The organism is Ideonella sp., from assembly GCF_041287625.1.
In the GTDB taxonomy this organism is placed as follows: domain Bacteria; phylum Pseudomonadota; class Gammaproteobacteria; order Burkholderiales; family Burkholderiaceae_C; genus Ideonella.
Genome location: NZ_JBGGNH010000006.1, coordinates 1 through 113,618 on the forward strand (window position 1 = coordinate 1; position 113,618 = coordinate 113,618).

Consider the following 113,618-nt stretch of genomic DNA (forward strand, 5'->3'; position numbering starts at 1 on the left):
CCAGGTCCACGCCTACCCGAACGATCTCGCCTCGTGTAATCTCGCCCATGACTTCCCCTTTCCGCTCAGATTGGACTTCCGCAACGAGTCAATCTTGGTACCTCGATACCGCAACAGGACTGGGGAAGTCCCTTCGTATTCGTTTCAGCGGACCGCCTCCGGCGGCCGCTGAACTCAAACGTTAGGTGGCAGAGGAACCAATGAACCTGAATGACGCTCTGCAAGAGATTCGCACGTTCTGGGCCGAACCAGCCTTCCCATTTCGAGGCGGAGGACGCCAACGGCTCGCGGTCATTGAGACCGAGTTCGAGCGAACCTTTCCACTCGAACTGCGCGACTACATCGCTACTATCATCTCGCCTGGCCCGTTCTCCTTCACCGCGGTCGGGAATCCGATCGATGTCTACGGCTACGATGACCTATTGAAAAGGCTGGAGGGGTATAACTACAATCCACTTACGCGTGAGGAACTCGAAGAGTGGAGCCCGGAGTGGTTCCTGATCGGCGATGAAGGCGCAGATCCAATCATAGTAGAACTCGGTGGCACCGGCGTGTCTTCTCCCGTTCTCCAAGCTATGCACGGCGAAGGCGACTGGAACTTCGAAATCATCGCGTCATCGCTGGGGCAGTTCATTCTGCTCACGGCGGCACGCCACCATGCTCTCCACATGCTTCCCTTCGACCAGCTAATCATTGATAACGAGAATGGGTTCAACTTGGCAGGCAGCGCGGCCGAATGGCTCTTCCCTCGTGTAAAGCGCTGGGCCCCGGAATTCTACGACTCATGGGTAGGCGCGTTCGACAACGCTTGATCGCTGCCACCCGGACGCCGAGGGTCAGATCTCCCATTTCCCTTTCCGAACTGGCGGTGCATTTTTCCAAGGAAATGGCAAGAAAATGGGGGTCACACAAGAAAATGGGTGACCCTCCAACTCTTGTGACCCTCCAACTTTTGATTGCGCTGCTCACGCACCGCGTCCTCGCGGGCTCGGACCAAGTCGCGCACCGCTTCGTCGGCCTAGTCTGGCACCCGCACCACCGCCAGGTCGCCCGCTCGGGCCAGGCGCGCCAGCAGCAGCGCGTCACGCCGATCGGTCTTGATGCGTTCGGTCGCTGGCCGAGCAATGGAGGACGGCGCGACCACCACCTCGCGAGTCAGCCCTTGCCGGCTCAGGTGCCGCCAGATCACGAAACCGCAGCAGCCGGCCTCGTAGACCACATGCAGCCATCGACCCGCGCTGACCAGCCGGCACAGCGCGTTGTCCAAGGCAGTCAGGTCGCCACCGACGCGCCAACTGGGCTGGAAATGGCTCAAAATCTGACCAAGCAACTCTTCTCAAATTGAAATGCCTTTCAACGAAGTCGATCTCAAGCGCATCGAAAAAGCCGCAGCGACATTCATGGCCGAACATCGCCCGCCAGCGCACGTTCGCTCACAGCTTGACTACGAGTACCAGATTGAGGGGCAGTCATTAGAGTTACTCGAAGTGCGTCCGCAATGGGATCGTCCATCTGAAATCACGAGGCGGCCTTTTGCAAAGGCCACATATGTCCGTAGTCGCAACTTGTGGAAGGTCTATTGGATGCGTGGAAATTTAACGTGGCACCCATATGAAACCAGTGAGGCCAAGTCCATTGATCAATTTTTTTCCATCGTCGGAGCAGACAAGTTCGGGTGCTTCTTTGGCTAAGCCAACGAACCATGAAAAGTGGGATCAGATCTTGCGCTCCTACATCGCGATTTCTCTTCGCACGCGAGGGCGTGCGTCATGGGATGGTGACCAAATGCCTTCGACCTCCCCTTCGTGCTCGCGCCACGCGGGCAATATTGGAACGCAAAACCTGATCTTCACGCTGCAATAGACCTCATGATTTCAGTCTATCTCCAAGGTCAGCGATTCCAGGTTCGTGCAGCCGCCATTGTCCTTCATGCCGGGTACGTACTGCTCCACCGCGCGCCAAGCGACGAATACTGGGCTCTCCCGGGTGGCCGAGTCGAAGTGGGCGAGGAGGCATCAGCTACCATCGTCCGCGAGATGAAGGAAGAACTTGGAGAGGAAGTTGAATGCGGCCAACTTCTACACATAGCGGAGAACTTCTTTGATCTCGCGGGCCGCCGCAACCATGAGATCGGTTTTTATTTCCTCGTGTCACTGGCCGAGACCTCAGGTCATCTCGACAAGGCTCGAACCTACTGTGGCTTGGAGACGCACTTGAATCTGGAATTTCGCTGGTTCGCGCTTGAAGATCTGGCGGCGATCAATCTACGACCCACCTTTCTACAGGCCTCTCTCACAGCCAATCCGCTGGTCTTCTCGCATGCCGTTCAGCGAGAGTATTAATGAGGGGCGAGATCACGGCCCACGGTCAGAATCAGCAGGGAATTTCCCTGTGGAGGTCAAGTTGACGAAACGGTGCAGCCTGCATCTAATGGCACCGGATGAGGATTGCACCTTTCGCCGGAGATCTGGCAATGAATGACACGGGCCGTCGCGTGGTGTGCTTGCTTGCGGGCGTTGTCGCGATGCTGGGCGTTGCCGGCGTCAAGTCAGAAGATTCGCCGTCGTGGCAGGTGGTCGGCGTGCAGGGCCTGGTTCAAGTGGTGATCGTTCCCAAAGAGCAGGCGAAAGATTTCTCGGCTTACAAGCTTCAGCTGGCCAGGTTGTGTCCGCCTGAGCGCACTTGCTTCGTCAACTTCTACGAAAACACATTGGGGGTCAAAGGCGAGTTGCCGCTCCCTGACGCCATCGCCAATCAGCCCGCAGCCAGGTTTCGCCGATCCATGAAGAACGGCGCTGAGCTGTTCCAGTGGAGTTGCCGTGTGGCCGAGAACTCCAATGATGCTCAGTGCTTCTAGCTCCGCCACATCCGGTGACCCCGAACTCCGGACCCCGAACTCCCGAACTCTGACCCCGAACTCCTGTGAGAGCCGCGTATGAGTCGAATACTAGTCCTTGCAATCGCAGCGGGCCAACTGAGCGGATGTGTGTCAACGCAGCCTCTTCCCAAGAGTTGGGGAAATGCCGTGCTGTAACCGGCGCTGCGCCACACGAATTACTTGTCGGTCCTCATCGCATTGAGGTCACCTTCCCATGTGATCGTCCCGCGCAGTTCACGGGCTTTCTCTTGAGCGTGAAGGGCGAGCAGGGCCCGCAGTCCAAGCTCAACGGCTTCCCTTTTGGTCTTTGCGCCAGTTGCGCGGAGAGCGTCGTTCATGAGCTCGTCGTCAATCTCAATGTTCGTGCGCATGATTTGGACTTGGCCAACCTTTGGTGCAGATGGTAGTGCTGCCGTGGCAGCGCAGAAGGCCGAACTAGCCCAGGCCAAGACCACTTCGATGCCCGCCTGTCGTGAGACATCGAACGCAAGAAGCCAGATCAAGGACTTACAGCGGTTGGTGTCGAACTCGAGCGCATAAGGCTTGAGCGCGCGAGGGCACCCTCACGCCTCGGCGCGCGCCCAGGACGCGATTCGCTCGGCAGACAGCGCCGCACCGTCTGCCTCGTCTTGCTGCAGCAAGGCTGCGAAGGCCTGAAGATCGGCAGCGGCACAGCGCGCCAGGATCGGCCGCAGCACGGCCGCTGGCCAGACAAAGACTGCGCAGTCCTGAACGGCGCGGCAGGCGCAGGCGTCTGACTCCAGCAGGCTGCGCCAGCCGAACCATGCGAAGGCGGCCAAGCGGGAGCTGGAGGGTGCTGGCGCCTGGGCCAGGAAGGTCTGGCGCTGCGCTGGGTCGGAAATGGATTCGGCCAGCAGCGCGTGGGCCAGGCTCAGGTCATCGGTGTGCAGTGCGATGCGCAGGCACAGGCTGTGGGCCAGCGGCCCCATGGCCAGCGCTGCGCGTTGCACGAAGCGCTCGAAGTGATCGGGCTCCATGACCATGGCTTCGGCGCTGAGCAACTGCGAAGGCAGTTGTGCCACCTGAGCTCGCAGCCAGTCCAGCTCGCGCTGGCGCTGCTCGGGCTGCGGCGGTCTGTCCTGCGCCAACTGGCCTTGGATCAGCACGCCCGCCTGGCGCCGGTTGCAGCGTTCATCGGGCCCGTAAAGCGCCAGTTGGCCGGCAGCCAGCAGTTCCTGCCGCAGCGCGGCTGGCACGGCCGCCAGGGACTGCACCACCAAGCCGCGCAGTGCGGCGGGCTGCGGGGTGGCCGCACTGGTTGCCGCTCTGGCGGCAGCCGTCGGCCAGGGAAGCTCTGCGGCCGGCAGCGGCTCCTGGGCCGGGCCATGGTCTGGCAACAGATGCCAACCGGCCGCGTCCTCAGTGCTGCCCAGCATGGGCCGCTGCGGCAGTGCCAAGCCTTCTCTGGACAGGGCAAACCACAGGCGCTCCATGAACAGGGAGGCGATGCGGGAGCGGTCCAGGAACTTCAGCGTGAAAAAGCGCGCCGCAAAGCGCAGCGTGCCGGTCAACGGATCGGACCCGAGGATGACGACGCTGGGCGCGGGCACCAGCACGATGTCGGTGATGTCGCTGCGCAGCACCTGCATGGCGACCCGCAGCACCTGGCTGGGCGAGCTGTCGCTGGCCATGTGGAACACGATCTGGTGCCGCGAGGGCTGGCTGGCGCGGATGATTTCCACCGAGCGGCTGGTGAATTCGGCGTTGGGCATCAGCAGCAGCGTGCCGCGGTCGGTTTCGAGCGTGACCGACCGCCAGCTCAGCGAGACCACGCGCCCCTCCAATTCGTCGCGCCGCACAAAGTCGCCCACCCGCAACGGGCGTTCGATCTCGATGGACACGCCGGAGAACAAATGCCCCAAGGTCGGCTGCAGCGCCAGGCCCAGGATGGCCGTCAGCAGCGCCGAGGTGGCCAGCACGCTGGTCACATCCTGCCCCAGGCCGTAGTGCAGGAACAGCACGCCCACCACCAGATAGAGCGTCACGTTCAGCACCGAGCGCAGCAGGTCCGACGAGCGCCCCGCGCCTTGCGCCGCGCTCTTGCCGAGCAAGAGATGGCTCAGCAGTCGCTGCAGAAGCTGCGCCACGCTCAGCGCCGTCAGGCTCATCGCCGCCAGCTGGATCGCCGTGAGGTTGACCCCATCAGGCTCTGCATCAACGCCGTGCCCCAGGGTCACCACCACCAGCCACAACAGGGCAGCCAGCGCCATCGCAATCAAGGTCCACATGGCTTATTGGCCCGCGTCGTCGTCTTGCTTGCTGAAGGCGGCGATGCGCTTGAGCGCCGAGTCCATGCTGGCCCGCAGCCGGATGATGGCCTCGTGCAGCTCGGAAAACTGCCCCGCCTCCTTCACCGCAAAGGCCGGCTGCTGGGCATGCGCGCCGTCCACGCTGATCGAATGCGCCGCCTGCGTCAGCCGCTCCAGCGGATAGGTCACATGCCGGCGCAGCAGCAGCAGAAAGACCGCCGCCGAGAGCACGAACACGCAGGCCAGCGAGCCCACGGTCACCAGCACGCTGCGCAGCGCCTTGTCATGCGCGGCCTGGCTGGGCACCTCCACCACCTGCAAGGCCACCACCTCACCCAGCTTCCAGCCAAAGCCATTCACAGGCCCGTATTGCGCCACCATGGGTGCGGGCGCGGCCGACGGCACGCTGTGGCATTGCAGGCAGGCCGGATTGCTCAGCCGGATGGGACGGGCCACGTAAAACCGCCCGTCACCCGACACGCCGATTTCGCCACTCAACTCGCCGAGCTTGTCCTTGGCCTGGAACTCGCGGATCAGGCCCACCTCCCAGTCATTGGCCCGATCCTTCACATTGGTCGGGTTCAGCGAGGGTTCGCGGTACTGGTACTCCGGGTACTTTTTGGCGAGCCGGTGAATCGCGTTCTGCGCCGAAAATGACGGCACCTGCTGCACATTGAAGCCCGTGCCGCCTTGCAGCGACTGCAGCGCCGGCCCCACTTCCTCGCTGGTGTAGGCCCGGATCGCCAAGCCCGTCTCGAGCAGCATGTCGGCCTTCTGCTTGACCTCGTCCCGGGCCTGACGCGACTCCAGCTGAAACGAGATATAGGCCGAGATCGCCAGTCCCAGGCAAAGGCAAAACGCGAGGGAGAGCGTGAACCGGGATTCAATGCGCATGGGGCCGCTTTTGCCTTTTGACCTTGCCGAATGGCGAACCCACGATGATCGTAAGTAAATGTGACAAATTGGTGAAAAGGCGCGCGGCGCCCCATGCCGACGGCTGAATCGACGGCCGTCGCCAAACGAGCCTGAGCACGTTGCGCCAGTCGACGCCGGCCTGTCGTGAGACATCCGCGCGCTGGTTGGCCAGTTGCGGGTAAGGCCAGGGGCCGGCTTCGCCTACCATCGCGGGTTCCCATTCCTGTCTTCACGTCCTCCGCATGATCCAAAGCCGTACCCTGGCTGGCGCTGTTCGCCTGGCCTGGTCGCTGAGCCTGCCGCTGGCAGCCACCAATGTTCACGCCGCGCTGGACGAGGCGCCGCCCGCGCCCGTCGCGAAGGTGCGTGCGGTCACAGACACCTATTTCGGCGAGACTGTCCTGGACCGCTACCGCTGGATGGAAGACGACCAGGATCCCGACTGGCTGCCTTTCCTCAGGGGGCAGAACACGCACACCCGCGGGGTGCTGAGCGAGCTGCCTGGCCGCGCTGCGCTGCTGGCGCGCATCCAGCAGGTCTCGGGCGATTCGGTGGCCACCGGCCAGGTGCATCGCAACGGCGGCAAGCTGTTCTACCTGCAGCGCCCGGCCGGGGCCAACAACTTCTCGCTCTTCGTGCGCGACGGCAAGGGCCAGCCCCGCGTGCTGGTGGACCCGACCCAGCTGGACCGTGCCGGCCACCACACCTCGCTGGACTGGTGGGAGGCTTCGCCGGACGGCCGGCACGTGGCCTACGGCCTGTCGCAGGACGGCAGCGAGGACTCCACGCTGCATGTGCTGGACCTGGCCACCGGCCGCGACCTGCCCGAGCGCATCACCGACACCCAGAACGCCAGCCCCAGTTGGCTGCCGGACGGCAGCGGCTTCTTCTACAACCAGCTGACCGGCAAGGTGGACACGCCGGAGCGCTTCCTGGATTCACGCGCCCGCTTTCACCGCCTGGGCACCAACCCGGCAAACGACCCGGTGCTGGTGGCCCGTGGCCGCGCCGGCTCGCCGGTCTTCGAGCGCATCCAGTCGCCCACGCTGCTCAACTCGGCGCACGGCCCTTATGTGCTGCTGATGCTGGCCGACGTGCGGCCCGAGGTGGCGCTGTTCATCGCAACGCGGCAGGAGCTGCTGGCCGGCAAGCCCCGCTGGCAGCCGGTGGCCGGTTTTGAAGACGAGGTCACCGGCTTCAACCTGCAGGGCGACAAGCTTTACCTGCTGGCCAACCACGGCCACCCACGTGGCCGCGTGTTGCAGACCTCGGCGCGCGCGCCGGACCTGGCCACCGCCAGGGAAGTGGTGGCCGAGAGCAGCCTGGTGCTGCAACAGATGGCCCGGGCCAAGGACGGCCTGTACCTCAAGGGCATGGACGGCGGCCTGGGCCGGCTGCAGCGCCTGGGCGCCGACGGCAAGCTCACGCAGGTCGCGCTGCCTTTTGACGGCACGCTGGGCGGCCTGTCGGCCAATGCCGATGAAGACGGCCTGCTGTGCGGCCTCTCAGGCTGGCTGGAGCCCGCGGGCGTGTGGGCGGTGAGCGCGCGTGGCCTGGTGACCGACACCGGGCTGACCCCGCGCCCGGCCATCGACACCAGCGCCTACACCTCCGAGCGCCGCTTCGCGACCGCCAAGGACGGCACCCGCATTCCCTATGACGTGGTCTACAAGAAGGGCTTGCCCAGGGACGGCAGCGCGCCGACCTTCCTGCAGGCCTATGGCAGCTACGGCATTCCGGGCTACACGCCGTCCTTCGTCGGCCGTGCGCTGGCGCTGATGGACCAGGGCGCGGTGATGGGCTATGCGCATGTGCGCGGCGGCGGCGAATATGGCCGCGACTGGCACCGTGCCGGCCAGCTGGAGAACAAGCCCAACACCTGGCGCGACCTGATCGCCATCAGCGAAGACCTGGTCGCCCAGCGCTACACCTCGCCGCAGCACCTGGCCATTGGCGGGCGCTCGGCCGGCGGCATCGCGATGGGCATGGCGCTGACCGAGCGGCCGGACCTGTTCGCCGCGGTGGTCTCGGGCGTGGGCTGGCACAACCCGCTGCGCTACGTGGCCGAGCAGAACGGCTACGGCGAAGAGCCCGAGTGGGGCAGCCTGGCCGACCCGGCCGGCTACCGCGCGCTGAAGGGCATCGACAGCTACCAGGCCGTGAAAGACGGCGTGCGCTACCCCGCGGTGCTGCTGACCACTGGCGTCACCGACCCGCGCGTCGCCCCGTTCCACCCGGCCAAGATGGCCGCCCGCCTGCAGGCCGCCAGCACCAGTGGCAAGCCGGTGCTGCTGCGGGTGGACTTCGACGCCGGCCACGGCATGGGCTCCACCCGCGCCCAGCAGGACGCCGAAGCAGCCGACACGGATGCCTTCATCCTCTGGCAGACCGGCGCTGCGGCGCACCAGCCGAAGCCCTGAGAACTTCGCTGCGGCTCAGCTCGCGCGCCAAGCGCGCAGCTGGTCCACCGTGGCGGTGGCGCCGCCGCAGACGATGACCATCACGTTTTGGAAGTCGGCCAGCGCCGGCGCATTGGCATAGGCCAGCGCCAGGCTGGCGCCGCAGGCCGGTTCGACCAGGATGCGGTGGTCGTTCAGGAAGCGTTCGCAGGCAGCCAGCGCGGCTTGGTCGGTCACGGTGACGCAGCGCACCGGGTGGCTTTGCAAAAGCGAGAAAGCCTGTTCGCAGACTTGCTTGGCGCCCAGTGAGGTGGCGATGCTGGTGATGGCGTCCAGCGCGATGCGCTCGCCGGCCTGAGCGGCCTGTGCCAGCGAGTCGGCGCCGATGGTTTCGACGGCGATCACCGGCACGTCGCCCCAGCCGTTGCGGCGCAGCCCTTCGACCACGCCAGCCATCAGCCCGCCGCCGCCCACCGACAGCAGCACCGCATCGGGCCTGTCGCCTTGCCGTACCGCCTCGTCGATCATCGTGGCATGGCCCGTCCACAGCAGCGGGTCGTCGAACGGGTGAAGGAAAGCGTCGTGCTCGGTGAGCAGGCTCATCGCCAGCGCATTGGCTTCGTGCCAGGCCTTGCCGTGAACAATCAACTCGGCGTCTTGCTGGCGGATCAGTTCGCGGGCATGCGCGGTCGTGGTTTCCGGCACGACCACGGTCACGGGAATGCCCAGCTCACGGCCGGCGTAGGCCGCGGCGATGCCGGCATTGCCGCCAGACGACGAGATGAAGCGCCGCTTCCCGCGGCTGGCATGCCATTCGCACGCCGCGCCCATGCCGCGGATCTTGAACGAGCCCGGCGGCTGCAAGGCCTCCAGCTTCAGCGTGACCTGGCGGCCGGCGGCCAGGGTCAAGGGGCGGGAGGTGACCAGCGGGGTTTCGATGTGCAAAGGCATGGCCCGATTATCGAAGCGCCGCGGGGCATGCGCGTCAGGGCTGCAGCGTGTCACCGGTCTTGAAAGACTCGGTGAACTCGTTCACGCCATGGTGGCCACCGTTGACCAGCCGCCGGGCCTCGGCATAGTCCTGCCGCAGCAAGGCCTGCTTGATCAGGCGCTCCTTGCTGCCGAGGAACAGCGTCAGCAGATCGGCTGCGACCTGGGCTGCGTTGGCCAGCTCGGGGTGGGTTTCCAGGTCCAGCGCGGGCTTGAGCCTGGGGCCGAATTCCTGGTAGTTGCTGCGGCCGGTCAGCTGGATGAAGCCGCGGCCCTTGAAGCGCTCGCCATCGCCCTTGCCGTGGTTGCCGAGGTCGCTGCGGAAGTCGTAGAGGTCGAACGGCTGGCCGGAAGGCGAGGTGTTGAAGCGCGACTGGCCTTCGCTGATCGGCAGGAAGCCGGCGGTCTCCACACGGATGGTGGCAATGGCCATCAGCACCATCGGCCTGTCATGCAGCTGTCCGTCGGTCAGCGACTGCAGCACCAGCGGCAGGTGGGTCTTGATGTTGACCAGCGGCGCGCCCGGGCACATCTGCGCGGCGATCTGCACCGACATGCCGGTGGTTGCGTCGGGCAGCGTGCTGTCTACCGCCAGCTCCAGTGCTTCCTGGGTGCGCGGGCCGGCGATGCCGTCAGCCAGCAGGTTGCGGCTCTTCTGGAAGCCGATCAGGGCCTGCTCGGTGGCCACGCCGAAGTCACCGTCCGGCTCGCCAGGGTTGAAGCCTTTGCCTTTCAGTGCCAGTTGCAGCTGCTTCACATCGGGGCCGCGGTCGCCCAAACGCAGGGTGGTGCTCATCTTGCTGTCTCCCAAGGCCGGTGTCGGATGAGCCTGCGCTGTCGCCGGCCATCGGCGACGCAGGCTGGAGTGACAAAGCGGGTGCTCAGCGGAACATCTGCGCCGCGACGTTGAGCCCGGCGATCAGCAGCACGCCGGTCCAGCTGGGCTGCTTGCCGGCCGGCAGGCTGCCCAGCTTGACGAAGGTCGGCGGGTCCGGCAGCTGGCCGGGTGGCAGCACCTTGAAGCTGGCGCGGTTGGTGGCGAAGCCGGCGTCCACGCTGACGCGGTTGTCGACAAACTCCGACGCGCCGGCCTCTTCGTTGGCCACGCGGTTGGTGTAGCCAGCCAGGTCATCGCGGATGATCTCGACCAGGTAGATGTCATCGCTCATTGGCGTCTCCTGAAGATGGGCTCACGGCGCCAGGCCGGCGTTGCGGAAGATGGCGGCCAGGGCGTCGATCTGCACCTGGGTGCGGGCCTCGCGCACGTACTTTTGCAGCAGGGCGACGGCCGCATCCTTGGCCGCGGGCAGTTGATCGCTTGGCACGCTGAGCGCAGTCAGTGCGGCCGTCACCGCCTCCAGCGTGGCGGTGGGTGCGCCCAGCGCCAGCGTCAGGCTGCGTTTGCTGGCCAAGGTCGTGCTGCTGAGGTTTTCCATCGTGTTGGCCACCATCAGCGTCTGGCTCAGGTTCCTGCTGGCCGCTTCGTCGCGCTTGTTGGCTTCGGCCTGGATGGTCAGGAAAGCGCCGTCCATGGTGCCGGCAAGGTAGTAGTCGTTCAGGTCGTTGCGCGCGGCCACCAAGGGGTAGGCGTCCGCGCTGCCGGGCAGGGCGACCAGGATGCGCGCAAGCACCTCCTTGCGCTTGGCCACCATGGTCGAGGCAATCGCGTCCAGCCCGCGGTTGTCGAAGAAGTTCTTGTCGACGACGGCTTTCAGGCCGGTGACGGTGGCGACCAGTGCGGCGAGGTTTTCCTTGGCCTGGGTCGCGTTCATCAAGGTGCCCAGCACGCTCAGGCCCAGCACGGTGCCTTCGCTGGCGGCGTCCAGCGTGTGCTTGTCGGTGGTCAGCGTGCGCAGGTAGTTCAGGAAGGCCACGTCCATCAGCACCAGGCGGTTGGCGATGTAGGCGTTGCGCAGCTCGCGGCGCCTGGTCGCGTCGGCATTGGCATCGCCCATGGCCTGGCTGACGTCGAAGTCGTCGGTGGCGGTGAGCAGCTTGTTGCGCTGCAGCTCGCTCAGGCCGATGGGCGGTGGTCCGCCGACCTGTTGCAGGCTGCTGCAGCCGGCCAGCGTGAGCAAGGCAAGGCCAAAACCGATACCCGAAAGCGCGCAGCGCGCTGGCCGCAGGGGTCGCATGTGTCCGCCTTCCTGGCCTGAGCCAGGGCTGAACTGCGTGGGGAGCCCGCATGGGCGGGGGTGGCGGCGCTTGTGGGTGGTGTTCGTGCGCGCTGCCGCAGTGTGCAGCGATCGGCGCGGCCGCGCCTCCCCATTAAGTGGGGACCGGGCGCTCCAGGCCTTGCGTGCAGGGCGTCAGTGCAGCTTGAGCCGGCCCGACACACGGCGCTGCAGCAGCCGGGCCAGCGCCAGCACCACGGTGTTGCCCAGGCCGACGATGGCACGGTGGTGCAGCAGGTGCAGCGAGATGTACATCCACTTGGCCAGCAGGCCTTCGACGAAGAAGTTGCGGCCCGACAACCCGCCCATCAGGTTGCCCACGCCCTTGTTGTCGCCCAGCGAGACGAGGGAGCCGAAGTCCTTGTAGACAAAGCTGGCGGCCAGCGGACGCTCGCGCAGCAGGCCGTGGAAGACCTTCAACAGGTAGCTGGCTTGCTGGTGCGCGGCCTGTGCGCGGGCCGGCACCAGCTTGCCGTCCTGCCAGGGGCAGGCGGCGCAGTCGCCCATCGCGTAGATGCCGGACGCCGAGGTTTCCAGGTGGTCGTCGACGATGAACTGGTTGGCCTTGTTCACGGCCAGGCCCAGTGTGGTGTTGGCGTCCGCGCCCTTGATGCCTGCGGCCCAGACGATCAGGTCGGCCGGCACTTCGCCCTGCGAGGTCTGCAGCGCACCGGGCTTGATCTCCAGCACGCGGGTGCTGGTCATGACCTTGATCTGCTTGCGCTCCAGCGCGGTGGTGGCCTGGCCGGAGATCTTCTCGGGCAGGCCGCCCAAGAGGCGAGGGCCGGCTTCGACGATGCTGATGTCCAGGCGGAAGCGCTGGCCTTTGCCCAGGCCGTCCAGCAGCTCGTTGTGGGCCTCGATCAACTCGGCCGACAGCTCCACGCCCGTGGCGCCGCCGCCAACGATGGCCACGCCCAGTGAGCGCTGCGGCGAGAACGAAGCCCGTGCAAAAGCGGCCAGCAAGTGGCGGCGGAAGCGCTCGGCGTCCTGCGCCTGTTCCAGCACGTGGGCATGCTCGGCGCCTGGCGTGCCGAAGAAGTTCGAACCGCTGCCGACGGCCAGCACCGCCCAGCGGAAGCTGATCTGCCGCTCGGGGGCGATCGCGCGGCCCTCTTCGTCCAGCAGCGGCGCCAGCGTGATCTGCCGCTTCACCGGGTCCAGCGCGCGCATCTCGCCGAGTGCGAAGCCGAAGTGGTTGCGCCGCGCGAGGATGGTGTAGGACAGGCCTTCCTGGTGCGCATCCAGCGTACCGGCGGCCACTTCATGTAGCGTGGGTTTCCAGATGTGGAAGACCGAGCGGTCGACCAGCAGGACCTTGTCGCGCCCCTCGCGCCGGCCAAGTTGCCGCCCCAATTGCGCGGCGAGCTCCAGGCCGCCTGCGCCCCCACCCAAGATGACGATGTCGTAGTGCATGGGCGGGTTTTAACAGAGCCAGCGGCCAATCGCAGTGCCGGATGCATGGACGCATCGGCCACCGCGGGCAACGGAATGCGCGCGTGCTTATGATCCCGGCCACACAAGCGCAGGCCGCGCCACGAGGAAGGCCGCGCAAGTCAACCCACACCAGGAGACTTCCATGTCCATCACCCTGTCATCCGCCAGCCTGCCCGTCTTCAAGAGCGTGCTGCGCAACCTCGATCACTGCCTGGACAAGGCGATTGCCAATGCCGAGGCGCGCAAGTTCGATGCGAACGTCTTCGTCGGCATGCGCCTGGCGCCCGACATGCTGCCGCTGTCGTCGCAGGTGCGCATTGCCTGCGACGCCAGCAAGCTGGGCATTGCCCGCGTCTCCGGCCTGGAAGCGCCGAAGTTCGACGACAACGAGACCACGATGCCCGAGCTGAAGCAGCGCATCCACCGCACGCTGGCCTGGCTGGACACGGTGCCCGGCAGCGCCATCGACGGCAAGGAAGAGGTGGACGTGACCTTCCCGGTCGGCAAGGACCGCACCCGCACCATGAAGGCCGAGGCCTACCTGAAGCACTGGGCCATGCCAAACGCGTTTTTCCACGTCACCACCGCCTACGCCATCCTGCGCCACAACGGCGTGGACCTGGGCAAGCAGGACTACCTCGTCGGCGCCAGTGCCGCTGCCTGAGGATGCCGCTGGAGCCCGTCGCGTTCGACAAAGCTGCCGGTGGCGATCTCCCGCTGCTGCAGGTGTCGGGCCTGGGCAAACGCTACGGCGCGCTGCCAGTCTTCAGTGGCGTGTCTTTGCAGATCGCCGCGGGCGAGTTCGTGGCGCTGCGCGGCGAGTCCGGCGTGGGCAAGTCCACGCTGCTCAACTGCATCGCCGGCCTGGACCGCGCCGATGAAGGCAGCGTCAGCCTGGCGGGCCGGCCGGTGCACCAGCTGCCGGAGCCCGAGCAGGCCCGCTTGCGGCGCGAGCTGCTGGGCTTTGTGTTCCAGGCCTTCCACGTGCTGCCCCACCTCAGCGTGGCGGACAACATCGGCCTGCCTTTGATGCTGCTGGGCCGGCCCGACCCGGCGCGGGTGCAGCAGATGCTGGACGATGTGGGCATGGCCGCTTTGGGTGGGCGCATGCCTTCGCAACTGTCAGGCGGGCAACTGCAGCGCGTGGCGATTGCGCGCGCGCTGGTGCACCGGCCGCCGCTGATCCTGGCCGACGAGCCCACCGGCAACCTGGACCCGGACACTGCCACCCGCATCCTGGACCTGCTGCAGCAGCAGGTGCAGCGCGAAGGTGCGGCCTGCCTGCTGGTGACGCACTCGCACAGCGCCGCGGCGCGGGCCGACCGGGTGCTGCAGTTGCACGCCACCGGCATGCGCGATGCCGCCTGAGCGCGCGGCCAGCGGCGCGCTGCTGTGGCGCCTGAGCCTGGCGGAATGGCGCAGCCACCCGTGGCGGCAGCTCTCGGCCTTGCTCAGCGTGGCGCTGGGCGTGGCACTGGCCCTGTCGGTGCACCTGATCAATGAATCCGCGCTGGCGGAGTTTTCGTCGGCCGTGCACTCTGTCAATGGCGAGCCGGACCTGAGCCTGGTCGCCGGCCCCGGCGGCATGGACGAGGCCTGGCTGGACCGGCTGGCCGACCAGCCCGGCGTGCGCCTGGCGCACCCGCGCGTGGAGCTCAGCACCGAGGCCCCGGGGCTGAACGGCCAGGTGCACACGGTGCGGGTGGTGGGGCTGGATGCGCTGCAGGTCTACCCCGTGGCGCCGGAGCTGATGCCGCGGCCGGATGACGGCGCCGGCCGGCTGGCCGTGCTGGACCCGGCGCTCGGCTTTGCCAATGCCGCGCTGGTACAGGCCCTGGCCCCCGGCGCGCGCGACATTGCCTTGCTCGCCCAGGGCAAGCCGGTGCGTTGGCGTCTGGCTGGCCGGGTGGCGGCAGGCGGCGCGCCGCTGCTGGTCATGGACGTGGCTTCGGCCCAGCAGGCCTTTGGCTGGGCAGGGCGCCTCTCCCGCATCGACCTGCGCCTGGCGCCGGGTACGCCGCCGCAAGCCGTGCGCAAGGCATTGGACGGCCAGTTGCCGCCTGGCAGCCATTGGGGCGAGGCGGACGATGATCGCCAGCGCGTGGCCAACCTGTCCCGCGCCTACCGGGTCAACCTCACGGTGCTGGCACTGGTGGCGCTGGTGGTGGGCGGCTTCCTGGTGTTTTCGGTGGTGTCGCTGGCCGTGGCGCAGCGCACGCCGGCCCTGGCCCTGCTGGGCGTGCTGGGGCTGGACGCCGCAGGTCGGCGCCGGCTGGTGCTGCAGGAGTGCGCGGCCACCGGTTTGCTGGCCGGCCTGCTGGGCGTGGCGCTGGGCACCGGCATGGCGGCACTGGCGCTGCGCTGGCTGGCAGGGGACCTGGGCGGCGGCTACTTTTCCGGCGCGGCGCCCCAGCTGCAGTTCTCCTGGCCAGCAGCCGTGGTGTGTGCCGGCCTGGGCTTGGTGGCGGCACTGGTAGGTGGCGCCTGGCCGGCGGCGCGCGCAGCGCGGCTGGCACCGGCCCAGGCGCTCAAGGGCCTGGGTGGACAGGACGGCGAGGCGCCGCCGGTCTGGCCCGGCTTGCTGCTGTTGGTGGGCGGGGCTGGGCTTGCGATGCTGCCGCCGCTGGGTGACCTGCCACTGGCCGCCTATGCCGCAGTGGCTGCCTGGCTGGTGGGCGGCATTGCGCTGGTGCCGGCGGTGGTGCGGGCGCTGCTGGGCGAGCGCAGTGCCCGGCCGGCCCGTCACCCGCTGCTGCTGTTGGCCCTGCAGCGGGCGCGCCACCAGCGGGCCACGGCCACGGCGGCCGTGGCGGGCGTGGTGGCCAGCCTGGCACTGAGCGTGGCGCTGACGGTGATGGTCGCCAGCTTCCGCGATGCCGTCACCGAATGGCTGGAAACGGTGTTGCCAGCCGATCTGTATGTGCGCGCCAGCAGTGGCGGCGGCACCGGCGCGGCGAGCTTTCCGGACGGCCTGGTGGCGCGGGTGCAGGCGCTGCCCGGCGTGCAACGTGTGGCGGCCGGCCAAAGTCTGCCGCTGTCGCTCAGCGCGCAGCAACCGGAGGTCTGGCTACAGGCGCGCACGCTGGGCGAAGACCCGGCCCGCAGCCTGCCGCTGGTAGGTGCCGTGCTGCCCACGCCGGCGGGCCAGGTGGGCGTGTTCGTCAGTGAAGCGGTCCCTACCTTGTACCGTGTGCAGCCAGGGCAGTTGCTGGCGCTGTCGCTGCTGGACCGCCAGGGCCGCACGGTGAAGGTCTTCGTGCGCGGCGTGTTGCGCGACTACGCCCGCCAGTTCGGCAGCCTGGTGATGGCGCTGGAGGACTACCAGCGTCTGACCGGCGACACCCGGCTCAATGACCTGGCGCTGTGGCTGGCGCCGGCCCAGGCGCAGCAAGCCGTGCGCGACCAGGTGTCTGCGTTGGTGGGCCAACTCGGCGGTGCGCCGCAGGCCCTGGGCTTTGCGAGCACGGTGCAGCTCAAGGCCATGTCGCTGCAGATCTTCGACCGCAGTTTTGCGGTGACGCGCTACCTGCAGGCGGTGGCCATCGCGATTGGCTTGGCGGGCGTCGCGGCCAGCCTGTCGGCCCAGGTGCTGGCCCGGCGGCGTGAATTCGGCCTGCTGGCGCACCTGGGGCTGACGCGAGCCGAGGTGCTGCGCCTGGTCTTGATGGAGACGCTGGGCTGGCTGGGCGCCGGCCTGGTGGTGGGCGTGGCGCTGGGGCTGGCGATCAGCGCGGTGCTGGTGTTCGTGGTGAACCCACAAAGCTTCCACTGGACCATGCCGCTGCGGGTGCCGCTGGCCCAGGTCGGTGGCCTGGCGGCGGCGGTGCTGCTGGCCGGGCTGGTCACCAGCGCCTGGGCGGCCCGGCATGCGCTCAGCGCCGATGCGGTGCGCGCGGTGAAGGAGGATTGGTGATGCAAAAACCCCGCCTGTGGCGCCGCCGCCAAAGCCTGCTGGCGCTGCTGGGTGTCCCGGCCTGGGCGAGTGAGGGCGCGCGCGAGGCCGCGGCCGACCAGGTGCGCCCGGACCGGGTGCTGCGCTTTCCCGCGGACCACGGCAGCCACCCTGGCGCACGCACCGAGTGGTGGTATCTCACCGGCCATCTTGAAGCAGCAGGCGCATTGACGACGCCGGGCGCGGCGGCCGAGCCACGCTGGGGCTTTCAGATCACTTTTTTCCGCTCTCGCACCGGCTTGGCCGAGCAACTGCCTGGGCGGCTGGCGCCGCGCCAGATCCTGTTTGCCCACGCGGCGCTGACCGACCTGGGCCAGCCCGCGCGCCACCGCCATGACCAACGCATGGTGCGCTGGAACGGCGAGGACGCCGGCACCCGCGCCCGGGCCGACCGGGGCGAGGCCCAGCTGCGCACCGCGGACTGGCAGCTGCACCGTGACCCGGCTGACGCGCGCTGGCACGCCCACATCCCGGCCGAAGGCTTCGACCTGGACCTGCAACTCGCGCCCACCCAGCCGGTGATGCTGCAAGGCGAGGCGGGGTATTCGCGCAAGGGCCCGCTGCCAGGCGAGGCCAGCCACTACTACAGCCTGCCGCAGCTGGCGGTGCAGGGGCGGCTGCAGCACGGTGGGGCGATGCACCCGGTGCGGGGCCGCGCCTGGATGGACCATGAATGGAGCGATGCCTACCTTGCGCCCGAGGCGGTTGGCTGGGACTGGGTGGGCTTCAACCTGGACGACGGCAGTGCGCTGATGCTGTTTCGCATGCGAGCGCGCGATGAACAGGCGCCGCCTGTCTGGGCCGGCGGCAGTTGGCGCGACCCGCAGGGCCGGCAGCGCACCTTCCAGCCGGGCGACTTGCGCTTCGAGCCGGGACGCCGCTGGCGCAGCCCGGAGACTGGCGCAACTTACCCGGTGCAATGGACGCTGCACACGCCTGTCGGCCGTTTCCAGGTCGAGGCCTTGCTGGACGCGCAGGAACTGGACAGCCGCGCCAGCACCGGCACCGTCTACTGGGAGGGCCTGTCCGTGCTGCGCGACGAACAGGGCCGCCGGCTGGGCCTGGGCTACCTGGAGATGACAGGCCGCGCAGGCCGGCTGGCCTTGTGAGCAGCCCCCGGACCGGCTGTTCGCGCCAGGCTGCTGTTCAGGCAGTGGCGCCCGGCAGGTCGCTGCGGCGCTCGATGATGCGCGAGAGCAGGCCGTAGCTCATGGCCTCTTCGGCCGACATCCAGCGGTCGCGCTCGATGTCGAGCATCACCGTGTCCAGCGGCTGGCCGGTTTCGCGGGCGATCATGCGGGCGATGCGCTCGCGGGCCCGCACGATCTCCTTGGCCTGGATCGCGATGTCGGTCGCCTGGCCACCGGCGCCACCGCTGGGCTGGTGGATCAGGAAACGGGTCTGCGGCAGGCAGAAGCGGCGCTCGCGCGGCACGGCCAAATACAGGTGTGTGGCCGCGCTGCCCACCCAGCCGGTGCCGATCATGTTCACCGGTGCCGAGATGAAACGCACGATGTCGTGGATCGCATCGCCCGATTCGAGGTGGCCGCCGGGTGACGAGACCAGCATGTCGATTGGTGCGCTGGAGTCGGCGTCCAGCGCGACCAGCCGGCGCACCGTGTCGGCCGCGCTGCTGTCGTTGATCTGGCCGAAGACCAGCACGGTGCGCGAGCGAAAAGTCTTTTCCTCCATGAAGGTGCTGCGCGGGTCGCCGCTCGCCGGGGCGGGCGTGGCGTTAGGATCGCTTTCCATGTGTGTCATCTGAATTCCTGTGTCGTACATGCCGGTGAAACGGATCAGCCGCCCGGCGTGTGACATTCAAGCCATGCAAAGCCCGCTGCTGCCCCATCCTTTGGCCTGCGACGCCACGTTGCGCCGCCGCCTGACTTCGCTGGCCCGGCTCTGGCTGGGCAACCAGGCGGACGCCGAAGACGTGGTGCAGGACGCCTACCTGCGCACTGCCGTGCTGCCGGAGGGCGCGCAGGCGCAGCAAGCCTGGTTGCTGACCGTGGTGCGCAACCTGTGCACCGACCTGCAGCGGCACCAGGGCCTGGTGAGGCGCAAGCACAGCGAGCTGGACGGCGAGGGACTGGCCGATTCGGCAGAGGCCCAGGCACTGCTGGCCGATGAGGTGCGCGCCGCGCTGCGCCATGTTGCCCGGCACTTGGCGCCCGAGGACGCTGCGGCCGTGCTGCTGCACGAGGTGTTCGACTTCGAGCATGGCGAGATCGCGCGCCTGGCAGGCCGCGCCGAAGCCGCGTCGCGCCAGCGGCTGCACCGCGCGCTGCGCAAGTTGCGCGCTGCGGCCCCTGTCCATGGCGATGACGATTTGCCGCTGTTTCACCTGTGCTGGCAGGCACTGCAGCAACACAGCGCGGCGCCGCTCATTGCGCTGCTGCAGCCACCGGCGACATCCTGCAGCGCGGCCCTGGCGCCGGCATGCGGCAGCGGCGGTGGCGGCATCCACAGCGCCATGGTGCAGGTCCAGGGCCAGTTGATGCTCGCGGTGCGGCTGGGCGACCTGGCCAGCAGCCCGCTGCTGTGCCTGCTGCCGCTTGGGCCGCTGCGGGGCACGCATGACGAGTTGCACGCCTGTGCTTGACCGGTTGCAGCGTCTGCCCGCAAACTGAGCCCATGCCAAGCCCGGTTTCGACCTTCACCGCCCTGTTTGCCATCGCCCGCCTGCCGCGTGCAATGCAGCTGCGCGCGCAGGTTGGCCAGATGGTCGTGATGCAGCTGCATGCTGTCATGCACCTGCTGCTGCCACCGCATCCCCGGGCCCTGCGAAACCACTGAACACCGCTGAATTTCGCTCAACAGGCCCGCCACCCGCGGGCCTGTTGCATTTTGGAAGCTCCCACCGGAGACCTGCATGAGCTTCGCTGCACCGACCTTGCCAGATGCCCCGCCCACCGCCACCGCCGCCTGCACGCTGCGCCGGGCCCACCCGGACGATGCGCCGGCCTTCGTCCGCATGATGGAAGCGCACGAGGTCTTCGCGAACGTGCTGCAGGTGCCCTATCCGGACGAAGCCTTCTGGCGCAAGCGCCTGGAGGACCAGCAGGTCAAGCCAGGCAGCACCGACATCCATCTGGTTGCCCTGGTGGACGGCGAGATGGTGGGCAGCGCAGGCCTGCACGCCGCGTCCTGGGCGGTGCGGCGGCGGCATGCGATGAGCCTGGGCATCACCGTGGCGCGGCAGTGGCATGGCCGTGGCATTGGCAGCGCGCTGATGGCCGCGCTGTGCCGGCATGCCGACGACTGGGCCGGCGTGCTGCGACTGGAGCTGACGGTGTTTGCCGACAATGCCGCCGCGATCGCGCTCTATCGCAAGTTTGGTTTTGAGACCGAAGGCTTGCTGCGTGCGTACGCCTTGCGCGATGGCCAATATGTCGACACCCTGAGCATGGCGCGGCTGCATCCCAGCCCGCCCCACTGGCCACGTCTGGCATGAGACACTGCCGGCCCCGATTCCGTTGATGAGAGAGGTCCCGCCTTGGCTGCGCCCCGCATGAGTACCGAACAAGAGATCGAAGCGCTGGATGCGCTGTGCCAGCGCATGGCGGGCTTCGAGGACAGCATTTCGCTCGAATGGCTGGACGGCTACATGAGCGCGCTGGCGGCAGGCCCGCGGCGGCTGACGCTGCTGGACTGGCTGCCGACATTCGGCGAAGGCGTGTTCACCCGCACCTTTGCCGACCCGGCCGACGTGGAAGCCGCCCAGGAGGTCATCCAGGCCCGCTGGGACGTGCTGGCCAACCAGCTGGACCCGGAGCAGATCCTCGAAGACCCGGACGTGTTGCGGCTGGCGCCGCTGATGATCGAACTCAGCGACGAGGACAAGGCCCAGCTGGTGGCGGACGGCCACGTCAAGGAAGACGAGTTGCACCTGCTGGAGCAGACCGGCGAGGTCTGGGCCATCGGCTTCATCGACGCGACACGCGACTTCCCGCAGGACTGGCCCGAGGCCGACCTGGAAACCGAGGAAGGCCAGCTGTTCGACGAATGCATGCTGCGCGTGGTCTCGCTGACGCTGGACCCGGAAGAGCTGAAGGAAGTCTTCGAGGAACTCTACGAAGGCGAAGAGCTGACGCGCGACGAGCTGATCCACGAGGCGCTGTACGCCGCGCAGGACATGCGCCTGTACTGGCTGGACCATGCGCCCAAGCCGCCGCAGCGCCGCGTGGGCGAACTGCCGGGCCGAAACGACCCATGCCCGTGCGGCAGCGGCAAGAAATTCAAGAAGTGCCACGGCGCGCAAGTCCAGTGATGGCCACGGTGCGGCATGGCTGAAAGATTGGACCTCGCCGGCAAGCACATCGTGCTCGGCCTCTCAGGAGGCGTGGCCTGCTACAAGGCCGCCGAACTGACGCGTGCACTGGTGAAGGCCGGCGCCACGGTGCAGGTGGTGATGACCGAGGCTGCCGAGGCCTTCATCACCGCGGTGACGATGCAGGCGCTGTCGAACCGGCCGGTCTACACCTCGCAGTGGGACGCGCGCCCGGGCAACAACATGGCGCACATCAACCTCACCCGCGAAGCCGACGCGGTGCTGATCGCGCCGGCCAGCGCGGACTTCATCGCCAAGCTGGTGCAGGGCCGGGCGGACGACCTGCTGTCGCTGCTGTGCCTGGCGCGGCCGGCCGAGCGCGTGCCGCTGCTGGTGGCGCCGGCGATGAACCGCGAGATGTGGGCCCATCCGGCCGCGCAGCGCAACGTGGCCCAGCTGCGGGCCGATGGCGCGTTGGTGCTGGGCCCGGCTGCGGGTGACCAGGCCTGCGGCGAGATCGGCGACGGCCGCATGCTGGAAGCCGAGGAATTGCGTGACGAACTGATCGCGTCATTCCAGCCCAAGCTGCTGGCCGGGAAAAAACTGCTGATCACCGCGGGCCCGACCTTCGAGGCCATCGACCCAGTGCGCGGCATCACCAACCACTCCAGCGGCAAGATGGGTTTTGCCATCGCGCGCGCCGCGCAGGAAGCCGGCGCCGAGGTCACGCTGATCGCCGGGCCGGTGCACCTGCCGACACCGCCGCACGTGCACCGCATCGACGTGCAAAGCGCGCAGCAGATGTTGGATGCGGTGCTGCCGCAGGCGCCGCTGCACGACGTGTTCGTCGCCACCGCGGCCGTGGCCGACTGGCGTCCGGCGGTGATGAACGAACACAAGATCAAGAAGGACGGCAAGAAGCTCGCGCCAAGCTTCGAGCTGACCGAAAACCCCGACATCCTGGCCGCCGTCGCCCGCCTGCCGGACAAGCCCTGGTGCGTCGGTTTTGCCGCCGAGAGCCAGGACCTTCTGACCCATGCCCGCGAGAAGCTGCTGCGCAAGAACGTGCCGCTGATCGTCGGCAACCTCGGCCCGGCGACCTTCGGCCGCGACGACAACACGCTGGTGCTGGTGGACGCAACCGGCCACCGCGAGCTGCCCGCAGGCGACAAGCTGACGCTGGCACGCGAGCTGGTGGCCGAGATTGCCCGCCGCACGGCCGGTGCGTAGCACAATTCAGTGATCTCTTTGCAGTGAACATGACCCCCATCGACCTGAAGGTGCTGGACCCGCGTGCCGGCGAACAGCTGCCCGCCTACGCAACCACCGGCAGTGCTGGCCTGGACCTGCGCGCCTGCCTGGACGCAGCCGTGACGCTGGCACCCGGCGAAACCACGCTGATCCCCACCGGCCTGGCGATCCACATTGCCGATGCAGGCCTGGCCGCGCTGATCCTGCCGCGCTCAGGCCTGGGCCACAAGCACGGCATCGTGCTGGGCAACCTGGTCGGCCTGATCGACAGCGACTACCAGGGCCAGCTGATGGTCAGCTGCTGGAACCGCGGCCAGGCCACATTCACCATCCAGCCGATGGAGCGCATTGCGCAGCTCGTCATCGTGCCGGTGGTGCAGGCCAGCTTCCGCGTGGTGGACGAGTTCGGCAGTTCGGACCGCGGCGAAGGCGGCTTCGGCTCCACCGGCGTCGCCTGACGCCAGCGTTCCGCTCAGTGCAGTGAAGCACCGGGCGGCGGACCGCCCATGATGACCACCGGCGGCTCGACGCTGCCGGCTTCGGTTTCGGCAGCAGTGGCTTCGCGCACGTCCACCACCTTCAGTTCGAGGCGAAGCGCCATGCCGGCCAGCGGATGGTTGGCGTCCAGCACCACGTGTTCAGGGTAGACCTCGGTCACGGTGTAGGTCAGGTCTTCCGGCATGTCCGGCGTGGCCGCGCCTTCGGGCAGGCCATCGAACTGCATGCCGGGCTCGATCTGTTCGGGGAAAAGCTCGCGCGCTTCGTAGCACAGCAGCCCAGCGTCGTAATCGCCAAAGGCGTTTTCAGGTTCCAGGTGCAGGTGGGCTTCGAAGCCCGTGGTCTGACCTTCCAGCGCTTCTTCCACCTTGGGCAGCAAATCGTCGCCGCCATAGAAAAATTCGACCGGGTCGCTGAGTTCGTCGATGAGCTGACCTTGGGCATCCGACAGGATCCAGGTCAGCGTCACCACGCAAGGTGAAGTGATGTCCATCGCAGAATGATCGCACAAGGCAAGCCGCCAGGCAGCGGACAATGCCGCCCCATGACTGTGGACCCCAATCTCTCCTTGCCGCTGCTCGGCGGCCTCTCGCCGGCGCAATTCATGCGCCGCCATTGGCAGAAAAAACCTTGCCTGATCCGCCAGGCCGTGCCGGGCGTGCAGCCACCGCTGGCGCGCGCCGAACTGTTCGACCTGGCCGGGCGCGACGATGTCGAATCCCGCCTGATCCGCCAGACCGCGGCAGGCAAGAAGGGCGGCCCGGGCTGGCGCCTGCAACACGGCCCAGTGACGCGCCGCCAGTTGCCCAGCCCCAAGCAGGCCGGCTGGACGCTGCTGGTGCAGGGCCTGGACCTGCACGTGCCGGCGGCGCGCGATCTGCTGAGCCAGTTCCGCTTCGTGCCGGAGGCGCGGATGGACGATCTGATGATCAGCTACGCCAGCGATGGCGGCGGCGTGGGGCCGCATGTCGACTCCTACGACGTGTTCCTGCTGCAGGTGAGTGGCAGCAGGCGCTGGCGCATCGGGTCGGTCAAGGACGAAACCCTGGTGCCGGACGTGCCCGTCAAGCTGCTGGCGAATTTCGAGCCGCAACAGGAGTGGCTGCTGGAAGCCGGCGACATGCTGTACCTGCCGCCGCAGTGGGCGCACGATGGCGTGGCCGAGGGCGACGACTGCATGACCTGCTCGATCGGCTTTCGAACGCCCACGCCCACCGAGATGGCGCGCGACGTGTTGCAGCGCATGCTGGACGCGCTGGACGCGCCCGAGCGCGAACCGCGCTACCGCGACCCCAAGCAGCAGGCCACCGCAACGCCTGGCCGCATTCCCGAGGCTTTGCAAAGCTTTGCGCAGCATGCGGTGATCGCCGCGCTGAACGATGCCTACAGCCTCAACAGCGCGCTGGGCGAGTCGCTCACCGAGCCGAAGGCCACAGTCTGGTTCGAGGGCGGCGAGGCGCTGCAACCGGGCGATGGGCTGGTGCTGGATGCACGCTCGCGCATGATGTACGACGATCGCCAGGTGTTCCTGAACGGCGAGTCGTTCCGGGCTGGTGGGCGTGATGCCAAGCTGATGCACCTGCTCGCCGATCAGCGTGCACTGTCGCCGCGCGAGGTGGCCAAGCTCAGCGAAGAGGCGCTGGCATTGGTGCAGGACTGGGCGGAAAGTGGCTGGGTGCGTGCGGCCACCATTTGACCGCGCCCCTTGCGGGGTGATGAAACTCCGGCGGCGGCCCGGCGCTTCCTGTGTGCACGCCGGGAAGGCCGTGATGCCCCGAAATGATGCGCGGGGACAACGCTTCGCGCACGCGCGTCGGCAGCCCAAGGTTTTTCTTGATAGGGAAGGCCCCTAGTGGCGTGTGTTGCACCGGTATAATGAAGAGCTAGGTACAGGAACGTGTCCACAGGAGCAGGGCGTGCGCATGTAGATCATGACGAGTTCATGACAATGCATGACGTGTACTCTCCCAGCGTTTTTGGCCTTTCGCGAGGAGGAGGCGCGCGTGAACAAGCGGGCTTCCAGAATTACCGGTAATTTTGTTCGACCCCTTTTGTTTTCGAGGACATTCATGAACAAGTCGCTCCTGCTGGCTTCCCTGATCGCCGTTGCCGCCCTGGCTGCTTGCAGCAAGAAGGAAGAAGCTCCTGCTGCTCCGGCTCCCGCTGTCGAAGCTTCCGCTCCGGCTCCGGCCCCGATGGCACCCGCTTCCGAAGCTGCTTCGGACGCCATGGCGCCCGCATCGGCCGCTTCGAACTGAGCTGCTGAGTCGCCTTTTTGGCGATTCCAAAAAAGCCACCCTCGGGTGGCTTTTTTCATGCCTGAAGCAGACCTTCGCCAGATTGCGGAATCCGCCTGGCGTGCTCCTTCGCGGTATCTGATGAAGCCGCTGTGAAATTCGCCGGCCTGCAGATCAAACTGTTCGCATGAGGGCTTTGGGCTCGCGAAGAATGGGTACGCGGCTTGCCAAGGGGCATTTCACTCGCTGTTGCCCAACTGGCGGAGCGGGCATGAAAAAGAGCCCCGCAGGGCCCTCGATACTCGGCAGCCGGTATCTCCGGTGCGTCTTATCAATACTTCAACTCATCGACCAGCAAGGTGACGATGCGCCGCGCGTTGGCGCTGTTGTCCGGCTCGCCGGCAGGGGTCAGCACGTTGACACGGGTGGCATTTGCACCATCGGCCTTGACCATGATGCGGTAGCGGCCCAGTGCCTTCTCCGCCGGGTCTTTTGCACCGAACCAGCGCATCAGGAAATTCGGGCCGTCCTTGGAAGCTTCATTCGGATCGACGTAGCGCACCGAATACGAGCCCAGTGTGCGGTCACGTTCCTCGACGGTAAAGCCGCTGCGGTCCAGCGCCAGGCCGACCCGGCGCCATGCGCGTTCCAGGCCATCGTCCAGTTGCATCGTGGCAGAGGTCTCGCCGCTGATCACCCGTGCCTTGGTGGGCCGCGTGCCGACGCTGCTGCCGGCTGCAGCCGGCGTGGCGCCGGCCTTGCCGGCGTCTGCCGTGGTGGTGGCGGCCTGGCCACCCATCGATACCATCATGCGAGACAGCATTTCGGCTTCGAGGTCGTGGTCGGTCGGGCGATTGGTCCAGATGGTGCCACTGTCGCGGTCACGGCCGCTGTAGACCTCTTCCAGTCCGCGGTGGCTCAGGTAGACCTCGCTGCCGCCGGTGGCGGTGCGCTCGATGCGGATGCGGAACTTGTCCCGCTCGCCGGTCGAGTAGAGGCTGTCGAAGACCTTGCCGATGCTTTCGCGGATGATGTCCTGCGGCAGCTTGGCGCGGTTCTCGTTCCACTCGGTTTCCATCACGCCAGCCGCAGCGTCTTCCTTGGACAACTGCAGCCCGCTGTTGAGCAGGAACTCGCGCACCTGCGGCCAGACCTGTTCGGGGCTGCGGCTGGTGACCAGCCAGCGCTGCTCGCCGGCACGCTCGATGCGCATGTCGCCGGCCTGGCTCAGCGCCACCGTCGGTGCGCCGGGCGCGGCGGCGCCGGGCTTGGGCCCGCCGCCTGCCAGTTCCGAAGCGGAGATGCTGCCGTTTTGCGGCGTGTAGCGGCCGTCGCGCGCCAGCGGCGTGAGGTCTGGCGGCACCTCCAGCGGCGTCGTCTTGCGAGCCTGGCTGCGGTAGTCGATCTTGTCGTCGGGCAACACGCTGCTGAGCATGCCGCAACCGGCCAGATTGGCGGCGATCAGGGCAAAAACGGCGCCACGGACGGCCGTGATCGCGAAGGCTTTATTCACTTGGGACATCTCCGGTCGGCGGTCAGAAACAAGACCGCCGCTTGGCTGGAACGAGGGCCGGCCACCATAAGCGGCTGCAGCCAGATCGGCCGCGATTCTGGCTCAAACTTGGGAAGCGCTCAGATCAGGCCGCATTCACGCAGCGCGGCACCGACCTGGACCTGGCCTGCGGCGGTCAATTCGACCAGCGGCAGACGCACGAAATTCTGGCAGCGGCCCATCTGCGACAGCGCCCACTTGGCTGGTGCAGGGCTGGCTTCGCAGAACAGCTGGCGGTGCAGCGACAGCAGGCTGAAATGGATTTCGCGGGCGGTGGCAGCGTCACCTGCCATCGCGGCCTTGCACAGCTGCTGCATGCGGCGCGGCGCAACGTTGGCAGTGACGCTGACGTTGCCATGGCCGCCCAGCAGCATCAGCGCGACCGCCGTGCCGTCGTCGCCCGAATAGATGGAAAAACCCTTGGGGGCGTGCCTGATCAGCCAGGCCGCACGCTCGATGTTGCCGGTCGCCTCCTTGATGCCGAAGATGCCGGGCACCTCGGCGAGCCGAAGCACGGTGTCGTGCTGCATGTCTGCGACGGTGCGGCCGGGCACGTTGTAGAGCATCACCGGCAGGTCGACCGCTTCGGCGATTGCCTTGAAGTGGCGGTAGATGCCTTCCTGCGAGGGCTTGTTGTAGTAGGGCACGACCTGCAGCGTGCAATCGGCCCCCACCTCTTTCGCATAGCGCGTGAGGTTGATGGCCTCGGCCGTGCTGTTGGCACCGGCGCCGGCCATGATCGGAACGCGGCCTTTGGCGTGCTCGACCGACACGCGGATGATCTCGCAGTGCTCGTCCACGGTCACGGTGGCGGACTCGCCGGTCGTGCCGACGACGGCAATGCAGTCCGTGCCTTCGGCAATGTGCCAGTCGATCAGCGCGCGCAGCGCCGGGTAGTCGACGCTGCCATCTTCGTGCATCGGCGTCACCAGGGCGACGATGCTGCCAACAATCGGTGTCATCAGGATTCCTTGCAGAGCGGCTGATTTTAGCCTTGTGACAGCGGCCATTCCGGCAGCGAAACGCGCTGCGCGTCATGAGGGTCTGCCGCAGCAGCGGGCCGGCGCGCCGCGATGCGCTGCACGAAGCGCGCAGGCTGCGTCAGGTGGCCTTCCTCGAAGCCCAGCACCTGCCAGCCGGCGCAGCGCTGCAGCAGCTCGCCGGCTTGCAGCAGGAATGCCGCGCGGGAAGGGCGGCCGATGGCCTCGTGGCCGGCGCTAAAAGTTTCGTAAAGCAGCAGGCCGCCTGGGGCCACCGTGGCCAGCAACGCGTCAAAACGCGGCCGCCAAAGGTAGTTGGTGACGATGACCAAGTGAAAGGTTTGGTCGGTCAGCGGCCATGCTTCGCCTTCGAGGTCAGCCTGCACCGCTTCGATGCCGGCCACGCCGGCAAGCGCCTGCAGCGCATCGCCATCCCGGTCCACTGCGGTGACCGCATGGCCGAGCGCAGCCCACCAGCGGGCGTGTCGGCCGTGGCCGCAGGCCAGGTCCAGCACGCGGGCGCCAGCAGGCACGCAGGGCGCCCAGCGGGTGACCCAGCTGGAAGGCACGCCAGCACCGTGGTTCGTCGGCTCAGACACAGTTCCAGACCTGCGTGGCCAGGTCGAGCATCAAGGCCGGGTTGCGATACGCGGCGAAGGTCAGCAGCAGGACCAGCAGCGCGGCAGTCCAGCCGAGCAGGCGCCGGGTGCCTCGGGTCATGGGGTCACGGCTTGCGGCCGCTGAACACGCAGGATGGGGCCCTCGCGCACCGGCAGGTTCGCCAGTGCTGCCAGCACGCCCAGCGCCACGGCCAGCCACCAGACCACGTCGTAGCTGCCGGTCTGGTCGTACAGCCTGCCGCCCAGCCACACGCCGAGGAAGGAGCCGATCTGGTGGCTGAAGAACACCAGGCCGCCCAGCATGGACATGTACTGCACGCCGAAGATCTGGGCCACGACCGCGTTGGTCGGCGGCACGGTGGAGAGCCACAGGAAGCCGATCACGCTGGCAAAAACGTAGACGCTCATCGGCGACACCGGCACCAGCAGGAAGATCACGATGGTGATCGAGCGCAGGAAATAGATGGCCGCCAGGATGTGGCGCTTGGCCAGGCGCTGGCCCAGCACGCCGGCGGTGTAGGTGCCAAAGACATTGAACAGGCCGATCAAGGCCAGCGCGGTGGTGGCGACCTGCGGATCCAGCCCCTTGTCGCGCAGGTAGCTGGGCATGTGCACGCCGATGAACACGACCTGGAAGCCGCAGACGAAATAACCCGCCATCAGCCAGCGGAAGCTCGGGTAGGCCATCGCCTCGCGCAGCGCGGCGCCAATGCTTTGCTGGTGGCCTGTGTGTGCTGCTGCCTTCGGCTCTTTCAGTCCCCAGGCCAGCGGGGCGATGGCCAGCGCGGCGCAGCCCAGCATGAACAGCGCGTTCTGCCAGCCCCAGTGGCCGATCAGCCAGCTCTCCACCGGCACCATCAGGAACTGGCCAAACGAGCCGGCGGCCGCCGCCACGCCCATCGCCCACGAGCGCTTCTCCGGCGCGATGTTGCGGCCGATCACGCCGTAGACCACCGCGTAGGTGGTGCCGGACTGGGCCATGCCCAGCAGCAGCCCCGCGCTGCCGGTGAAGGCCAGCCCCGAGGTGGACAGCGCCATCAGCACCAGGCCCAGCGCATACAGGCCGGCGCCGACGATCAGCACCCGGTACGCGCCAAAACGGTCGGCCAGCATGCCGGCAAACGGGCCAGCCACGCCCCAGGCGATGTTCTGGATCGCCAGCGCGAAGGCGAAGGTTTCGCGGGTCCAGCCGCGCTCCATCGTGATCGGTGCCAGCCACAGCCCGAAGCCGTGGCGGATGCCCATCGACAGCGTGACGATGGCCGCGCCGCAGACCAGGACCTGGGTCATGGTCAAGGCAGGCGAGGGCGGGTTGGCAGTGGGCGCGGCAGACATCCGGGCACTTTAGCGGAGCGTGGCCTTCCGCACCTCCGGCCTTACCGCAGAGGGCTCGGCCACCATGTAGGTGACGATCAGCCCGATGGTGTATAACATATCGACATGTGATGAGGATCACCATGCACTTCAACATCTACCTCGACGATGAAACCGGCCAGCAACTGACGGCGGCGGCCAAGGTGCGCGGCGAGAATCGCAATGCCGTGATTCGTCAAGCTGTGCAGGAATGGTTGCGGCGTGAAGGCCGGCCCCAGTGGCCGGCAGCGGTGCTGGCCCACATGGGCGACCCCGACATGCCACCGTTTGAAGCCGGGCGGGATCAACTGCTGCCACCGGCTACCGATCCGCTGGCATGAAGTTCCTGCTCGACACCTGCACGGTCAGCGATTTCGTCAAGGGCGAGCCAGGTGCGCTGGCGCGCATCAAGGCGACGACCCCCGACCTGCTTTGTGTCTCCGTCGTCACGCGCATGGAGATCGAGTACGGCCTGCTGCTGAATCCCGCGCGGGCCAGGAAGCTCTTGCCCGTGATCGACGCGTTTCTCGCATCGATCACGATCCTGCCCTTCGAGGACGCGGATGCTCTCGCAGCTGCGGCGATTCGCGCAGCATTGCACCAGCGCGGCCAGCCGATTGGTGCCTACGATGTCCAGGTCGCGGGCTGCGGCCTGGCGCGAGGCCTGGTGGTGGTGACCGCAAACGAAGGGCAGTTTCGGCGGGTCAACGGGTTGCATGTCGAAAACTGGCGGCAGGCCTGATGCACCGGAATGTTCGACATGGCAGTTGGCACAGGGCTGACGTCCGCACCTCGGGTATGGTGCTGACATGTCTACAGCCTTTCCATCCATCAGCCTGGCGACTCGTCTGCACCACGTCGCGCTGATCGCGTCCGACTACGCGCGTTCCAAGGATTTCTACACCCGCGTGCTCGGCCTGCGCGTCGTGCACGAGTTCTGGCGCGCCGAGCGCCAGAGCTGGAAGCTGGACCTGGCGCTGCCGGACGGCAGCCAGCTGGAGCTGTTTTCCTTCCCCGGCTCGCCGCCGCGGCCGTCACGCCCTGAGGCCTGCGGCCTGCGCCACCTGGCGCTGGTGGTGGCCGACATCGACGCGGCGCGTGCGCGCCTGCTGGCCGAAGGCGTCGATTCGCTGGAGCCGGTGCGCATCGACGAATTCACAGCCGCCCGCTTCTGTTTCTTCGCCGACCCGGACGGCCTGCCGATCGAGTTGGTCGAGCCGGGCGTCTGAATGCAAGCCTGAGTTTTACGCGCCCTTCCTACAATCTCCCGCATGGCAACCCGTTCTTCTTCCACCCCGCCGAGCGCTCAGGCCTACGGCGAGGCGTCCATCCGCGTGCTCAAGGGCCTGGAGCCCGTCAAGCAGCGGCCGGGCATGTACACCCGCACCGACAACCCGCTGCACATCGTGCAGGAGGTCATCGACAACGCCGCCGACGAGGCACTGGCCGGCTTTGGCAAGCACATCGCCGTGACGCTGCATGCCGACGGCTCGGTCAGCATCGACGACGATGGCCGCGGCATTCCCTATGGCCTGCACCCGGAGGAACAGGTGCCGGTGATCGAGATCGTCTACACCCGGCTGCACGCCGGCGGCAAGTTCGACAAGGGCGCCGGCGGCGCCTACAGCTTCTCCGGCGGCCTGCACGGCGTGGGCGTCAGCGTGACCAACGCACTGTCGAAGCGACTGCAGGTCCAGGTGTGGCGCGAAGGCCATGCCGCAGGCCTGGTGTTTTCCGGCGGCGACGTGATCGAGCCGCTGCAGGTGCGCAAGGCAACCGCCGGTGAGCGCAAGCACGGCACCTCGGTGCGCGTGTGGCCGGACGCCAAGTATTTCGAGAGCGCCGAGCTGCCGCGTGGCGAGCTGATGCACCTGCTGCGCAGCAAGGCGGTGCTGATGCCTGGCGTGACCGTCACCCTGACGGTGGAGAAGGCGGCTGGCCCCGAAGTCCAGACCTGGCTTTACAAGGGCGGCCTGCGCGACTACCTGGCGCAGGCCCTGCAAGCCGAGCCGATGGTGCCGCTGTTCGAGAGCGAGCACTACGCCAGCGCGGCCGAGACCGAGAACTTCGCCGAAGGCGAGGGCGCGGCCTGGTGCGTGGCCTTCACCGAAGAAGGCGGGCTGTTGCGCGAAAGCTATGTGAACCTGATCCCGACCGTGGCCGGCGGCACGCACGAGGCTGGGCTGAAGGACGGGCTGTTCGGCGCGATCAAGGGTTTCATCGAACTGCATTCGCTGCTGCCCAAGGGCGTGAAGCTGATGCCCGAAGACGTGTTCTCGCGCGCTTCCTTCGTGCTCTCGGCCAAGGTGCTGGACCCGCAGTTCCAGGGCCAGACCAAGGAGCGGCTGAACAGCCGCGACGCGCTGCGCCTGGTCGCCTCCTATGTGAAACCGGCGCTGGAACTGTGGCTGTCGCAGCATGTGGACGTGGGCCGCAAGCTGGCCGAGCTGGTCATCAAGCAGGCGCAGACGCGCCAGCGTGCCAGCCAGAAGGTCGAGAAACGCAAGGGCTCGGGCGTGGCGGTGCTGCCGGGCAAGCTGACCGATTGCGAGAGCCGTGACCTGGGCATGAACGAGCTGTTCCTGGTCGAGGGTGACTCGGCTGGCGGCTCGGCCAAGATGGGCCGCAACAAGGAAACCCAGGCGGTGCTGCCACTGCGCGGCAAGGTGCTGAACGCCTGGGAGGTCGAGCGCGACCTGCTGTTCAAGAACAACGAGATCCACGACATGTCGGTCGCCATTGGCGTGGACCCGCATGGCCCGAACGACTCGCCGGACTTGTCCGGCCTGCGCTACGGCAAGGTCTGCATCCTGTCGGACGCCGACGTGGACGGCTCGCACATCCAGGTGCTGCTGCTCACGCTGTTCTTCCGCCACTTCCCCAAGCTGATCGAGACCGGCCACGTGTATGTGGCCAAGCCGCCGCTGTTCCGGGTGGACGCCGCGGCGCGCGGCAAGAAGCCGGCGGCCAAGATCTATGCGCTGGACGAAGGCGAGCTGGAAGCCACGCTGGACAAGCTGCGCAAGGAAGGCGCGCGCGACAGCAGCTGGTCCATCAGCCGCTTCAAGGGCCTGGGCGAAATGAGCGCCGAGCAGCTGTGGGACACCACGCTGAACCCGGACACCCGCCGCCTGCTGCGGGTGGACTACGGCGCGGTGGATTTCACTGGCACCGTGAGCGCCATGACCCGCCTGATGGGCAAGGGCGAAGCGCAAGGGCGCCGTGAACTGATGGAACTGCACGGCGACGACGTGGAAGTGGACGTCTGAGGAAGCTGACACAACGCGGTACTGACCGCGACGCCGCTTGATGCCATGCACCGCTTCGGCGCAGTGCCGGGCGTCTGGTCCTTGTGAGGCAACGGTTTACCTTGGCTTGGTCGCCTTGTTCCGGCCCTTCGGGTCGCCGCAGCCTTCCTACAATCCCTGTGCTTGCTTCTTGCAAGTACAGCCACGGGTCGCTGCCGGTGTGACACTTTTTGTCACCGGGCTTGCCGACCCCTGTGTCCCGCCTGCCGGTGCTTCACCCGCAGACGAGTGTCGGGACGTTTCGCGCCTCAGGAGCCGTTTTGATCGTCCGCCCCGTTGCTCATCGTTGCCTGGCTTTTGTCCGAAACCTGCCTTCTGCCGCTCATCCGTTGCTGGCCGCTGCCGCGCTGGGCCTTTGCGGCTTCAGTGGTGCCGCGCGCGCCGAACTGTGGGGTTATGTGGACGGGGCCGGCGTGGCGCACTTTGCAGACAAGCCTGTCGATTCGCGTTACGCGCCGGTGCTGCGCCAGCGCGACAGCGACACTTTCCGCGTGCCCGGCAAGGCGACGGCCAGTGCCAGCCTGCTGACCTGGTTGGAATTCGCGCCTGAAGTGAAGGCCATGCAACCCGTGCTGCGCGAGGCCGAGCGTGTCACCGGCGTGGACGCCGAGCTGCTGAAGGCCATCATCACGGTCGAATCCGGCTACCGCGGCGACCTGGTGTCGCCGCGCGGCGCGGTTGGCCTGATGCAGGTCACGCCGGTCACGGGCGACCGCTATGCCACCAAGGCCGAGGCCCAGGCCAGGCCGGTGGAGCAGCGCCTGCGGGACCCGAAACACAACATCATGATCGGCGCGCGCATGCTGGCCGACCTGAGCCGGCGCTTTGGCGGCGTGGACGTGGCGCTGGCAGCCTGGAATGCAGGCGAGGGCAATGTGCGCCGCGCCGGCGGCAAGATCCCGGATTTCGACGAAACCCGGGCCCATGTGCACATGGTGCTGGAACTGTACTGGGCGCTGTTGCAGCAGCGCCAGCAGGGCCTGGCCAACCAGATGAAGATGGTGCGCACGGACGGTTGACCCGCCGTGTGCCGCCTTGAGTCTCCTCAGGGCTTGATGATGTAGACCTGACCGTTGGCCTTCTTGCCGCCGTACTTGGTGGTGCCCAGCAGCGCGCCGTCCTTGGCGCTCGTCAGGCCCGAATATGCGCCGCTGCCGCCGGTGATGCCCCACAGCACGCTGCTGGCATAGCTGCCATCGGCCTGCGGGGTCAAGGTCACGACGCTGCCGCCGCCGGTGCTGCCGCCGCCCGAGGTGGTGGCGTACAGCACGCCGGTCTTCTTGTTGACCAGCACGCTGCAGTACGGGAAAAAGCCCTCGTCGTTGGTGAAGTCGTGCACCGCGGCCAGCTTGTAGCCGCTCTTGCCTGGCGTGGCCTTGAACACCGTGCCGTTGGCGAACGCGCCACCCATCAGCCCGGTGCCGTACAGGTTGCCGTCCTTGGCCAGCGTCACGCCGCCGGTGGGCAGGGTGCCGACCGTGCTGCCGAAGCTGTCGTTGACCTTGAAGCTCCAGCTGTTCGTGCCTTCGGTCAGGCTCCACAAGGTGCCGCTGAAGTTCACGCCGCCCGCGGTGGTGATGCCGTAGACCACGCCGTTGGCATCCATGGCCAGCTTGCCGCGCGGGCCGGCGCCGTCGATCGAGCTTTCGTGGAAGTGGTGGATGACCTGGTAGGCCCAACTGCCGTCGCTCGCAGGGGTGAGGGTGAAGGCCACGCCGTCGCCGAAGTTGCCGCCTTCGAAGGCGGTGCCGATCAGCCGGCCCTTGGCGTCCAGCAGCAGGTCGCCGTAAGGGTGGTAGCCCTCCGCGCCACCCACGAAGTGGTGCAGCACGCTGGGCGTCCAGCTGCCGTCTGCATTCGGGCTGAGGCGCAACACCGTGCCGGCGCCGACGTTGCCGCCGATGTAGGCGGTGCCATAGAGGTTGCCGGCAGCGTCGGCGATCAGGCCGGCCTGCGGCATGGCGCCGTTGTCCAGGCCGCCAAACGAGAACACCGTCTTGGCGCCCCAGCTGCCGTCGCTCTTCTGCTTGAGCTGGTAGATCGCGCCCAGGCTGGCGCTGCCGCCACTGGCGGTCACGCCGTAGTACTTGCCGCCGTGGGCCAGCAGGTCGCTGGCGGGGCTGGCGCCGTTGGGTGTGCCGGCGAAGCTGTAGGCGGTCTTGCCTTTTGCTGCCCAGCTGGGGGTGGCGCTGGCCAGCAGCGCGGCGGCGAAGAAGGCCGCGGAACCCAGGGCGCGCAAGCGTGCGCCGGCCCTGCGGGCCGTGGATGATGAAGCGTACATGGGGACTGTCTCTCTCGGGTGAAGAACGACGGGGGAGGGCGGGGCCCGGCTCGTGACCAGGCCCCGCCAAGGCGAGCCGCTTACTTCTTGCGGTTCACTTCGAAGACGCCACCATTCCAGCTGTCGTTGGCATACATCATGGTGCCGAACAGTTCGGACTTGATGCGGGCCAGGCCGGCGTAGCTGCCGTTGCCGGCAATGCCCATGTCGTAGATCACGCTGTACTTGTAGCTGCCGTCATCGCTGGGGGCGAGTTGGTAGACCACGCCGGCGTTGGCGCTGCCGCCTGCGGCGGTGGTGCCGTAAAAGATGCCGTTGTCGGTCGGCATCACGGCACCGTAGGGCTGCCAGCCCTGGCCGCTGCCGGCGAAGGCGTGCAGCATCGAATAGGTGAAGCTGCCGTCGCCGACGGGGGCCAGCTTGAACAGCGTGCCGCCGCCGTTCGGGCCGGCTGCGGTGGAGGTGCCGTACAGCGCGCCGGAGGCATCGGTGGCCAGGCCGCCGACCGGATTGAAGCCGTTGTCGCCCCGGAACGTCAGCACGATGCTTTCGGCGTAGACGTTCTTTTCGCCCGGGGTCAGCTTGTAGACCACGCCGAAGTTGTAGGTGCCGCCGGCGACCGTGGTGCCGTACACCGCACCTGCCGAGTCCACCACCAGCTGGCCCGAAGGCGACTTGCCGTCGCCGTCGGTGCCGGTGAAGCCGTGCAGCAGTGCGAACTTCCAGCCGTTCTTCTTGGCGATCAGCTTGAAGGCCGTGCCCTGGCCGTGTTCGCCATTCAGTGCGGCGGTGCCGTAGAGGTTGCCTTCGGCGTCGAACACCAGTTCGCTGACCGGCTGGCTGCCGTCAGCGCTGCCCTGGAAGCTGTACAGCACCGAGTGCGTGAAGCTGCCATCGGCGTTCAGGGCCAGCTTGTAGACCGTGCCCTTGCCCCAGGCGCCGCCTTGCGCGGTCACGCCGTACAGGTTGCCCTTCTTGTCCTTGATCAGGCCGGCGGACGGCTGCTTGCCGGCGGCAGTGGTCTCGAACGCATAGATCAGCTTGCGCGCCCAGTGCACGCCGTCTGGCTGGAACAGTTCGTAGACGGTGCCCAGGCCGTAAGGGCCGTCGTCGCTGGCCACGCCATACAGCGTGTTGGTCTTGCTGACCAGCAGGCGGCCCAGCGGGGCGGTGCCGAAGGTGGTGGCGGTGAAGTCCGAGATCACGCTGGCTTCATTGGCCCAGGCCGAAACGCCGGGCATCAGCAGGCCCAAGGCGACGGTCGAGGCCAGGGTGAGTGCGCGCAGGTGAGTGCTCAGGCGCGCGGTGTTGCGCGGGTAGAACGTGGGCGCCTTGGATGCTGTATGAAACATGAATGTCTCGTTAAAAAGTGGGTGGGAACCCCGATCTTAGGAATGCGCGGCCTCGACAGGGGCCATCGGTCGCGCCATTTGTAAGTAAACAAAACATGCTGAGAATTTACTTCAGCATGAAGTTGCGCATTGTTGAGGCGTTTCCGCACGGTTACGGCGAACGCTTGTCTGGACTCGGTGCAAGGTGGATCGATCCCGGGCAGTCGGCGCCCTCATTCGGGAAGTTTTGGGTTCCAAAACGGGGCGACTGATCCCCCTAGAATCGAAACGGCCCCAAGCGCCGGGTTGCAACGGCTGTGTGTTGCGGTTGGCGTGAATCGGCTCCGGCCAAGACGCTTGATGTGGTGTGTCGCCAGTGCCGGAGGCTGCGTGGCCGGCGGGCACAATGTGCAGCCCGGCGCATGCAGACCTGAGACGGCCCTGCGCTGGCGCAAGATCCCCGACCTTTGATGAAAACCCGTGCCCATGTGCGGGCTGGCAACACATGGAACAGACTCCCCTGACTTTTGCCGGCGACGGCGACGGTGGCAATCCGGAAAGCCTGACGCTGGCGCACTACGCCGAGCGGGCTTACCTCGAATACGCGCTTTCGGTCGTCAAGGGCCGGGCGCTGCCCGATGTGTGCGACGGCGCCAAACCGGTACAGCGCCGCATCCTCTACGCCATGCACCGCATGGGCCTGTCGTTCACCAACGCTGCGCCCGGTGGCCCGAAGCCGCGCAAGAGCGCGAAGGTGGTGGGTGACGTGCTGGGCAACTACCACCCGCACGGCGACACGGCGGCCTACGACGCGCTGGTGCGCATGGCGCAGGACTTTTCGCTGCGCTACCCGCTGATCGACGGCCAGGGCAACTTCGGCAGCCGTGACGGCGACGGCGCTGCTGCCATGCGTTACACCGAAGCGCGCCTGAACCCGATCTCCCGCCTGCTGCTCGACGAGATCGACGAAGGCACCGTCGATTTCATGGCGAACTACGACGGCACGCTGGAAGAGCCGCGTTTGTTGCCGGCCCGGTTGCCCTTTGTGCTGCTGAACGGCGCCAGCGGCATTGCCGTCGGCCTGGCCACCGAAATCCCCAGCCACAACCTGCGCGAAGTGGCCGCCGCGGCGGTCGCGCTGATCCGCAATGACAAGCTGGGCGACGACGAACTCGCGCAACTGCTGCCCGGCCCGGATTACCCCGGTGGTGGCCAGATCATCTCCAGCGCGGCCGACATCCGCGCCGCCTATGCCGGCGGCCGCGGCAGCTTGAAGGTGCGTGCGACCTGGAAGATCGAAGAACTGGCGCGTGGCCAGTGGAACCTGGTGGTCACCGAGCTGCCGCCAGGCACCAGTTCGCAGAAGATCCTGGAAGAGATCGAGGAGCTGACCAACCCCAAGGTCAAGGCTGGCAAGAAGGCGCTGGCAGCCGAGCAGGTGCAGTTGAAGACGACGGTGCTGTCGGTGCTGGATGCCGTGCGCGACGAGTCCAGCAAGGACGCCGCGGTGCGGCTGGTCTTCGAGCCCAAGAGCCGGGCCATCAGCCAGCAGGAATTGATCAACGTGCTGCTGGCGCACACCAACCTCGAGACCAACGTCTCGATGAACCTGACCATGGTCGGGCGGGACGGCCGGCCAACGCAGAAGGGCCTGCGCCAGATCCTGGCCGAGTGGGTGGATTTCCGCCAGGCCACGGTGCAGCGCCGCACCCGGTTCCGGCTGGACAAGGTGCTGGACCGCATCCACATCCTCGAAGGCCGGCAGCTGGTGCTGCTGAACATCGACGAAGTGATCCACATCATCCGCAACTCGGACGAGCCCAAGCCGGCGCTGATCGAGCGCTTCAAGCTCAGCGACCGCCAGGCCGAAGACATCCTTGAACTGAGGCTGCGCCAGCTGGCGCGGCTGGAAGCCATCAAGATTGAGCAGGACCTTGAAAAGCTGCGCGAGGAGCAGCGGAAACTCGAAGACATCCTGGCCAACCCCGGCTCGCTCAAGCGCACGCTGATCCGCGAGATCGAGGCCGATGCGAAGCAGCATGGCGACGAGCGCCGCACGCTGATCCAGGAGGAAAAGCGCGCAGTCGCCGAGGTCAAGATCGTTGACGAACCGGTCACCGTGGTCCTCAGCCTGAAGGGCTGGGCGAGGGCGCTGAAGGGCCACGAGGTCCACCCCGCAACGCTGGCCTTCAAGGCGGGTGATGCGCTGCACGGCGTGTTCCCTTGCCGCAGCGTGGACACGCTGTACGTCTTCGGCACCAGCGGCCGGGTCTACAGCGTGGCGGTGGCCACGCTGCCGGGCGGCCGCGGCGATGGCGTGCCGATGACCAGCCTGATCGACCTCGAAGCCGGCAGCCAGATTGCACACTACTTTGCCGGCGTGCCCGAGCAGATCGTGCTGCTGGCCAACACCGGCGGCTTTGGCTTGCTGGCGCGCCTGGCCGACCTGAACAGCCGGCAGAAAGCCGGCAAGAGCTTCCTGACGCTGGAAGCGAGCGACAAGCTGTTGCCGCCGACTTCCGTCGCGCCGGCCCAGGTCAACGTGGCCTGCCTGGCGATGAGCGGCCGCTTGCTGACCTTCCCGCTCGCCGAGCTGAAGCTGCAGTCCAATGGCGGCAAGGGCCTCACGCTGATGGACGTGGACGCAAAAGATCCGCTGGTCTCGGTGGCGGTGTTTGCCGATCAGCTGCGGGTGATCGGCGCCGGCCGCGGTGGCAAGCCCAAGGACGAGGTCCTGAAGGGTGCCGCACTGGCCTCGCACCTGGGCAAGCGCGCCCGCAAGGGCAGCAAGGTCGAAGCGGTGCTGAAGCCGACCCAGTTGTTGTCCGTCTGAACTGTGCTGGCCGGTGACCCGTGGCTCGCCCGGGTTCTGCCCGCTTTATCCAGCGATCACCCTGCTGCCAGTCATGGCATGCTGCCCTCGTGCTGAAGATCATTCCTTCCCACCAGTTGCAACTGGGCATGTTCCTCCACCAGCTCACAGGCTCGTGGATGGACCATCCTTTCTGGCGCTCGAAATTCCTGCTGCGTGACCAGCGGGACATCGCGCGCATCCTCGAAGCCGGCATCGCCGAGGTCGTGATCGACACCGAGCGCGGCCTGGACGTGCCGCTGGCAGGCGAGGCCGAAGCCTCGGCCGCAGTCGGTGCCGAGGCCTGGGCAACGCCGGCCGAAGAAGAAGACTCCCCGCTGCCATCGCCGCATCCGGCACTGGACCCGGTGGGGCCACGCTACACCGATGCGCTGCAGGTCAGCCGGCAGGCCATGGGCAGCGTGATGGGCCTGTTCGACGCAGCCCGCCTGGGCCAGGCGCTGGACGCCAAGACCTGCCTGCCGGTGGTCGAGGGCATCGTCGACGCCATGTCCCGCAAGCCAGGTGCGCTGGCCAGCGTGGCCCGGCTGAAGACGGTGGACGACTACACCTACATGCATGCAGTGGCGGTGTGCGCGCTGATGGTCGGCCTGGCGCGCCAGATGGGCTTGCCGCCGGCCATGGTGCGCGAAGCCGGCCTGGCCGGGCTGGTGCTGGACATCGGCAAGGCGGCGCTGCCGGCCGAGTTGTTGAACAAGCCCGGCCGCCTCAGTCCCGAAGAGCTGGCGCTGATGAAGACCCATGCCCGCCACAGCCACGACATGCTCAAGGCCGAAGGCGGCTACAGCCCGGCCGTGCTGAACGCCTGCCTGCATCACCACGAGCGGGTGGACGGCAGCGGCTATCCGGACGGGCAGGCTGGCGAGCGCATTGGCGTGCTGGCCCGCATGGCTGCGGTCTGCGATGTGTACGACGCGGTGACCTCGCGCCGGCCGTACCGCACCCCCTGGGACCCGGGCGACGCGATGCGGCAGATGGCCCAGGCCAAGGGGCAGTTCGACAATGCCGTGTTCCAGCATTTCGTCAAGGCCGTGGGCATCTACCCGGTGGGTTCGCTGGTGCGCCTGCAGTCGGAGCAACTGGCGGTTGTGCTGGCGCTCAACAGCAGCGCGCTGCTGACGCCGCGTGTGCGTGTTTTCTACGACATCGGCGAGCGGCACCGCATCACGCCGCATGTGCTGGACCTGGCTGAGACGGTGGGCAAGAACCGAATCCTGGGTCCGGAGGTGCCCGACGCCTGGCGCTTTGCGGACCTGGAACAGCTTTGGCTGCTGGATTGAAAGCGTCGTCAGGCGCGACGCAGCACCTGTAGCCAGACCAGGCCGCACAGGCCGAACAGCGCGAGGCTCCAGAACGCGAAGGGCACGCCCAGCAGGTTGACCGCCGCATCGGCGCAGGACGCCATCGGCGCGAAGACCGAAGGCGCCAGTTCGAACAGGCCCAGCTTGTCGAGGATCTTGTCGGCCAGCGTCAGGTTGCACGAGGCGCTGGCCGCGGCATAGAAGTGCTGCCACAGCGCGCTGGCCACACCTGCCAGGCTCAGCAGCAGGCCCAGGCCGGCCAGCGGCTTGCGCAGCCCGCGCACCGCGGCAGCCAGCAAGGCCAGCACGCCAATCACCAGGAAGATCAGCCGCTGCAGCGTGCACCAGGGGCAGGGCAGCATGTCCAGCTTGTACTGGGCAAACAGCGCAAAGCCGACCGCGCCAAAGCACAGCAGCGCCACCAGCACCAGCCACTGGCTGGCGGCCTTGTTGCCGCGGGCCATCAGGCGTGGATCTCGGCGATCAGTTCGATCTCGACGCAGGCGCCGCGCGGGATCTGGGCCACGCCAAACGCGCTGCGCGCATGCGCGCCAACCTCGGGGCCGAAGACCTCGCCGAACAATTCGGAGCAGCCGTTGGTCACCAGGTGCTGCTCGGTGAAGGTGGGCGCGGAATTGACCAGGCTCATCACCTTGACGATGCGCTTGACGCGCGAGAGGTCGCCACCGACCGCGGCGCTCAGCGTGCCCATCAGCTCGATGGCGATCGAGCGAGCGGCGGCCTGGCCTTCTTCGGTGGCCATGTTCACGCCCAGCTGGCCGACCCAGGGCTGGCCATCGGGCTTCTTGGCGATGTGGCCGGAGATGAAGACCAGCGAGCCGGTCTGCACGAAGGGCACATAAGCGGCGGCCGGGATGGCCACGGGCGGCAGCGCAATGCCCAGTTGTTGCAGGCGTTCGGCGACGGACATGATGACTTCTCTTTCTTCAAAAACAGACGGTGCGGGAATCCTACACTGGGGCATGAGAAGACGAGGATGGAGGGGCGGATGACCGGCTGGGGCCGTGGCGTCCTGCTGTTGGTGCTGGGTTGGGCCGCAGGCCTGGGCCTGCAACTGCAGCAGCCGGTCCTGTGGCCGCAGCCGGCTTATGGCGGCTTGCTGGCGGCGGGCGCGGTCTGCTGGCTGGCTGCCGCGTGGCTGCGGCGCCGGGCCGTGCTGCTGCTGGCCCTGGGGCTGGGCCTGGCGGCCTTCGGCAGCACGGGCCTGCGTGCGGCAGCGAGGCTGGCGCAGGTCTTGAGCCCTGCGCTGGAGGGGGTCGAGCTCCGTGTGCAGGGCCGTGTCGTCGGCCTGCCGCAGGTGGACGCAAGCGGTCTGCGCTTTGTGCTGCAGGTGAGTGGCGTGCAGGCGGCCGGTGGCCAGCCCATGCCGCTGGACGGGTTCCCTGCGCAGCTGTGGCTCTCATGGCCGGTGCCTGGCAGTCCGGACGAACTGGCCGGCGGCACCGCAGGTGCGCCTGCTGCCTTGCGGGCCGGCGAGGCCTGGCGCCTGCCGGTGAAGCTGAGGCGCCCGCATGGCGCGATGAACCCCGGTGGTTTCGATGCCGAGCTGTGGATGTTCGAGCAAGGCTTGGGCGCGGTCGGTGCGGTGCGCGCGCCCAGGCCTGGCATGGCCCAGCGGCTGGAGGGCCCGCGCTGGTGGCAACCTGCCGAAGCGCTGGACACGCTGCGCCAGCGCTGGCGCGACCGCATCCTGCTGGGCAGCGCCGACCCTGCCGCCACCGGCCTGCTGGCCGCGCTGGCGGTGGGCGACCAGTCGGCCATCGACGGTGGGTATCGACAATCAAGTTCTACCTTGACGCTACCTATGAAGCCGGTGTGATGCGCAAGGTCCGTTGACAAACGGTCCTACGTCAAGGGCGTCGAGCCCGCGGACCGTTTCGACAATCAAGTTCTACCCCGGCTCAGCGGCTGCCACTAGCCACTCACCGCGCGCGAACGCCGCAAGTCTCGGTTCGCGTCTTCCGCAGAGGCTACAACGGCTTGTTGGACTTGTCGGGTGACTCGGCCCGCGGGTCCTTGTATCCCGGTGCCAGATAAGCGTTGTTTGCCCCATAGAGGGCCAACGAGTCGCGAAGCCACAGGGCGTATTCCGGGCCCGTGAGGTTGTGGTCGGGGGAACAGTCCACCGTACCACGCCGCAGCATGTAGCCGGCGTTGGCTGCTCGGACTTTGACCTTCAACACTCCTTCAGGCATGTCGTAGTCCATCAAAACGACTTCTGGGCGAGGGTGCGTAGGGTGGGGCACAAGCTCCAGTTCAATGATGCGACTCCATTGAACGTCGTACTCGGCGGTCTCTTCCTTCAGGACTGGGCTGTCGTCCAGGACCGTCGGCGTATCCATGCGCGTAAAGACGAAGTCGCGAAACTGCTGTCTCTTTCGGTCAAACGCGCGAACGTGCCACCGAAGCCCAATGTCCACGAGCGCTAGGGGAACGAGCTCCCGTTCGGTCCTGCCGCTCTCGACAGACGTGTACGCGAGCCGGACTGCCTTACCAAGGTTTATAGCCCTGGTGATTGGCGCCAATACGGACATCTTTGGCAGGCTGAGCGCCGTCTGAATCTCACATCGCACCAGAGGTTGCCGGGGCTCCCCGATGCCTTCACCGAACCCTTGCGACAGTGCCGTCAGTACACGCTGCGGCGAGTGCTCGAACAGCGGCGTGAAGTTGGGGGTGATGCGATAGGTCTTCGTTACGTTGTCCAGCTCCAGGTTCTCAGGGGCGATTTCCTTGTACTGGGCGATGTCCCGCGTTGCTCCTGCAGGTGCTGTTTCAAAGCGCGCAACAACGTCTGAACGACGCAGCTCGCCGAGGAAGTACAGCTTGAAGTCAATGTGGGACAGGCGCTCCCGTTGTACGCGGGGCAGCTTCTCGAGGTCACGCCGTCGGCGCTCCGTCTGGTCTTCAGTCATCCCACAATCATAGCCCGGTATGCGCAGACTCTATGCGCGGACTGCTTCTATGACATAATCAGGATGAGCATGTCGTATGCTCTTCCAGTACAGATGGAGTCAGCATGGCAAAAAACAACCCGCCCGGTGACGGGCACCGAATTGGTGCGGTCAAGCAGCGCAGCCAAACTGTCACGCCCTCAGGCCACCACGTCAAGCGCGACACCGGCACGGGCCGGTTCATGGACGTGAAGACCACCGACAAGACGCCCTTCAAGGGCGTCAGGCGCGAGAAGAAGTAGGGCTACCCCATGCTCGAGCAGCTCGTGGACTACTTCCTGACGCAGCCCAAGCGGCTAGTCACGTTGGGGCAGTTGGTGGCCCGTTGCGGCAGCTTCCTTCTTGTCGTGGGCCTCATTGCCCATGCGGCGACAAGGAGCCTGTCCGTGGTCCGGGGCATGGCCGGCGCTCCGCAGACCGCCCCATCGCTGGCGGACTTGCTGCCCGCCGTGCCCACGTGGTGGGTGCCGGAGAGCGTCACTGGCTTCGGCTTGGGCGCGCTGCTTCTGGTGGCCGGCATGGTGGCGCTGCGGACCGGCCGCATCTACGAGCGCGTGCTGCGCCACTGACGGCCACAACGCACGAGAACATCTTGAGCAAGAGCGACGACGACCAACTGACACTTCCGGCGCGGCAGGCGGCCCCGGCGCCCGTTTCGGCGCCGGCCTGCGCTCCTGTGTTGAGCCCGCCATCCGCGGACCTGGCTGTTGTCGACGATGACGGTCTGGCCCAGGTGCTGAGGCGAATCGCTCAAGGAACGGGCGACGTGCTCGTCATCGCGAACGTCTACACAATCTGCGTGCTTCACCGCGCCGATGCCAGCTCGACCTGGCAGCGGGTCTGCTGCGGCGAGCTCGCCGAAAAGTCGGTCGAGGCGATGAAGCCGCTGGCCCGCACCCGTCTCTGGTGGAGCAGTACTGCCGGTTCGCCATGGGATGCAGACCCGGGCACCGTGCCAATGGTGAAGGCCACCTTGGCGTTCGTGAAAGGGTGGTTGAAGACGTCCGTCGACGAGGCCGGTCGTGAAGGCAATGTCACCGACGCCATCAAAGACGAGTTGACCTACTTGGCTGGCTGGCGCTGCCAGTTCGCCGGCTGTGGTCGGGACCTCAAGCGCCACGGCGCCACCGGCGGTCGCGGCCGCTTTAGCTACTTCGCCCACATCGTTGCGGCTTCGCCGGGCGGCCCGCGTGGCGACCCGGTGCTGTCAAAGCTGCTCGCGTCGGAGCTGAGCAACTTCATGCTCCTGTGCGACGAGTGCCACCGACTCATCGACAAGGTGAACCCAGCGAAGTACACGGTCGAGGTCCTGCGCAAGATGCGCGAGGACAACATCGCCGAGGTGAAGCGCCTGCTCGACAGTCTTCAGCACAAGTCCGCTGAAGTCATCGCCATCGTCGGCAACATCGCTGGCCAGCCGGCGCAGTTCAGCATGGACGACGCCCAGGAGGCGATGTGGGGCGCGGGGCTGCGCAGCGCCGAGGCCAAGCCCACCCGGTACTTCTACCCCGGCGGCCAGAACCACGACGTGCACTCGCCCGCCTACTGGGGCTCGCTGTTCCAGCAGATGAAGTCGGACCTGCCCGCTCTGCAGACGCTCTTGAACGGAACGCGCACCGGCACTGCTCGGCCGCGCCTGGCCATCTTTCCGATGCACAGCACGTCGGTGCTGCTGCTCGCCGGCCGCGTTCTCGGTGACACGGCAGCCACTCACCTGTTCCAGCCCCACCGCAACAAGGTTGGCCCCGGTACACGTTGGGCGTGGCCAGCGGCGGGCACGCTGCCGAGGCCGCCCTTGGACAAGTTCAGGGTCGAAGAACTGCATGCGCACGCGCAGGGTCAGGATGACGCCGTCTTGGTTGTCGCGCTGACGTCCGGCATCGACGCGGCACGCATGCCCCCCAGCTGCGCGTCCAACGGCAAGCTGATGCTGCCGACGTTGCGCATCATCGGCCCGACCTTCGACAAGGACTGCATGCAACAGCCCGAGGACCTGCAACTCGTGGGGTTGGCCGTCGACGCCGCAATGCGAAAGCTGCAAGACGAGTGGGGTGTGCGCAAGGTGCACCTGTTCGTCAGCGCACCGGCGTCTGCTGTGGTTGTCGTCGGCCAGAAGCTCCAGGCGCGGCATCACGCTGAATACACCTGCCACGAAGCATTGGCTGGGCCGGGCTCTGCCTACAAGCCCACCATCGAAATCACCCCCACGTCAGTCCGTGAGCTTGTCTCGGGAATGGCGCAAACCCTGTCCCTCCAGCCCTGAGCGAGGTTCCATGACCACCAACCCGACCCTGTCCAAGCGCGTCATCGAGTCGCTGAACGCGCGCAGTGAAGCCCAGCAGTGGGAAGACCTAATCGCGAGCCTGCTGCGCCGGCTCGAACTGGACAAGGCCGAGCGCCGCAACGCCGAGGCCGACTACACCAAGTTGGCCGACCGTTTGGCGCAAAAGCTCGACATCCCCCGCCATGACGTGCACATCTTTCCGCAGGGCTCGATGCGTACACAGACCACCATCAGCCAACGCTACCCGGTGAACTTCGACTTGGACTTGGTGGTCAAGCTGACGGGTCCGAAGTACGACTCGCCGGACCCGGAGCTGATGTTCAAGGCCTTCGGCAAGGCGCTGGAGGGCAACGAGTCGGTGACCGGCACGCCCGAGGCGAAGCGCCGCTGCTGGCGGTTGCCCTATCCAGGCAAGCCGTACTACTTCGATGTCACGCCTGCGGTGCGCGACCAGACGCATCGTGCAGGCTCGAGCTTGTCGGTACGTGACCCCGATACGCGCTGGGCACCTTCAAATCCCGAGGAGTTTGCCGAGTGGTTCTGCACGCACGCGGCCAAGCGCTTCCCATTCCAGGCGCTGGTGCGCAAGTCCTCGGTGGACGCGCGTACGACTGTGACGCCGCTGCCAGACAACCAGGTGGGCATCGACGACATCCTGCGGCGCACCGTGCAGCTGATGAAGTTGCACCGCGACACCCTCTACTGGGGCGTCGACGAGAAGAAGAAGGAGGTGATGCCCATCTCCGTCATCATCGTCACGCTCGCTGCGAAGGCATACGGCGACTTGGTGGCATACCGCAGCGGCGAGTTCAAGTCGCCCATCGAGGTCGTGCTCGCGCTCGTCGAGGCGATGCCCAAGTACATCGAGCAGCGTGCTGACGGCTGGCGTGTCGAAAATCCGAAACTTGCCAGCGAGAACTTCGCGGACAAGTGGAACACCGACAGCGGCGCGCGCAGGGCAGAGTTCCTGCGCTGGCACGGCAAGCTCGAGGCCGACCTCGAAGCGCTCCTTCATCAGAGTGCGCGGATGCCGAGCGAGGACAAGATTCGCCAGGTGTTCGGCACTGCCGGTGTGGAGGCGTGGAAGGCGACCAAGCCCAAGGCTAACGTGCTGGACGGCCTGATTGGCAGCGCCGCTGGCTTGGCGAAGACCAACCCCGACCGCCCGGTCAACATGGGTTCTTCGAACACGCTGGGCTGATACCGCGATGAAACAGAGTCCCTTCGAGACCGCCGGCGCGCGCGTCGAGGAGTGGCTCGACCGCGGTAGCGGCTCGGTGTGGGCCAAGCGCGACAAGCACTTGCGCGTCGAGCAGGGAATGGCGTGGGAAGTCGACCTGCAGGACGACACCCTGCCTGTGCACTCGTTGCGCATCGTGCTTCCACCGGACTTCCCTGCGAGTACCTGCGACCTTTTTGTAGACCGCAGCTACTTCCTGCGCTTGCCGCACGTGGAAGCAGACGGGCATGTTTGCCTGGGGCTGCAATCCATCCCGAACGACTACGACGACCCGGTGGCCGCTGTCGTGCGCGCGCTGGGCACGCTGAAGGACCAGCTTCTCGAGCCGTCGGTCGACAAGAGCTGGGTGGAGCACCAGTTCCAGACCGAGCGGGCGTCCTACTGGGCGCAGAGATGCATCGCGCGCAGGAAGGCGGGCGACCGTCGACCGGTGCCGTTGCACACGTACGTCGATGTGCGCGAACTCGACCGATGGGCGATGGGCTCGCTGGCCGCCTACGTGCCGAGTGGCGCCAAGCAGCGACTCTTCTCGCTGCAGGTCGCCGCAGAGCAGGCCGTGGACCCGAACGATACGGCGATACGGCACCGCTGGGCGGACGGGACAATGGTTCGCGGGAACGCGTTGTTTGTTCGCATGCCGCCTGACGAGCCATGGACTCCGTCGACTTGGCCTAATTCCTTCGGGGCGCTCGACGCCTTGGTCGGGCGGCTCACTGACAACGAGAGTTCGGTGGCGAGCTGGTTGCAGCGGACTGGCTGGGCGGACGACCCGCAACCGCACTCTCGGAAGAACAAGAAGAAGCGGCGGCGGGAGGCCGAAGCACCGCCTGGCCAGCGACCGCTGCTGGTGGTTCTTGTGCAGGACGGCGTGATGTACGGCTACCAGCTTTTCGGGTCGGCAACGCCGCGGCTCACGCTTCCCAGCATTGAGCCCGTCGACATCACCCGTGTCGACCCGGACTGGGCGCTTGCCCGCGACCATCAGCTTGATGTTCTTCGGGCACGTCGCCAGAAACGCGTTCTCTTCGTTGGGGCTGGCTCCCTTGGTAGTCCGCTGGCCCGGGCGCTAGTGCGTGCTGGTTTGGGCACCATCGACATCGTCGACGCGCAGTTGATGGGGCCCGAGAACACGAGCCGCCACGAGCTTGGGGCTGAGGAGGTGGGGCAGGGCAAAGCGCCCGCGTTGGCTGGGCGGCTGATGCGCGACGTTCCTGGCATCACTGCAAAAGGCTACATCGCTGAGGCTGCGGTGTGGATGACGCAGCACTGCAAGCCGGGCGTGTATGACTTGGTCGTCGACTGCACTGCCGAGTCCTCGGTTCGTGCCTTCATTGCGCACACTCGAAGCGGTCTACTCGGGGAGTGCCCTGTCATTCATGCGTGGACGGAGCCACTGTGCAGCGCCGGACATGTCGTGTTGTCGCAGCCCGACGTGCCTTGGCCCGCAGAGGACCAGGCGGACGAACTGGTGAACGCCAGCGACCTGTCAGCCGGAGACACTCGAATCCAACTGCCGGCTTGCTCGGCCGGCTTCCACCCCTATGGCGCCGCCGACATCGAGCTCGTCGCTGCCTTCGCCGCCGAGCGAGTCATCGCGTTGCTGGATGACCTCAGCCAGCGCTCCATGGTCTGGTCGTGCGTTCGGTCGAGTGCCTACTTTCAGAGCCTGCCCGTACCAGTTGCAACGCGCGCCATAGTGCCCACATCAACCTCGAAGTTCGACAGCATCATGACCAGCCGAGACCTTGCAGGGATTCTGGGCAGGGCATGAGTTCGACTCAGTTGACGTTCCGCCTCCCCGACGCCGCATGGACGCTGGAGTTCGGCGCTGAGGTGCTGCGCATGTTTGAAGAATGCGTCCAGCGTCACCGTTGGAGCAAGGAGTCGGTCGGGCAGCTCTTCACTAGAGACCTGACCTCGACACATGTTCTGGTGGAAGTCTCGACGTTGCTGAAGCCGACGTTGGCAACACGCGCTCGCGTTCGATTCGACACGAGGGCCGCTACCGCAGAGCGAGAAGCGATGTTCGAACGAGGGCTTCACTGCGTTGGCCTTTGGCATACCCATCCGGAGCCTGCGCCTCAGCCTTCCCCCGAGGACAGAGCGCTCGCGCGAGACCACGCCCGCGCGGCCAAGCCGCAAGTGAGCGGCGTGGTCTTCGTCATCATCGGGACATTGCCGATACCGGCGGGCCTAAGAGTATGGGTCGACAACGGCCTCGAACTGCGACGGGCCGAATTGCAGGAAACCTAGACCGCTCTTGAGACGTCTCGCGGCTCCTTGTCCAACCGGCAAACGGTGTGTGGGCTTGGCGGCACCGGCGAGGCTTTCCGGCTAACGTCGTCCTTGCCGGCCTTGTTCGCCGGACTGGGTGGCCCTGGGGGTGAGCGGCGGCACCACGCGCTTCGCGGGCTTGCCCGCCGAAGTCGTTGCCTAGACGGCGCCGCTCAGCACGTCGAGCATTAAACAGACGTGGTGGGATATCTGCAGTTCCTTGTTCTTCGGCAGACCAGGGAAGTGATTGCTCGATGCGTAGAGAGCAAACTCGTCGAGCGCAAAGTTATTCCCGAACTGCTTCGGGCGAGATTTCGCGGCGGCTGTGAGCTTCTTCGCGGCCTGCACAAACTTGCCCTGGATGCTGCCGACATCCTTGACGGTGTCGTCTGAGACGAAGTGCTCTATCCAGACGTCCCCCGACTTAGGTTCCTTGTAGATGGCGTGAATCGCAACCGCGGAAGGCGGCCCGCCGGTCGCGGAAAACGCCGACCCGATGGAGGCGTAGTCGCCGAAGCCGGCCCACGAGGGTTTGAAGGTCTTGTGACGGTCGGTGAACAGTTCAACGCCGTCGTAGTCTGAGTTGCGGTCAAGCTTGTTGAAGTAGTCCCGGATGCTGACGCGCTTGGTAGACGGCAACAGCGCACGCTGCGCCGCGGTCATACCGCTGAGGTCGAAGTGGAACTGGACATTTGGCGTAGCAGCGAGAGCCTTCAGCTGTGCGTCGCCGAGTACCGGACTCGCGTAGGCAAGAGCGACGCGCCGGCTGGAATACTTCTTCAGAAATCCGTTGACTTCGGAGAGTGCAGTGCTCGACGTGCAACGAAACGTGGGCACCAGATGCTGGTTGTCTTTGAGCTCTTCCCCGATGACTTTCAGCCACGCGACGACAGCTCCGGGCTGCTTCAGTTCGTGCTTGTCGGGGTTCAAGATGACGGCGAGCGGCTGTTCCGCAGCGCCGAACGCCCGAATGCATTTGACAAGAGCGACCGGCTTCCCGATGACAGGCTCGAGTAAGGGCACCAGCGATTTCAGGGACCTGTGGTCCGCGAGCATTGCTCGAAGTGCGAGCAACTCCGACTGACGTGCGTACAGAAACGGAAAGTACACGTTGCCCCCTCAGTGCGCTTTACGCGCATCTATGTCAAGTGAGAGGGAATGTAACGAGTCTATGCGTGACTAGCAAGGGCGTCCAGAACGCGCCTCCGTTGAGGGCGCGACAACGGTGTCGCGTATGCCAAGGCTCGCAGGCTCTTGGGGAGGGCCTGAATAAAGCTCACGGATTCGCCATCGGTTGTCCGGGCACGCATTGCGCCGACCAAGCCTTCGTGAGCTTCGTCACCCGAAAGCATCTCGAACAGTTCACGGTAGTGCTCGTGCAGCAGACCGTTCGGAAGCGTCGGCTGCGGTCCGAAGTGCGCGTGGACGATGTCCATGAACTCCTGCCGCCGAAGCATCCTGAAGACCGCTGCGGGTTCGACCCGGAGCGGGTCACCGATTGCTGGTCGGAGCTCTGTGAGGCTGCCCTTGCCCGTGAGGCAGAGGATGCCGATACGAGGGTCAACCAGCGACTCGTAGCGTTCTGCCAAGACCGGGTGCGTCACCACATACACCCTGTCAAATGCTCGCAAGTAGTCTTGCGTTTGAGTGGTTAGGCGCCGGTGGCTGTCGAACTCTGTCTTGATTTCATAAGCGGTCGACGTCCCGTTGAACACGGCCGCATCGACGATAGAGTTTCCAACGGCGAGTTCGATGGCCAAGCTTGAGGTGCGCGGGCTGTGGCGACCAAAGACGATGCGGTTGGCGATGGCGGCCTTGTAGACGTACTCGCAGCGGTAGCTGGACTCCATGACGGCCAGTGAGGCTTCGAAGAGGTCGCCGACGGCGGCACCGTCGCGCTTGCACGTCACACCGAGGGACATCAGTTCGCGGGCGACGTCGCTAGCTTCGCCGCTTCGAGCAATACGCTCTAGAACGGGCCGGGAAAAGACGCGGGAAATTTGACGGGAGTGCTCGAGCGAGTTCATCGGGTGACGGGGATGCATGACCTACTGTGTAGGAACAGCCGAGCCTAGAGTGTTTCCCTCGTGGTCCTATGGAGCGCGCGAGGAGGAGGGGCAGTGTACCGGCAGACTGCCGACGACTGCCTCGTGGCACGGCGCCGAAGAGCCAGACAGGTCACGGCGGCCCCCGAAATCTCGCGAGCGTCCGAAGGACGTCTGCCCACCGACCGTCCTTCTGCCACCGGCAGAAAGCCACGCAGGCTGTCGTGTGCTGGATGCCCGGTGGGTAGGTGGTCTCGGTCCAGGACGTTCCCTGGCATTGCTTGGCGAGCACAGCGTCAACGACTGCCCGTGGGGCGTGCTTGAAGCCAGGGCCGCCGCGTACGACGATTGGCTCAACCTCTTGCCACTCCTCATCGGATAAGGCGTGTTCACCATCGCGCAAGCCGATTGACTTGTCCTGCGTCTTGTTCCGCTTAAAGCCACTGGCCATGGCTTCGTCCATGACGTGGAAGCAGATGGTTCGGCTGTGGTCGCTGGCGAACTCGAACGGTTCTTCGTTGGCCGTTACCGAGACGAACGACAAGCGCGTGGCGTAGAAATTTTGCGCGTGCATGCGTCCGTGCAACACCATGCGCGCCGAGGCTTGCGGAAGCTTGAGGTCAAGCCGACCCTCCTGCGAAGCGCCAAAGGCACTTGCCCACATTGCGCGCGCGGATGGAAAGCAATACATCCACGAAAGCGGCTCGGCAATGGATGTTCGCTCGCGAGCGTGATACGAGCCCCGGAAGCTGCCTAGTAGCGCAATGTGCCCGTGGGGTCCGGGGCCAGCGTACGTGCACGCGTCTTCCAGAGATTGAGGACGGAAGAGCATGGGTAGGACGTGGTGGTTCGGCCGGAACAGCGCTCGCATCAGAACGAGCGCGGGCACTACGAACCGGATACGGTTGTACTGAAAGGCCCACACCGCGTGAGCATGGCCCTTCGGCACGGCTAGCCCAAATGCGCCAGCGTACTCGGCGATGCTCGCAGAGTCCCACTCATTGAAGCTCGCTTCCGCACGTCGTCGCGCGTCTGACGGGTCCGGCAGTCCATTCAAGCCCAGTTGGTCAAGCTCGTACCCATTTCTGGCTTCGAGGCTCCCGATGCCAATCGCCAGAACTCGCTGCCCATCCTTGGCCAGCCGTGTCACCAACTCCATGTTCTTCTCCGAAATGCTCGGAGAAGTGAAGGCACCAGTTTTATCCGCCGCCCTGACCAACTCGAGGGCTGCGTCGGGCTTCGGGCCATCGGTTAGCAGAGCGCCACTCAGCGTCTTCCAGTTCTAACAGTCTCAAGTGAGCTGTAAAGACTGCCTCCAGCGAAGGCAGACGGCTGGCGGCTTCGATTTGCTCGACCGTGTATTCCCGTGGGAGGGGGGCGCACTGGGCCGGGTCGATGCCTGGTTTGGTGGTTGCGTCTTGACGGCTCATGTCCTGCAAGTTGTTCGTAGTTGGGGTTGTGCTTTGGCTGCGCACCCGTCGTGTAGCGTTCCTGTTTATCTGAAGGTCCATGCCGCCAACGGGCGCCGTGGCGATTCCAGACTACTTGCGACACTTTGCTCGCTATGTCGGCTCCTCGCGACCTACTTGGCGTTTTGTCGGCGCCAGGTTGCACGTCAAGCGCGTTGCGGCAAATGTGCGTAGACAATGCTCTGCGACCGGGAATCCGGCGCAAAAGGGGGGCTCGATGGCAAGAATTCGCAAGGTTGAAATCCGCAACTTCCGCTCGATTCGCTCGTTAGACTGGTGCCCCACCGAAGGGGTGAACTGCCTCATTGGGCCGGGCGACAGCGGGAAGTCCACCATCCTGGATGCCATAGACCTCTGCTTGGCAGCTCGCCGCAATCTGGCGGTCGTCGATACCGACTTTTTCGGGTTGGATGTCACGCAGGACATTTGCATCACGCTGACCTTGGGAGCGCTGCCCGGCGCCCTGAAGAACATCGACGCCTATGGCGAGTACCTTCGAGGCTTTGACGGCTCGACGGGCAGCGTTGAGGACGAGCCACGCAAGGGACTGGAGACGGTCCTGACCTTGAGGCTTACCGTCAAGGCCGACCTCGAGCCCCTCTGGGCGCTCTATTCGGACCGGACGGCAGCGGTTGAACCTACTCGCGGGCTCGCCTGGAAGGACAGGATGGCTCTGGCCCCTGCAAGACTAGGAAATCATCCAAACTCCAATCTCTCCTGGACCAGAGGTTCGGTGTTAAACCGCCTGTCGGATGAACGCGCTGACGTCGGTTCTGAACTTGTGCGTGCGGCACGCGAAGCTCGAGCCGGGTTTGGTGCTAAGGCCGCGCCGCAACTCGCCGGTACGCTCAAGACGGTCACGCAAACAGCCCACGGCCTTGGCGTTCCCGTCGGCACCTCGGCAACGGCATTGCTGGATGCTCACTCGGTATCGTTCGGCGACGGCGCAATCTCCTTGCACAGCGAGAGCGGTATCCCACTCCGAAGTCTTGGGACCGGTTCATCTCGATTGTTGATTGCCGGTCTTCACCGTGCTGCGGCCGAGGCCGCCAGCATTGTGTTGGTCGACGAAATCGAGTTCGGCCTCGAGCCCCACCGCCTGACTAGGCTTCTCGGTTCACTCGGCTCCAAAGAGAAGGCGCCGCCCCTTCAGGTATTCATGACGACGCACTCGCCCGTCGTTCTGCGTGAGCTGTCGGGTGCACAGCTCTTCGTGGTTCGGGCCACTGGTGGAATCCATGGCGTCCTGCAGGTGGGCACCGGGGATGACGTGCAAAGCACCATCCGCAGCTATCCAGAGGCCTTTCTGGCCAGGACGGTCGTCGTCTGTGAGGGCGCTAGCGAAGTCGGCCTCATTCGCGGCCTGGACGACTACTGGACGGCCCAGGGGTATGCGTCTCTTCAAGCAGCGGGCGTGTCGTACGTTGACACCGGAGGTGGCGACGCTGACCGTTGCTTCCACCGCGCAGAAGCGTTTCAGAAGCTGGGGTATCGCGTCGCAACCGTGCAGGACAACGACAAGACGCCAACACCTGCGGTCGTTGCCAAGTTCGTGGCTGCCGGCGGCTATTCGGTCGCTTGGCGGGGCGGACGCGCGCTCGAAGATGAGCTCTTCATGAGCTTTCCACCTCCGGTCGTGTCGGCCTTGATTGACCGCGCCCTCGAGCTCACTGAGGACGGCTTGGTAGACCAGCATATCAAGACCAAGTCCGTGGGCAAGGCGAATCTCGCGATGGTCTTGCAGGATGGGAAGGATGTCGGTTTCTCAGTCGCTGCACGACAGCTTTTGGGCGAGGCTTCCCGCATTCGGAAGGCCGGCTGGTTCAAATCCATCACCAAGATGGAAGGCGTCGCCCGAGACTTTCTCGGTCCCCACTTCGAGGCCAGCGACCCCGGATTCCGGGACGTAGTCAGAAACCTGTTCGGCTGGGCATATGCACATGCCTGAGCTCGACCTGCTCTCTGTCCAACGGGGCACCGTGACTGCGCCGGCCGGGTGCGGTAAGACGCAGCTCATTGCCGATACGCTGAAGCTCCATGCCGACGCCAGGCCGGTGCTGGTGCTGACGCACACCAATGCCGGCAAGGGAGCACTGGAGGCGCGATTGGCGCGAGCGGCGGTGCCAAAGAGCGCCTACCGTGTCTCGACAATCGACAGTTGGGCCATTCGGTTGATTTCGAAGTTCCCCGTGCGGAGCGGCCACAACCCGGGCATCCTTCGGCTGGAGAACCCAGGTACTGACTATGTGGCCATTCGACAAGCGGCCTGGAGGCTTCTCGGCCAAGGTGATGTGAGCGATGCGCTGCGCGCGACCTACAGCCGCCTCATGGTTGACGAATATCAGGACTGCACTCTGCCCCAGCACAACATCATTGGTTGGGCTGCCGACGTACTTCCGACCTGCGTCCTCGGAGACCCTCTACAGGCCATTTTTGGATTTCGCGAGCCAACGGTGAACTGGACCTCGGATGTCCACGGGCTGTTCCCTCCGCTCGGTGTCTTGGAGACCCCATGGCGCTGGCGCAACGCGGACGCGGAGAACTTGGGCCAGTGGCTCCTTGGCGCACGAGTGCCCTTGCTAGCCGGGGCTCCACTTGACCTTCGGGGGGCACCACCAGAAGTCACATGGATTCAACTCGCCGCAGACCCTTCGGCGGCTCACCTGCAACGCATGGAGGCGGCACGGACCAAGGCTCCTACACCCCAGGGGACCGTGCTTGTAATCGGCGACAGCACCAGCCCCAAGGGACAGCAGATGATTGCCTCCCAGACCCCCGGGGCCACTGCAGTCGAGGCCGTGGACCTCCGTGACTTGACCGCTTTCGGCAGGTCGTTCGACCCAGGAAGAGCCGGCTCGCTGGTTGAGTTGGTCAACTTCTCCGCGGAATTGATGACCAACCTCGGTGCTGCCGAGCTGCATCGCCGCGTGGAGTCGTTAACGAAGGGCACTGCCCGAAAGGAAGCGACAGCTGTTGAGTCCGCCGCCATTGCTTTTCTCGGGGCTCCGTCGTTTGGAACTTCACTGGAAGCGCTTGACGCCTTCGAAAACGCACCCGATGTGCGTGTCTACCGCCCGGAAGTTCTCCACGTATGCAAGGCTGCCATGCGAGCAGCCGCGAGCGGCGAGTGCACGTTCTATGAAGCCGTCGTTCGGGCTCGTGAGCGAAATCGCCACCTTGGCAGGCCAACTACCAAGCGAGCAGTTGGCAGCACACTGCTACTCAAGGGCCTCGAAGCTGATGTAGTCGTTGTGCTCAATCCGGCAGCGATGGATGCGCGGCACCTATACGTGGCATTGACTCGCGGCGCGAGACGCTTGGTGGTCTGTTCACAAACGCCCGTCCTCGCTCCTGCGCGTTGAACTCGGCCATCTGACGAGGTATCTACATGACAGATTCAGTCGAGGTTTCTCCGGTATTCATCGCCAATCTACTGCTCGGGGCCTGTCCCGAAAGGGCCTCCGAGCTCGAAGTGTTCTGGGAGAAGTTTGAGCCTCGTTTTGCTGTCAAGGACGACGGTGCCGGCCTTGACATCAGTGCGCGTGGAAACAAGGTGTCGTGGATGCACAAGACCTTCGTCCATGACTGGGTCGTCGCATTCGCGGGCTTCAAGGCGTTGGCTGCGTATGGTCCTCACGTCTGGTCCGGAGAAGCATTCAGCGGCGAGATTTCGACGCAGGCGTTAAGCGCTGACGAGGGCCTGTGCGCGGCCGAGGCCGAGCTCGAGACGCTTCTGTACTTCGCAAAACAGCTTGGGTTGGTCGCTGACCTCGAGGAACTGGACTGGCCTGGCGACGTCCCACCGCCAGGAACAGGCCGGGAGTTGCTTGCCAGCACGGAGGACCAGGCTTGCTTCGACATAGCCTGCCTGGCCGCTGCGGCGACCTTCCTGCATGAGTTGCGGCACGTCCAGTTCTCGGCCGAAAAGAATGCTCCAACGGTCCGTGCCGACGAGGAACGAGCCTGCGACGACTTCAGCCGGACGATGCTTCTCGAGCGCGTTGATGTTTACTCTGCGACTACCGGGGAAGTTGCCGACAGAGTCGCCAGCAAGCGAGTCATCGGCCTAGCGTCTGCCGCTCTGGCCATCGCGCAAGCTGAGTCTCAAAGTATGGCTAGCGCTGTTCAGAACTCACATCCGCCGATTCGACGGCGCTTTGTACATCTCGTCCTGGAGGCAGATGTCGCCGACAACGCAACGTGCTGGTCCTACACCGCCTGCTTGCTCATCGCCCTGCTGCGTCGCGGTGCCAGGTTGCCTCAGCAAGTGCAGTTCGACTCCCCGAAGAACCTTTGTCAGCAACTTGTTGACCTGCTGTAGTTGCACTCTTCGACTTCGGACTTGTGATGGCGTTGCGGAGTGCGGTTCACTCGATGCATCAACGCTTCGCCGCCGCAGCCTTCCGTGCCATGTTCCGTTGGTGGCCCTCGCGTCCACCCAACTTCCGCTCCGACGCCTCCGTAGCTCGAAACGCTGCCAGCTCCGCGGTCGTCTTCGGAAAGTTGCTCCTGTCGTGGCGAAACGCGCTCCAGTGTCCAGTGTCCTTCATCAACTGTGTGATGGTGGTTTGCACATTGCGCAGGTTCGCCCGGATGGCAGCTTTCCGAACTTGCTTGGCCAGTTGTTCGTCCAGTGAACTGGCGTCCCGTGGCACTTTCCCCGGTGGCCGATAGGCCAGGGTCTTCTGCTCCACATTGCAGCCGTCGAGGAATGCTTGCATCAGCACGTGCTTGACCGGCGCGAACGGCACCCTGACTCGTTCGCGCACCATCAGAGCAGGCCAGGAGCGGCCTGGCTCGGTGACCGAGCAGCCCAGACTCGCAAGGTAGGCTTCGCCAAAGGCTACCTGTAGGTTCATGGCCAACTGCGCGCTCGCGACTTCGCCTGTGACCATGACGAACCCCTTTTCCAGCGCGAGCGTTCGGTAATGCGTCGACCAATCGGCGGTATGCCCGTCAATGCGACTCAGTAGCTCATAGCTTCCAAGAGCGAGCGCCTTTGCAGTGGGGTCGGGTGGCCCCGCAAAGTCCGGTCGGCCTCTTTGGTGTTGAGGCAAGCCCATGCCGTAAGCGCGCGAGGCAATCTTGGTTGCGAAGTCGCCAAGGCGCAGACGTGTACCGTGGCGCCTGCACACGTGCGTTGCCGGCAAGCAGTGGTCTCGATGCCAGTAGCTCTCGCCGAGTTCTGCGACGTCATCCAGCACGCAGTCAGGGCAGTACCGTAGTGCCGGCAGCCCTTGCGTGACAGACTGGATGAGTGAGGCGACCGAACCTTGCTGGAGGTCTTGGCCCAGCGCTTTCGTGGCGAAGCGGTCCACGTCGGCTGGCGCCATAAAGGCAACGACGTAGGGGAAGGCCGTATGTTCCCACAGTAGCTCATGCGCGTTCACGCTCATGAGCTCTGCCAGGCCCGACAAGCTTGATGGAAGGAAGAATGACAGGTTGCTGCAGCGTCTTCCCGTCACCTCGACGAGAAGGCGCTTTGCTGGCACCCCGGAGTGAATCACGGCGCGGGTGAGCACGCTGCCAACGAGCTCACCAAGGTAGGGCGGTGGAAGCCTCAGCCAAGACAGACCAGTTCCTCCGGGTCAGGCGCCATGCCCAGTTCGACCAATTGCTGCACGACTGTCGTACGCTTTCGGAACGCGAGCACAACCGCGTTTCGATAGTCGTCCGGTCGGTCTGTCAGGTCCGGAACTTCCGGCTCAACAGACTCCTTGGACTTGGCGCGCTTCGACTTGGCAACTGGCTTCAGCGGAGCGACCTTCTTGGCTAGCTGTGCAGCCGCGTCGAACATATTCTTCGCAGTTCCCTCGGCATTGATTTCGCGGGCCAGGGCGGCAGCATCCTGTGCCGGCAAGCCAAGGACCTCTGCGGCACCTGCCAGGCGCATCTCGAAGTCCTCAGCTCCTGGACGAACGGACGCAGCGGGAGTCCGTTGGGCCCGGTATCGCCGTTCCAGGTCCGCAACGAGGTCACTGGCACTGGGCGGGGCAACGTCCTCGTACTTCATCAGCGCCTTCATGTCCTTATTCCGCAGCGCCTCCACCATCGGATGAATGAGGTACAAGTCCCTCTGGTACACGTCGACGAGGAGCTGCTCGCTGAGCGTCTCGGACTGGTCGAGGATGGCCCGAGCCTGTGCAACCATGAAGAGCTTGATTGCCAAGTCAATGACACCTTGAGTGCAGGCATACAGGACGTCGAACATGCCGTCGGTCAAAGGGACTGGCGTCCGTACCCACTGGTACTTCCACAGCTCGGTGACGAAGTCAGACCATTCACCCGGCCGTCGTTCGATGGTTCCGTCTTTGCGAGTTATATGTTCCCACTGCGGCATCGGACCCCAGTCGCCCAGGCCGAGGCCGAGCGAACGGCGGGCCTGGCGAAAGTCCAACCCCAGAATCTTGTTGGCCTTATTCGTGCCGATGTACAGCTGAGGCACCTTGCATTGGTTGCACAAGGACGTCAGCTCCGACATCAGAATCTGCTCGTCTTTGCGCGCATTCGCGACGTTCTGGACCTCATCGGGGATGAGCAACCCAACGCAGTGCTTGTTCATCAGACGGGCCGCGACTCGGATGAGGACGTCACCCGACGCACGGCTCTTCGCAACATACTGGTCGTAGTAGTTGCTGTCTGGTATGAGGTAGTCAAGCTTTTCGATGATTCCAGTGGCCAGCGCCTTCGTACCTCTGCCGTCGCTGGGCATCTCGAAGTGCAGATACGTGACCTGGAACAGGTCCAACTCCGGGTGGTAGTAGACCGGTGGGATATGCGCGAGAACGCGCTTCACAGTCGTCGTCTTGCCCATGCCGGAAACCCCGACCAACGCAGTCGACAGTTGCGGGGTCAGCGTGTCAGCCGACTGGCGGAAGGGCTTGTCTTCTCGCTCGAGGTTGTGAATGTGCTGATAGATTGCGACTTGGTCGCGGGACATCGGCCTGCGTCCGACATAGCCCTCCCGCATCATCGAGTCGATGACTCGTGCAAGTTGGATGTGCGCGGCCAGCGGCACCATGAAGTTGGTCAAGCCGAGCAACTCGTGGATGCGCATGTGCGCTTCCCAATCACGAGCATCGACGCTGAAGTCCGGCTCAAGGGTGAGCGAAGCCAAGAGTTCAGCTTCGTCACTTGGTTTGGGAAGCGTCTCGATGAGCTTGTTGCCGCGATAGCGCGCGATGCGTTGGTCGGTGTCGTACTTGGCAATCCTGACGTGTGGCGGGAGTAATCTTGGTGCGTGGCTCATGGTCATCTCTCTATCCTTGCATGCGCTTTCGAGCCGCGGCCATTCGCTCTTTGAGAGTCATCGGAGCATGCTTGCCGGCGGCAGGTATGGCTGAGGAGGTGGATTCAGCTTGTGTCGCTGCCAGGTCGGTTCCGCGACCAATAGGTATGACGACGGCGCTCTCGGCCGACTTGTCGCCCGCGTCTGGAGTTGGACCGGCGTCGAGGGGAGCTCGCGCGGACGGCTGCTGCGGTCGAACGCCACCGAGGGCTGTTCGTTCGGCTGAAAGCTCCGCCGCTCGTGCGGGGGCGGTGTCCTTCCTGCGGCTTGAACGGGACACGCCCTTGACCGCAGGCAAGACATCCGCTTTAGCCGCTGCAATAAGCGGAGCCGCGTGTTGGTTGTATTCGAACCGAGCTTGACGCTTGACCTCCGGAGCGAGTGCCGTGAGTTGGTCCACGTCGTAGAAGTGACGCGTCACGTCCGCGAGCGCCATCCCTGCGAACATCACACTGTCCTTCGTGAGCGAGGCGACGAACGACTCGCCGCTGCCATCAGGTGCGAAGACGACGATGTTGTCGACCAAGCGATAGTCGAACGCAATCTCCAGGGGCTTGCGGTGTCGACGCCCTTCAACCAACCAGCCGCGAGCCTCAGCTTCAGGGCAGGAATACAGGAGGCGGCCGAACAGGAGGCCGTCCGGAGTGATGGTTGCCTTGTCGCGCGGCATGAGCTCCGCCCGAACGCGTTCGAAGTCCATCTGGTCAAGCTTGCCCATGCGGCGGCGCATGCCGTGCAGGTACAACTCGCGCGGAATCGGAGGCACACCGTCCGCCACCTGGGCGATGGACAGCGGGTACCCCGTTTGCATGGTCTTGTTGTGAGTGATGATGGCCTTGACGATGAGAGACGTGAACTGCTTGATGTTGAGCGTCGTGTCCTTGTCCTTCTTGGCTCCGCGTCGTTTGCGGTTCTCCGCATCGGGGGCGTACGCCGGCGTGTGCGGTGCAATGATTTGATGGAGCATCGCGAAGCCGCACTCGACGAGCGGCTTCCAATCGGGTCGAAGGCCCGGCACGTTCATGAGCGTGGCGCGCAGTGAGCGTGCGATGCGTCGGGCCTTCTTGGCCGTGAGTTCTCCCTGGTCGGCCAGGAACGCCTCCGGCAGAATGCCGTGTGCAACCCAGTCGGCCGGGTCGTAGTCGATACCCAGATAGCGGCAGAGCTTCTCCTTGTCCTCGCCCAGGCTCAAGATGGCCTGCATGGCCGCCATGTACGAGGCGTTCTCGAAGCCGACGTACCAACCGACAATCATGCGGCTGGCTCGGTCGATGATGAGATAGAGCGTTGGCTTGCCGACAATGGCGGCCTTGTTCGCAGTTGAGACGAGCAGCACATCGGCAATCGTCGCGTCGAACTCGTACATGTGTCCGACCCCATGGCAGTCGAGCTGAACTGAGCCTTCGGTAGACCGATGGTTCTGCTCGAACTCCTTGTCACCCTTGCGTTTGCGAATGCGTACTTCGAGCGGGTAGTTCTCCTTGAGGAAGTAGTCGAGCTGTCGATAGCTGGGACACTCGACCGCCGGCTTGAGGCACTTGATGCCATTCCCGTCGACGTAGGTGTAGTGCCGCTCGTGCAGTTCCTGCAGCGTCGCGGTCAGCGTTCGATGCATGTCCTTCTGAAGGTAGAAGGTCTCGAGCACATCACGCATCGCGTCTATGTCGTGCTGAGCGAGTTGGTAGGGCCTCTGTGTGCCGTTCTTGGCCTTCCGCCCACGCCCTCCGGTGCCCATAACGTTTGGCCGACCGCAGTTGGCATAGTGACCCAGAAGCGCGTCTTGCGTCTGTCCACCTTGCCAGTAAGACCGCAGGTCCTTGAGGAGCGTCTTCGGCGTGCCGCCGTCCGGGTGAGCAGCGCGTTCCTTCAGCAGACGTGCGCGTTCGTGCCGGTCGAAGAGGCCCGGCTCGTCGACAAGTGGTTCGATTCGCTTCCATGCCAAGTTGCTCTGAATGACTTCGGCATCAGAGGGCGGGCGTACGAGCGGCAGCATCGCCGGTGCGGCCGCGAGCGACTTCGCAGGCATGGGCGCCGGATTCTTGGGCTGTTCCGCGATGAAGTCGCCGGGCAGGTCCGAGTAGGTCGCGACATAGGGAAGAGCAAACTCATAGCCGAGGAGGATGAGCCAGGCGGCGTCGGTCTCGATGCCGAACGTAAGCAGGCGATGACGAGTCGAGTCGTCCTTGCGAACGAGCACCTGATTCCGACGGAACGAATCGGTGTCTTCCATCTCACTCGTCTCCCACTGACCGCAGCCGACCGGGGAGTGCAGAGAGACGGAACGTGTCCATGTGGGCGAGTTCGACGGTTGGATTGTTCAGGTCCATGGTTAGCGCTTTCGCCGACATCAACATGCGAGCAACACGCAGGCCGACGCCCTTCTCAACGCTGTAGCGTCTGTCGTAGCTTGTGCAGTAGTCCGTCAGGGAACCGTCGTAGCGGCGAGCTCTGATGTCGGCGACCATGCGGGACTTGTGCTCCTCAAAGAAGCCAGGGAACGGCTCGGTGGCGTCCTCGTCAAGCTGAGCGTCGCGTATCCACTCCAGGTTCTTCAGCCTTTGCTTTGGGAGTCGTTCGGTGATGATGATGTGGTGCTCGATGTCCATGCCGTGGCAGCTCGCACGCGCGATTTCCAACTGATTGATGACGGTCGGGTCTTCGAGTTCGTCGGCGGTCTTGACGTTGAAAGCTTGCAAGTACTCCTGACCGTCGCGCACCCGGTCGACGAGGAAGTCGAGCGTCATCACAAACGGCACGTGCGTTCCCGGGTAGTACTGATGTGGGATGCGCAACTCGTGCGCCACCTCCAGCGTGATGTCGCGGTCGAGCGGGTACTGCTCGCGGGCATCGACAACGTCGTCAGCCCATTCGAGCATCAAGAAGGTCAGCCACTCACCATTCGAAAGCAGTTGGTGCGTCCGCCCGAACTTGTGGCTGTACGGCTCATGCGTGCGACCGTCGGAATAGAAGTCGAGGATTCCGACCCAAGGCTGGTAGGTCGCGCTGCGACCACGACCTTTGCCCTCCCGCTGGAGGGTGGCGATGACGCCTTCGTCCCACTTCTTTCGACCGCGACTCATGTCCTTCCTTCGCTCTATGTCAGTGCAGTTGTGCTTCGCTTCGGTGTAGCTCTGGCTGTTTATCCCTATCCACCACTTGTATTGACGCTGGCGGTTGTCACGCGTGGGCCACTGCGGATACGGGGTCTCGTGGCCTGCGCGGAGGGTCAGTGAGCGCTCGATGAGCAGTGGCGGGCGGGGCTCTCCGGCCAACAGGCGCTTGCGCGCGGCTCAGGAGTCCACCAACTCCTCAAGCGCGACTTCAAGTTCCACTTCGGCGCCAATCGCTCGGTCGTCGGCAATGCTGAGTGCTTCCCGGTAGTCCGCGAGTCCTGCCAGTGAAGCCTTCAAAGCCTCAGGGCTCGGGACCTTGACCTCAAGGTCTTCTTCCCTGGCGTACTTGCGTTCGCCCGAATAGTCCCGCTCGAGTTCGACCGTCTCCATGGCGACATGACAGTCGCCGACGCGCGCGAACAGCCAACGGAGTTCGTCGCGGCTCAGTGTGTCCTGCTTGAGCGTCACCTTCACGTCGGCGTCGCCCCACGGGCAAATCGGCGAAGACCACCAAGTCTCTGTAGCCCACCTCAGCATGTGACTCAAGGGATACAGGTCGTGCTCGAACTCAACGCGGAAGCAATAGGTGCGGTCCTCTGCACCATCCGGCGTCGGTTCAGGGAGTCGACGCTTCGCGTAGTACTCGTCCTGACGGTCGAGCCATGAGTTAGTGACGAGGGGTTGCTTGTTCGATGAGTCGGAGTCGGTCTTGTGGTTCATGACGTGTAGGTGTCCTGTTTGTAGTGGGTTGTGGCCAAAGCTCATCGCAAGAAGCTGTCGTCGAGGTAGGTCAAGCGAATGCAGGCGATGCAGCAGCGCATGTGTCTCTCAAAGGCGGCAAGGTCCTGACTCGGGGAGGGAGCAGTCCTGGTGGCGACGTCTAAGCTGGGGCGGTCAATCGCGGGCACGACCTGCTTCACCACTGAGGCAACGTCGTAGGCGTCGAGGTACTTGTGGACGTGTTCCGCGAACTCAGACAGGACATGAGGGTGTGGGGAGCGGGTCGCTTCCAACGGCACACCATCGGCGGCTGGGCGCAGCGTCTTGCTGCCAAGGTCGAGTTCGAAGATGCGTTCAATGAGCCATCGGACCTCGGGCGGTTCTAGCGTGCCTGGACGGTAGGTCAGCTTCATCGCCACTGGTCCGAAGTGCAGGTACGGGCTCATCCAGAGGCGTTCACCGGCCCAGCCAGTGAAAGTAGTCATCAGCCACGACTCGTAGCCGGTGGAGACTGTCAGTTCGACTGTTCGGTGTTCGGCGCCGTGGGGCGTCTCGTAGGCGGCATCGCGCTCGAGGTCTGTGCCAGCGGTCAGGTGCAGTTCTTGTTCCGTTCTTTGCGACGGGTTCATGGTCAAGTTCATATGTGTTCGGTGGGGGATTGATTGCGCTGCGGGAGGTCAGCGAAGGTTGTTGTCTTGTCCCGTTGAATTCTTTTTCTTGTTCTTGTGACGCCCGAGAGGGCGTCGGGCGCGCTAGCGCCACCAGACGAGACGCCTGGCCAGCCGCTTCGACGTAAGTCGCCGGCGGTACGGTTTGCAGTGACTCAGCTGCCGGAGACGAACCCGGGTGAGCACCGCGTGCAGCAGGGGGAAAGAGCGAGGCGCTCCGGAGAGCTCAGGGTGCATTCTAGCAAAAGCACTACCGTAGTGCAATAAGTAGTGTAAAACATGCGTGATACAGTAGTGCATTAAAGGTAATGCCAGCAGGGCTCGTCACCATGCCAAAGAAGGCCAAAGGGGGTCCTAGGGACTCCGTCTTTACAGTGCGACTTCCTGCGCGGCTGCGCTTTGGACTCGAGCTCACGGCGAGGCTCAACAACGAGCCGATGACAGACGTCGTCGTCCGTGCCCTCAGCGATGGGCTCAGTTCCGAAAACGGTGGTCTATTTGTCGACCTGCCTGGAGAGGAACTGCCCGTCTTTCTGCTTCCCCGGGTATGGGACGAGCGTGACTGCGTCCGCCTGGTCAAGCTGGCACTGGTCTACCCGGCGTTGCTGGGCGCGACCGAGCGCCGGGCATGGGAGGCGATACGAATGGCGGACAAGTACTGGTCTGCGTCGAAGGCTCGCGGCTCGAAGGCAGCGAAGCCCGCTCGCAAGGTCGAAGACCTGCAGGTTTCTCCTCTGGAGGCAGACTGGGAAGCGCTGCTTGCTGCTGCTACGAGCCAGCGCAGTCGCGCTGACTCGTAGCGCAGTAGTGCACCTGGGCGTCAGGCAAGTGGTCTCGAGCTCAAGGTTGATGCGCGCGTGAAATCGGTGCACCTCTAGAAGCTCCGATATCGGGCCAGTGCCAATCCATGCTGCTGAACGAACTCGTTCGAGCTAGGCGGCGCAACTGGGTGATTTTCATTGCTCACTGCCTGGTCCGAAGTTCGCCGTCAGGTACGTGAGCAACCTGTCTTGCTCCGCGGGGTCGTTCAATCCTTTGCAGCCGTCAACGATGCAGACGTGGTCTGCCGAGCCTCTTGGCCACAAGATGTCTTCGTCATCGACGGCCACCCACGCATCTGGGCGCAGCCACTCGACGTGCGCGGCCACGATGTCGCCTTTGTTCATCCTCCAATAGTCTTCGTCGCTGTATCTCACAGACCGGGTGGTTCCGCTGCGCGTGCGCACTTGACGCACGACCCTTGTTGTCAGGTCTTCGTATGTGAAGCCGACGACCCGCTCCGTGAGTGCACCCAGATGTTCGAGGACCGCGGGCAGGCCATGTTTCCAAACCTGCGTTGAAGTCAGGACGATTTGCACGTCAGGCCAGCGAGCGAGAGCGTTGGAAAGCCACGGCACCGCCTCGTACCTCCGGTGGCCGTTTCTCCAAGGGCTTCGGTGAAGGACTAACTCATATGTGGACTCGCTCGGATGTAGGGTGCCACTGATGCCCAGGTACAGCACGCGCGTCACCTCGCTTCCCCACTTGTACTCTCAGTCGTAAACGCGGCGCGCAACAATTCCCTGAACCTGTTGCGGAACTGCGCTGGCGAAGCATCTCGGATGCTGCTTGCAGGCTGCGTCAAACGAGCGCCCCAATGACTGTCAACACGTGCTGCTGGTACTGCCTCTTCAACACGTGAAGGCGACGTTCTCGCATGCGGTGCAACGTCGAGTGATTCGGCTTTCGTTGCAACTCCTCGCTTGCCGCGCATTGCCTCGACAGGCTCGTGGCAACAAAGGAGTCCGTACTCGGTTGCCCACACTGGGTCGGACTCGCGCGGCAGTACATCGAGGTAGCCCTCCGCGTTCGGAACAAGCTGCGACCACAGGAGGTCGAAGCACTCGAAGCTAGTTGGCACGGCCGGTAGCTTCTTGCGCAAAGCCATCACGTTGGCACCTCGCCGCCACGTCGGAAGCCGAGGACGACTGCACCCGGGAGCACTTGCGCCACTTTCGCAATCATCGAAAGCGAGACGGGCTCGAGATACAAGAGCGACAAAACATGTGGCTCACCGGCGCCCACAAGCGTCTCCGTGCAGTCCGCCGCTCCCAGGAGCTCGACTGCCGCGTCTTGACTCATGCTCGGAGGCAATCGAATCCGTAGCTCGAACGTCGATGAGTCCATGTTGGCTATGCCTTCTCTTCGCAGTCATGAAACACCATCACGAGGCCATCAGCCTGCGACCAACGCAGCAACGACGACTCGTAGTTTCCGGACACGTGGCGATGCATCAGGTGGACGGGAATCGTCTCTCCGCGAGTCAGCTGGTGGACTAGCTCCAGCTGGTGGGCGAACGGAATGCCGCTGACGTATCGCCCGTGGAAAGGCCCGCTCATCAATCGGCCGTAGCCTGAGAGAAGGGCCCGGGCTCGCGCGCCCAGCAGTCGTTCGGTCTCTCGGTAAACGTGCAGGCTCTGGCGCAACGCATCGGCGGCTTCATCGTCCATTGCCGACCCTTCCACGCGGCATTTCGCCGTCGCTGACCAAAGAGACCCGCAAGTGTTCGTTCAACATGGCTTCGCCAATTACTTCGGCATTGAGAGAGACAAAAGGGCGCCACCACGCGCCTGCCGCGCGCGAGTGCGTTTAGAAGAGAGACGGCCTGCGCCGTAGGGAGTTGCTCAGTTGGTCACCTCCGCAGTCGTGTCACGACACCGTTGACAATGCCGAGGACTTCAAGCGTCGTCCTCAGGTAGATTGGCTCAAAAACCGGATTGGCTGCTTCGGGGAAGCAGCCACGTCCGCGACCAGGGGCGTGGGTTCTCGGCGACAGAGTCAGCTGCGCTGCAGACATGTTGACCTCCATGGGGCGCACTGTGATTTTTCACAGCCCAGTGGTCAAGCAGTTCCGGGAGCAGCCCTAGAGCACAGTCAGTGTTGATGAAATGCACTGGCTGTTGAGGTGGTACTGCGCGGCGTGACTGCCTATTCGGGAATGAGCTTCCGCAGTTCAGTCTCGGCGCGCGCCGTCTGTTGCTGGCGCTCAAACTCGATGACGTTTCCGACAAGCTGCTTTGCGCGCTTGACGCGGGTCTGCGCATCCAGAGACCAACCTCGGTCGATGTCGAACTTCTGGAAGATTGCGAACACGTAGTCTCTCAGGTTGCTCGCTCCCCAGTAGCTGCACCCGACAATCCATTGTTCGAGTTCGTACGAATCGAACGGGAATCGATTCGCAGCATTCCAGTACTTGACGAGCCGAATCGCGGGCTTCAACAGGCTGCCGCAGTCCATGTTCCGTCCCTCGAGCTTCTTACTGAACTCGGTGGGGTTCGTGGCTTGCCAACTGCCTCGACCGTCAGGAATTCTTGTGCCGTCCCACCAGGAGCGCGTTGCAGGAACCAAGTCGAACTTGATGTGATTCAACTCCAGTACGATGGTCGGCGACGACTGGTAGACCTCGGAACGGCCGTAGTAGGTCTGAAAGAAGCGGCGCAGGCGGTCGAGATAGGTCTGCGGAGTGCTGTTGGTGTCGCGAAAGACAATCATGTAGTCGATGTCAGACCGTTCGTCGAAGTCTCTGGGCAGAATGGTTCCTCTGGTTGACGACCCAAACTGAAAGTGGTCCTCCAAATCGCCTTCAAAGTAGGCATCGAGGCGAGTCTTCAATGTTGCAATCGACCGCGAAATCGAGGTCTTCTCTGCACCGTTGAGCACCGCGGCGCTGGCTCGCTGCTGCAGGTAGGACAAGACAGACATGGTCAACCTACTTGTCAACGGCGTAGGTCGCTTCGCCTTCGTCAATCCCCTTCCGAGCAGCTTCGAAGGCTCGACGAGGAATCTCCGGACTTGACTGGTTGAGGTCGTTCCTTCGCTTCGACAACGCCTCAAGGCGATTGGAGGCTTCGTCCGCATCCAGACTGGTTGCGCGGACATTGCGAAAGACGCGTGTGTCGTTGCGCAGTGACAGGTACTGGTCCGCAACCTGCTTGTGTTGAGATGCTCTGTCCGATGGCTTCAAGAAGGTCAATAGCCCAGTGAGGATTGCGGCGGCTACTGAGAGCAGCTGCGCGGCGATGGCGTAGTCCTTGATGAGCGCGGCACCGGCAAGGGCTGCGAAAATCGTTCCTGGGATTCCCAGCCAATAGTGACGGCGGCGCCACGTGTCAGCTGCGTTGAAGTGGCTCTTGGCGGAGTGTGTGCAGTCCTCTTCAATCCGCAGACTCTCGTCGTGAAGTGAGACACTAAGCGGGCCATCACCTGATTTGTTTGTCACGTCGTTCTCCATCGAGTGTTGCCTCGAACTCTTGCGGCACAAGCAGTCGTGTCTTGTGGCCACGCAGTGCGGTGTGTCGATGAGCACTCGTCTTGGTCAGCTAGGCGCCGGTCGTACGAACTGCTCAACGTCACGCAGGTTCTTAAGGACTATCTGTTGGGCTTCTGGCTTCGAGGCGATGTCCAAGTCCAGTCGTAGATGTCGGAGTGCATAGAAGAGGAACGCCTGCCGACAACGGAACTCGACCTCTCCATCCTTCATGCCGTAGTCGAGCTCAATGGCTCGCTTGTGAGACGCGGGCAACTTGGGATGGGGCTCGAGGATGAGCGGGACGATGGTGTGCCACTCATGGTCGTCTTCCGGCTTCGCTGCTGCTGGTTCGAATCCGCCGACCTCGAGCATGCGGGCAATCACGAAGTCGCGAAACTGCCTTCGGCTGTGGCAGTAGGCCCGTGCGTGCCAGCGAAATCCATCGTGAGCCAACGCATGCGGAGACAGCGCGCGTGCCGTTGGTTGCGGCCGCGTCATTGACTGGTAGAGCACGCGAACTGCCGTGCCCTCGCGCATCGCTCGCAGCAACGCTACAAGAACCTCCACGCGAAAGGTACGGCCTGGACTGGGCACCGTTGCGACGGAGGGCGCCCAGGCCAGGAAACTACTCTCGCTGGTGTCGAGCTCCGCAGCCGTTGCGAGAAGGTCGTTCAGGTACCGGGCTGCGTCGCTGGACGGGAACAGTGGACGGAAGGACTCCGAAGCCACGTAGACCCGCGAGCTGCGGTCATAGTCAAGGTTGCCTGGTGCCAACTCCAAGTATTTGGCGATATCTAGCGAAGCCTGCGGAACAGAGATGCCGAAGAAGTCGGTGAGGTCGCTGCGATTGAGCCGGCCATCCCACCGTAGGCGGAAGTCAACAAACTCCAGGCGGCGGTCCTGGCTCCATCGACCGGAAGAAGGGGCTCGCGGAGGCGACACACTCTGGCGACTAACTGGACGTTCCCTCATCCGTGGATTCTGGCACGAGAATAAAAACTAGACGAGCATAATTAGTAGACGTACACTGTCCCCACCAAACGAACACCAGGGGAGCCGGTGTGGATGCATCTCAACCTGCCATGCACTGAGCGGGGGCGCGATGAAGGCCCTTCGCGGCGCAGCTGCCCTCCGAAACCTCCGCGAGCAGCCCCTTTGGAAGCTGCTGGCGGCGCACCGGGCGCCCGTCATCGTGGCGCTCCTGCAGAGTCTGTTCGTCGAGGGCGAGAAGACTCTGGCCGCCTCGGTGCTTACCGAGCGGCTGACACGAGACCTCGAACTGCTGCGCTCCACCGGCGAGGACCTGGCCCAGACGCCGCAGGCGGCCATCGCGGAATGGCTTGCTCAGGGCTGGCTTGCACGCCGGCTCAGGCCTGGTGCCTCCGAAGAGGAATACGAACTCTCGGCTGACGCGCTCAACGGCATTCGGTTTATCACCGGCGCGTTGCGCCCACGAACGACCGCCACTGAAAGCCGCCTGTCGCTTGTCATCTCGCAGCTGACCCAGTTGGCCGACGAGACGGACTCCAACCCGACGACACGCCTGGAATCGCTCAAGGCCGAACGAGCACGCATCGCCCGCCAGATTGAAGCCGTCGAGCGCAACGGGGTGAAGGCGCTCGCCGACGACCGCGCCATCGAGCGCGCTCGGGAGGCCATCTCGCTGGCCGAGGAGTTGACCACGGACTTCCGCTCAGTGCGCGATGAGTTCGACCGTCTCAACCGGGGGCTGCGCCAGAGCCTCATGGAAAGCGAAGGCAGCCGCGGCGACGTACTCGAAGCGCTTTTCGCCGGCGTGGACCTCATCGGCGAAAGCGATGCTGGTCGCACATTCAACGCTTTCTGGCGGCTGCTCACCGATGCTGAGCAGGCAGCCGCCCTGCTCGAAGCCTTGGAAGCCATCACGAGCCGGCCTTTCGCCAGGGCGTTGGAGCCACGTGAGCGCAAGTTCCTGCTCGGCCTGACGAATGTGCTGCTTGACGAGGGTCGCGGCGTCCACGACGTGCTGCAGAACTTCGGTCGCAGCCTCAGGAGCTTCGTGCAGAGTCGCGAGTTTCTCGAGCAGCGGCGGCTGCACAGCCTGCTCAAGCAAGCGACACAGGCAGCCCTTGCGACGAAGGAGATGGTCCGGCCGAACCAGGGTGTGGGCTACAGCCTGACTCAGACCAGCAGCCGCATTCGTTCCATCTCGCAGTGGGTGCTCTATGACCCGTCCACTCGAGTCGTCGATGCATCCATGCATGCGGCGGAAGAGGCTGAGCTAGACCTCGAGACCGTCAGCGAGATGGTCCGTCAATCCGAAATCGACTTCCGTACGCTGAAGGCCAACGTGCGCAAAGTGCTCGACCAGCAACAACAGGCTTCTGTCAGCGAGGTCCTGGCCCTCTTTCCGGCGGAACAGGGCCTGGGAAGCGTCGTCGGCTACGTTGCCTTGGGGGCAAGGCACGGCGAGGTGACGCAGTCCATCGAAAAGGTGTCCTGGCAGGGAAGCGATGGCGTAGACCGCAGCGCTCGGGTACCGACCGTGTACTTCATTCGGGAGAAATACCATGAACTCATGGAATGAACCGGACGACGCCGAAGACGTCGGTGCACAGGAAGCCGTTTCGACCGCAGGGCCGCCGGTGGGCGACAAAGACAGCTTCACAGGCGACACCGGTGAGCTCAAGATGGACACGCGCCGGGTTTTGGTTCAGCTGCTGCTAGGTCCGTCCGTGGACGCCCGGCGCCAGAGCAAGCTCTGGCCGGTGCTCGTGCAAGACGAGAAAGCACTGCGTTCGCGTCTGCACGAATTGTTTCTGGACCTTGTCATCGACCACGAGCAGAAGGTCGCCTTCACCCGCCAGGTGGTCTCCGACCAGCTGGACGTGCCCATCCTGCTGCGCAAGGCGCCGCTGACCTTCATCGAGTCGGCGCTGTTGCTGTTCCTGCGTCAGAAACTGACCCAGGCCGACGCCCAGGGCGAGCGCGCGGTGGTTTCTGTGCAGGAGATGCAAGAGCACCTGAGCGTGTTCGAGAAGGCCGACAACTCCGACCGGGCTAGATTCGAGCGCCAGACGGTGAACGCAGTCGAGAAGGCCAAGACGCTGAGCCTGCTGCGCAAGCTGGGCCGCAACGAAGAGCGTTACGAGGTGGCGCCGACCCTGAAGTTGTTGTTCTCAGCGGAGGAAATCCAGGGGTTGATGCGCACGTACGAATCCCTCGCCGAGGCGCAACCCTCGGAAGGCGGTGAGGACAGTGGCTTGCCTGATGAGCCACCAGTGAACGACGATGGCGCGGCAGGCGGCGACCTGGAGACAGTATGAATCCATTCGGACAGGCCGTCACGCTGGATGGCGCCAGCGACCAGTTTCGGCTGACCCGCATCCAGACGTTCAACTGGGGTACGTTCGCCAATGTCTTCGACTTCCCCATCCCGCGGGAAGGTTACCTTTTCGTTGGGCCTTCTGGCTCCGGCAAGTCCACTGTGCTGGATGCGCACGCTGCACTGATGACGCCGCCGAAGTGGGTTGATTTCAACGTTGCTGCCCGGGAGAACGAACGCCATGGCAAGGACCGCAGTGTGATGACGTATCTGCGCGGCGCTTGGGCCACGCAGACGTCCGAGAGTGGCGAAGCAGTCAAGCAGTACGTCCGTACCGGCACCACTTGGTCGGCCATCTCTGAAACCTACCGCAACGAGCAGGGAAGGGTGGTGACGCTGGCCCAGGTGCTCTGGGTCCGAGGCAATGCCACAGCGCCAACGGAGGCGTCCCGGGTGTACCTGACGATGGAGAGGGAGTTCAACGTCCAGGAGCTGGACTTCTTTCCGACCCATGACTTCGACGTGCGCCGGTTCAAAACCGACCTGCCCGAAGCCGACATGTTTCGCGAGTTCAGCGGCTATCAGGAGCGGTTTCAGCGTCTGCTGGGCATCGACAACGAGCGCGCTCTGCGCTTGCTGCACAAGACGCAGTCGGCCAAGGATTTGGGAGACCTGAACTTCTTCCTGCGCGACTTCATGCTCGACGCGCCCGAGACCTTCAAGGAGGCAGCAGCCCTGGTCGAGGGCTTCGGGACGCTGAATGAAGCGCACCAGCGGGTGGTCGCTGCCCGCGAGCAAGTGGAGACGCTCATCCCCGCTCAGTTGGACGACTTGGAGCGGCAAAAGGCCGTGAACGAGACCAATGTCCTGCGCGAAGTGGCCGAGGGGCTGGACCACTACAAGGAGCGGCGTCGGCGAGAGATGCTGCGTGAGCGCATCGCGGAGCTGAAGGTAGACATGGAGGGCTCAACGCAGGCCGCGTTGCGGCTGGGCGAGCAGGTCGAACACGAGTTCGGCAAGCTAACCGACATGCAGCAGCAGCGTCTGGGCATGGGCGGGGGCATCCTCGAGCAACTGCAACGCGACCTCGCGGCAGCGAATGCCGAACGCCCGGAACGCTTGAAGAAGCGGGACCTTGCCGTTGCCGCCTGTACGGCACTGGGCTGGGCCATGCCCGACACCCCCGTTTGGTTTGTCCAGATAGTAGAGAAGGCGCGTCAGCGGGTGCTGAACGCGGGCCAGCTGCGGCGTGAGCTTGAGGGTCAAAAGGACGAGCTCAAGGGCGAGTTGAAGGACAAGTCAACTCGCTTCACAAACCTCGTCACCGAAATCAAAGCGATGCAGGCGCAGGACTCGAACATCCCTGCGCGGCTGCTTGGCATCCGGCAGGCTATCGCGGCCGACCTCGGCATCGACGAAGCGAAGCTTCCGTTCGTGGGCGAACTGCTCGAAGTGAAGTCGGACGCGGCGGATTGGCAGGGTGCTATCGAGCGTGTGATGGGCGGCTTCGCCCGTTCCATTTTGGTGGACGACCGTTACTACGGTGCTGTCTCCACGTTCGTGAACTCCCGGCACCTGGGCACGCGTTTGGCGTACTTCCGCGTGATGTCGCAGACCTCGGGCAATCAGGGCGTGCACCCAAGCTCACTGGTTCGCAAGCTCAACATTGCGCCGAACGCCCACGCAGATTGGCTGCGCGAGGAGCTCAAGACCCACTTCGACTTCGAGTGTGCAGATAGCCTGACCGCCTTCCGGGCCTCGCGGCGCGCGGTCACGAAGGAGGGTCTAGTCAAGCACAACACGACACGCCACGAGAAGAACGACCGGGACAACATTAACGACCGCAGTCAGTGGGTGCTGGGCTTCGACAACCACGCCAAGCTCGCCCTGTACCAGGAGGACGCCGCAAAGCTTGGGGCCCGTATCTCCGAAATCGAGGCTCAACTTCGGGAACTCAACGCCAAGGACGATGAACGCGACACCCAGGCCCTGTTGTGCCAGACGCTGGCGAACATGTCGTGGAACGAGGTTGACGTTGCCACCCTGCTGGACCGTGTCACTGACCTGACCCGCCGCATCGACGCTGAGAAGACAGCGAGGCCAGACCTGGCTCGAATGGACGACCTCATCAAAAGGCAGGACGAAGTGCACCGAGAGGCTGTGCGCAAGAAGAACGAGCAGGACATTGCGACGGGCGCTGTCGGCACGGACATCCGCAAGGTCGAGGGTCGACTGCTCGAAAGCGAGAGTCGCCATCAGCTCGTCGCCGAGACGCCCACCCAGCTCGAGGCGCTGAACCAGCGCTTCGCGCGCTACGAGCTGACGCTCACCTTCGACAACATCGACTCGTCGGCCATCCAGGTGGAACGTGCCCTCAGCACCGAGCGCAACAAGCTGAACGAACGCATCATCGAGCTGAAGAACGCCATCGTTCAGCGCTTCGCCGAGTTCAACCGCCGCTGGCTGGCTGAGTCCGACGGCCTTGACCCGACAATTGAGAGCGCCCCGGACTACTTTGGCAAGCTTGCCCGGCTGCAGAACGACCGGCTGCCGGAGTTCGAGGAGCGCTTCTTTGCATTGCTGCGCGAGCAGAGCGACCGCCACGTCTCCACGCTGGCGACTAAGGTCAACCAGGAACGCGCTGCCATCCGCCAGCGCATGGAGTTGGTCAACGAAAGCCTGAAGACCGCGCCGTTCAACCCGGGTACCCACCTCGTCATCGACACGAAGGACAAGGTGCTTGAGGAAGTGGTGCTGTTCCGTGCGACGCTCAAGGAAGCGCTCAGCTATTCCTTTGGCACCCTGGACAAGGAAACGGCCGAGAAGCGCTTCAAGGTGCTGCAAGCCCTGGTCAAGCGGCTTGCCAGCCACGAGTCCGTCGACCTGAAGTGGCGCAACCTCGTGCTCGACGTGCGCCAACACGTCGAGTTCATCGCGCGCGAACTAGATGTCGACGGTTTGGAGGTTGAGGTCTACCACAGCGGCGCGGGCAAGTCGGGTGGCCAGCGCCAGAAGCTGGCAGCAACCTGCCTTGCGGCCGCACTGCGCTACCAACTGGGTGGCCAGGACCGGGCGCTGCCCTCGTATCCGACAGTGGCGCTGGACGAGGCGTTCGACAAAGCCGACCAGGAGTTCACCGCCATGGCGATGAATATCTTCAAGACCTTTGGCTTCCAGACCATCATCGCCACGCCGATGAAGAACGTGATGACGCTCGAGCCGTTCATCGGCGGCGCGTGCTTCGTCCACATCAAGGACCGCAAGCGGTCTACGGTCATTCCCATCGACTATGACGACGATGCCAAGCGCCTGAAGCTGTCTCCTGACCTGCGCCATGCCGAAGAAGCTGCTGTCGACTGAGGAAGCTCGCAGTTTCCTGACCAAGCGCTACGACAACCAGAAGCAGAACTGGTTGGTGGGAGACGGTGCGTGGCCATTGCTGCTAAACCTCGGCGTGCCGACGGAGAACGACGTCGCCGCGGACCCAGCGGGCGTGCGGGCTTGGGCCGAGTCCTGGTCACAGTGGAAGGCGGCTGGAACTGTCACCTGGGAAGAACGGCAGTTCGCGCGGCTCGGCGGGCAGCGACTTCCCGCGGGTTTGGTGCTGGCGGATGCAGGGGAAGTGGCTGTGGTGGCAGCGCAGAGCCGACGCTGGGAGACAGCGTCGTCGCGATACGCGCGGTTAGTGGCGAAATGGCCAGTTCTTCGGAAGTCGACGGCCATCACGGGGCGCTTCTCTGCGCTGGAGAGCTACGCCGAGCCGGACTTCGAGCGCCTTTTCTCATTGCTTGCGTGGCTGGACGCGAATCCGTCTTCAAACCTGTACTTGCGTCAACTGCCTGTCGAGGGGCTGGACACCAAGTGGATTGAGCAGCGAACGGCGGTTGTGGCCAGCCTCTTGCGGGTGATTCGCGGCGCGCAAGACGACGCAGGATTCTTTGAGCTGTGCGGCCTTGCGAAGCCACCTCATCGCGTTCGCGTCAGGCTCCTGTGTCCAGGACTAAGGCGGTTGGTCGGTGGTTTGCGGGACATTGAAGCTCCAGTCGGCGACCTCGCCGCGTTGCCTATCGCGCCAACGTCGATTGTCATCGTCGAGAACCAAGAGACGGGATTGGCGCTGCCGGATATGGCTGGAGCCGTGGCCATCATGAGACTCGGCAATGCGGTAATTGCTCTAGATGCGTTGCCCTGGCTGCGCGGGGCAAAGGCGATGGTGTATTGGGGCGACATCGACACTCATGGCTTCGCCATTCTCGACCGGGCTCGGCGTGTCTTGCCCGAATTGCGCTCGGTCCTCATGGATGAGGGGACGTTGCTGGCGCATCGCCAGCTGTGGGCGCAAGAGCCGACACAGTGCCCCAATGTGCCCCTTGAAACGCTCGTTCAGCCCGAACGCGCGGTATACGAAGGTCTGCGTGCAAACGCCTGGGGTCAGAAGGTCCGCCTGGAACAAGAGCGAATCGTCTGGGACACTGCGCTGGAGACGTTGATTGCAGCGCTTTCGGAAGTGCCGCTGGCTGAGCGGGAAGCTCCGCCGCATGTGGTACTTGGAGATGGGTGAACGCCAGCTTGGTTAGGCAGGGCGCTAGTTAAGGTGGAAAAGGAGGGGGAGTACAGCTGACTCCTCCTTGAAGTGCAGCGTCCAATCACTTGTTCCCACCGAACACTGCTGAGGTGTATAGGAAGCTCCGATTCATCCAACCTCGGGATGAGACGACAGTTCGAGCAGAAAAGATAGACGGGAGAAGCGAATGCAAGTGCCGAGTGGGCCGCGGAGGAACATCGCAGTCTTCATTGACGGAACGTGGAATCGGGGCAACTCTTCGTCGCCCACAAACGTCCGGAAGCTCTTCGAGGCCACGCCCAAGTGTTCGGCGGCCGACGTCGAACAACTCCCGCTGTACATCCAAGGTGTTGGCACCAAGCCCAAGTTCGACGACCTCAGCTGGGTAGATGAGGACTACCGGGCGCAGTTGCAAAAGCTCCTGGGCGACGAGTTCCCGGGGCCAGTGCCGGACTTCGTGCGAGAAAAGTGGGGCGGTGCTTTCGGCAAGGGCACAGCTGCCCGCATACGGGGTGCTTACCACTTTGTCTGCCGACACTACCGGGAGCGCAGTGAGGACAGAGTGTTCCTGTTCGGATTCAGCCGCGGGGCCTTCGCAGCGCGCTCCCTAGCTGGCTTTCTCGACGTTGTTGGTCTGCTGCTTCTTGGTCACCTGGACAAGGTAGAAGAAGCCTGGATGCTGTATGAGCGGGCCCTTGACCCGGCGCAGTCGGAACTGCAGGAGTTCCTCTACAACCTCACCGGCTATAGACGCGCAACGCGAGACCAGTTCTACGTTCCGATGCACTTCCTTGGCGTCTGGGACACAGTGGCGTCGCTTGGTATTCCTTCGCGACAAGGCTGGCTCATGGCGCCGTTCACTGAGTTTCATCAGGTCGATGTCCCACCCGCCGTGATGACGGCGCGACACGCTATTGCCGCGCACGAGATTCGCAGTACCTTCGAGCCGCTTCTGTGGAGGTCCAGTGCGGGGAGCACAGACCTCATGCAGGTCTGGTTCCCAGGAGCACACGCAGATGTCGGCGGGGGATACAAGACCGGCAAGGACAAGCTGTCCGACAACGCGCTGCGTTGGATGATGCGTGAGGCTTCAGAGTATGGGCTTCTGGTGCGGTCGCCGAGTCCCTGGTTGCTTCAGGCGGATGCGCTGGATGCGGTGCACCACGAAATTCGGGGAATGTTTATCACGTCGACACCGACGCCACGGTTGTGGTTGGGTGGCCGCGAGCCGACGAACGGCTTCCATATGCATAGAAGCCTCGTCGACTACCTCCTTGAGTCCAGTCATGACTATAGGTTCAGCCGCCCATTTGTGAACGCGGCCCTTCGCCGAGCCGACGAACTCGCGCTTCTGCGCTTCATTCACACGCGACTTGACGGTCGGGTGGTCGTTTCATGAGTGATACGGACAAAACCCCGCCATTTTGGTGGGGTGGAATCTCCCTCGAAGAGGCGCTTCGCAGCAGGACGGCGCTGAAGGAGATGAAGGACGCTATCGCTGCCGGAGTGGTGGCAGTGGACGCTGAGGCGTTTGCGCGAGCCTTGGCACTGCAACAGCTGCTCTTCGACGAGACCGCAGTGGAGGATGCCTTGACCTTTGCGTTGGGCTTGGTAGATGGGTCGAGGGCCGAACTGGAGCGCTCGCGTGACTGGCATCTAGTTGCTGCCAAGGCTATGGCGGCGGCTGCCGTGACCCGCGCAATCGAGATGAGTGTTGAAGCACTTGGCCCGAAGCTTCAGAGGGAGGAGTGGCGGCCTGGCCTGAATACCATCTACCTGGCTACTGGGTTTCTCACAAGTGCAAAGAACGAACTTGGGATAGAGGCGCTCCGACAGCGTGCGGCCGGAAACAGCTTCAAGCTGTGATGCCTGCCGTGGTCAAGCGAACAACGTCAATCCGTCTGATGCGCTGCGAGACTTCGACGGAACTCCCAGGGAGCGGTGGGTTGCGGCTCGCGCCATAGACCACGCCGTTCCGAGCGTGCCTGCTCCTCTGCGGCCGCGTACGAGGTGCGGTCCTCGGCTGACTGTTCGCGAACGTAGGCCTTGTAGTGCCACGCCATGCCACGCGCGACCTGCTCAAGGCCGGCGTCCACTTCGCCAACGAGCACCTTGCCGACAATCCGGCCGTACCGGTCGGTCTTCTTCCAATCGACGACCACGTGCTTGCGGAAGACCATGGCGGACAAGCTCTGCCGGGACCGACTACCGTACGTTTGCTTCTTCTCTGGCGCGTCGATGCCAGCAAGGCGGACCTTGTGCTGCGATTTGGCGTCGTCTAGGACCGTCAAGGTATCGCCGTCGGCGAGGCCGACGACCTCGCCACTCAGACTCTTTGCTGCAGCCACTCCGAAGACTGCCGTGAACGCCACCGCTGCGAGGATATGAAGCAGCGGCAGGGTGAAGGAACTCTTGAACATGGGCTGAATGCTATCGAGTGTTATGAGCAAGGCTTCAGGCGGCCCAGTGCTCTGTTGCACGGGCTGACATCACGCGCTCGCCAGTGCCTTGGATACTTCAGCTGCTCTTGCCCGCGTCATCGCGGCGTCGATACCAAGTTTGTCCCGGCGATTCGTCCATTGCCTTGTCGCGTCGAACTTCGAAGTGTTTGCTCTCGTGCAGAACCTGCCGCCATGAAGTGCACCCGTACCGTTTCGGGGTCTGTTCGGGGTGCAAGGCCCCGATGCGTCTGATGGCATCTGCCAAGTTGGTCCAACCGGCCTGGGCGTGCGCGGTGGTCGCTTCCCGCAAAAGTTCAACCACCGTCGCTCGCGGCCAGTCGACGGTGCCTTCGGGGGCGATGCCATGGACGAAATAGTCTTCCCAGGCCTTGCTTGCAAAGAATGAGGCTGTCACGGCGTGCGCGTCTTGCATGCTCTTCGCCCAAGCCGCGAGCGTGGCGTAGTGGGAGTCAACTTTCAGGTACGCATCGTCTAGGTACGCGACGGCGTCGCGGCATCCCTGGAGCGTCCACACGTCGTAGGTCTCGATGAAGTGATGCACAAGGTTGTTGCGCAGCGCAACCAGCTCGCTCAGCTGCTGTACCGTCTCGGCGTAGCTCTCCGGGCTCATCGCGATGGTCGAATGGCTGCGAATCCAACCGGAACGCGGCACGTCGTCCCGCGGTTCATCGGGCCCGGCGTCCCCGGACTCGGCCCCTTGCACCGACAGGTACGAGCCCGTGAGAACGCCGACCAAGTGCCCAAGCGTCTTGTTCTTCAGACCCTCGGCTTTCTGGTCGCGAATGGTCATCAGTTGGTCGCCGGGTCCTTCAATGGACTGATGGGCGGCCAAGGCCTTTAGGAGTTTTTCGTACTGCTGGAGACGCAGGAGGCATCTCCCCATCTTGCGCTGGACTTCGTGCTGTTCGCTGGTCACGTCTTCTGTCACGCTGATGCTCCATGCTTTTGCGACCGCACCTGAAACGTCACTTCAACGCGCGCTTACGCTGGCTCAGATGAAGTAGTTCATCGGCGACTTCCGGGACCCTGCTGCTTCTTACCACCACGTGCGGCCGCGAGTTCTTCCGCGGCTTCGGCATACGTGGTTGAGTGGATGCTGTAGGGGAGGGAATGCTGCTTGTCATACCACGAGAAATGTTCTTTGTAGACGAGCAGCGTATTGAAAACCCAGTCCAGGTCCGGCCCCGTTCGCATAATTGACTGGACGATAACGTCACCACGCTTGGAGGGGCGCATCTTGCGCTCAATCGCCGAATGCAGGCTCAATTTGAAGCCGGCGGTTGTCACGCCGTGTCTGAATGCGTATGCCTCCGGCAGGCCGAGCTTCTTGGCGCGTTTCGGGTCGTCCGGCAGGAACACAGTCTCGTAGATGCCACCCTTGTACGCTTCCCTCGGTTTTGACGTTGGCAGGGCCGGCAGCGGAGCCAATCGGATGTAGGAGAAGCGTCGGGTCTCGAAGTGGTCGCGCAGTTCGTCGGTGGTCCATGCATCGGGCCGCATCAGCCGCTTCCAAGCCTTGGCTGCCTGCAGACGCTCATCGCACTTTGGCGACGAGAGTTCTGGGTGCTCGTCCTGGGCATCCAGTGCCGCCAACACCTCAAGAAGTGCATGCGCTTGATGCGACATCTTCCGTGCAGGTTCCACCTCTCCGGCGGTGAGCCGCACGGACAGCTGTGCGAACAGGTCGGCAAGGATGCCGGCCTCCTTCATGTGGCGCGTTTGCTTTCCGCTCTTGCGGTTGCTCGTGCCTGCGGCCTTTGCCAACAGGGCTTGTGGGTCTCTTCCGCTCATTTTTTTATTTCCTTGGATGTAGTGAAACACTGCGTTATCGGCAGGTTGAAGTTGGTTTGAATGCGTTGAATCAGCGTCGGCTGAGCGCATGCTTGCTGTGCTTGAGTGACGTGCTGCTTTGCTAGCAAAGATTGAATGGGCTTGCGTTCATCGCGCTGGGCCAGGCAGCTTGCGCTGGCGCGGTGCGGCGATGTGCAGAACCCGACGCCGTGCGTCGGGCAGATAGATAGGGGAGGGCTGGTCTCGCCGTACTGGGCGAGTCAGTTGCAACCGACAGCTGTTGTTCTTGTGCGTACTCCGCTCGGGCGTTTGTTCGGCTCCGACCGGTCGGTGGGTTGCGCGCAGATTTTTAAAGAGCGGCTGGCTCGAGCGCGGAGCGCTTGAAGCAGCGGAAGTCGCAGACGGACTTCGGGCGTTGCGTTTCGTCGGGGTGTCCGTGACTCAGAACGAGTCCGGAGCGAGGTCTGTAGACGCGCTGTTGGCGTTCAGGTCCTCTGGTGGCGTCAGGCGGATGCCCTGCCAGTGTTGGCGCTGCGGCTGATGCCGAAGCGATGGGAGAACTTTACGCAGACGCAGGCTCGTTCGCAAGCGGCCACGGCTCAAAAGTTCGTGAAGAAGTTGTGGCGCCGCGGGTGACCTTGCGAGCGTGGCTTACGAGTCAAGCGCGGGCGCATCCTGCCAATGACTCGGCGTTTCAATCCTCAAGCAGGCACGCACGATGAGTGAACGAGCCCGCTGCGAGTTGCCGACCGGGTACCGTCTGGCTACTGGGCCCCTCGCAAAGAGGCCAGCCGTTCGGCTACCGCCTGCCTGCCCAAGGGGGGCGGTCCTCGAACATTGCCCGCTGCAAAGCACCGAGAGGACATAAGGATTTGCGGGGTGCATTTTCCGGTTTCGCGCCGACCCGTGTCATAGACGTCTCATCCGAGGGGTCGGACACCAGCTAGAAAGGCACGTCGTCGTCCATTTGGTCGAAGCTGGTACTCGACCGCTTTGCCGCGGGCCTAGCTTGAGCCCTTCGGGAAGCCGGCTCCGTTTGTTCACCGCCGCCGTCCTCACCCGTGGGCGGCCGGCCGACGTCGCCTCCCACATCAGTCAGTGCGGCTTGGAGTGCTTTCTCGACAGCGTCGATGCGCTCCTTGCAGACCTTGTACGCCGCGACCGATTCGGTGACGATGGATAGGAGGTCGTCGATGTTGGGCTCGGTCTGCTCGCGCAGCGTCTCCGCGTGTTCCTGCAACACGCCATAGGCCTCACGAAAGGTTCGGGCTTCCATATCACTTGTCTCCAATATCAAGTTTGCCGAGGACCTCGTCTGAGGCTTCGAGTTTGATGTCCCGCACTGTCGCATCGACCTTGCCGTCGCTGAACGCGACCTCGATGCTTTCCGCCGAAGCTGCGCTCTCGGCGCTGGTGAGCGTCTTGCCGTCGGTGCCCCGAACGATGGCAAAGCCTCGCCCGAGTGTCTTCTGCGGGCCTTGGCCTGCAATCTCGCGAAACAGCGCCTGCGCACCAGTGGACGCGTCTCGTATGGTTTGACGCGAGCGGTCTACTAAGTCGTTGAACTCGCCGTCGGTCGCATCCCGAGAGCGCCGAACGTCCAGACCTGCTCGGTCGAAAATCGCAGGCAAGGTGGCGTCCAGCTGGACCTTGGCGGTCCGCAATGCCGAGAACGCTTCAGCCTTGACGACGCTCAGCGCCGCAGGAACGACATGCTTGGCCTGCGTTACGTGGCCGGTCGCGCCGTTTCGAACTTCTCCGAAAAGCTCTTGCACCTCTCCCGCTGCTCGATGCACGACACGCACTGAGTCGAGCCGCAGGTCCGCCATCAACTGCGAGCACTGCGCACGGGCGTCGGCGAGGGTGCTCGAGGCAGCTGCCTTGACCTCACGGTCCAGTCGCTCGAGAGAAGTCTGCATCCGGTCGATGTCGCGGCGCCCTTGATTGACGATGCCCTCGAATGCGGTTCGGGCTTCGCGCGCTCTCTGGGTGACCAGCTTTTCGATGCCGGCGAAGACCTTGCTAGGCGTGTCGAAGGAAGTGTGGGCCACCTCATCGAGCACGGTGCTGTCTCGCTCGTGACCGATACCGGTGAGCACGGGCACAGGGCATTCGCAAATGAAGCGCGCGAGCGCGTAGTCGTTCAACCAGGCCAGGTCGTTCACGGCGCCGCCGCCTCGGATGAGGATGACCGCGTCTGGAGACTCGCCGGCCGGGAACTGAGCCAGTCCGGCTATGAGGGCCTCAACAATCTCCCCCGCGGCGCCTTCGCCCTGGAATCTGCTGTGCACGTAGGTGAAGCGGCAGACCTCGAACTTGGCAAGCCGGTCAGCTTCCTTCGAGAAGTCACCCAGGCCTGCGCCTCCCTGCGGTGCGACCACGAGTACCGCGCAGAAGTCCCACACTGCCGGCAGGCGCTTGTTGACGCCAAAGAGCTGCTCGCGCTTCAGGCGCTCGCGGAGCTCTCGCTTCTTCGCTTCCAGGTCCCCAAGGGTGTACGTCGGGTCGATGGCGTCAATCTCAAGCGAGAAACCAAACTGCGGCTTGAAGACCGGTCGAGCGCGAACAAGAAGCTTGATGCCGGCGCCGAGGGTGGCCCCGGTGGCTCGCTCGAATTCCGGGATGATGCGTTCCGCGGTTCGGGACCAGATGGCGGCGTTGGCCTTCGCAAGGACGCGACCATCGCCGTCTCGCTCCGACAGCTCGAGGTAGACATGACCGTCTTTGACGGAGGCGCGCAGGACCTCGGCGGTCGTCCATACACCGGAGGAGTAGGCGTCGGCAACGGCCTTGGCTACGCCCTGCAGGAGTCGGGAGAGTGGCACCCCGCGCTGCGCGGTCTGCAGCGCTGTCGATGGGCTAGATGGGGCGACCTCTCGGGCGGCCGATGCCTGTGGCGAGTTCGGAAGCCAGCTAGCAAAGGGTGCCAAGTCCAGCCCATCGAGCACGTACCAGCGCTTGGCGTCACTGTCCCAGCGGGCTCCAAGGGCCTTGACTGAGTCCTTCTCTTTGAACGGGACGGTGAGGTAGGTGTTGGGCATGGGCGGACAATGTACCTATGCGATGTGGCCAGGCACAGTTAGCCACTCACCGAGGCCCATGCCATGAGAGCCTCATCGAATTCGTGATTGGTGACTAGGTGCTCGCCCAAGAAGTCTTCGAGTTGGGGTCGCGTCACCAGCTCCACGTGGTTGGCCTCCGCCTGGAGCACGGCGCCGCCGTTGAAGCGTTGGTTGGTCACAGCGACCTTCCTGAGCTTCGTCCCGGCGAAACGCGCTTGGTATTTGGCGGCACCAGCGGTCACCTCTTTGATGGCATCCCAGCCGACATCGGCTGACTTTGAGCTCTTGCACTGGAGCAGTTCGCCGGTGCGGCCCATCAATGCGACCACGTCGACACCCCCATCGCCGCCGCGCTTTGGCGTGACGCTCGACTGGTAGCCGCGCTTAGACCAAAGGAGGCAGCAGAAGGCCTCGAACCCGTCACCGTCCATTCGGTCGACATCGTCCATCGTGAGGTATCGCTGTGGCAGCGCCTCGCCATCACCGTCCCCGCTCACGAGCTCGGTGAAGGAGGCGTCTTTCCCAGAGCCGTTGAGCATGGCCGTCAGCCCACCATCGTCAAGCGTAGCGCCCGCGAGCCCGGCTTTGCGCTTGAGCAGCTGGTCGAGGCGCACTTCGAATGTGCTGAAGTCGTCGGCAACGACGGTAGGGCAGTAGACGAACACGTCTCGCTCTTGACCAATCCGGAACGCACGGTCCGTAGCCTGAGCTTCCTTGGATGGGTTCCACGCGCGCGTGAAGTGGAAGACGTGGTTGGCGGCGGTGACGTTGAGACCTGCACCTGCGGCGAGAGTCGAAAGGATGATGACGTCAAAGCCTGGCTTGGCAGAGAACTTGTCGATGTAGCCCTGCCGTCCCTGAGAGTCACCGTTGATGATGAACGGCCGCAGGCCGAACGTCTCGCGCACAAAGTAGTAGAGCGCAGCCTGGGCTTCGCGCAGTTCGGTGAAGACGATGGCCTTCTCGTCAGCCTGCTGCACTTCGCCGAGGCGATTCAGCAACCATTGGAGCTTTGGCGAGTTGCCGAGGTGGGCATCCCGGCCTGAGCGGTCCAACAGGAACTTCGTGCCAGGCAGACAGTACGGCTCGGCGCAAACAGCCTTCATCAAGTGGAGCGCGCCGAACGAGAGCTGAGCTCGCTTGCGGCCGTTCGATTCCTTGGCGGCATCTTGCAGCTTCTTCAGCCCGCCCTTGTAGAGGATGCGCTGATGCTCCGTCAGCGCAATCTCGAGTCGCTCGTCCTCCCCAAGGAGCGGCTTGAAGCTAAGTACAACTTCGTCCACGCGCTTGTGGGCGAAGAGCTTCTTCGGGAGCTCGCTGGCGATGTCCGCCTTTGTCCGCCTCAAGGTCTGCGGTGCAATCGCCGCCTGCAGGGCCAGGAGTGCCTGCTTTTGCTCGTCGGTCTCGCACTCGATGGGGCGACGGTAGGCCTTGCCGAACTCCTCCAGGGCGCCCAGCAAGCCCGGCTGCACCAGGTCGAATAGGCACCAGAGGTCGGCCAGCGAGTTTTCGACTGGCGTGCCCGTGCAAGCAATCCTGAAGTCGGCCTTGAGCTTCTTCGCCGCAAGGGTCACCAGAGTGCCGGGCGTCTTGATGCGCTGGGCCTCGTCGCAGATGACGAACGCGAAAGGCTGCTTGGCGAAGGAGAACTCGTAGGAGGTCAGTACCTCGTACGTCGTGACAATCACCTTGGCCGTACCCGCCCAACCCGGCTTGAGCAGTTCGACGATGCCGTTGGCCTGCAGCTGGCTGTCGATGAGGCCGAGCGGCTGCTTGCGGGCCTTCAACTCGTCGCCGTAGAGCACCAGCAACTCGGGGAAGGAGGGCGTGAAGAACTTCTTTGCCTCGTTCGCCCAGTTTTCTAGCAGGCTCTTCGGGGCGAAGATGATTGACGCTGCTGCGTTCGGGTTGTGCTCGTAGTACTGAGCCAGGACCGAAAGGAGTTGAAGGGTCTTCCCCAGGCCCATGTCGTCCGCCAAGAGCGCTCCGCGACATTCAGTGGGTGCCTTGGCGACCAGGTGCTGGAACCACGCGACGCCGTAGTGCTGATGCTGCTTCAATTCGATGCCAGGACGCAGGCACTTGGGCAGCGTCGCCCGCCAATCCTGCTGCAGCGCCAACGAGTTTTTTCGTTCCTCGATGTAGTCGACACCATGAAAGTTCGTTTTGACAAGCAGTGTCTGCCTCGGTCCGGCCTTCTCTCGCGGCTTGGCCTGGCCGTCGCCCTTCACCTTGTCTTGCGCACTAAGCATGCTCGTGAAGCTGTCGACCAAGGTTCTCGCCTGTGCAGTGGCGACGGGTGTCGGGAGGCTGGGGTTCGTGACCTCGGTTTGCCCAGCGGCCTCGGCTTCGGTCACCTGCTTCGCGAAGTCGTCGACCCACTGCCGGGTTAGTGGAACCAGCACTTGGCCTTCATGACCCTGGAGGGTCACCTTCACCAGCGGCGTCAGGTCAGTTGGAAGCCAGCCCGAGTCCTCGCTACCTTCCTTTTTGTCTCGCTGAAACACGGGAACGTAGATGGGCCTGGCCGCGCCAATTCCTTCGATGCGGCCGCTGTAGCCGTCCATCTCATAGACATCATCGAAGTTGATGCGCTCTGCTGGTTGCGTGCGCCAGAGGTGCGCCAGCTGCAGACCTTGCTCAAGCTGAGAGGTCGCCTCTCCATCTATGGTCAGGTCGTACTCCTCCCACGCAAATCGCTCGCGGTCCTGCTCCAACGCGAGGCGCAGAGCGTCAACGAATTTGGTTAGCTGAGCAGGGTCGGTGAACTTCTGCGAGCCGGTCCGCGCCGCTCCGTCCGCGAAGTGCTCAGTGACGGAGAGGTCAACGGAAGAAACTCGCCCGCTCTCGAAGCGACCTACCAGGCTGAAGACTGCTGCTACCGAACCGGCGGCACCTTTGTCGATTTGGAATTCGTCCTCCCTAAGAACCTCGTGAGCCGACTCACCGAGGAATGCCCAGGGGTTGTGAATGAACTTCTCGGCTTTCGCGCCGGCCACCCGCCGGCCGGGCATCTCTCGCTTGATGACGCTGAGCACCTTCCGGACAGGCTCAGAGACGACGACGCGCACGCGGCCGGCGCCGCGCGTCAAGTCGTAGTGCGGCTGGACAGAGTTGTACCCGTCGAATGCCTTCAACCACCCATCGGGAGCCCCCTCGAAAGTGGGCGACACCGTGAGAACCCGTCCGAAGGGGGTCTCTTCCTTCGAAAGGGGGAGTCGCAGCACATCTGGCGTCAGAACATAGGTGGTCTCGAGGTACGGGGTCGCGTACACCGCGCCCGCACGGTCCGCCAGTTTCCGAATCCGACCCCAGGCCAACTCCTGCGTGTGCTGGCTTCGCTCGGACTGAGGCCGGCGTTGAAACTCTGCAATCTCGTGTGTCATGGCCCAGGCAGCGGCAGACAGCATCTGCGGCTGTCCTCCGACCGTTGCCACGGCTCCGTCAATTCGGTCTAGGGCGACCGATTGCGTGCCGTCGGTCCAGGAGGAGACGGCCACATCGAAGTCCGGCTCTGACAAGGAGCTCGTGCTGTCCAGGACAGGTCGAAGCGGGCCAGCAGGCGGCAGACCCAGTAGCTGCAGGGCTCCAATGTGCTCAGCGGCGCTTTGAAGTTCGTAAACATCACGCCAGGCCAACAGAGCCCCCTGCGCGTCCAGACTGCAACGACCCTCAGCCACCAGTTGCGCGAGGTATGCAGCGAGCACGGTGTCTTCTGGACCGGCTTCGTGAACCGCCTCGAGAAGCCCCTCCGCCGTCGGTTCAGGCAATGGATGGGCGAACTCCACGCGCACCCCTTCGGCTGACCACGATGTTTTTAGGGAGGGTTCGTCTGGCTTGGCACCAATGGCGCGTTTGAAGAAGTCGAGAATTCGCATCAGTTCCCCGGGTAGTACCAAGCTTGCCGACCATCCGACCACCGGAATCCCAGTGCCTTGAGTTCACTGGCGAGCTGCACGCGCTGGAGCGGGTCTTCTACCCAGAGACGGCCACCATTCGACGAGACACGCTTGTCGTCGATGCGCGCCCCGCGGAATCTGGTGACGAGGACCTGGACCGCGACCATGTCGGGTCCGTACGTTTCGGGTTGAGCTGGGGGAGGCGCCTCGGTCGTTCGAGTGGTGGTGGTCGCGCGGGCGCCGGTGAAGCCACCCGCTGTTGCTTGCCGCGTGTCGACCTGGTCTGGGCGAATCCCGAGGGCACGGAGTTCGGCTGCAGCTCGCGCCTGCCAGCCTTCGCGGTGAACGATGCGCGCCGCGGATTCAACTCGGAAGCCGGCAGCAAGGTCGCTGGTTCCTCCGTCGTAGAACTTGCTGTAGGGCTCAAAGGGCAACTGGTCCGCTTGATAGACGTAGCAAGCGTTGGGCTTCTTGCTGAATTCGATGATGAGGAACGACCCAATTTGCATCATGAACGCGTCGACCTCGCGCTTGCCAGTAAGCTGGGCATAGGCGCCTTCTTCGCGCGCGATGAGGTCGCGAACTCCCGGGTTCGTTCGCTTGAGCGCCATCGTGTCTGCGCCGAAAACCAGCCGGGTCCACGAAATCTGCTTGAGGTAGTTGGACCAGAACCCAAGGCGGCCCTCGTCGGCCTGGTTCCGCGCAGCCAGGATGTCGAAGAAGTCCTTGAGGTTTCGTTCGTTCACCCAGCTGAGCACCATCTGCCACACAGGGTCTGGAACTCGATTCCAAGCTGTTGCGATGCCGGCAGACTTGAGCTTCGGGTTCTTCCAAACAGTTGGCTGGCACACGAAGTCCCGAAGGCGCTCATCCGGTGGTGCTCCCTTGCACGCGTGGTAGCGAACCAAGATGAGCTCGAGCGCTTCATCTCGGAGTGCTGGTTTGCCCTGGATGAGCTTGAGCAGTTGTGGCAGAAGTCTTCTGAACTCGGCGTCTACCTCGGCTGTTGCGCGCTTGACCGCACCGAAAACCAATGCATGCCAGAACCAACTTGAGGGTGGAATGCCGAGGTCGACGGCGAGTTGGTCGGTTGCAGTCGTGTCTCCGCGGAGGTACGCCCGCGAGTACTTCTCCGCAGGCGCTTGCGTCAGCACTTCAGCTTCATGGCGAAGTACGCCGACCCAATCCGGCACCAAGGTGTCGCCAGCCTCCTTGTCGATGAGCGGCCACGTCCGCTCTAGGAAGGTCCGCAGAGCTAGCCACCCCGCCTTCGTCGCGTCGTCCTTACCGAGCGTTGGGTCGAAGTTGAAGTACGAGTAAAGCAAGCCGTGCCATGTAAGTCGCCAGAGTTCACCGCGCTTGGCTTCGGCTTCGTATGAGGCCAACAGCGTCTCTAAGCCACGATGCCCAAGGACCATCGCACCCGAGGCTTCGCTGATGGGTGTCGCAATCGCAGAGGCGATGAGGTCACGCTGCCAGCTGTCCAGGGCCTTCCCGCGCAGGAACGCCAAGGCAGCCGCATAGGCGTCTTCCTTCCCAGGCTTGGCCTTCGCGTAGCCTTGGAAGAGGCTTTCGGCCTCACGGGCGGGCTTCTCAACGAGCTCAGGCCTGCCGAACTCACCCGAGTGCAAGCCCATCGCGCCAATGGCTGCAGCGAGGTCGCGGGAGAGGCTGTGGAGGGCGGCCTCTAGCACTTGCCGAACTCCTTGCCGTCAAGCACGTTTGAACGCGGGGGCTTGCGTTCGCCGAGGCCCCAGAAGTCAATCTTGAATTCGACACGCCGGCTCTCGGCCTTGTCTGTTTTGATGGAGTTGAATGAGTAGCCGCCAACAAGGAAGAGTTCCTGCACCTTGCGCAGTTGTTCGCTCGTCAAAGGGGTCGAGCCGGGCGTACCCTGGAACAACGAGCAGACGACGCTGCGGCTTCGGTTCAGGCTCAGCTGCAGGTTGTATAGGTAATCGCCGTCCTGGTCGGTAAAGCCCTCAATGACGATGCTTCGCATCCAGCGTTGCCCCTCGTCTGTGGCTTGGGCTCGCAGAAGCACCGGGACGTAGGTTCGCAGGAACTCGCCTGCCGTTGCGGTGATGGTGTAGCTGCCACTTTCAAAGCGAACCTCTTTGCCGAGGTCGATTCGGTGGTTCTGCTGGTCTATGCCAACACCTTTGCTGAGCGGGTCGCCCGCAATCATCGACATCACTTTGTTGATGGCGTCGGTTCGTTCAATCTCCCCTCGGGTCGCGGCGTCGATGCTTTGCGTGACCGCGACCAGAGTGACTGCCATGACCACCAAGAAAAGAACCATCAGCGCCGACATCAGGTCGGAGAACGAAATCCAGAACGGACTCTCCCCGTCGTGCTTGCTACCTCGCTTGAGAACGATGCGCGCCAGCATCGTCAGGTCCTCTGCATGCGTTGGACAGCTCGGGCGAGCTCCTGGACGACGCCGTTGAGGTGGCCGGTGCCCTGGGCAAGGTGCCGGTCGGTCTCGGCGATGGTCGACTTAACTTGTCCGACCAGCGAACTACCGAAGTCGGTGAAGGCCTTGACCAAGGCGTCGTTGACACGCTGGAGGTGCTCCCGGCTTTCGGCTTCGGACTTGCGAATGACATCCGCACTTTCCTTGATGTTCGCCACCAGCTCTTGCGAGACCCCGGCCTCCTTCCTCGCTGATTCGATGAGACCGGTCAGGGAGGCGACATGTGCTTCAACTGTCTTCCGGGTGGAGTCGTACTGGTCGAAGCCGCGCTGAACGGCGGTGGCTGCTGCTTGCAGCGCCGTCGATGCGCCGGCAAGCGTTTCCGAGACCTTGGTTGAGCGCTCGAAGACGGTGGAAACCGCTCCGCCGGCCGTTTCAAAGCGTTGGGCGGCGGTGCCCATCGTCAGCGCACCTTGATTCATCCCGTCGATAGCTCGAAGGGAAACTTGGCCCAGCGCGTCGATGTTCTTCTGGGTCTTTGCGACTTGGTCGGATACCGCGCCAAGGAGTGACTCAACCTGGGTTGTCAGGCCGCCAACAAGTTGATTGGTCTGGGTCGAGAGTTGGTCGTGGCGTCCCGCCTCTTCCGTTGCCGCCGTCTTTCGGACCTTCTCCAACCCCTCGAGCGCGACCGCCATCTCCCCGAAGACCTTCATCACGGCCTCGTCCATGGCGTTCTGCGACTTGTTCTGTTCCTCGGTCACGAGGCGACGGAAGTCTTGAACGAACTCGCGCATCTGGTCGGTCATCAGCTGCTGGTTGTCCGCAGCCTTCTTCATCGCAGCCTCCAGAGTGCCGCTCATCTGGGAGGCCGCCTGTTCGTTCGTGCGCTGGATGTCGGCAAGGAGGGCTTGAAGGGAGCTTTGGACTGCGCCCATGGAGTCCATCGACCGCTGCATCTGTTCGTTGATGCCACGCATCTGTCCGCCGAAGGTGTCCTCGAGCTTGGCCATGAAGCCGGTGAGCAGCGACTCGAGCATGTTGTTCACCTGGTCGCCGTTGCCGCGGGCGGTGACTTCCATGGCTTCGCCGACGCGTTTCATTGGCTCGGCGATGGCCTTCGTGATGGACTCGCCGATTCGGTCGCCGAGTGCGTTGGTCGCAGCTTCTTGGGCTGCGATTTGCCTGTCCACCAGATTCGTCATCATCTTGTTGAGGTCTTCAACAAGGGCGTCCTTCAGCTGTGCCGTGCTTGCTGCGTTCTGTTCGGACGACTTCACCAGCCGAGCAAGGTATGCCTCTCCGGCGCCGGCCGCGTACAAGCTGTCGACAGCGTGCGTGAGGCGCTCAACCAGCCGATAGAGGTAGGCGAGGGCGAACCGGCTGACGAAAACGACCACCATCGCGCATGCGATGGCTGTGCCCGAAGCGATGAAGGCGTGTTGGACCCCGAGGAGCAATGGGCCGAGGCCGTTGACGGCGTCCTCGATGGGGGTCGGCCTGAAGGAATTTAGACCGTCCAGCAGCCCAGCGAATGTTCCGATGATTCCAAGGCCAGTGAGAACGCCAGGCAGGTGACGCGTGAACTCGTCGAAGAGCCTTCCGTCGACCAGCACTTCGCGATTGAAGATGGACTCGGCCGGTATGGTCGCGTGCATTTCGGTCAGCGCATTGCTGCCGGTGCCTGCCTTGTGCACACCATGAAGCGTCTTCTGGTACTCATCCCACAGGTGTTTGAGCGGCTCTGACTTGAAGGCGCTTCCAACCTTTGCTGGGTCTGGTGGGGTTTTGCCGTTGCGCGCAGCTCGGACGGCCCGGCAGACCGACGACAGTTGCCACCAAACCTGTGTTCCCTTCAGTGCGTACCCCACCAGAAAGGCGCCTGTGAGCAGCAGAACAAACAGGAAAACCCATAGCGGAACGCCATGAAGGTTCGCCAGCGACGGATGCAAGTGCCCCAGCGCCTTGGATAGTTCGTCCATTTACTTCCTCTCCCTTGCCGTTTCCGCCTTGCTGCGAACGGCGTCTTCTTGGTCTTCGATTCCGTGACGACGACAGTAGTCCTCGACCAGGACTTCAAGTGTGTTGGTCAGGCTGCGGCGCTCATTTGCCGCCGCGGCCTCGAGCAGGCGTTTCATCCGCGGTGTGATGCGGAAGCTCAGCCCCACCGTCTTCTCGGGCTCCATACCTGCCCTCCCTGATGTATTGCAACGCACAATACATGGCGGGCTCGGCAGACACAAGTAGATACAACGCGCCTACCGCCCTAAGTAGGTGTACAAGCACTCAAAACTGAGCTCAGCGCAGCGACCGGTGAGGGGCTGTGCGCTCGCCACCGAGCGTCCGCAGCGGAAACTGGTCAATCATCGAAGTTGGGCGCCCAGCGCGGCGAGTCATGAGTTGTGACCGACCGGACCGTGCTGCCTTCAGCCCTTTTTGTCCTCGGCAAGTCGTGCGGAAGGCGCCCGTTCCGAAACGACTCAATGACAGAGACCAACTTCGAGGCGACTAAATGCCTCACGAGACGCCTTGCCCGCGACCAGGAAGTGGGCTGCCCGGGGAGCTTCGTCTGTTGAGACGCGTCGGCGCGGTGCCTATACGAACGTGTGTCTTTCAAAGCCTGCCAGCGTCTGGCGAGTGGCTGAGTAGAACGATTTGTCGAAGGCCTGGTTTGCCGACGAACTATTTGTCAAAGCAGGACCTGGAGACGCCTCAGCGGACGATTCGGAAGGCGTAGGTGGCCGGTCCGAGAGGAATGAAGCGCACTTGGCACAGAAGTCGATTTGAGGACTCCGATGGTTTGACCAACGACCAGCTCGCCACTTTCCTCAAGCAAAACAGTCACGTAAGACCACTCAGAGCGCCAGAGCGTAGGACCATTTGTCAACGGGCGAGGGCTGAAAAACGGTCGATGGCGAAGAACCCTTTGTCGGAGTGACTCCGGCGTAGGACCATTTGTGCGGGGGTAGGACTTTATTGTCGATTCCCAACGGCAAGGGCTGGGCGCTGTACCGGCAAACCGGTATCAGTCACCTCATTTCAATCAGCGGACTGCACATCACCTTGTTCGCCGCGATGGCCGGGCTGCTGGTGGGCGCAGGCTGGCGGCGCAGCGTGCGGCTGCGGCACTGGCTGCCGGCGCCGGTCGCGGCGCGCTGGGGCGGGCTGGTGTTTGCCACGCTGTACGCGTTGATGGCCGGCTGGGGCGTGCCGGCGCAGCGCACCGTCTGCATGCTGGCGCTGGCGGTGGTGCTGCGCAGCTTCGGTCCGCCGTGGCCTGCCTTGCTGCTGTGCGCACTGACCGGGGCACTGGTCACGCTGCTGGACCCCTGGGCCATGTTGCAGCCGGGCTTCTGGCTGTCCTTCGCCGCGGTCGCCTTGCTGATGATGGCCGACGCTGCGCAGCCGGCCGTGTCACCCGAACCGCCAGGTTGGCGGGCACGCCTGCTGTTGGCGTTGCGCCGTGCCGCGCGCGCCCAATGGGTCATCACCGCGGGCCTGGCGCCGCTGACGCTGGTGCTGTTCCAGCAGATCTCGCTGGTGGGCCTGCCGGCCAACTGGGTGGCCGTGCCAGTGGTGACCTTCGTGATCACGCCGCTGGCCCTGCTGGGCACGCTGTGGCCAGGCTTCTGGACGCTGGCGGGCTGGCTGCTGCAGCCGCTGCTGGCCTGGCTGCAGTGGCTGGCCAGCTGGCCGGCAGCGAGCTGGGGCGTGCCGGAGGCCACCGCGCTGGTGATGGCCTTCGGGCTGCTGGGCGGCCTGCTGCTGGCTTTGCCCTTGCCTTGGCGCTTGCGGTTGCTGGGCGTGCCGTTGGCGCTGCCGCTGCTGTGGCCGGCGGTGCCGCGGCCGCCGGTGGGTGAGTTCGAGCTGGTCGCGGCGGACGTGGGGCAGGGCAGCGCGGTGGTGATCCGCACCGCGCATCACACGCTGGTGCACGACACCGGCCCGCGATTCTCGGTGGACAGCGATGCCGGCCAGCGCGTGCTGCTGCCGCTGCTGCAGGCGCTGGGCGACACGCAGCTGGACACGCTGGTGCTGAGCCACCGCGACCTGGACCACGTGGGCGGTGCGCCAGCATTGCTTGCCCGCTGGCCGCAGGTGCACCTGCTCAGCAGCCTGGAAGCTGGGCACCCATTGCTGGCGCAGGCGGTGCACCACGAGACCTGCGCCGCCGGCCAGCAGTGGGATTGGGACGGCGTGCATTTCCAGATGTTGTTTCCCGCGCCGGGGGCCCAGCTCGTCGGCGTCAAACCCAACACCGTCAGCTGCGTGCTGAAGGTCATTGACGCGGTGGGCCGCAGCGCGCTGCTGACCGGCGACCTCGAAGCGGCGCAGGAACATACGCTGGTGGTGCAGTCCCCCGCGCTGCTCGCCAGCAACGTGCTGTTGGTGCCACACCATGGCAGCCATACCTCGTCCAGCGAAGAATTCTTGCGCGCGGTGGGGCCGAAGGTGGCCGTGGTGCAGGTAGGCTATCGAAGCCGTTTTGGCCACCCGCATCCCGAGGTGCTGGCGCGCTACCAGGCGTTGAGCGTCCCGGTGGTGCGCAGCGACCACTGCGGTGCGTGGCGGTGGTCGGCAAATGGTGCAACATGCACGCGCGACGTGCAAAAGCGCCTTTGGCACTGGCAGGGGCCGGCCGCCAGCGGGTCTGTTCTGCCCGCGGCTGGTGCGGTTGTTGCTACGGATTCCCCTGCAGGAGAGCATGAATGAGACCCAGCTTCGACGAGATGCATGCGAACAGCGCGACAGTGCGCGAGCACTACCGCACTTACGACCGCTGGCTTGCCCAGCAGCCCGGCGACATGATGAAGGCGCGCCGCGAGGAGGCCGAGGTCATCTTTCGCCGCGTCGGCATCACCTTCGCCGTGTATGGCGACAAGGACTCCGGCGAAGGCACCGAACGCCTGATCCCGTTCGACCTGATCCCGCGGGTCATCCCGGCGCACGAGTGGCGTGAGATGGAAAAAGGCCTGGCGCAACGCGTCACCGCACTGAACCGCTTCATCCACGACGTCTATCACGGCCAGGAGATCCTCAAGGCGGGCATCGTGCCGGCCGAGCAGATCACCAACAACGCGCAGTTCCGCCCCGAGATGATGGGCGTGGACGTGCCGCACGGGCTGTACTCGCACATTGCCGGCATCGACATCGTGCGCGCCGCCAACCCCGATGGTTCCGGCAGCTACTACGTGCTGGAAGACAACCTGCGCGTGCCCAGCGGTGTCAGCTACATGCTGGAAAACCGCAAGATGATGATGCGGCTATTCCCGGAGCTGTTCTCCGACCACCGCGTCGCCCCGGTCGCGCACTATCCCGACCTGCTGCTGGAAACCCTGCGCAGCGTGGCGCCCAGCGGCGTCAACGACCCGACCGTGGTCGTGCTCACGCCGGGCATGTACAACTCGGCCTACTTCGAGCACGCCTTCCTGGCCCAGCAGATGGGCGTGGAGCTGGTTGAAGGCCAGGACCTGTTCGTGAAGGACAAATTCGTCTTCATGCGCACCACGCAGGGCCCGAAGCGGGTCGACGTGATCTACCGTCGGCTGGACGACGACTTCCTGGACCCGGACGTGTTCCGGCCCAACTCCACGCTGGGCTGCGCCGGCCTGATCGAGGCCTACAAGGCAGGCAACGTGACGCTGTCGAACGCGGTGGGCACGGGGGTGGCGGACGACAAGTCCATCTACCCCTACGTGCCGAAGATGGTCGAGTTCTACCTTGGTGAAAAGCCGATCCTGAACAACGTGCCCACGCACCTGTGCCGCGAGCCGGACGACCTGAAGTACGTGCTGGACCACCTGCCGGACCTGGTGGTGAAGGAAGTGCACGGCGCCGGCGGCTACGGCATGCTGGTCGGCCCGGCGGCGACCAAGGCCGAGATCGAGGACTTCCGGGCCCACCTGGTCGCCAATCCGAGCAACTACATCGCCCAGCCCACGCTGAGCCTGTCGACCTGTCCGACCTTCGTCGAGTCCGGCATCGCGCCGCGCCACATCGACCTGCGGCCGTTCGTGCTCTCGGGCGCCAAGGAAGTGCAGATGGTGCCGGGCGGGCTGACGCGCGTGGCGCTCAAGGAAGGCTCGCTGGTCGTCAACTCTTCACAAGGCGGTGGCACCAAGGACACCTGGGTGCTGGAGGACTGATCCCTCGACATTGACATCGCTGTTGAAGCGACCCCGGAACGAGGCCAAGAAGACAAACGGATCACACATGCTTTCTCGAACTGCCGACCATTTGTTCTGGATGGCGCGCTACATGGAGCGCGCCGAGAACACCGCCCGCATGCTGGACGTCAACTACCAGAGCTCGCTGCTGCCGCAGTCGGCCGCGGTGGCCGAGCAAGGCTGGCGCGGGCTGCTCAGCATCTCCGAGCTGACGAACGACTACAACAACCGCTACGGGGCGATCAACCCCCGGCAGGTCAAGGACTTCATGGTGCGCGACGAGCGCAACCCGTCGTCCATCCTCAGCTGCCTGCGGGCTGCGCGCGAAAACGCCCGCGCGGTGCGCGGTTCGCTGACCACCGAAGCCTGGGAGACGACCAACCAGACCTGGCTGGAGTTCAACCGCATGCTGGCGGACGGCGTGATGGCGCGCGACCCGTCTTCGGTGTTCGAGTGGGTCAAGTTCCGCTCGCACCTGTCGCGCGGCGTGACCGTGGGCACCATGCTGCAGGACGAGGCCTTCTACTTCATCCGCATCGGCTCCTTCCTGGAGCGGGCCGACAACACCGCGCGGCTGCTGGACGTGAAGTTCCATGCGGTGGAGAGCGACTTCTACGGCGCGGCCGACGAACGCGACAGCGAATACGACTTCTATCACTGGTCGGCCATCCTGCGCTCGGTCTCGGCCTTCGAGATCTACCGCAAGGTCTACCGCAACGTGATCCAGCCCGACAAGGTGGCCGAGCTGCTGATCCTGCGGCCGGACATGCCACGTTCGCTGGCGGCCTGCCTGAACGAGGTCGTCACCAACCTGAAGCTGGTGTCCAACGAACAATCGGGCGAGACGCTGCGCCGCGCCGGGCGCCTGCGCTGCGACCTGGAATTCGCCCGCATCGACGAGATCCTGTCCACCGGCCTGCATGCCTACCTGACCCAGTTCCTGGACCGCGTGGGCGACCTGGGCCTGGGCATCAGCCGCGACTTCCTGGTCTCGGCACATTGACTTTCGCGCAGGCCGGCCGGTGCCTTCGGGTGCCGGCCGGCCTGCGCACGTGAACGCGGCGGCCGCCTGGTGCGGAGCCTCGCCGGCAGACTTCGACAACCGTTCATCCTGTCGTTGACCGACGCAAAGGAAATCCCTTGTCCATCCACGTCGCGCTCAAGCACGTCACCCACTACCGGTATGACCGGCGGGTCAACCTTTCGCCGCAGGTCGTGCGCCTGCGCCCGGCGCCGCACTGCCGCACGCCCATCCTGGCCTACTCGATGAAGGTCGAGCCGGCGAGCCACTTCATCAACTGGCAGCAGGATCCGTTCGCCAACTACCTGGGCCGGCTGGTCTTCCCGGAGCCGACGACCGAGTTCAAGGTCACCGTCGACCTGGTGGCCGAGATGTCGGTCTACAACCCGTTCGACTTCTTCCTCGAACCCACCGCGCAGACCTTCCCGTTCACCTATTCGCTGGAGCTGGCGCGTGAACTGGCGCCATACCTGGTCGTGGAGCCGCCCACGCCGGCTTTCGCCAAGTTCCTGGCCAGCATAGACCGCACCGAAACCACCACCATCGACTTCCTGGTGGCGCTGAACCAGCGGCTGCAGCACGACATCTCCTACCTGATCCGCATGGAGCCCGGCGTGCAGACGCCGGAGGAAACGCTGGTCAACGGCTCCGGTTCCTGCCGCGACACCGGCTGGCTGCTGGTGCAGACCATGCGCCACCTGGGCCTGGCCGCACGCTTCGTCTCCGGCTACCTGATCCAGCTCGCGCCGGACGTGAAGGCGCTGGATGGCCCCAGCGGCACCGAAGTCGACTTCACCGACCTGCATGCCTGGTGCGAGGTCTACCTGCCTGGCGCCGGCTGGATCGGCCTGGACCCGACGTCCGGCCTGTTGGCGGGCGAAGGCCACATTCCGCTGGCCTGCACACCGCAGCCTTCCAGTGCTGCGCCGATCAGCGGTGCGGTCGACGAGTGCGAGGTCGAGTTCGGCCACGAGATGGGCATCAGCCGCGTCTGGGAGTCGCCGCGCGTCACCAAGCCCTACACCGAAGACCAGTGGGCCGAGGTGCTGCAGCTGGGCGAGCGCGTGGACCGCCAGCTCGAAGCCAGCGACGTGCGCCTGACCATGGGCGGTGAGCCGACCTTTGTCTCGGTCGACGACCGAGACGGCGCCGAATGGAACACCGACGCGCTCGGCCCGACCAAGCGCATGCTGGCGCAGGACCTGGTGAAGCGGTTGCGCGCCGAGTACGGCAAGGGCGGCTTCCTGCACTACGGCCAAGGCAAGTGGTACCCGGGCGAGCAACTGCCTCGCTGGGCGCTGTCCATCTGCTGGCGGGCGGACGGCCAGCCCTGCTGGAACGACCCCTCGCTGTTCGCCGACGAGCGGGAGCCGCATGCCTACACCAGCGCCGACGCGCGCCGCTTCATCGACGCGCTGACCACCCGCCTGGGCCTGGACACGCAGTTCGTGCAGACCGGCTACGAGGACACCTGGTACTACCTGTGGCGCGAGCGCCGCCTGCCGGTCAACGTGGATCCGTTCGAGTCCGAGCTGGAAGACGAGCTGGAGCGCCTGCGGCTGCGCCGCGTGTTCGACCAGGGCTTGGCCTACGAGGTTGGCTACGTGCTGCCGATCAAGCGAGCCGATGGGCCGAGCCTGGACGGCATCCGCTGGCAGACCGGCCCGTGGTTCTTCCGTGACGAGCGCATGTACCTGTTCCCTGGCGACTCGCCGATGGGCTACCGGCTGCCGCTGGACTCGCTGCCCTGGGTCAGCGAATCGCAGTTCCCGTTCCAGTACCCGCAAGACCCGTTTGCCCCGCGCGACGCCTTGCCCGCCAGCGTGCCGTACCGCAGCCAGTCGGTGCTGGGCAGCAAGGCCGAGGGCGGCGCCGCTGCGCGCGGCTGGCCGGTGATTGGTGGCGAGCCTGGCGGCCCGGCGCATTCGATGGGCCTGGGCATGGCGGACGGCGCTGTGCCCGAAGGCGACGAGCTGGCCGACCGCGATGGCCTGATCGACAACCCCAAGGGCCCGCTGTCCGGCCGCGACGTGCCGGGTGGCGCCGACGCGCTGGCCGCACAGGCCTTGCCCGGCCGCCACGAGTCGGCCCACTGGCTGACGCGCACGGCGCTGTGCGTGGAAGTGCGCGACCCGCGCCGCGCCAACGGGCCGAAGGCCGAGAAGGTTGGCCAGGCTTCTGGCGTCTTGTACGTCTTCATGCCGCCGCTGCAGTTGCTGGAGGACTACCTTGCGCTGGTGGCCGCGGTGGAAGCCACGGCGGCCGATCTGGGCGTGAAGATCGTGATGGAAGGCTACCCGCCGCCGCGCGACCCGCGCCTGAAGCTGCTGCAGGTCACGCCGGACCCGGGCGTGATCGAGGTCAACATCCACCCGGCGCAAAGCTGGAAGGAACTGGTCGCGCACACCGAGTTCCTCTATGACGCGGCCTGGCAGTCGCGCCTGTCGTCCGAGAAGTTCATGGTCGACGGCCGGCACACCGGCACCGGCGGCGGCAACCACTTCGTGATGGGCGGCGCCACGCCGGCCGATTCGCCGTTCCTGCGCCGGCCCGAGCTGCTGGCCTCGCTGTTGGGCTACTGGCACAACCACCCGTCATTGAGCTACCTGTTTTCGGGCCTGTTCATCGGCCCGACCAGCCAGGCCCCGCGGGTGGACGAAGCCCGCAACGACCAGCTGCGCGAGCTGGAGATTGCGCTCGGCGAGATCTTCCGCCTGACCGACGCGGCCCAGGCCGGCGGCCTGGCCGTGCCGCCGTGGACGGTGGACCGCGCGCTGCGCAATGTGCTGGTCGACGTGACCGGCAACACCCACCGCAGCGAGTTTTGCATCGACAAGCTCTATTCGCCCGATTCGGCGACAGGCCGGCTGGGCCTCTTGGAGCTGCGCGCCTTCGAGATGCCGCCGCATGCGCGCATGAGCGTGGTCCAGCAGCTGCTGCTGCGCGCGCTGGTGGCGCGCTTCTGGCAGCAGCCCTACCGCGCGCCGCTGGTGCGCTGGGGCACCGAGCTGCACGACCGTTTCCTGCTGCCGACCTTCGTGCAGATGGACTTCGACGACGTGATGGAGGACATGCAGCAGGCCGGCTACGCCTTCGACGGCGGCTGGTTTGCGCCGCACTTCGAGTTCCGCTTCCCGAAGGTCGGCGAGTTCGCTGCACGCGGCCTGCACCTGACGCTGCGCAATGCGCTGGAGCCCTGGCATGTGATGGGCGAAGAGGGCAGTGCTGGCGGCACGGTGCGCTATGTCGACTCCTCGCTGGAACGCCTGGAGCTGAAGGTCAGCGGCCTGATCGACACGCGCCACCGCATCACGGTCAACGGCGTGGCGGTGCCGCTGCAGCCCACCGGTGTGGCCGGTGAGTTCGTGGCCGGCGTGCGTTACCGTGCCTGGCTGCCGCCTTCGGCGCTGCACCCCAGCATTGGCGTGCAGGCCCCGCTGACGGTGGACGTGGTCGACACCTGGATGAACCGTTCGCTGGGTGGCTGCCAGTATTTTGTCGCCCACCCCGGCGGGCGCAACTACGACACCTTCCCGGTGAACGCCTTCGAGGCCGAGAGCCGCCGCCTGGCGCGCTTCTCGCCGATGGGCCATACCAGCGGGCCGGTGGAAGCACCCGAAGCGCAGCGCAGCCAGGAATTCCCGTTCACGCTGGACCTGCGGCGTGCCTGGCGGTGAGCAGGTGCCGGTGCAACAAGGCCGGCGTTGTGAAATCCGCCCCGTGGCGGAGGCCACCACGTGGGTGACCCTGCGCCGGGGCAGGGCATGATGTCGAGATGTCCGTGAGCTTGCTGTCTTCCTCCCCGCTCAACCCGGCCGGTTCGTCCGCGCAGCCGCAGCAATCGCTGTTGCCTGACGAACTGCCGGACGCGCTGGCCTTTGTGCAGGCCGCAGCGCAGCGCAGCGACGACGGCCATTTCGACGAACTGCATGCACAGCCCGCCGGCACGCCGGAAGCTGGCACGCCGCGGCCGGAGATCGCGCCGCTTTGGCAGCGTTTTTTCCGTGCCAACGGCTCGGCCGGCTGGCTGGACCTGGCCAACCGCGCCGCGCGCGTGCAGCGCCGGGTGCGCGAGGACGGTGCCACCTACAACGTCTACGACGACGGCCCCAGCGTGCCACGCGCCTGGCCGCTGGAGCTGCTGCCGATGCTGATCGGCCCGGAAGAGTGGGCTGGCATCGAGGCCGGTGTGCAGCAGCGTACCAAGCTGATGAATGCCGCGATGAGCGACGTCTATGGCGAGCGCCTGCTGCTGGAAGAAGGCCTGCTGCCGCCTTCGCTGGTGCTGGGCCACCCGCAATACCTGCGGCCGCTGCACGGCTGCGTGCCGCCGGGCGGCGTGCACCTGCACGTGGCGGCCTTCGACCTGGCGCGCGGCCCGGACGGCGGCTGGTGGGTGCTGGGCCAGCGCACGCAGGCGCCTTCCGGCCTGGGCTATCTGCTGGAAAACCGGCTCATCATTTCGCAGCAGTTCCCCGAGGCCTTTGGCGAGCTGAAGGTGCAGCGCCTGGCGGCTTCGTTCCAGGCCTTGCTGCATGGCGTGATGCGGCTCAGCAAGGCGGGCGAACGCGCCCGCGTGGTGCTGCTCACGCCAGGCCCGCACAACGAAACCTATTTCGAGCAGGTCTTCCTGGCGCGCTACCTGGGCATCACGCTGGTCGAAGGCGGTGACCTGACGGTGCGTGCCAACCGGCTGTACCTGAAGACGCTGCACGGCATGGAACGGGTGCACGGCGTGCTGCGCCGGGTGGACGACGAATTCCTCGACCCGCTGGAGCTGCGCTCCGACTCGGCGCTGGGCGTGCCCGGCCTGCTGCAGGCGCTGCGCGCAGGTGAAGTGGTGGTTGCGAACACGCCCGGTTCCGGCTGGCTGGAAAGCCCGGGCCTGGCAGCCTTCTGGCCAGCGGTCTGCGAGCGCCTGCTCGGCGAAGACCTGCTGCTGCCGACGACGACCACCTGGTGGTGCGGCGAAGCCTCGGTCTGGCAGCGCCACCAGGCGCGGCTGGAAGAGTTTGTCGTTGCGCCCACCTTTCCGTCCAGCGACACGACCACCGGCTTCACGCCGGTGCTGATGGCCACGCAGGCGCCCAGTGCGCGCGCCGCGCTGGCTGGCCGCATCGAGGCCGACCCGCCGGCGCACACGCTGCTGTCGCGTGCGCGGCCCTCGCAGCTGCCGGTCTGGCGCGAAGGCGCACTGGAGCCACGCACCGCGGTGCTGCGGGTGTTTGCAGTGTCCGACGGCGCGGGTGGCTGGCGCGTGATGCCCGGCGGGCTGACCCGCGTGGCGCACCGCCGCGATGGCATCCACGACCCCTGGCTGTCGATGCAGCGCGGCAGCGCCAGCGTCGACACCTGGGTGCTGACCGATGGCGCGGTCGACGCGACCACGCTGCTGCCGCCGCCGCTCAGCGTCGATGACCTGGCTGGCTGGCACCGCACGGTGACCAGCCGCTCGGCCGAAAACCTGTTCTGGCTGGGCCGCTACACCGAGCGCGCCGAGAACCTGCTGCGCCTGGCACGGCTGACGCTGGAGGCCCTGTCCGGCTCGATGCTGCATGGTGCTTCGCCGACCGTGCTGCAGGTGCTGGACGTGCTGGCGCGCCGGCATGGGCTGGTCAGCGCTGGCGTGCCGTCGCCGGCCCAGTCGCTGCGCGTGTTCGAGCGTTCGCTGGTGCATTCGCTGGGCGAGACCCGCGGCGTCACCAGCGTGGCCTTCAACCTGCAGGCGCTGCAGGGCTGCGCGCAGGCGCTGCGCGAGCGGCTGTCGCAGGAGCACTGGAAGCTGATCAACGAGGTTGGCGAAAACTTCCAGCAGCACCTGGCCTCGGTCTTCGAGTCCGGCTCGGCCGAGCCGCTGTCGGATGTGCTGGGCGTGCTGAACCGCGCCGCCACGCACCTTGCCGCGATCACCGGTGCGCAGACCGACCGCATGACGCGCGACGACGGTTGGCGGCTGCTCAGCGTGGGCCGGCAGATCGAGCGGCTGGACTTCCTGTCCCACGCGCTGGCCACCGGCTTCGAGCACGGCCTGCCCGAGCGCGACGATGGTTTTGCGCTGCTGCTGGGCCTGTTCGACTCGACCATCACCTACCGCGCCCAGTTCCAGGCCCGCCGCGAAGTGCCGCCGCTGCTGCACCTGCTTGTGCGCGACCTGGACAACCCGCGCTCGCTGGGCTGGGTGGCCCAGACCCTGCGTGGCCGCTTCCTGAAGCTGGCCCGGCACGAGGCGGGCTGGGCCGCAGAGGTCGCAGCGCCGCTGCCCACGCCGGAGGCCTGGCCGCTGGCCAAGCTGGCTGCGCGCGACGAAGACGGCAGCCACACCGCGTTGATCACCGCCTTGCGCGACTGCAGCGAGCAGGCGCTGGCGCTGTCGGACGCGGTGGGCCGCAAGATGTTCTTGCACGTCGGCGCGGTGGACCATCTGGTGTGGCAATGAGCGGTGAGACCGGTGAAGAAATGCGCTGGCTGAGCGTGCAGCACGACACCGTGTACGCCTACGACGCGCCGGTCGAGCTGGCGCATCACGTGGCCTACTTGAGTCCGCGGGCCACCGACACCCAGCTGGTGCGCGACTGGTCGCTGTCCATCGACCCGGCGCCCGATGAATGGGAAGAACTGGCCAGCGACACCGGCCCGGCGCCGGCCACCCAGATGAGCTTCGACTGCTGGGGCAACGGCCGGCTGGCCTTCAGCCATTCGCGGGTGCACGAGCGGCTGTGCGTCAGCTCGCGTTTCGAGGTGGGGCTCACGCCCACGGCAGCCCCCGATCCGGAAAACAGCCCCGCTTGGGAAGACGTGGCCGAAACGCTGCGCTACCACGCCGGCGTGGCGCATGCCGAGGCGGTCGAGTTCACCTTGCCTTCGCATTTCGCCCCGCGTTCACCGCAGCTGGCCGCCTTCGGCCGGCTGGCCTTCACGCCTGGCCGCTCGGTGATGGGCGGCGCACTGGCCTTGATGCAACTGGTCAACGAGCGCATGGCCTACCAGCCGCAAAGCACCTCGGTGAACACCCGTGCCAGCGAGGCGCTGGCGCTGTCGCGCGGCGTTTGCCAGGACTTCGCCCACGTGATGATTGGCGCCTGCCGCTCGCTGGGCCTGGCGGCCCGCTACGTCAGCGGCTACCTGTTGACGAACCCGCCAGAAGGCCAGCCGCGGCTGATCGGTGCCGATGCCTCGCATGCCTGGATGGCCATCTGGTGCCCGGAGCAGGGCTGGGTGGCGCTGGACCCGACCAACGACGTGCCGGCAGGCATGGACCACGTGACGCTGGCCTGGGGCCGGGACTATGGCGACGTGGCGCCGCTGCGCGGCGTGATCCGCGGCGGTGGCCGCGCGTTGCCACGGGTGGCCGTGACGGTGCAACCATTGGACAATGCGCTTCCGCCGGAAGAGGCTGGCTGTGGCGAGGCCGCGCCGCCTGCACGGCCTGTACCTGTCGATGCCCCATGATGCTGTTGCGCCGCCTGTTTCCCTTTTCGTCCTGCCTGTTGCCGCTCGCGATGGCGGTTTCCGCCTGTGGCGGCGGTGGCGGGGGCAGCGATGGCAGCAGCTCGACGCCTGCCGGTTCCGGCGGTTCGGGAAGCTCCGGAAACAGCGGAGCCGTGACGGTGGCGCAGCAATGGGATTTCAAAAGCGCTGCAGGCTGGCAGCTGACTGCCGAGCCCGCCAGCGCCGCCAGCACCACGCTGGGCGATGGCCTGCTGAAGATGGCCGCGGCGCTCTACATCACCGATCCCGTCACCGGCAGCGTGGCCTGCCCGAAGGCGGCGGCCGAGGTGGCGCTGACCGAGTCGCATCTGAGCGCCGGCAGCTACAAGCGTTTGGCGATCGACCTGAAGGTCAGCCGCTGGGACCTGGGCCTGGGCCAGTTCGACACCGACGTGCCGCGGCTGGAACTGGTCTATCGCGGCCAGCGCTACACCTGGAACGTGGTCGGCTTCAATGCGATGCCGGGCACCTTGCACATCGAAGGCGGCCCCAGCCTGGCCTGGACGGCGAGCTACAACGGCGTGGCCGCACTCTCCGGCGCGCCCACCGTCAGCGCGGACACCAGCGCGCCGCTGCTGCGTGTCTGGCTGGACGGCTGCTCGCAAGGCATGTCGCAGTCGATCGAGCTCACCAGCCTGGCCATCTCCGGCGCCTGAACTGGCTTCGGGCGCACGGATTGCCCGAATGCTGTGAGCCTTGGCCTCGCCTGTTGCGGGGTTTTGTCACCAATGGATACGGCTGGTGTCGGGGTTGACCCGCGGTGGGTCAGCCCAGATGGCCGCCTGAACGTTAGTCCCCGCATGCAATCCTTTTTGTCTTCGATGCGCCCGGTTGACCGGGCGAAGGGAACGCGGGGCAGCGCATGGCGCCGAGGCGCCGGTGCAGCCCTGGCGGTGTTGGCCCTCTGGATGGCTGCGGCACCGGCAGCGCAGGCGGAAGACGATCCGCCAGGCCGCGTGGGCCGCGTGGCCCAGGTGCACGGCCAGGCCTGGATGCAGGAGCAGGGCCAGCGCGAATGGTTCGACCTGCAGCGCAATCGCCCGTTCACCACCGGTGACCGCCTGACCACCGACCGCGATTCGCGGATGGAGCTGCAGATCGGCTCCACCACCGTGCGGCTGGATGAGCGCACCGACCTGCAGATCGAACGCCTGGACGATGACCGCGTGGACCTGCGGCTCTACAGCGGCAGTGCCATCTTGCGGGTGCGCGAGCCGGAGCTGATCCGCGAGGTTTCGCTGAACACCCGCGAAGGCAGCTACCTGCCACGCAGCACCGGCTTGTTCCGGGTCGACGCGGCTGACGACCAGGAGCAGGCCAGTGTGCTGTCTGGCGAATTGCAGTTCAACGGCGACAGCCGCAGCGTGGCGCTTCGCACCGGCCAGCGCGCCATCCTGAGCAACGAAGGCCGCGGCCCGCTGGCGCTGAGTTGGGGCGCCCCGGCAGACGATGACTTCGAGCGCTGGGCGCTGTATGAAGATGGCCGCGAGCCGCCACGCGCCGAGCAGCAGCGTTACCCGGTTTCGCCCGAAATGACGGGCGCCGAAGACCTGGCCGGCCAGGGCAACTGGGAAACCCACCCGGAATACGGCGCCATCTGGACGCCAACCGTGGTCCAGGCGGACTGGGCGCCTTACCGCTATGGCCGCTGGATCTGGGTCGCCCCTTGGGGTTGGACCTGGCAGGACGATGCCGCCTGGGGCTTCGCGCCGTTCCACTACGGCCGCTGGGTGAACTGGCGCGGCCGCTGGGGCTGGGCGCCGGGGCAGTATGTGCGCCGCCCGGTGTATGCGCCGGCGATGGTGGGCTGGGTCGGCGGTTCCGGCCCGGGTTGGAGCGTGTCGGTCTCGGTCGGCGGCGGTCCTGTGGTCGGCTGGGTGCCGCTGGCGCCGCGCGAAGTGTTCGTGCCGTACTACCGCTACTCGCCGCGTTACGTGCAGAACATCAACTACACCCATGTGCACTTGCCGCCGAACTACCAGCCGCCGCGCCAGACCCCCGGCGCACCGGTGATGTACACCAACCGAGGCGTGCCCGGCGGCATCACCGCCGTGCCTTCGGCGGTGATGTTCAACCGGCAACCGGTGGGCGGCGCGCAGCGTGTGCCGGACGCGGTGGTTGGCCGCGTGGTGCGTGAACCTGGCCACACCGTCGCCCTTGCGGCCCCGCCGCAGGCGCCGGCTCAGGCGATGCAGCCACCGCCTTCGGCCCGCCAGCCGAACCGGCCGGTCGTCACGCCGCTGCCGGGGGCCGGTCAGGGACGCCCATGGGCCGGGCGGCCCGTGGCGCAGCAGCCGAATGTTCAACAACTGGGTGGCCAGCCATCCGGCCAGCAACCGGTGGCCCCGCAACCGGGCGAACGTCCCGGCATGCAGCGGCCCAGCGTGCAGCCACTGCCGTCGGGCCAGCCCAATGTTCAGGCGGTGCCACCCGGCCGTCGGCCGCAGCCGCAGGACGAGGACAACCGTGTCGTCAACCGCCGCCCGGATGCGCTGAATGCCCATGGCAACTTCAACAGCGATGCCCGTGGCGACGACAAGGACGAGGACAACGGCACGTGGCGCCGGGGTGCGCAGGTGGTGAGGCCGCAGGCGCCTGCACAGCAGCCGGAGCGGGTGCAGCCGCAACAAGCGGAGCGGCCGCAGGTCCAGCGCCTGCCCCAGGCAGTGGAACGGCCGCAGCCGGTGGAACGGCCGCAGGCGCAGCAACCCCAACCGCAGGCTCGCCCACAGGTCCAGCCTGTGCCGCAGCCGCAGCAGCAGCCCCGTGCCGAGCCTGCCGAGCGGCAGGACAAGGGCCAGCCGCGTGGCCGCCCGGGCGATCCGCGTCGCGACCCCAACTGAACCGCTTCAGGCCCAATGAAAAACACCCGCTTCGGCGGGTGTTTTGTTTGGCGGCTCAGCGCAGCAGTGGCTTGAGCACGGGCCAGACGTTGTCCAGCATGCGCGGATGCGCCTCGGCCTTGGGGTGGATGCGGTCGGCCTGGAACAGTTGCTCTGCGTCGGGCCGGTCGGCAATGCCGGCCAGCAGAAAGGGCACCAGCGCGGCTTTTTGTGCCTGGGCGGTGCCACTGAACACGTCGGCGAAGTCGCGCGTATATTGCGCGCCGTAATTGGGCGGCACCTGCATGCCGATCAACAGCAGCTTCGCGCCTGCGGCCTTGCCTGCCAGTGCCATCGCGGCCAGGTTGTCCCGCGTGCTGGCCAGCGGCAGGCCGCGCAAGGCATCGTTGCCCCCCAGCTCGATCACCAGCACCTTGGGCTGGTACTGCTTGAGCAGGGCCGGCAGCCGGCTGCGGCCGCCGGCAGTGGTGTCGCCGCTGATGCTGGCATTCACCACTTCGAACGGCAGCTTCTCGGCTGCCATCCGCTGGTCCAGCAAAGCGACCCAGCCGCTGCCGCGCGCCAGGCCGTATTCCGCCGACAGGCTGTCGCCCACCACCAGCACCCGTGGTCGGCTGCCGGCAGGTGCAGCAGCACTTGCTGGGGACGCCACAGGCGTGGCCGCGAAGGCCATGCCGCTGCCGGCCGACAGCGCGGCCAGCAGCACGCTACAGTGCATCATCCGGCGTCGCAGCCCTTGCGGGCGCGGCGCGGTTCCTACCTTCTTCGCCTTCATGTCAGAACCCATCATTGCCGTTGAACAGGTCACCAAACGGGTGAGCGATGCCACCGGCACGCTGACCATTCTCCACGACATCTCCTTTGTGCTGCAGGCCAGGGAATCGGTCGCCATCGTCGGCGCCTCGGGTTCCGGCAAGAGCACCTTGCTGGCGCTGCTGGCCGGGTTGGACACACCCACCGAAGGCAGGGTCATGCTGGACGGGCAGGACCTGTTCGCGCTGGACGAGGACGCACGCGCCGCGCTGCGCGCGCAGAAGCTCGGCTTTGTGTTCCAGAGCTTCCAGTTGCTGGCCAACCGCACCGCGCTGGAAAACGTCATGCTGCCGCTGGAACTGGCTGGCCGGCGCGACGCGCGCAGCCAGGCGCAGGAGATGCTGCAGCGCGTGGGCCTGGGTGAGCGCCTGGCGCACTACCCGCGGCTGATGTCCGGCGGCGAGCAGCAGCGCGTGGCGCTGGCGCGGGCCTTCGTGGTCCAGCCCAAGGTGCTGCTGGCCGACGAGCCCACCGGCAGCCTGGATCACGCCACCGGCGAACGGGTGATGCAGCTGATGTTCGACCTGAACCGCGAGCTGGGCACGACGCTGGTGATGGTCACGCACGACCGTGCCATTGCCGCGCGCTGCGCCCGCCAGCTGCGCATCGAGGCCGGCAGGTTGATGCCCGAAACCCTGGCCGACCTGCCTGCCTGATGGCGCCCCCAGGGCCCGGCGTTTCCTTGGCTTTTGTCAGCCCTTGCCGCGCAGTTTCTGCACCAGGCTGACCCCGGCCAGCACCAGCGCACCGGCCACCAGCCCCACGCCGAGATCGGCCACCATGCCGCCAATGCCATGCAGCCAGCCGGGCAGGGCGGCGGTGACGGTCTCGATGGCGTGGTGCAGCGGCGGCGCGCCGTGCACCAGGATGCTGCCGCCGACCAGGAACATGGCCACCGTGCCGGCCAGCGCCAGGAACTTCATCAACCACGGCGCAGCGCCCAGCAACAGGCGGCCAAACGCGCGCAGCGCAGGCCGCAGGCCGCCATCGCCTTCGAGGCGGCTCAGCGCCAGGCCCGCGTCGTCCATCTTGACAATGGCCGCGACCAGGCCGTAGACGCCGATGGTCAGCACCACGGCCACCGTCACCAGCACGCCCAGCTGCGTCACCAGCGGCTTGCCGGCCACGCTGCCGAGTGTGATGGCGATGATCTCGGCCGAAAGGATGAAGTCGGTGCGGATCGCGCCGCGGATCTTGTCGCGCTCCATCGCCACCAGGTCGACCGCCGGATCCTCGACCGCCGCCAGCAGGCTGGCGTGGTGCGCCTCGTCTTCCGCTGCGTGCGCGCCGTGGGTGATGCGGTGCCACAGCTTTTCGAAGCCCTCGAAGCACAGGTAGGCGCCGCCCACCATCAGCAGCGGCGTGATCAGCGCCGGTGCCCAGGCGCTGATGGCCATTGCCGCCGGCACCAGGATGGCCTTGTTCAGCAGCGAGCCCTTGGCCACGGCCCAGACCACCGGCAACTCGCGGTCCGCCTTCACGCCTGACACCTGCTCGGCGTTCAGCGCCAAGTCATCGCCCAGCACGCCAGCGGTCTTCTTGGCCGCCACCTTGGTCATCAACGCGACGTCGTCGAGCAAGGTGGCGATGTCGTCGATCAGCGCGAGCAGGTTGGCAGCGGCCATGGATCCTGGGTTCCTTTGTTGTGGTGGTGGTCAGGCGAGCCACCGCGCGCCATGGTAGCCGGCCGCGGCGGTGCGAATACCGTCAGGGCTTGGCGCCCAGGACCGCCAATTGCGCCACCGCGTGTTCGTTTTTCGGATTCAGCACCAGGGACTGGCGGTAGGCGGCGACGGCCTGCGGCTTGGCGCCGTCGTTGGCATAGGCCTCGCCCAGGCTGTCGAAGGCGTTCCAGCTGTCCTTGTTCAGCTCGGCGGCGAGGCGGAGCAGGGCGACCGCAGCCTTGCTGTCGCCCATGCCCATCAGTTGGTAGCCCCAGGCATTGAGTTCGTCCTCAGGCAGCGAGAAGTCAGGCTCCTGTGCCTTGAAGGACTGGTAGATCTCGGACGCATGGCCGGCACCGCGGCGGGCCAGTTCGGCGGCGAAGCTGGCGCGTGTTGGCGGCGTACCCTGGCTGTGGCTGGCGTTGACCTTCAGCAGGTGCGCCGGCGCACCGCTGCTGGCGGCCGGCAGGTCCAGGAAGGCCCGGCTGGCGGTGTCGCCCTTCAGGTAGGCGTCCAGGAAGCGGCGCACATAGGTTTCCAGCCAGGCGTAGGCGCTCGACAGTTCGGCCTTGTCGTAGTCCTGGTATTGCGCGTCGGGCCGCAGGCGCTGGTCGAACATCACCGAGAAGTTGGGGTGCGTCATCGGATACAGCGTGACCCGGTAGACGTCCGCGTACTTCAATCGGTTGAGGTAGCTGGTGGCCTTGTTGCGGCCTTCCGGGAGTTCTTCGATTTCGACCGGCCTCGCGGCGACGTAGAGCAGGGGCGCGGTGTTGCGCGCCGGTGTTGCGTAGCCGGCCTGCTTGACCAGGTCCGGCCAGTAGCGCACCGAGCCGTCGAGGCTGACCAGTGCGCCAATGCGGCTGTCCTTGGCGGCGGCCAGCACATTGGCCAGCCCGCCCCAGCTGAAGCCGATCACCGCGACGCGGCTGCTGTCCGCCTGCGGCAGGCCGTGGGCGAAACCGATCAGGAAACGGATGTCGGCCACCTGGGCTTCGACGCCCTCGAGGTTGCTGGTCATCTCACGCGAGGCCTGGCCAATGCTGGGGCTGGCGATGACAAGGTAGCCCTGGCTGGCGAGGTATTCGCAGAGGTCTGCATTCTCGAACGACCATGCGCCGAAGCTGGGGGCGTAGATCACCACCGGCCACTGGCCGGCCGCAGCAGCTGCGTCCCGCACCGCGAGCATCGGCGAGGCCAGTTCGGCCTGGGCACGCGCTGGCGGCAGTGCGGCCACACGGCCTTGCACGAACTGGGCGGCCTGGGCAGCACGTTCGGCAGGCGGAAGCGAGAAGTCGTCGTCATTTGCGCCCAGGCGCAGGTAGTCGGCCACCTTCATCGCCGGGGTGGCGCCGGGCTCGGCCGGATACCAGATCAAGGTCTGGACCGGTCGCGCGCGCTCGCCGGTCACCGGTTTGCCGGTGACCAGGTCGGTGGGGCCGCGGTAGCCCCGCGAGAAGTCGTATTGTTCGACCACCCGCAGGCCCACGGCATGCGGCCCGGGCGGGTTGAGCCGTGTGAAGTTGGATTCGGCGCGGGCGGCGCAGGGCAGGCCCAGCAACAAGGCCAGGGAGAGCAGGAGAAAGCGCATGGGGCTCCGTTGAAGCTTGCCTTTCGGCGGACGAAAAAAAGGCGCCTGTCGGCGCCTTGGTTCGCTGGGTGATCAGCGTTTACTGGCTGAACTTGTAGTCAGTCTTGGCCGCTGCGCGCAGGTCTTCCTGGTACTTTTGCAGCTTGGCTTGCGACAGGCGTTGCAGCAGTTGCGGCTTGACTTCGTCGAAGGCCGGGAACTGGGCTTCGCGGGTGTCTTCCAGCTTGATGATGTGATAGCCGAACTGGGTCTTGACCGGCTCTTGCGTCATCTCGCCCTTTTTCAGGCCAGCCATGGCCTGGCCGAATTCCGGCACGTAGGCGTCAGGCTTGGCGAAGTCCAGGTCGCCGCCGTTTTCGGCAGAGCCCGGGTCCTTGGAGTTCTTCTTGGCCAGGTCTTCGAACTTGGCGCCGGCCTTGATCTCGGCGATCAGGCGCTTGGCGTCTTCTTCCTTCTCGACCAGGATGTGGCGGGCGCGGTATTCGGTGCCGCTGGACGAGGCCTTGACCTTGTCGTATTCGGCCTTGGCTTCGGCGTCGGTGACCGGGTTCTTCTTCTGGAAGTCGGCAAACAGCTCGCGGATCAGCACGGTCTGGCGCAGCAGTTCGAGCTGGGCCTTGTAGTCGGCCGTCGCCGGGATGCCCTTCTTCTCGGCTTCCTGGGCGAAGATTTCGCGCAGCACGACTTCGTCTTTGGCTCGGGCTTCCATTTCAGGGGCAACCGGTTGGCCATTGCGGCTGGCCTGTTGCATCAGCATGCTCACACGCGCCTTCGGAACAGGCTTGCCATTCACGATGGCAATGTTCTGGGCGTATGCGCCCATCGGCAGGATCACGGCCATGGCCGCCAGCAAGACAGTGGACTTCAAGTTCATGCGTGTCGCCTTTCGGGGGACTCGATTTTGTCGATGAGATGAAAAAGGAAGGCGCGAGGCAGATATACCCACGCAGCCGCGATCACAGGAGATATTGGGTTCAGGCCAGATTCGGCGATGAAGACAAGACCTTCATTTGAAGGACCTGATTTGACGCGGATGGGTGATGGGTGGATTCGCGGTTCGCGGTCAGACTTCGCCCGGAGCGCGTGCGTCCAGTGCCAAGGCATGGATGCCCCGGCTCATCAGAGGGCCCAAAGCATCATACACGAGGCGATGCCGTGCAATTCGTGACAGTCCGGTGAAGCTTTCGCTGACCACGCGGACCGAAAAATGGCTGCCTTCACGGGCGCCGGCATGGCCGGCATGTGAGGCGCTGTCGTCTTGCACGACGAGCGCGCTGGGCTGCAGCGCGGCCTGCAACACCGC

General features: G+C 65.1%; 101 protein-coding genes (1 of these 101 running past the window's edge). 50 read left to right on the forward strand and 51 right to left on the reverse strand.

Annotated features, from left to right (window positions below; translation table 11 throughout):
- Positions 1 to 200 precede the first annotated feature (200 nt).
- Positions 201 to 812 (forward strand): SMI1/KNR4 family protein, encoded by a 612-nt coding sequence (locus ACAH41_RS00830; RefSeq protein WP_325651905.1) that lies wholly within the window; start codon positions 201 to 203, stop codon positions 810 to 812.
- Positions 813 to 1,018: 206 nt separating this feature from the next.
- Here ACAH41_RS00830 and ACAH41_RS00835 read toward each other — a convergent pair whose 3' ends face one another.
- A complete protein-coding gene (locus ACAH41_RS00835) occupies positions 1,019 to 1,267 on the reverse strand; it encodes a hypothetical protein (RefSeq protein ID WP_325651904.1) in 249 nt (82 codons plus the stop codon).
- Positions 1,268 to 1,346: 79 nt separating this feature from the next.
- Here ACAH41_RS00835 and ACAH41_RS00840 point away from each other — a divergent pair, with 79 nt between their 5' ends.
- The 3 genes from ACAH41_RS00840 to ACAH41_RS00850 all read left to right on the forward strand — a co-directional run bounded on the left by ACAH41_RS00840 (position 1,347) and on the right by ACAH41_RS00850 (position 2,857).
- Positions 1,347 to 1,691: a DUF3024 domain-containing protein gene (locus tag ACAH41_RS00840; protein WP_325651903.1), complete on the forward strand. Its 345-nt coding sequence runs from the start codon at positions 1,347 to 1,349 to the stop codon at positions 1,689 to 1,691.
- Between the two features lie 177 nt (positions 1,692 to 1,868).
- Positions 1,869 to 2,342, forward strand: a complete 474-nt coding sequence (locus tag ACAH41_RS00845) for an NUDIX hydrolase (RefSeq protein ID WP_325651901.1) — start codon at positions 1,869 to 1,871, stop codon at positions 2,340 to 2,342.
- A gap of 131 nt (positions 2,343 to 2,473) precedes the next feature.
- Positions 2,474 to 2,857 carry a hypothetical protein gene (locus ACAH41_RS00850; protein WP_325651900.1) on the forward strand — a complete coding sequence of 128 codons (384 nt, stop codon included), beginning with the start codon at positions 2,474 to 2,476 and terminating at the stop codon, positions 2,855 to 2,857.
- Positions 2,858 to 3,054: 197 nt separating this feature from the next.
- Here the strand turns inward: ACAH41_RS00850 and ACAH41_RS00855 are convergent, their stop codons facing one another.
- The 4 genes from ACAH41_RS00855 to ACAH41_RS00870 all read right to left on the reverse strand — a co-directional run bounded on the left by ACAH41_RS00855 (position 3,055) and on the right by ACAH41_RS00870 (position 6,271).
- Positions 3,055 to 3,249 carry a type II toxin-antitoxin system VapB family antitoxin gene (locus ACAH41_RS00855; RefSeq protein WP_325651898.1) on the reverse strand — a complete coding sequence of 65 codons (195 nt, stop codon included), beginning with the start codon at positions 3,247 to 3,249 and terminating at the stop codon, positions 3,055 to 3,057.
- 192 nt (positions 3,250 to 3,441) lie between these two features.
- Positions 3,442 to 5,127 (reverse strand): mechanosensitive ion channel domain-containing protein, encoded by a 1,686-nt coding sequence (locus ACAH41_RS00860; RefSeq protein ID WP_325651896.1) that lies wholly within the window; start codon positions 5,125 to 5,127, stop codon positions 3,442 to 3,444.
- A gap of 3 nt (positions 5,128 to 5,130) precedes the next feature.
- Positions 5,131 to 6,042 (reverse strand): DUF3365 domain-containing protein, encoded by a 912-nt coding sequence (locus ACAH41_RS00865; RefSeq protein ID WP_325651894.1) that lies wholly within the window; start codon positions 6,040 to 6,042, stop codon positions 5,131 to 5,133.
- Entirely contained in the window at positions 6,032 to 6,271 is a 240-nt protein-coding gene (locus ACAH41_RS00870) for a hypothetical protein (RefSeq protein ID WP_325651892.1), read from the reverse strand. Before ACAH41_RS00870 ends, ACAH41_RS00865 begins: the two co-directional genes overlap by 11 nt.
- Before the next feature lie 34 nt (positions 6,272 to 6,305).
- Between ACAH41_RS00870 and ACAH41_RS00875 the strand changes: the two genes are divergently transcribed.
- Positions 6,306 to 8,483 carry a prolyl oligopeptidase family serine peptidase gene (locus tag ACAH41_RS00875; protein ID WP_325651890.1) on the forward strand — a complete coding sequence of 726 codons (2,178 nt, stop codon included), beginning with the start codon at positions 6,306 to 6,308 and terminating at the stop codon, positions 8,481 to 8,483.
- Positions 8,484 to 8,498: 15 nt separating this feature from the next.
- Here ACAH41_RS00875 and ACAH41_RS00880 read toward each other — a convergent pair whose 3' ends face one another.
- The 5 genes from ACAH41_RS00880 to ACAH41_RS00900 form a co-directional block, all read right to left on the reverse strand.
- Positions 8,499 to 9,413, reverse strand: a complete 915-nt coding sequence (locus ACAH41_RS00880) for a pyridoxal-phosphate dependent enzyme (protein WP_325651889.1) — start codon at positions 9,411 to 9,413, stop codon at positions 8,499 to 8,501.
- Between the two features lie 34 nt (positions 9,414 to 9,447).
- Positions 9,448 to 10,248, reverse strand: a complete 801-nt coding sequence (locus ACAH41_RS00885) for a peptidoglycan-binding protein (RefSeq protein ID WP_325651887.1) — start codon at positions 10,246 to 10,248, stop codon at positions 9,448 to 9,450.
- An 85-nt stretch (positions 10,249 to 10,333) separates the two neighbouring features.
- Complete coding sequence (locus ACAH41_RS00890) at positions 10,334 to 10,621, reverse strand: hypothetical protein (protein ID WP_325651886.1); 288 nt, start codon at positions 10,619 to 10,621, stop codon at positions 10,334 to 10,336.
- A gap of 21 nt (positions 10,622 to 10,642) precedes the next feature.
- A complete protein-coding gene (locus ACAH41_RS00895; RefSeq protein WP_325651884.1) occupies positions 10,643 to 11,587 on the reverse strand; it encodes a hypothetical protein in 945 nt (314 codons plus the stop codon).
- Between the two features lie 174 nt (positions 11,588 to 11,761).
- Positions 11,762 to 13,042, reverse strand: coding sequence for an FAD-dependent oxidoreductase (locus ACAH41_RS00900; RefSeq protein ID WP_325651883.1), 1,281 nt, complete (start codon positions 13,040 to 13,042; stop codon positions 11,762 to 11,764).
- Positions 13,043 to 13,205: 163 nt separating this feature from the next.
- Here ACAH41_RS00900 and ACAH41_RS00905 point away from each other — a divergent pair, with 163 nt between their 5' ends.
- The 4 genes from ACAH41_RS00905 to ACAH41_RS00920 are packed head-to-tail and all read left to right on the forward strand — an operon-like array spanning position 13,206 to position 18,124.
- Positions 13,206 to 13,727: a DUF1993 domain-containing protein gene (locus ACAH41_RS00905; protein WP_325651881.1), complete on the forward strand. Its 522-nt coding sequence runs from the start codon at positions 13,206 to 13,208 to the stop codon at positions 13,725 to 13,727.
- Positions 13,728 to 13,729: 2 nt separating this feature from the next.
- A complete protein-coding gene (locus tag ACAH41_RS00910) occupies positions 13,730 to 14,431 on the forward strand; it encodes an ABC transporter ATP-binding protein (RefSeq protein WP_325651879.1) in 702 nt (233 codons plus the stop codon).
- Entirely contained in the window at positions 14,421 to 16,976 is a 2,556-nt protein-coding gene (locus ACAH41_RS00915; RefSeq protein ID WP_325651877.1) for an ABC transporter permease, read from the forward strand. The genes ACAH41_RS00910 and ACAH41_RS00915 overlap by 11 nt, the downstream gene beginning before the upstream one ends.
- The gene (locus tag ACAH41_RS00920; protein WP_325651876.1) at positions 16,976 to 18,124 is read left to right on the forward strand and encodes a carotenoid 1,2-hydratase; all 1,149 of its coding nucleotides are present in this window, start codon (positions 16,976 to 16,978) and stop codon (positions 18,122 to 18,124) included. Before ACAH41_RS00915 ends, ACAH41_RS00920 begins: the two co-directional genes overlap by 1 nt.
- Positions 18,125 to 18,161: 37 nt before the next feature.
- On the opposite strand, the gene ACAH41_RS00925 is transcribed toward ACAH41_RS00920, so the two are convergent.
- The gene (locus ACAH41_RS00925) at positions 18,162 to 18,767 is read right to left on the reverse strand and encodes an ATP-dependent Clp protease proteolytic subunit (protein ID WP_325651874.1); all 606 of its coding nucleotides are present in this window, start codon (positions 18,765 to 18,767) and stop codon (positions 18,162 to 18,164) included.
- A gap of 73 nt (positions 18,768 to 18,840) precedes the next feature.
- Between ACAH41_RS00925 and ACAH41_RS00930 the strand changes: the two genes are divergently transcribed.
- From ACAH41_RS00930 to dut, 6 genes are all read left to right on the forward strand, one after another.
- Positions 18,841 to 19,617, forward strand: a complete 777-nt coding sequence (locus ACAH41_RS00930) for a sigma-70 family RNA polymerase sigma factor (RefSeq protein ID WP_325651873.1) — start codon at positions 18,841 to 18,843, stop codon at positions 19,615 to 19,617.
- Positions 19,618 to 19,649: 32 nt separating this feature from the next.
- Positions 19,650 to 19,811, forward strand: coding sequence for a hypothetical protein (locus tag ACAH41_RS00935; protein WP_325651871.1), 162 nt, complete (start codon positions 19,650 to 19,652; stop codon positions 19,809 to 19,811).
- A 76-nt stretch (positions 19,812 to 19,887) separates the two neighbouring features.
- Entirely contained in the window at positions 19,888 to 20,469 is a 582-nt protein-coding gene (locus ACAH41_RS00940; RefSeq protein WP_325651869.1) for a GNAT family N-acetyltransferase, read from the forward strand.
- Between the two features lie 57 nt (positions 20,470 to 20,526).
- Positions 20,527 to 21,285: a UPF0149 family protein gene (locus ACAH41_RS00945; RefSeq protein ID WP_325651866.1), complete on the forward strand. Its 759-nt coding sequence runs from the start codon at positions 20,527 to 20,529 to the stop codon at positions 21,283 to 21,285.
- 15 nt (positions 21,286 to 21,300) lie between these two features.
- Positions 21,301 to 22,515 carry a bifunctional phosphopantothenoylcysteine decarboxylase/phosphopantothenate--cysteine ligase CoaBC gene (coaBC, locus tag ACAH41_RS00950; protein WP_325651864.1) on the forward strand — a complete coding sequence of 405 codons (1,215 nt, stop codon included), beginning with the start codon at positions 21,301 to 21,303 and terminating at the stop codon, positions 22,513 to 22,515.
- 29 nt (positions 22,516 to 22,544) lie between these two features.
- On the forward strand, positions 22,545 to 22,994 hold the full coding sequence (gene dut / locus ACAH41_RS00955; protein WP_325651863.1) for a dUTP diphosphatase: 450 nt from the start codon (positions 22,545 to 22,547) through the stop codon (positions 22,992 to 22,994).
- A 14-nt stretch (positions 22,995 to 23,008) separates the two neighbouring features.
- Here the strand turns inward: dut and ACAH41_RS00960 are convergent, their stop codons facing one another.
- Positions 23,009 to 23,527 carry a peptidylprolyl isomerase gene (locus ACAH41_RS00960; RefSeq protein WP_325651862.1) on the reverse strand — a complete coding sequence of 173 codons (519 nt, stop codon included), beginning with the start codon at positions 23,525 to 23,527 and terminating at the stop codon, positions 23,009 to 23,011.
- Between the two features lie 57 nt (positions 23,528 to 23,584).
- Between ACAH41_RS00960 and ACAH41_RS00965 the strand changes: the two genes are divergently transcribed.
- Positions 23,585 to 24,730, forward strand: a complete 1,146-nt coding sequence (locus ACAH41_RS00965; protein WP_370538127.1) for a JmjC domain-containing protein — start codon at positions 23,585 to 23,587, stop codon at positions 24,728 to 24,730.
- A 307-nt stretch (positions 24,731 to 25,037) separates the two neighbouring features.
- Positions 25,038 to 25,292 (forward strand): hypothetical protein, encoded by a 255-nt coding sequence (locus ACAH41_RS00970; RefSeq protein WP_325651858.1) that lies wholly within the window; start codon positions 25,038 to 25,040, stop codon positions 25,290 to 25,292.
- A gap of 310 nt (positions 25,293 to 25,602) precedes the next feature.
- Here the strand turns inward: ACAH41_RS00970 and bamC are convergent, their stop codons facing one another.
- The 5 genes from bamC to ACAH41_RS00995 form a co-directional block, all read right to left on the reverse strand.
- Positions 25,603 to 26,793, reverse strand: coding sequence for an outer membrane protein assembly factor BamC (bamC, locus tag ACAH41_RS00975; protein ID WP_325651856.1), 1,191 nt, complete (start codon positions 26,791 to 26,793; stop codon positions 25,603 to 25,605).
- 110 nt (positions 26,794 to 26,903) lie between these two features.
- On the reverse strand, positions 26,904 to 27,785 hold the full coding sequence (gene dapA / locus ACAH41_RS00980) for a 4-hydroxy-tetrahydrodipicolinate synthase (protein WP_325651855.1): 882 nt from the start codon (positions 27,783 to 27,785) through the stop codon (positions 26,904 to 26,906).
- A 26-nt stretch (positions 27,786 to 27,811) separates the two neighbouring features.
- Entirely contained in the window at positions 27,812 to 28,372 is a 561-nt protein-coding gene (locus ACAH41_RS00985) for a class I SAM-dependent methyltransferase (RefSeq protein WP_370538121.1), read from the reverse strand.
- Positions 28,373 to 28,394: 22 nt separating this feature from the next.
- The gene (locus ACAH41_RS00990; protein WP_325651852.1) at positions 28,395 to 28,523 is read right to left on the reverse strand and encodes a hypothetical protein; all 129 of its coding nucleotides are present in this window, start codon (positions 28,521 to 28,523) and stop codon (positions 28,395 to 28,397) included.
- A complete protein-coding gene (locus ACAH41_RS00995; RefSeq protein ID WP_325651850.1) occupies positions 28,520 to 29,758 on the reverse strand; it encodes an MFS transporter in 1,239 nt (412 codons plus the stop codon). The genes ACAH41_RS00990 and ACAH41_RS00995 overlap by 4 nt, the downstream gene beginning before the upstream one ends.
- Positions 29,759 to 29,868: 110 nt before the next feature.
- Here ACAH41_RS00995 and ACAH41_RS01000 point away from each other — a divergent pair, with 110 nt between their 5' ends.
- The 5 genes from ACAH41_RS01000 to ACAH41_RS01020 all read left to right on the forward strand — a co-directional run bounded on the left by ACAH41_RS01000 (position 29,869) and on the right by ACAH41_RS01020 (position 34,103).
- A complete protein-coding gene (locus tag ACAH41_RS01000) occupies positions 29,869 to 30,117 on the forward strand; it encodes a CopG family transcriptional regulator (protein WP_325651848.1) in 249 nt (82 codons plus the stop codon).
- The gene (locus ACAH41_RS01005) at positions 30,114 to 30,518 is read left to right on the forward strand and encodes a type II toxin-antitoxin system VapC family toxin (protein WP_325651847.1); all 405 of its coding nucleotides are present in this window, start codon (positions 30,114 to 30,116) and stop codon (positions 30,516 to 30,518) included. The genes ACAH41_RS01000 and ACAH41_RS01005 overlap by 4 nt, the downstream gene beginning before the upstream one ends.
- 67 nt (positions 30,519 to 30,585) lie before the next feature.
- Positions 30,586 to 31,005, forward strand: coding sequence for a VOC family protein (locus ACAH41_RS01010; RefSeq protein WP_325651845.1), 420 nt, complete (start codon positions 30,586 to 30,588; stop codon positions 31,003 to 31,005).
- A 42-nt stretch (positions 31,006 to 31,047) separates the two neighbouring features.
- Positions 31,048 to 33,045 carry a DNA topoisomerase IV subunit B gene (locus tag ACAH41_RS01015; RefSeq protein WP_325651843.1) on the forward strand — a complete coding sequence of 666 codons (1,998 nt, stop codon included), beginning with the start codon at positions 31,048 to 31,050 and terminating at the stop codon, positions 33,043 to 33,045.
- Between the two features lie 368 nt (positions 33,046 to 33,413).
- Positions 33,414 to 34,103, forward strand: a complete 690-nt coding sequence (locus ACAH41_RS01020; RefSeq protein WP_325651842.1) for a lytic transglycosylase domain-containing protein — start codon at positions 33,414 to 33,416, stop codon at positions 34,101 to 34,103.
- A 26-nt stretch (positions 34,104 to 34,129) separates the two neighbouring features.
- Here ACAH41_RS01020 and ACAH41_RS01025 read toward each other — a convergent pair whose 3' ends face one another.
- Positions 34,130 to 35,365, reverse strand: a complete 1,236-nt coding sequence (locus ACAH41_RS01025; protein WP_325651840.1) for a choice-of-anchor tandem repeat GloVer-containing protein — start codon at positions 35,363 to 35,365, stop codon at positions 34,130 to 34,132.
- Between the two features lie 80 nt (positions 35,366 to 35,445).
- Positions 35,446 to 36,717 (reverse strand): choice-of-anchor tandem repeat GloVer-containing protein, encoded by a 1,272-nt coding sequence (locus ACAH41_RS01030; RefSeq protein WP_325651839.1) that lies wholly within the window; start codon positions 36,715 to 36,717, stop codon positions 35,446 to 35,448.
- 484 nt (positions 36,718 to 37,201) lie between these two features.
- Between ACAH41_RS01030 and parC the strand changes: the two genes are divergently transcribed.
- Together parC and ACAH41_RS01040 are read left to right on the forward strand one after the other, a co-directional pair.
- On the forward strand, positions 37,202 to 39,529 hold the full coding sequence (gene parC / locus ACAH41_RS01035) for a DNA topoisomerase IV subunit A (protein WP_325651837.1): 2,328 nt from the start codon (positions 37,202 to 37,204) through the stop codon (positions 39,527 to 39,529).
- Between the two features lie 89 nt (positions 39,530 to 39,618).
- Entirely contained in the window at positions 39,619 to 40,848 is a 1,230-nt protein-coding gene (locus ACAH41_RS01040; RefSeq protein WP_325651836.1) for an HD-GYP domain-containing protein, read from the forward strand.
- Positions 40,849 to 40,856: 8 nt separating this feature from the next.
- Here the strand turns inward: ACAH41_RS01040 and ACAH41_RS01045 are convergent, their stop codons facing one another.
- Together ACAH41_RS01045 and ACAH41_RS01050 are read right to left on the reverse strand one after the other, a co-directional pair.
- Positions 40,857 to 41,333, reverse strand: a complete 477-nt coding sequence (locus tag ACAH41_RS01045; RefSeq protein ID WP_325651834.1) for a disulfide bond formation protein B — start codon at positions 41,331 to 41,333, stop codon at positions 40,857 to 40,859.
- The gene (locus ACAH41_RS01050; protein WP_325651832.1) at positions 41,333 to 41,800 is read right to left on the reverse strand and encodes a RidA family protein; all 468 of its coding nucleotides are present in this window, start codon (positions 41,798 to 41,800) and stop codon (positions 41,333 to 41,335) included. The genes ACAH41_RS01045 and ACAH41_RS01050 overlap by 1 nt, the downstream gene beginning before the upstream one ends.
- Positions 41,801 to 41,878: 78 nt before the next feature.
- Between ACAH41_RS01050 and ACAH41_RS01055 the strand changes: the two genes are divergently transcribed.
- A complete protein-coding gene (locus ACAH41_RS01055; RefSeq protein ID WP_325651830.1) occupies positions 41,879 to 42,709 on the forward strand; it encodes a ComEC/Rec2 family competence protein in 831 nt (276 codons plus the stop codon).
- A gap of 151 nt (positions 42,710 to 42,860) precedes the next feature.
- On the opposite strand, the gene ACAH41_RS01060 is transcribed toward ACAH41_RS01055, so the two are convergent.
- Positions 42,861 to 43,802, reverse strand: a complete 942-nt coding sequence (locus tag ACAH41_RS01060; RefSeq protein ID WP_325651828.1) for a WYL domain-containing protein — start codon at positions 43,800 to 43,802, stop codon at positions 42,861 to 42,863.
- Positions 43,803 to 43,906: 104 nt separating this feature from the next.
- Here ACAH41_RS01060 and ACAH41_RS01065 point away from each other — a divergent pair, with 104 nt between their 5' ends.
- From ACAH41_RS01065 to ACAH41_RS01090, 6 genes are read left to right on the forward strand one after another with little or no spacing between them, the layout of a single operon-like run.
- A complete protein-coding gene (locus ACAH41_RS01065; protein WP_325651826.1) occupies positions 43,907 to 44,083 on the forward strand; it encodes a hypothetical protein in 177 nt (58 codons plus the stop codon).
- A gap of 9 nt (positions 44,084 to 44,092) precedes the next feature.
- Positions 44,093 to 44,410: a hypothetical protein gene (locus ACAH41_RS01070; RefSeq protein WP_325651824.1), complete on the forward strand. Its 318-nt coding sequence runs from the start codon at positions 44,093 to 44,095 to the stop codon at positions 44,408 to 44,410.
- 23 nt (positions 44,411 to 44,433) lie between these two features.
- Entirely contained in the window at positions 44,434 to 46,104 is a 1,671-nt protein-coding gene (locus tag ACAH41_RS01075) for an SAVED domain-containing protein (RefSeq protein WP_325651822.1), read from the forward strand.
- Between the two features lie 10 nt (positions 46,105 to 46,114).
- A complete protein-coding gene (locus ACAH41_RS01080) occupies positions 46,115 to 47,326 on the forward strand; it encodes a nucleotidyltransferase (RefSeq protein ID WP_325651820.1) in 1,212 nt (403 codons plus the stop codon).
- A gap of 7 nt (positions 47,327 to 47,333) precedes the next feature.
- Positions 47,334 to 49,136, forward strand: coding sequence for a ThiF family adenylyltransferase (locus ACAH41_RS01085; RefSeq protein ID WP_325651818.1), 1,803 nt, complete (start codon positions 47,334 to 47,336; stop codon positions 49,134 to 49,136).
- Entirely contained in the window at positions 49,133 to 49,618 is a 486-nt protein-coding gene (locus ACAH41_RS01090; RefSeq protein WP_325651817.1) for a Mov34/MPN/PAD-1 family protein, read from the forward strand. Before ACAH41_RS01085 ends, ACAH41_RS01090 begins: the two co-directional genes overlap by 4 nt.
- 180 nt (positions 49,619 to 49,798) lie before the next feature.
- Here ACAH41_RS01090 and ACAH41_RS01095 read toward each other — a convergent pair whose 3' ends face one another.
- The 3 genes from ACAH41_RS01095 to ACAH41_RS01105 all read right to left on the reverse strand — a co-directional run bounded on the left by ACAH41_RS01095 (position 49,799) and on the right by ACAH41_RS01105 (position 52,843).
- On the reverse strand, positions 49,799 to 50,749 hold the full coding sequence (locus ACAH41_RS01095; protein ID WP_325651815.1) for a sce7725 family protein: 951 nt from the start codon (positions 50,747 to 50,749) through the stop codon (positions 49,799 to 49,801).
- 59 nt (positions 50,750 to 50,808) lie between these two features.
- Entirely contained in the window at positions 50,809 to 51,666 is an 858-nt protein-coding gene (locus tag ACAH41_RS01100) for a sce7726 family protein (protein WP_325651813.1), read from the reverse strand.
- Between the two features lie 151 nt (positions 51,667 to 51,817).
- On the reverse strand, positions 51,818 to 52,843 hold the full coding sequence (locus tag ACAH41_RS01105; RefSeq protein ID WP_325651812.1) for a transposase: 1,026 nt from the start codon (positions 52,841 to 52,843) through the stop codon (positions 51,818 to 51,820).
- Between the two features lie 527 nt (positions 52,844 to 53,370).
- On the opposite strand from ACAH41_RS01105, the gene ACAH41_RS01110 reads away from it, so the two are divergent.
- Genes ACAH41_RS01110 through ACAH41_RS01120 form a run of 3 tightly spaced genes read left to right on the forward strand, consistent with a single transcriptional unit; the run spans position 53,371 to position 57,474 of the window.
- Positions 53,371 to 55,101, forward strand: a complete 1,731-nt coding sequence (locus tag ACAH41_RS01110) for an AAA family ATPase (RefSeq protein WP_325651810.1) — start codon at positions 53,371 to 53,373, stop codon at positions 55,099 to 55,101.
- Positions 55,094 to 56,515, forward strand: a complete 1,422-nt coding sequence (locus ACAH41_RS01115; protein WP_325651808.1) for a UvrD-helicase domain-containing protein — start codon at positions 55,094 to 55,096, stop codon at positions 56,513 to 56,515. Before ACAH41_RS01110 ends, ACAH41_RS01115 begins: the two co-directional genes overlap by 8 nt.
- 26 nt (positions 56,516 to 56,541) lie before the next feature.
- Positions 56,542 to 57,474, forward strand: a complete 933-nt coding sequence (locus ACAH41_RS01120) for a hypothetical protein (protein WP_325651806.1) — start codon at positions 56,542 to 56,544, stop codon at positions 57,472 to 57,474.
- Between the two features lie 58 nt (positions 57,475 to 57,532).
- On the opposite strand, the gene ACAH41_RS01125 is transcribed toward ACAH41_RS01120, so the two are convergent.
- The 6 genes from ACAH41_RS01125 to ACAH41_RS01150 form a co-directional block, all read right to left on the reverse strand.
- Positions 57,533 to 58,726 (reverse strand): TnsD family Tn7-like transposition protein, encoded by a 1,194-nt coding sequence (locus tag ACAH41_RS01125; protein WP_370538128.1) that lies wholly within the window; start codon positions 58,724 to 58,726, stop codon positions 57,533 to 57,535.
- The gene (locus ACAH41_RS01130; RefSeq protein WP_325651804.1) at positions 58,714 to 60,408 is read right to left on the reverse strand and encodes an AAA family ATPase; all 1,695 of its coding nucleotides are present in this window, start codon (positions 60,406 to 60,408) and stop codon (positions 58,714 to 58,716) included. Before ACAH41_RS01130 ends, ACAH41_RS01125 begins: the two co-directional genes overlap by 13 nt.
- Positions 60,409 to 60,412: 4 nt before the next feature.
- Positions 60,413 to 62,671, reverse strand: a complete 2,259-nt coding sequence (locus ACAH41_RS01135; RefSeq protein WP_325651803.1) for a hypothetical protein — start codon at positions 62,669 to 62,671, stop codon at positions 60,413 to 60,415.
- 1 nt (position 62,672) lies between these two features.
- The gene (locus ACAH41_RS01140) at positions 62,673 to 63,521 is read right to left on the reverse strand and encodes a TnsA endonuclease N-terminal domain-containing protein (RefSeq protein ID WP_325651802.1); all 849 of its coding nucleotides are present in this window, start codon (positions 63,519 to 63,521) and stop codon (positions 62,673 to 62,675) included.
- Between the two features lie 210 nt (positions 63,522 to 63,731).
- Positions 63,732 to 64,274, reverse strand: a complete 543-nt coding sequence (locus ACAH41_RS01145; RefSeq protein ID WP_325651800.1) for a hypothetical protein — start codon at positions 64,272 to 64,274, stop codon at positions 63,732 to 63,734.
- Positions 64,275 to 64,315: 41 nt separating this feature from the next.
- Positions 64,316 to 64,903 (reverse strand): hypothetical protein, encoded by a 588-nt coding sequence (locus tag ACAH41_RS01150; RefSeq protein WP_325651798.1) that lies wholly within the window; start codon positions 64,901 to 64,903, stop codon positions 64,316 to 64,318.
- A 476-nt stretch (positions 64,904 to 65,379) separates the two neighbouring features.
- On the opposite strand from ACAH41_RS01150, the gene ACAH41_RS01155 reads away from it, so the two are divergent.
- Complete coding sequence (locus ACAH41_RS01155; RefSeq protein WP_325651797.1) at positions 65,380 to 65,742, forward strand: hypothetical protein; 363 nt, start codon at positions 65,380 to 65,382, stop codon at positions 65,740 to 65,742.
- A gap of 156 nt (positions 65,743 to 65,898) precedes the next feature.
- Here the strand turns inward: ACAH41_RS01155 and ACAH41_RS01160 are convergent, their stop codons facing one another.
- From ACAH41_RS01160 to ACAH41_RS01180, 5 genes are all read right to left on the reverse strand, one after another.
- Positions 65,899 to 66,453, reverse strand: coding sequence for an HAD domain-containing protein (locus tag ACAH41_RS01160; RefSeq protein WP_370538122.1), 555 nt, complete (start codon positions 66,451 to 66,453; stop codon positions 65,899 to 65,901).
- A 660-nt stretch (positions 66,454 to 67,113) separates the two neighbouring features.
- On the reverse strand, positions 67,114 to 67,431 hold the full coding sequence (locus tag ACAH41_RS01165) for a hypothetical protein (RefSeq protein ID WP_325651795.1): 318 nt from the start codon (positions 67,429 to 67,431) through the stop codon (positions 67,114 to 67,116).
- Between the two features lie 478 nt (positions 67,432 to 67,909).
- Complete coding sequence (locus tag ACAH41_RS01170) at positions 67,910 to 68,683, reverse strand: nucleotidyltransferase (RefSeq protein ID WP_325651793.1); 774 nt, start codon at positions 68,681 to 68,683, stop codon at positions 67,910 to 67,912.
- Positions 68,684 to 68,690: 7 nt separating this feature from the next.
- A complete protein-coding gene (locus tag ACAH41_RS01175; protein ID WP_325651791.1) occupies positions 68,691 to 69,212 on the reverse strand; it encodes an SLATT domain-containing protein in 522 nt (173 codons plus the stop codon).
- Positions 69,213 to 69,296: 84 nt separating this feature from the next.
- Complete coding sequence (locus ACAH41_RS01180; protein WP_325651790.1) at positions 69,297 to 70,202, reverse strand: WYL domain-containing protein; 906 nt, start codon at positions 70,200 to 70,202, stop codon at positions 69,297 to 69,299.
- A gap of 130 nt (positions 70,203 to 70,332) precedes the next feature.
- Between ACAH41_RS01180 and ACAH41_RS01185 the strand changes: the two genes are divergently transcribed.
- From ACAH41_RS01185 to ACAH41_RS01210, 6 genes are all read left to right on the forward strand, one after another.
- The gene (locus ACAH41_RS01185) at positions 70,333 to 71,796 is read left to right on the forward strand and encodes a DUF3375 domain-containing protein (RefSeq protein WP_325651789.1); all 1,464 of its coding nucleotides are present in this window, start codon (positions 70,333 to 70,335) and stop codon (positions 71,794 to 71,796) included.
- 58 nt (positions 71,797 to 71,854) lie between these two features.
- Positions 71,855 to 72,535, forward strand: coding sequence for a DUF4194 domain-containing protein (locus tag ACAH41_RS01190; protein WP_325651787.1), 681 nt, complete (start codon positions 71,855 to 71,857; stop codon positions 72,533 to 72,535).
- The gene (locus ACAH41_RS01195) at positions 72,532 to 75,894 is read left to right on the forward strand and encodes an SbcC/MukB-like Walker B domain-containing protein (RefSeq protein WP_325651785.1); all 3,363 of its coding nucleotides are present in this window, start codon (positions 72,532 to 72,534) and stop codon (positions 75,892 to 75,894) included. The genes ACAH41_RS01190 and ACAH41_RS01195 overlap by 4 nt, the downstream gene beginning before the upstream one ends.
- Positions 75,869 to 77,095: a Wadjet anti-phage system protein JetD domain-containing protein gene (locus ACAH41_RS01200; RefSeq protein WP_325651783.1), complete on the forward strand. Its 1,227-nt coding sequence runs from the start codon at positions 75,869 to 75,871 to the stop codon at positions 77,093 to 77,095. Before ACAH41_RS01195 ends, ACAH41_RS01200 begins: the two co-directional genes overlap by 26 nt.
- 190 nt (positions 77,096 to 77,285) lie before the next feature.
- A complete protein-coding gene (locus ACAH41_RS01205) occupies positions 77,286 to 78,497 on the forward strand; it encodes a DUF2235 domain-containing protein (RefSeq protein ID WP_325651782.1) in 1,212 nt (403 codons plus the stop codon).
- Positions 78,494 to 78,964 carry a hypothetical protein gene (locus ACAH41_RS01210; protein ID WP_325651781.1) on the forward strand — a complete coding sequence of 157 codons (471 nt, stop codon included), beginning with the start codon at positions 78,494 to 78,496 and terminating at the stop codon, positions 78,962 to 78,964. Before ACAH41_RS01205 ends, ACAH41_RS01210 begins: the two co-directional genes overlap by 4 nt.
- 26 nt (positions 78,965 to 78,990) lie before the next feature.
- Here the strand turns inward: ACAH41_RS01210 and ACAH41_RS01215 are convergent, their stop codons facing one another.
- The 10 genes from ACAH41_RS01215 to ACAH41_RS01260 form a co-directional block, all read right to left on the reverse strand.
- Entirely contained in the window at positions 78,991 to 79,518 is a 528-nt protein-coding gene (locus ACAH41_RS01215) for a thermonuclease family protein (RefSeq protein WP_325651780.1), read from the reverse strand.
- Between the two features lie 97 nt (positions 79,519 to 79,615).
- The gene (locus tag ACAH41_RS01220) at positions 79,616 to 80,488 is read right to left on the reverse strand and encodes an OST-HTH/LOTUS domain-containing protein (RefSeq protein ID WP_325651779.1); all 873 of its coding nucleotides are present in this window, start codon (positions 80,486 to 80,488) and stop codon (positions 79,616 to 79,618) included.
- A 77-nt stretch (positions 80,489 to 80,565) separates the two neighbouring features.
- Complete coding sequence (locus ACAH41_RS01225; RefSeq protein ID WP_325651778.1) at positions 80,566 to 81,441, reverse strand: hypothetical protein; 876 nt, start codon at positions 81,439 to 81,441, stop codon at positions 80,566 to 80,568.
- An 853-nt stretch (positions 81,442 to 82,294) separates the two neighbouring features.
- Positions 82,295 to 82,627: an exodeoxyribonuclease VII small subunit gene (gene xseB / locus ACAH41_RS01230; protein WP_325651777.1), complete on the reverse strand. Its 333-nt coding sequence runs from the start codon at positions 82,625 to 82,627 to the stop codon at positions 82,295 to 82,297.
- Position 82,628: 1 nt separating this feature from the next.
- A complete protein-coding gene (xseA, locus tag ACAH41_RS01235; RefSeq protein WP_325651775.1) occupies positions 82,629 to 84,392 on the reverse strand; it encodes an exodeoxyribonuclease VII large subunit in 1,764 nt (587 codons plus the stop codon).
- A gap of 38 nt (positions 84,393 to 84,430) precedes the next feature.
- A complete protein-coding gene (locus tag ACAH41_RS01240) occupies positions 84,431 to 88,291 on the reverse strand; it encodes an SNF2-related protein (RefSeq protein WP_325651773.1) in 3,861 nt (1,286 codons plus the stop codon).
- Positions 88,291 to 90,006 carry an EH signature domain-containing protein gene (locus tag ACAH41_RS01245; protein ID WP_325651772.1) on the reverse strand — a complete coding sequence of 572 codons (1,716 nt, stop codon included), beginning with the start codon at positions 90,004 to 90,006 and terminating at the stop codon, positions 88,291 to 88,293. The genes ACAH41_RS01240 and ACAH41_RS01245 overlap by 1 nt, the downstream gene beginning before the upstream one ends.
- Positions 90,000 to 90,704, reverse strand: a complete 705-nt coding sequence (locus ACAH41_RS01250; protein WP_325651769.1) for an OmpA family protein — start codon at positions 90,702 to 90,704, stop codon at positions 90,000 to 90,002. Before ACAH41_RS01250 ends, ACAH41_RS01245 begins: the two co-directional genes overlap by 7 nt.
- Positions 90,705 to 90,706: 2 nt before the next feature.
- The gene (zorA, locus tag ACAH41_RS01255; RefSeq protein WP_325651767.1) at positions 90,707 to 92,710 is read right to left on the reverse strand and encodes an anti-phage ZorAB system protein ZorA; all 2,004 of its coding nucleotides are present in this window, start codon (positions 92,708 to 92,710) and stop codon (positions 90,707 to 90,709) included.
- Positions 92,711 to 92,914: a hypothetical protein gene (locus ACAH41_RS01260; protein ID WP_325651765.1), complete on the reverse strand. Its 204-nt coding sequence runs from the start codon at positions 92,912 to 92,914 to the stop codon at positions 92,711 to 92,713.
- 790 nt (positions 92,915 to 93,704) lie between these two features.
- Between ACAH41_RS01260 and ACAH41_RS01265 the strand changes: the two genes are divergently transcribed.
- The 8 genes from ACAH41_RS01265 (at position 93,705) to ACAH41_RS01300 (ending at position 108,247) form a co-directional block, all read left to right on the forward strand.
- Entirely contained in the window at positions 93,705 to 95,441 is a 1,737-nt protein-coding gene (locus tag ACAH41_RS01265; RefSeq protein WP_370538123.1) for a DNA internalization-related competence protein ComEC/Rec2, read from the forward strand.
- On the forward strand, positions 95,438 to 96,874 hold the full coding sequence (locus ACAH41_RS01270) for a circularly permuted type 2 ATP-grasp protein (RefSeq protein WP_325651762.1): 1,437 nt from the start codon (positions 95,438 to 95,440) through the stop codon (positions 96,872 to 96,874). Before ACAH41_RS01265 ends, ACAH41_RS01270 begins: the two co-directional genes overlap by 4 nt.
- A 67-nt stretch (positions 96,875 to 96,941) precedes the next feature.
- Positions 96,942 to 97,898, forward strand: coding sequence for an alpha-E domain-containing protein (locus ACAH41_RS01275; protein WP_325651760.1), 957 nt, complete (start codon positions 96,942 to 96,944; stop codon positions 97,896 to 97,898).
- Between the two features lie 137 nt (positions 97,899 to 98,035).
- Positions 98,036 to 101,593: a transglutaminase family protein gene (locus tag ACAH41_RS01280; RefSeq protein WP_325651758.1), complete on the forward strand. Its 3,558-nt coding sequence runs from the start codon at positions 98,036 to 98,038 to the stop codon at positions 101,591 to 101,593.
- Positions 101,594 to 101,691: 98 nt separating this feature from the next.
- A complete protein-coding gene (locus tag ACAH41_RS01285; RefSeq protein WP_325651756.1) occupies positions 101,692 to 104,352 on the forward strand; it encodes a circularly permuted type 2 ATP-grasp protein in 2,661 nt (886 codons plus the stop codon).
- Entirely contained in the window at positions 104,349 to 105,365 is a 1,017-nt protein-coding gene (locus ACAH41_RS01290) for a transglutaminase family protein (RefSeq protein ID WP_325651754.1), read from the forward strand. The genes ACAH41_RS01285 and ACAH41_RS01290 overlap by 4 nt, the downstream gene beginning before the upstream one ends.
- 158 nt (positions 105,366 to 105,523) lie before the next feature.
- Positions 105,524 to 106,060 carry a hypothetical protein gene (locus ACAH41_RS01295; protein ID WP_325651753.1) on the forward strand — a complete coding sequence of 179 codons (537 nt, stop codon included), beginning with the start codon at positions 105,524 to 105,526 and terminating at the stop codon, positions 106,058 to 106,060.
- A 237-nt stretch (positions 106,061 to 106,297) separates the two neighbouring features.
- Positions 106,298 to 108,247: a DUF6600 domain-containing protein gene (locus ACAH41_RS01300; protein ID WP_325651752.1), complete on the forward strand. Its 1,950-nt coding sequence runs from the start codon at positions 106,298 to 106,300 to the stop codon at positions 108,245 to 108,247.
- 55 nt (positions 108,248 to 108,302) lie between these two features.
- On the opposite strand, the gene ACAH41_RS01305 is transcribed toward ACAH41_RS01300, so the two are convergent.
- Positions 108,303 to 108,965 carry an arylesterase gene (locus tag ACAH41_RS01305; protein WP_370538129.1) on the reverse strand — a complete coding sequence of 221 codons (663 nt, stop codon included), beginning with the start codon at positions 108,963 to 108,965 and terminating at the stop codon, positions 108,303 to 108,305.
- 55 nt (positions 108,966 to 109,020) lie between these two features.
- On the opposite strand from ACAH41_RS01305, the gene ACAH41_RS01310 reads away from it, so the two are divergent.
- A complete protein-coding gene (locus tag ACAH41_RS01310) occupies positions 109,021 to 109,716 on the forward strand; it encodes an ABC transporter ATP-binding protein (protein WP_325651751.1) in 696 nt (231 codons plus the stop codon).
- A 36-nt stretch (positions 109,717 to 109,752) separates the two neighbouring features.
- On the opposite strand, the gene ACAH41_RS01315 is transcribed toward ACAH41_RS01310, so the two are convergent.
- The 4 genes from ACAH41_RS01315 to ACAH41_RS01330 all read right to left on the reverse strand — a co-directional run.
- Positions 109,753 to 110,685 carry a DUF808 domain-containing protein gene (locus tag ACAH41_RS01315; protein WP_325651750.1) on the reverse strand — a complete coding sequence of 311 codons (933 nt, stop codon included), beginning with the start codon at positions 110,683 to 110,685 and terminating at the stop codon, positions 109,753 to 109,755.
- A gap of 82 nt (positions 110,686 to 110,767) precedes the next feature.
- Positions 110,768 to 112,315, reverse strand: coding sequence for a dienelactone hydrolase family protein (locus tag ACAH41_RS01320; RefSeq protein ID WP_325651748.1), 1,548 nt, complete (start codon positions 112,313 to 112,315; stop codon positions 110,768 to 110,770).
- Positions 112,316 to 112,394: 79 nt separating this feature from the next.
- Positions 112,395 to 113,189, reverse strand: coding sequence for a peptidylprolyl isomerase (locus tag ACAH41_RS01325; RefSeq protein WP_370538124.1), 795 nt, complete (start codon positions 113,187 to 113,189; stop codon positions 112,395 to 112,397).
- Positions 113,190 to 113,378: 189 nt separating this feature from the next.
- On the reverse strand, positions 113,379 to 113,618 hold the 3' portion of the coding sequence (locus ACAH41_RS01330; RefSeq protein ID WP_141284276.1) for a BolA family transcriptional regulator. Its footprint extends 45 nt past the window's final position; only the last 240 of its 285 coding nucleotides appear in the window; its start codon lies beyond the right edge, outside the window; it ends in the stop codon at positions 113,379 to 113,381.

Coding starts and splice junctions, on each gene's coding strand:
- ACAH41_RS01185 (WP_325651789.1), top strand. CDS start 70,333: ATGAAGGCCCTTCGCGGCGCAGCTGCCCTCCGAAACCTCCGCGAGCAG.
- ACAH41_RS01025 (WP_325651840.1), bottom strand. CDS start 35,365: ATGTACGCTTCATCATCCACGGCCCGCAGGGCCGGCGCACGCTTGCGC.
- ACAH41_RS01250 (WP_325651769.1), bottom strand. CDS start 90,704: ATGCTGGCGCGCATCGTTCTCAAGCGAGGTAGCAAGCACGACGGGGAG.
- ACAH41_RS00905 (WP_325651881.1), top strand. CDS start 13,206: ATGTCCATCACCCTGTCATCCGCCAGCCTGCCCGTCTTCAAGAGCGTG.
- ACAH41_RS01165 (WP_325651795.1), bottom strand. CDS start 67,431: ATGGACGATGAAGCCGCCGATGCGTTGCGCCAGAGCCTGCACGTTTAC.
- ACAH41_RS01180 (WP_325651790.1), bottom strand. CDS start 70,202: ATGAGGGAACGTCCAGTTAGTCGCCAGAGTGTGTCGCCTCCGCGAGCC.
- ACAH41_RS00940 (WP_325651869.1), top strand. CDS start 19,888: ATGAGCTTCGCTGCACCGACCTTGCCAGATGCCCCGCCCACCGCCACC.
- ACAH41_RS01135 (WP_325651803.1), bottom strand. CDS start 62,671: ATGGAAGACACCGATTCGTTCCGTCGGAATCAGGTGCTCGTTCGCAAG.
- ACAH41_RS01240 (WP_325651773.1), bottom strand. CDS start 88,291: ATGCGAATTCTCGACTTCTTCAAACGCGCCATTGGTGCCAAGCCAGAC.
- ACAH41_RS00900 (WP_325651883.1), bottom strand. CDS start 13,042: ATGCACTACGACATCGTCATCTTGGGTGGGGGCGCAGGCGGCCTGGAG.
- ACAH41_RS01275 (WP_325651760.1), top strand. CDS start 96,942: ATGCTTTCTCGAACTGCCGACCATTTGTTCTGGATGGCGCGCTACATG.
- ACAH41_RS00880 (WP_325651889.1), bottom strand. CDS start 9,413: ATGCCTTTGCACATCGAAACCCCGCTGGTCACCTCCCGCCCCTTGACC.
- ACAH41_RS01100 (WP_325651813.1), bottom strand. CDS start 51,666: ATGAACTCGCTCGAGCACTCCCGTCAAATTTCCCGCGTCTTTTCCCGG.
- ACAH41_RS01205 (WP_325651782.1), top strand. CDS start 77,286: ATGCAAGTGCCGAGTGGGCCGCGGAGGAACATCGCAGTCTTCATTGAC.
- ACAH41_RS00865 (WP_325651894.1), bottom strand. CDS start 6,042: ATGCGCATTGAATCCCGGTTCACGCTCTCCCTCGCGTTTTGCCTTTGC.
- ACAH41_RS01110 (WP_325651810.1), top strand. CDS start 53,371: ATGGCAAGAATTCGCAAGGTTGAAATCCGCAACTTCCGCTCGATTCGC.
- ACAH41_RS00870 (WP_325651892.1), bottom strand. CDS start 6,271: ATGGTAGGCGAAGCCGGCCCCTGGCCTTACCCGCAACTGGCCAACCAG.
- xseA (WP_325651775.1), bottom strand. CDS start 84,392: ATGCCCAACACCTACCTCACCGTCCCGTTCAAAGAGAAGGACTCAGTC.
- ACAH41_RS01325 (WP_370538124.1), bottom strand. CDS start 113,189: ATGAACTTGAAGTCCACTGTCTTGCTGGCGGCCATGGCCGTGATCCTG.
- ACAH41_RS01000 (WP_325651848.1), top strand. CDS start 29,869: ATGAGGATCACCATGCACTTCAACATCTACCTCGACGATGAAACCGGC.
- ACAH41_RS01270 (WP_325651762.1), top strand. CDS start 95,438: ATGAGACCCAGCTTCGACGAGATGCATGCGAACAGCGCGACAGTGCGC.
- ACAH41_RS01015 (WP_325651843.1), top strand. CDS start 31,048: ATGGCAACCCGTTCTTCTTCCACCCCGCCGAGCGCTCAGGCCTACGGC.
- ACAH41_RS00875 (WP_325651890.1), top strand. CDS start 6,306: ATGATCCAAAGCCGTACCCTGGCTGGCGCTGTTCGCCTGGCCTGGTCG.
- ACAH41_RS01090 (WP_325651817.1), top strand. CDS start 49,133: ATGAGTTCGACTCAGTTGACGTTCCGCCTCCCCGACGCCGCATGGACG.
- ACAH41_RS01080 (WP_325651820.1), top strand. CDS start 46,115: ATGACCACCAACCCGACCCTGTCCAAGCGCGTCATCGAGTCGCTGAAC.
- ACAH41_RS00960 (WP_325651862.1), bottom strand. CDS start 23,527: ATGGACATCACTTCACCTTGCGTGGTGACGCTGACCTGGATCCTGTCG.
- ACAH41_RS01045 (WP_325651834.1), bottom strand. CDS start 41,333: ATGGCCCGCGGCAACAAGGCCGCCAGCCAGTGGCTGGTGCTGGTGGCG.
- dut (WP_325651863.1), top strand. CDS start 22,545: ATGACCCCCATCGACCTGAAGGTGCTGGACCCGCGTGCCGGCGAACAG.
- ACAH41_RS00860 (WP_325651896.1), bottom strand. CDS start 5,127: ATGTGGACCTTGATTGCGATGGCGCTGGCTGCCCTGTTGTGGCTGGTG.
- ACAH41_RS01115 (WP_325651808.1), top strand. CDS start 55,094: ATGCCTGAGCTCGACCTGCTCTCTGTCCAACGGGGCACCGTGACTGCG.
- ACAH41_RS00840 (WP_325651903.1), top strand. CDS start 1,347: ATGCCTTTCAACGAAGTCGATCTCAAGCGCATCGAAAAAGCCGCAGCG.
- ACAH41_RS01070 (WP_325651824.1), top strand. CDS start 44,093: ATGCTCGAGCAGCTCGTGGACTACTTCCTGACGCAGCCCAAGCGGCTA.
- ACAH41_RS01060 (WP_325651828.1), bottom strand. CDS start 43,802: ATGACTGAAGACCAGACGGAGCGCCGACGGCGTGACCTCGAGAAGCTG.
- ACAH41_RS01315 (WP_325651750.1), bottom strand. CDS start 110,685: ATGGCCGCTGCCAACCTGCTCGCGCTGATCGACGACATCGCCACCTTG.
- ACAH41_RS00915 (WP_325651877.1), top strand. CDS start 14,421: ATGCCGCCTGAGCGCGCGGCCAGCGGCGCGCTGCTGTGGCGCCTGAGC.
- coaBC (WP_325651864.1), top strand. CDS start 21,301: ATGGCTGAAAGATTGGACCTCGCCGGCAAGCACATCGTGCTCGGCCTC.
- ACAH41_RS01200 (WP_325651783.1), top strand. CDS start 75,869: ATGCCGAAGAAGCTGCTGTCGACTGAGGAAGCTCGCAGTTTCCTGACC.
- ACAH41_RS01320 (WP_325651748.1), bottom strand. CDS start 112,315: ATGCGCTTTCTCCTGCTCTCCCTGGCCTTGTTGCTGGGCCTGCCCTGC.
- ACAH41_RS01210 (WP_325651781.1), top strand. CDS start 78,494: ATGAGTGATACGGACAAAACCCCGCCATTTTGGTGGGGTGGAATCTCC.
- ACAH41_RS00990 (WP_325651852.1), bottom strand. CDS start 28,523: ATGACCCGAGGCACCCGGCGCCTGCTCGGCTGGACTGCCGCGCTGCTG.
- ACAH41_RS01170 (WP_325651793.1), bottom strand. CDS start 68,683: ATGTCTGTCTTGTCCTACCTGCAGCAGCGAGCCAGCGCCGCGGTGCTC.
- ACAH41_RS00995 (WP_325651850.1), bottom strand. CDS start 29,758: ATGTCTGCCGCGCCCACTGCCAACCCGCCCTCGCCTGCCTTGACCATG.
- dapA (WP_325651855.1), bottom strand. CDS start 27,785: ATGACACCGATTGTTGGCAGCATCGTCGCCCTGGTGACGCCGATGCAC.
- ACAH41_RS01195 (WP_325651785.1), top strand. CDS start 72,532: ATGAATCCATTCGGACAGGCCGTCACGCTGGATGGCGCCAGCGACCAG.
- ACAH41_RS00830 (WP_325651905.1), top strand. CDS start 201: ATGAACCTGAATGACGCTCTGCAAGAGATTCGCACGTTCTGGGCCGAA.
- ACAH41_RS01310 (WP_325651751.1), top strand. CDS start 109,021: ATGTCAGAACCCATCATTGCCGTTGAACAGGTCACCAAACGGGTGAGC.
- ACAH41_RS01225 (WP_325651778.1), bottom strand. CDS start 81,441: ATGCGCTCAGCCGACGCTGATTCAACGCATTCAAACCAACTTCAACCT.
- ACAH41_RS01065 (WP_325651826.1), top strand. CDS start 43,907: ATGGCAAAAAACAACCCGCCCGGTGACGGGCACCGAATTGGTGCGGTC.
- ACAH41_RS01050 (WP_325651832.1), bottom strand. CDS start 41,800: ATGTCCGTCGCCGAACGCCTGCAACAACTGGGCATTGCGCTGCCGCCC.
- ACAH41_RS00920 (WP_325651876.1), top strand. CDS start 16,976: ATGCAAAAACCCCGCCTGTGGCGCCGCCGCCAAAGCCTGCTGGCGCTG.
- ACAH41_RS01005 (WP_325651847.1), top strand. CDS start 30,114: ATGAAGTTCCTGCTCGACACCTGCACGGTCAGCGATTTCGTCAAGGGC.
- ACAH41_RS01145 (WP_325651800.1), bottom strand. CDS start 64,274: ATGAACCACAAGACCGACTCCGACTCATCGAACAAGCAACCCCTCGTC.
- xseB (WP_325651777.1), bottom strand. CDS start 82,627: ATGGAAGCCCGAACCTTTCGTGAGGCCTATGGCGTGTTGCAGGAACAC.
- parC (WP_325651837.1), top strand. CDS start 37,202: ATGGAACAGACTCCCCTGACTTTTGCCGGCGACGGCGACGGTGGCAAT.
- zorA (WP_325651767.1), bottom strand. CDS start 92,710: ATGGACGAACTATCCAAGGCGCTGGGGCACTTGCATCCGTCGCTGGCG.
- ACAH41_RS00925 (WP_325651874.1), bottom strand. CDS start 18,767: ATGGAAAGCGATCCTAACGCCACGCCCGCCCCGGCGAGCGGCGACCCG.
- ACAH41_RS01055 (WP_325651830.1), top strand. CDS start 41,879: ATGACCGGCTGGGGCCGTGGCGTCCTGCTGTTGGTGCTGGGTTGGGCC.
- ACAH41_RS00890 (WP_325651886.1), bottom strand. CDS start 10,621: ATGAGCGATGACATCTACCTGGTCGAGATCATCCGCGATGACCTGGCT.
- ACAH41_RS01030 (WP_325651839.1), bottom strand. CDS start 36,717: ATGTTTCATACAGCATCCAAGGCGCCCACGTTCTACCCGCGCAACACC.
- ACAH41_RS00930 (WP_325651873.1), top strand. CDS start 18,841: ATGCAAAGCCCGCTGCTGCCCCATCCTTTGGCCTGCGACGCCACGTTG.
- ACAH41_RS01305 (WP_370538129.1), bottom strand. CDS start 108,965: ATGCACTGTAGCGTGCTGCTGGCCGCGCTGTCGGCCGGCAGCGGCATG.
- bamC (WP_325651856.1), bottom strand. CDS start 26,793: ATGTCCCAAGTGAATAAAGCCTTCGCGATCACGGCCGTCCGTGGCGCC.
- ACAH41_RS01120 (WP_325651806.1), top strand. CDS start 56,542: ATGACAGATTCAGTCGAGGTTTCTCCGGTATTCATCGCCAATCTACTG.
- ACAH41_RS00855 (WP_325651898.1), bottom strand. CDS start 3,249: ATGCGCACGAACATTGAGATTGACGACGAGCTCATGAACGACGCTCTC.
- ACAH41_RS00935 (WP_325651871.1), top strand. CDS start 19,650: ATGCCAAGCCCGGTTTCGACCTTCACCGCCCTGTTTGCCATCGCCCGC.
- ACAH41_RS01175 (WP_325651791.1), bottom strand. CDS start 69,212: ATGGAGAACGACGTGACAAACAAATCAGGTGATGGCCCGCTTAGTGTC.
- ACAH41_RS00945 (WP_325651866.1), top strand. CDS start 20,527: ATGAGTACCGAACAAGAGATCGAAGCGCTGGATGCGCTGTGCCAGCGC.
- ACAH41_RS01105 (WP_325651812.1), bottom strand. CDS start 52,843: ATGGAGTTGGTGACACGGCTGGCCAAGGATGGGCAGCGAGTTCTGGCG.
- ACAH41_RS01155 (WP_325651797.1), top strand. CDS start 65,380: ATGACAGACGTCGTCGTCCGTGCCCTCAGCGATGGGCTCAGTTCCGAA.
- ACAH41_RS00910 (WP_325651879.1), top strand. CDS start 13,730: ATGCCGCTGGAGCCCGTCGCGTTCGACAAAGCTGCCGGTGGCGATCTC.
- ACAH41_RS01285 (WP_325651756.1), top strand. CDS start 101,692: ATGTCCGTGAGCTTGCTGTCTTCCTCCCCGCTCAACCCGGCCGGTTCG.
- ACAH41_RS00850 (WP_325651900.1), top strand. CDS start 2,474: ATGAATGACACGGGCCGTCGCGTGGTGTGCTTGCTTGCGGGCGTTGTC.
- ACAH41_RS00885 (WP_325651887.1), bottom strand. CDS start 10,248: ATGAGCACCACCCTGCGTTTGGGCGACCGCGGCCCCGATGTGAAGCAG.
- ACAH41_RS01140 (WP_325651802.1), bottom strand. CDS start 63,521: ATGAGTCGCGGTCGAAAGAAGTGGGACGAAGGCGTCATCGCCACCCTC.
- ACAH41_RS01150 (WP_325651798.1), bottom strand. CDS start 64,903: ATGAACCCGTCGCAAAGAACGGAACAAGAACTGCACCTGACCGCTGGC.
- ACAH41_RS00845 (WP_325651901.1), top strand. CDS start 1,869: ATGATTTCAGTCTATCTCCAAGGTCAGCGATTCCAGGTTCGTGCAGCC.
- ACAH41_RS01085 (WP_325651818.1), top strand. CDS start 47,334: ATGAAACAGAGTCCCTTCGAGACCGCCGGCGCGCGCGTCGAGGAGTGG.
- ACAH41_RS01215 (WP_325651780.1), bottom strand. CDS start 79,518: ATGTTCAAGAGTTCCTTCACCCTGCCGCTGCTTCATATCCTCGCAGCG.
- ACAH41_RS01290 (WP_325651754.1), top strand. CDS start 104,349: ATGAGCGGTGAGACCGGTGAAGAAATGCGCTGGCTGAGCGTGCAGCAC.
- ACAH41_RS00895 (WP_325651884.1), bottom strand. CDS start 11,587: ATGCGACCCCTGCGGCCAGCGCGCTGCGCGCTTTCGGGTATCGGTTTT.
- ACAH41_RS01010 (WP_325651845.1), top strand. CDS start 30,586: ATGTCTACAGCCTTTCCATCCATCAGCCTGGCGACTCGTCTGCACCAC.
- ACAH41_RS01130 (WP_325651804.1), bottom strand. CDS start 60,408: ATGACCATGAGCCACGCACCAAGATTACTCCCGCCACACGTCAGGATT.
- ACAH41_RS01260 (WP_325651765.1), bottom strand. CDS start 92,914: ATGGAGCCCGAGAAGACGGTGGGGCTGAGCTTCCGCATCACACCGCGG.